This window comes from uncultured Georgenia sp. (assembly GCF_937958535.1).
In the GTDB taxonomy this organism is placed as follows: domain Bacteria; phylum Actinomycetota; class Actinomycetes; order Actinomycetales; family Actinomycetaceae; genus Oceanitalea.
The window spans coordinates 1-86433 of record NZ_CALGNQ010000243.1; the positions used below are offsets into that span (position 1 = coordinate 1).

The 86433-nt window shown below is 73.8% G+C and carries 85 protein-coding genes, 3 tRNA genes and 1 pseudogene; 34 read left to right on the plus strand and 55 right to left on the minus strand.

Annotation, left to right across the window (positions count from 1 at the left end; translation table 11 throughout):
• The 3 genes from groEL to Q0195_RS12655 form a co-directional block, all read right to left on the minus strand.
• The coding region (groEL, locus tag Q0195_RS12645; RefSeq protein ID WP_299279105.1) for a chaperonin GroEL at positions 1 to 895 on the minus strand (895 nt) is incomplete at its 3' end.
• Positions 896 to 1257: 362 nt separating this feature from the next.
• Positions 1258 to 1863 (minus strand): LytR C-terminal domain-containing protein, encoded by a 606-nt coding sequence (locus tag Q0195_RS12650; RefSeq protein WP_299279107.1) that lies wholly within the window; start codon positions 1861 to 1863, stop codon positions 1258 to 1260.
• Positions 1864 to 1908: 45 nt separating this feature from the next.
• On the minus strand, positions 1909 to 2190 hold the full coding sequence (locus Q0195_RS12655) for a DUF3263 domain-containing protein (RefSeq protein WP_299279109.1): 282 nt from the start codon (positions 2188 to 2190) through the stop codon (positions 1909 to 1911).
• A gap of 108 nt (positions 2191 to 2298) precedes the next feature.
• Here Q0195_RS12655 and Q0195_RS12660 point away from each other — a divergent pair, with 108 nt between their 5' ends.
• Both Q0195_RS12660 and Q0195_RS12665 read left to right on the plus strand, forming a co-directional pair.
• Positions 2299 to 2970 carry a uracil-DNA glycosylase gene (locus Q0195_RS12660; protein ID WP_299279110.1) on the plus strand — a complete coding sequence of 224 codons (672 nt, stop codon included), beginning with the start codon at positions 2299 to 2301 and terminating at the stop codon, positions 2968 to 2970.
• A gap of 229 nt (positions 2971 to 3199) precedes the next feature.
• On the plus strand, positions 3200 to 4015 hold the full coding sequence (locus tag Q0195_RS12665; protein ID WP_299279112.1) for an SGNH/GDSL hydrolase family protein: 816 nt from the start codon (positions 3200 to 3202) through the stop codon (positions 4013 to 4015).
• A 3-nt stretch (positions 4016 to 4018) separates the two neighbouring features.
• Here the strand turns inward: Q0195_RS12665 and Q0195_RS12670 are convergent, their stop codons facing one another.
• The 3 genes from Q0195_RS12670 to Q0195_RS12680 are packed head-to-tail and all read right to left on the minus strand — an operon-like array spanning position 4019 to position 5336.
• The gene (locus Q0195_RS12670) at positions 4019 to 4507 is read right to left on the minus strand and encodes a hypothetical protein (protein WP_299279114.1); all 489 of its coding nucleotides are present in this window, start codon (positions 4505 to 4507) and stop codon (positions 4019 to 4021) included.
• Positions 4504 to 4866 (minus strand): response regulator, encoded by a 363-nt coding sequence (locus Q0195_RS12675; RefSeq protein WP_299279254.1) that lies wholly within the window; start codon positions 4864 to 4866, stop codon positions 4504 to 4506. The genes Q0195_RS12670 and Q0195_RS12675 overlap by 4 nt, the downstream gene beginning before the upstream one ends.
• A gap of 2 nt (positions 4867 to 4868) precedes the next feature.
• Positions 4869 to 5336, minus strand: coding sequence for a chemotaxis protein CheX (locus tag Q0195_RS12680; protein ID WP_299279116.1), 468 nt, complete (start codon positions 5334 to 5336; stop codon positions 4869 to 4871).
• Between the two features lie 48 nt (positions 5337 to 5384).
• Between Q0195_RS12680 and flgK the strand changes: the two genes are divergently transcribed.
• The 4 genes from flgK to flgN all read left to right on the plus strand — a co-directional run bounded on the left by flgK (position 5385) and on the right by flgN (position 8947).
• Positions 5385 to 6800, plus strand: coding sequence for a flagellar hook-associated protein FlgK (gene flgK, locus Q0195_RS12685; RefSeq protein WP_299279117.1), 1416 nt, complete (start codon positions 5385 to 5387; stop codon positions 6798 to 6800).
• Between the two features lie 28 nt (positions 6801 to 6828).
• On the plus strand, positions 6829 to 7752 hold the full coding sequence (flgL, locus tag Q0195_RS12690; protein ID WP_299279256.1) for a flagellar hook-associated protein FlgL: 924 nt from the start codon (positions 6829 to 6831) through the stop codon (positions 7750 to 7752).
• On the plus strand, positions 7749 to 8129 hold the full coding sequence (locus Q0195_RS12695; protein WP_299279119.1) for a flagellar assembly protein FliW: 381 nt from the start codon (positions 7749 to 7751) through the stop codon (positions 8127 to 8129). Before flgL ends, Q0195_RS12695 begins: the two co-directional genes overlap by 4 nt.
• A gap of 293 nt (positions 8130 to 8422) precedes the next feature.
• Positions 8423 to 8947, plus strand: a complete 525-nt coding sequence (flgN, locus tag Q0195_RS12700) for a flagellar export chaperone FlgN (protein ID WP_299279120.1) — start codon at positions 8423 to 8425, stop codon at positions 8945 to 8947.
• Positions 8948 to 9167: 220 nt separating this feature from the next.
• On the opposite strand, the gene Q0195_RS12705 is transcribed toward flgN, so the two are convergent.
• Positions 9168 to 10595 carry an FGGY family carbohydrate kinase gene (locus Q0195_RS12705; RefSeq protein WP_299279122.1) on the minus strand — a complete coding sequence of 476 codons (1428 nt, stop codon included), beginning with the start codon at positions 10593 to 10595 and terminating at the stop codon, positions 9168 to 9170.
• Between the two features lie 49 nt (positions 10596 to 10644).
• Here Q0195_RS12705 and map point away from each other — a divergent pair, with 49 nt between their 5' ends.
• Positions 10645 to 11418 carry a type I methionyl aminopeptidase gene (gene map, locus Q0195_RS12710; protein WP_299279124.1) on the plus strand — a complete coding sequence of 258 codons (774 nt, stop codon included), beginning with the start codon at positions 10645 to 10647 and terminating at the stop codon, positions 11416 to 11418.
• Position 11419: 1 nt separating this feature from the next.
• On the opposite strand, the gene Q0195_RS12715 is transcribed toward map, so the two are convergent.
• Positions 11420 to 12196, minus strand: a complete 777-nt coding sequence (locus Q0195_RS12715; RefSeq protein WP_299279126.1) for an MBL fold metallo-hydrolase — start codon at positions 12194 to 12196, stop codon at positions 11420 to 11422.
• A gap of 103 nt (positions 12197 to 12299) precedes the next feature.
• Between Q0195_RS12715 and Q0195_RS12720 the strand changes: the two genes are divergently transcribed.
• Entirely contained in the window at positions 12300 to 13271 is a 972-nt protein-coding gene (locus Q0195_RS12720; protein ID WP_299279128.1) for a hypothetical protein, read from the plus strand.
• A gap of 103 nt (positions 13272 to 13374) precedes the next feature.
• On the opposite strand, the gene Q0195_RS12725 is transcribed toward Q0195_RS12720, so the two are convergent.
• Complete coding sequence (locus Q0195_RS12725; RefSeq protein WP_299279129.1) at positions 13375 to 13551, minus strand: L-2-amino-thiazoline-4-carboxylic acid hydrolase; 177 nt, start codon at positions 13549 to 13551, stop codon at positions 13375 to 13377.
• A gap of 65 nt (positions 13552 to 13616) precedes the next feature.
• Here Q0195_RS12725 and Q0195_RS12730 point away from each other — a divergent pair, with 65 nt between their 5' ends.
• The 4 genes from Q0195_RS12730 (at position 13617) to Q0195_RS12745 (ending at position 17402) form a co-directional block, all read left to right on the plus strand.
• Positions 13617 to 13811, plus strand: coding sequence for a hypothetical protein (locus Q0195_RS12730; protein WP_299279131.1), 195 nt, complete (start codon positions 13617 to 13619; stop codon positions 13809 to 13811).
• A complete protein-coding gene (locus Q0195_RS12735; RefSeq protein WP_299279133.1) occupies positions 13811 to 14449 on the plus strand; it encodes an amino acid ABC transporter permease in 639 nt (212 codons plus the stop codon). The genes Q0195_RS12730 and Q0195_RS12735 overlap by 1 nt, the downstream gene beginning before the upstream one ends.
• The gene (locus Q0195_RS12740) at positions 14446 to 15108 is read left to right on the plus strand and encodes an ABC transporter permease subunit (RefSeq protein WP_299279134.1); all 663 of its coding nucleotides are present in this window, start codon (positions 14446 to 14448) and stop codon (positions 15106 to 15108) included. The genes Q0195_RS12735 and Q0195_RS12740 overlap by 4 nt, the downstream gene beginning before the upstream one ends.
• A gap of 71 nt (positions 15109 to 15179) precedes the next feature.
• Complete coding sequence (locus Q0195_RS12745) at positions 15180 to 17402, plus strand: SpoIIE family protein phosphatase (RefSeq protein WP_299279136.1); 2223 nt, start codon at positions 15180 to 15182, stop codon at positions 17400 to 17402.
• Between the two features lie 27 nt (positions 17403 to 17429).
• Here Q0195_RS12745 and Q0195_RS12750 read toward each other — a convergent pair whose 3' ends face one another.
• On the minus strand, positions 17430 to 18638 hold the full coding sequence (locus Q0195_RS12750) for a CAP domain-containing protein (RefSeq protein WP_299279138.1): 1209 nt from the start codon (positions 18636 to 18638) through the stop codon (positions 17430 to 17432).
• A 110-nt stretch (positions 18639 to 18748) separates the two neighbouring features.
• On the opposite strand from Q0195_RS12750, the gene Q0195_RS12755 reads away from it, so the two are divergent.
• Complete coding sequence (locus Q0195_RS12755) at positions 18749 to 18904, plus strand: hypothetical protein (protein ID WP_299279140.1); 156 nt, start codon at positions 18749 to 18751, stop codon at positions 18902 to 18904.
• 51 nt (positions 18905 to 18955) lie between these two features.
• Here the strand turns inward: Q0195_RS12755 and Q0195_RS12760 are convergent.
• From Q0195_RS12760 to Q0195_RS12775, 4 genes are all read right to left on the minus strand, one after another.
• A tRNA-Thr gene (locus Q0195_RS12760) sits at positions 18956 to 19028 on the minus strand.
• 118 nt (positions 19029 to 19146) lie between these two features.
• Positions 19147 to 19911: a thioredoxin domain-containing protein gene (locus tag Q0195_RS12765; protein WP_299279142.1), complete on the minus strand. Its 765-nt coding sequence runs from the start codon at positions 19909 to 19911 to the stop codon at positions 19147 to 19149.
• A gap of 90 nt (positions 19912 to 20001) precedes the next feature.
• Positions 20002 to 20484 carry a hypothetical protein gene (locus Q0195_RS12770; protein ID WP_299279144.1) on the minus strand — a complete coding sequence of 161 codons (483 nt, stop codon included), beginning with the start codon at positions 20482 to 20484 and terminating at the stop codon, positions 20002 to 20004.
• 60 nt (positions 20485 to 20544) lie between these two features.
• Positions 20545 to 22215, minus strand: coding sequence for a serine/threonine protein kinase (locus tag Q0195_RS12775; RefSeq protein ID WP_299279146.1), 1671 nt, complete (start codon positions 22213 to 22215; stop codon positions 20545 to 20547).
• Between the two features lie 115 nt (positions 22216 to 22330).
• Here Q0195_RS12775 and Q0195_RS12780 point away from each other — a divergent pair, with 115 nt between their 5' ends.
• From Q0195_RS12780 to Q0195_RS12795, 4 genes are all read left to right on the plus strand, one after another.
• Positions 22331 to 23752 carry a trehalose-6-phosphate synthase gene (locus Q0195_RS12780; protein WP_299279148.1) on the plus strand — a complete coding sequence of 474 codons (1422 nt, stop codon included), beginning with the start codon at positions 22331 to 22333 and terminating at the stop codon, positions 23750 to 23752.
• Positions 23749 to 24615: a trehalose-phosphatase gene (gene otsB / locus Q0195_RS12785; RefSeq protein WP_299279150.1), complete on the plus strand. Its 867-nt coding sequence runs from the start codon at positions 23749 to 23751 to the stop codon at positions 24613 to 24615. The genes Q0195_RS12780 and otsB overlap by 4 nt, the downstream gene beginning before the upstream one ends.
• Before the next feature lie 167 nt (positions 24616 to 24782).
• A complete protein-coding gene (gene ugpC, locus Q0195_RS12790; RefSeq protein WP_299279152.1) occupies positions 24783 to 25910 on the plus strand; it encodes a sn-glycerol-3-phosphate ABC transporter ATP-binding protein UgpC in 1128 nt (375 codons plus the stop codon).
• A gap of 83 nt (positions 25911 to 25993) precedes the next feature.
• Positions 25994 to 27241, plus strand: a complete 1248-nt coding sequence (locus tag Q0195_RS12795; protein WP_299279154.1) for a DUF4032 domain-containing protein — start codon at positions 25994 to 25996, stop codon at positions 27239 to 27241.
• Between the two features lie 85 nt (positions 27242 to 27326).
• Here Q0195_RS12795 and rlmB read toward each other — a convergent pair whose 3' ends face one another.
• Together rlmB and cysS are read right to left on the minus strand one after the other, a co-directional pair.
• Positions 27327 to 28286 carry a 23S rRNA (guanosine(2251)-2'-O)-methyltransferase RlmB gene (gene rlmB / locus Q0195_RS12800; protein WP_299279156.1) on the minus strand — a complete coding sequence of 320 codons (960 nt, stop codon included), beginning with the start codon at positions 28284 to 28286 and terminating at the stop codon, positions 27327 to 27329.
• On the minus strand, positions 28286 to 29725 hold the full coding sequence (cysS, locus tag Q0195_RS12805) for a cysteine--tRNA ligase (RefSeq protein WP_299279158.1): 1440 nt from the start codon (positions 29723 to 29725) through the stop codon (positions 28286 to 28288). Before cysS ends, rlmB begins: the two co-directional genes overlap by 1 nt.
• Positions 29726 to 29801: 76 nt before the next feature.
• Here cysS and Q0195_RS12810 point away from each other — a divergent pair, with 76 nt between their 5' ends.
• The 3 genes from Q0195_RS12810 (at position 29802) to Q0195_RS12820 (ending at position 32465) form a co-directional block, all read left to right on the plus strand.
• Positions 29802 to 31175 carry an MFS transporter gene (locus tag Q0195_RS12810; RefSeq protein ID WP_299279159.1) on the plus strand — a complete coding sequence of 458 codons (1374 nt, stop codon included), beginning with the start codon at positions 29802 to 29804 and terminating at the stop codon, positions 31173 to 31175.
• 19 nt (positions 31176 to 31194) lie between these two features.
• The gene (ispF, locus tag Q0195_RS12815; protein WP_299279161.1) at positions 31195 to 31671 is read left to right on the plus strand and encodes a 2-C-methyl-D-erythritol 2,4-cyclodiphosphate synthase; all 477 of its coding nucleotides are present in this window, start codon (positions 31195 to 31197) and stop codon (positions 31669 to 31671) included.
• 308 nt (positions 31672 to 31979) lie between these two features.
• Positions 31980 to 32465 carry an RDD family protein gene (locus Q0195_RS12820; RefSeq protein ID WP_299279163.1) on the plus strand — a complete coding sequence of 162 codons (486 nt, stop codon included), beginning with the start codon at positions 31980 to 31982 and terminating at the stop codon, positions 32463 to 32465.
• Here Q0195_RS12820 and ispD read toward each other — a convergent pair.
• Positions 32452 to 33171, minus strand: coding sequence for a 2-C-methyl-D-erythritol 4-phosphate cytidylyltransferase (gene ispD / locus Q0195_RS12825; RefSeq protein ID WP_299279165.1), 720 nt, complete (start codon positions 33169 to 33171; stop codon positions 32452 to 32454). The genes Q0195_RS12820 and ispD overlap by 14 nt on opposite strands.
• 5 nt (positions 33172 to 33176) lie before the next feature.
• On the minus strand, positions 33177 to 33659 hold the full coding sequence (locus Q0195_RS12830; RefSeq protein ID WP_299279167.1) for a CarD family transcriptional regulator: 483 nt from the start codon (positions 33657 to 33659) through the stop codon (positions 33177 to 33179).
• 176 nt (positions 33660 to 33835) lie between these two features.
• Between Q0195_RS12830 and Q0195_RS12835 the strand changes: the two genes are divergently transcribed.
• On the plus strand, positions 33836 to 34294 hold the full coding sequence (locus Q0195_RS12835) for a hypothetical protein (RefSeq protein WP_299279168.1): 459 nt from the start codon (positions 33836 to 33838) through the stop codon (positions 34292 to 34294).
• Between the two features lie 3 nt (positions 34295 to 34297).
• Here Q0195_RS12835 and Q0195_RS12840 read toward each other — a convergent pair whose 3' ends face one another.
• The 3 genes from Q0195_RS12840 to Q0195_RS12850 are packed head-to-tail and all read right to left on the minus strand — an operon-like array spanning position 34298 to position 37312.
• Positions 34298 to 35371 (minus strand): phosphate ABC transporter substrate-binding protein PstS, encoded by a 1074-nt coding sequence (locus Q0195_RS12840; protein ID WP_299279170.1) that lies wholly within the window; start codon positions 35369 to 35371, stop codon positions 34298 to 34300.
• A 58-nt stretch (positions 35372 to 35429) separates the two neighbouring features.
• On the minus strand, positions 35430 to 36134 hold the full coding sequence (locus Q0195_RS12845) for a response regulator transcription factor (RefSeq protein ID WP_299279172.1): 705 nt from the start codon (positions 36132 to 36134) through the stop codon (positions 35430 to 35432).
• Positions 36131 to 37312, minus strand: coding sequence for an ATP-binding protein (locus Q0195_RS12850; protein WP_299279174.1), 1182 nt, complete (start codon positions 37310 to 37312; stop codon positions 36131 to 36133). The genes Q0195_RS12845 and Q0195_RS12850 overlap by 4 nt, the downstream gene beginning before the upstream one ends.
• A 139-nt stretch (positions 37313 to 37451) precedes the next feature.
• On the opposite strand from Q0195_RS12850, the gene phoU reads away from it, so the two are divergent.
• Positions 37452 to 38126, plus strand: coding sequence for a phosphate signaling complex protein PhoU (gene phoU, locus Q0195_RS12855; protein ID WP_299279176.1), 675 nt, complete (start codon positions 37452 to 37454; stop codon positions 38124 to 38126).
• A gap of 58 nt (positions 38127 to 38184) precedes the next feature.
• Here phoU and Q0195_RS12860 read toward each other — a convergent pair whose 3' ends face one another.
• The 11 genes from Q0195_RS12860 to Q0195_RS12910 all read right to left on the minus strand — a co-directional run bounded on the left by Q0195_RS12860 (position 38185) and on the right by Q0195_RS12910 (position 49054).
• Entirely contained in the window at positions 38185 to 38922 is a 738-nt protein-coding gene (locus Q0195_RS12860) for a phosphoglyceromutase (RefSeq protein ID WP_299279177.1), read from the minus strand.
• Between the two features lie 78 nt (positions 38923 to 39000).
• On the minus strand, positions 39001 to 39345 hold the full coding sequence (locus Q0195_RS12865; protein ID WP_299279179.1) for an Lsr2 family protein: 345 nt from the start codon (positions 39343 to 39345) through the stop codon (positions 39001 to 39003).
• Between the two features lie 86 nt (positions 39346 to 39431).
• On the minus strand, positions 39432 to 39608 hold the full coding sequence (locus Q0195_RS12870; protein ID WP_299279180.1) for a hypothetical protein: 177 nt from the start codon (positions 39606 to 39608) through the stop codon (positions 39432 to 39434).
• Positions 39609 to 39644: 36 nt separating this feature from the next.
• A tRNA-Thr gene (locus tag Q0195_RS12875) sits at positions 39645 to 39717 on the minus strand.
• A gap of 57 nt (positions 39718 to 39774) precedes the next feature.
• Positions 39775 to 41301, minus strand: coding sequence for an alpha/beta hydrolase (locus tag Q0195_RS12880; protein ID WP_299279182.1), 1527 nt, complete (start codon positions 41299 to 41301; stop codon positions 39775 to 39777).
• 10 nt (positions 41302 to 41311) lie between these two features.
• Positions 41312 to 42502 (minus strand): DNA polymerase III subunit delta', encoded by a 1191-nt coding sequence (locus Q0195_RS12885; RefSeq protein ID WP_299279184.1) that lies wholly within the window; start codon positions 42500 to 42502, stop codon positions 41312 to 41314.
• Complete coding sequence (tmk, locus tag Q0195_RS12890; RefSeq protein WP_299279185.1) at positions 42499 to 43128, minus strand: dTMP kinase; 630 nt, start codon at positions 43126 to 43128, stop codon at positions 42499 to 42501. The genes Q0195_RS12885 and tmk overlap by 4 nt, the downstream gene beginning before the upstream one ends.
• Positions 43129 to 43187: 59 nt before the next feature.
• Positions 43188 to 44204: a Gfo/Idh/MocA family oxidoreductase gene (locus Q0195_RS12895; RefSeq protein WP_299279187.1), complete on the minus strand. Its 1017-nt coding sequence runs from the start codon at positions 44202 to 44204 to the stop codon at positions 43188 to 43190.
• Positions 44201 to 44515, minus strand: coding sequence for a hypothetical protein (locus Q0195_RS12900; RefSeq protein WP_299279189.1), 315 nt, complete (start codon positions 44513 to 44515; stop codon positions 44201 to 44203). The genes Q0195_RS12895 and Q0195_RS12900 overlap by 4 nt, the downstream gene beginning before the upstream one ends.
• A 93-nt stretch (positions 44516 to 44608) precedes the next feature.
• Positions 44609 to 47299 carry a type I DNA topoisomerase gene (topA, locus tag Q0195_RS12905; RefSeq protein WP_299279191.1) on the minus strand — a complete coding sequence of 897 codons (2691 nt, stop codon included), beginning with the start codon at positions 47297 to 47299 and terminating at the stop codon, positions 44609 to 44611.
• A gap of 204 nt (positions 47300 to 47503) precedes the next feature.
• Entirely contained in the window at positions 47504 to 49054 is a 1551-nt protein-coding gene (locus tag Q0195_RS12910; protein ID WP_299279193.1) for a methyltransferase, read from the minus strand.
• A gap of 96 nt (positions 49055 to 49150) precedes the next feature.
• Here Q0195_RS12910 and Q0195_RS12915 point away from each other — a divergent pair, with 96 nt between their 5' ends.
• The 3 genes from Q0195_RS12915 (at position 49151) to Q0195_RS12925 (ending at position 52829) form a co-directional block, all read left to right on the plus strand.
• Positions 49151 to 51172, plus strand: a complete 2022-nt coding sequence (locus Q0195_RS12915) for a 5'-nucleotidase C-terminal domain-containing protein (RefSeq protein WP_299279195.1) — start codon at positions 49151 to 49153, stop codon at positions 51170 to 51172.
• 254 nt (positions 51173 to 51426) lie between these two features.
• On the plus strand, positions 51427 to 52350 hold the full coding sequence (locus tag Q0195_RS12920; protein WP_299279197.1) for a 3-methyladenine DNA glycosylase: 924 nt from the start codon (positions 51427 to 51429) through the stop codon (positions 52348 to 52350).
• Entirely contained in the window at positions 52347 to 52829 is a 483-nt protein-coding gene (locus tag Q0195_RS12925; RefSeq protein WP_299279199.1) for a hypothetical protein, read from the plus strand. Before Q0195_RS12920 ends, Q0195_RS12925 begins: the two co-directional genes overlap by 4 nt.
• Before the next feature lie 262 nt (positions 52830 to 53091).
• Here Q0195_RS12925 and Q0195_RS12930 read toward each other — a convergent pair whose 3' ends face one another.
• Positions 53092 to 55401 (minus strand): sodium-translocating pyrophosphatase, encoded by a 2310-nt coding sequence (locus Q0195_RS12930; protein WP_299279200.1) that lies wholly within the window; start codon positions 55399 to 55401, stop codon positions 53092 to 53094.
• Between the two features lie 187 nt (positions 55402 to 55588).
• Between Q0195_RS12930 and Q0195_RS12935 the strand changes: the two genes are divergently transcribed.
• Complete coding sequence (locus Q0195_RS12935; protein WP_299279202.1) at positions 55589 to 58042, plus strand: DEAD/DEAH box helicase; 2454 nt, start codon at positions 55589 to 55591, stop codon at positions 58040 to 58042.
• Between the two features lie 25 nt (positions 58043 to 58067).
• Here the strand turns inward: Q0195_RS12935 and Q0195_RS15805 are convergent.
• The 9 genes and pseudogenes from Q0195_RS15805 to Q0195_RS12980 all read right to left on the minus strand — a co-directional run.
• Positions 58068 to 58631 (minus strand): annotated as a pseudogene (locus Q0195_RS15805) (Rv3654c family TadE-like protein); the annotation flags it as partial.
• The gene (locus Q0195_RS12945) at positions 58520 to 58849 is read right to left on the minus strand and encodes a TadE family type IV pilus minor pilin (RefSeq protein WP_299279204.1); all 330 of its coding nucleotides are present in this window, start codon (positions 58847 to 58849) and stop codon (positions 58520 to 58522) included. The gene Q0195_RS12945 and the pseudogene Q0195_RS15805, both read right to left, overlap by 112 nt.
• 49 nt (positions 58850 to 58898) lie before the next feature.
• Complete coding sequence (locus Q0195_RS12950; RefSeq protein ID WP_299279205.1) at positions 58899 to 59105, minus strand: DUF4244 domain-containing protein; 207 nt, start codon at positions 59103 to 59105, stop codon at positions 58899 to 58901.
• Between the two features lie 278 nt (positions 59106 to 59383).
• A complete protein-coding gene (locus tag Q0195_RS12955) occupies positions 59384 to 59932 on the minus strand; it encodes a type II secretion system F family protein (protein WP_299279207.1) in 549 nt (182 codons plus the stop codon).
• Positions 59929 to 60777, minus strand: coding sequence for a type II secretion protein F (locus Q0195_RS12960; protein WP_299279209.1), 849 nt, complete (start codon positions 60775 to 60777; stop codon positions 59929 to 59931). The genes Q0195_RS12955 and Q0195_RS12960 overlap by 4 nt, the downstream gene beginning before the upstream one ends.
• Positions 60774 to 61919 carry a TadA family conjugal transfer-associated ATPase gene (locus Q0195_RS12965; RefSeq protein WP_299279211.1) on the minus strand — a complete coding sequence of 382 codons (1146 nt, stop codon included), beginning with the start codon at positions 61917 to 61919 and terminating at the stop codon, positions 60774 to 60776. The genes Q0195_RS12960 and Q0195_RS12965 overlap by 4 nt, the downstream gene beginning before the upstream one ends.
• A complete protein-coding gene (ssd, locus tag Q0195_RS12970; RefSeq protein WP_299279213.1) occupies positions 61916 to 62914 on the minus strand; it encodes a septum site-determining protein Ssd in 999 nt (332 codons plus the stop codon). The genes Q0195_RS12965 and ssd overlap by 4 nt, the downstream gene beginning before the upstream one ends.
• Positions 62915 to 63088: 174 nt before the next feature.
• Positions 63089 to 63250 carry a methionine/alanine import family NSS transporter small subunit gene (locus tag Q0195_RS12975; RefSeq protein ID WP_299279214.1) on the minus strand — a complete coding sequence of 54 codons (162 nt, stop codon included), beginning with the start codon at positions 63248 to 63250 and terminating at the stop codon, positions 63089 to 63091.
• Positions 63247 to 64794: a sodium-dependent transporter gene (locus Q0195_RS12980; protein ID WP_299279216.1), complete on the minus strand. Its 1548-nt coding sequence runs from the start codon at positions 64792 to 64794 to the stop codon at positions 63247 to 63249. Before Q0195_RS12980 ends, Q0195_RS12975 begins: the two co-directional genes overlap by 4 nt.
• Positions 64795 to 64985: 191 nt before the next feature.
• On the opposite strand from Q0195_RS12980, the gene Q0195_RS12985 reads away from it, so the two are divergent.
• On the plus strand, positions 64986 to 65945 hold the full coding sequence (locus tag Q0195_RS12985; RefSeq protein ID WP_299279218.1) for a hypothetical protein: 960 nt from the start codon (positions 64986 to 64988) through the stop codon (positions 65943 to 65945).
• 59 nt (positions 65946 to 66004) lie between these two features.
• Here Q0195_RS12985 and Q0195_RS12990 read toward each other — a convergent pair whose 3' ends face one another.
• Positions 66005 to 67588: a cation acetate symporter gene (locus Q0195_RS12990; protein WP_299279220.1), complete on the minus strand. Its 1584-nt coding sequence runs from the start codon at positions 67586 to 67588 to the stop codon at positions 66005 to 66007.
• Positions 67588 to 67974, minus strand: coding sequence for a DUF485 domain-containing protein (locus Q0195_RS12995; protein WP_299279222.1), 387 nt, complete (start codon positions 67972 to 67974; stop codon positions 67588 to 67590). The genes Q0195_RS12990 and Q0195_RS12995 overlap by 1 nt, the downstream gene beginning before the upstream one ends.
• A gap of 222 nt (positions 67975 to 68196) precedes the next feature.
• Here Q0195_RS12995 and acs point away from each other — a divergent pair, with 222 nt between their 5' ends.
• Together acs and Q0195_RS13005 are read left to right on the plus strand one after the other, a co-directional pair.
• Entirely contained in the window at positions 68197 to 70191 is a 1995-nt protein-coding gene (gene acs / locus Q0195_RS13000) for an acetate--CoA ligase (protein WP_299279224.1), read from the plus strand.
• Positions 70192 to 70269: 78 nt separating this feature from the next.
• On the plus strand, positions 70270 to 71178 hold the full coding sequence (locus tag Q0195_RS13005) for an alpha/beta hydrolase (protein ID WP_299279226.1): 909 nt from the start codon (positions 70270 to 70272) through the stop codon (positions 71176 to 71178).
• Between the two features lie 149 nt (positions 71179 to 71327).
• On the opposite strand, the gene nth is transcribed toward Q0195_RS13005, so the two are convergent.
• Positions 71328 to 72029 carry an endonuclease III gene (nth, locus tag Q0195_RS13010; RefSeq protein ID WP_299279227.1) on the minus strand — a complete coding sequence of 234 codons (702 nt, stop codon included), beginning with the start codon at positions 72027 to 72029 and terminating at the stop codon, positions 71328 to 71330.
• A gap of 99 nt (positions 72030 to 72128) precedes the next feature.
• Here nth and Q0195_RS13015 point away from each other — a divergent pair, with 99 nt between their 5' ends.
• Positions 72129 to 72806 carry a Crp/Fnr family transcriptional regulator gene (locus Q0195_RS13015; RefSeq protein ID WP_299279229.1) on the plus strand — a complete coding sequence of 226 codons (678 nt, stop codon included), beginning with the start codon at positions 72129 to 72131 and terminating at the stop codon, positions 72804 to 72806.
• 75 nt (positions 72807 to 72881) lie between these two features.
• On the opposite strand, the gene Q0195_RS13020 is transcribed toward Q0195_RS13015, so the two are convergent.
• Genes Q0195_RS13020 through Q0195_RS13030 form a run of 3 tightly spaced genes read right to left on the minus strand, consistent with a single transcriptional unit; the run spans position 72882 to position 73843 of the window.
• Positions 72882 to 73349 (minus strand): RidA family protein, encoded by a 468-nt coding sequence (locus Q0195_RS13020; protein WP_299279231.1) that lies wholly within the window; start codon positions 73347 to 73349, stop codon positions 72882 to 72884.
• Positions 73346 to 73498 carry a DUF4177 domain-containing protein gene (locus Q0195_RS13025; protein WP_299279233.1) on the minus strand — a complete coding sequence of 51 codons (153 nt, stop codon included), beginning with the start codon at positions 73496 to 73498 and terminating at the stop codon, positions 73346 to 73348. The genes Q0195_RS13020 and Q0195_RS13025 overlap by 4 nt, the downstream gene beginning before the upstream one ends.
• Before the next feature lie 9 nt (positions 73499 to 73507).
• Positions 73508 to 73843 (minus strand): WhiB family transcriptional regulator, encoded by a 336-nt coding sequence (locus Q0195_RS13030; protein ID WP_299279234.1) that lies wholly within the window; start codon positions 73841 to 73843, stop codon positions 73508 to 73510.
• A 223-nt stretch (positions 73844 to 74066) separates the two neighbouring features.
• Between Q0195_RS13030 and Q0195_RS13035 the strand changes: the two genes are divergently transcribed.
• From Q0195_RS13035 to Q0195_RS13045, 3 genes are all read left to right on the plus strand, one after another.
• Positions 74067 to 76550: a transglycosylase domain-containing protein gene (locus Q0195_RS13035; protein ID WP_299279236.1), complete on the plus strand. Its 2484-nt coding sequence runs from the start codon at positions 74067 to 74069 to the stop codon at positions 76548 to 76550.
• A 5-nt stretch (positions 76551 to 76555) separates the two neighbouring features.
• The gene (locus Q0195_RS13040) at positions 76556 to 77461 is read left to right on the plus strand and encodes a metallophosphoesterase (RefSeq protein ID WP_299279258.1); all 906 of its coding nucleotides are present in this window, start codon (positions 76556 to 76558) and stop codon (positions 77459 to 77461) included.
• A gap of 74 nt (positions 77462 to 77535) precedes the next feature.
• Positions 77536 to 77612: transfer RNA gene (locus tag Q0195_RS13045), tRNA-Pro, on the plus strand.
• 43 nt (positions 77613 to 77655) lie between these two features.
• Here the strand turns inward: Q0195_RS13045 and Q0195_RS13050 are convergent.
• Positions 77656 to 78441, minus strand: coding sequence for a DUF3152 domain-containing protein (locus tag Q0195_RS13050; protein ID WP_299279238.1), 786 nt, complete (start codon positions 78439 to 78441; stop codon positions 77656 to 77658).
• A 51-nt stretch (positions 78442 to 78492) separates the two neighbouring features.
• Positions 78493 to 78867 (minus strand): thioredoxin, encoded by a 375-nt coding sequence (trxA, locus tag Q0195_RS13055; protein ID WP_299279240.1) that lies wholly within the window; start codon positions 78865 to 78867, stop codon positions 78493 to 78495.
• 100 nt (positions 78868 to 78967) lie between these two features.
• Here trxA and Q0195_RS13060 point away from each other — a divergent pair, with 100 nt between their 5' ends.
• On the plus strand, positions 78968 to 80827 hold the full coding sequence (locus tag Q0195_RS13060) for a prolyl oligopeptidase family serine peptidase (RefSeq protein WP_299279241.1): 1860 nt from the start codon (positions 78968 to 78970) through the stop codon (positions 80825 to 80827).
• Positions 80828 to 80875: 48 nt separating this feature from the next.
• On the opposite strand, the gene Q0195_RS13065 is transcribed toward Q0195_RS13060, so the two are convergent.
• The 5 genes from Q0195_RS13065 to recR form a co-directional block, all read right to left on the minus strand.
• Positions 80876 to 81949, minus strand: a complete 1074-nt coding sequence (locus tag Q0195_RS13065) for an aspartate-semialdehyde dehydrogenase (protein WP_299279243.1) — start codon at positions 81947 to 81949, stop codon at positions 80876 to 80878.
• The gene (locus Q0195_RS13070) at positions 81946 to 83217 is read right to left on the minus strand and encodes an aspartate kinase (RefSeq protein WP_299279245.1); all 1272 of its coding nucleotides are present in this window, start codon (positions 83215 to 83217) and stop codon (positions 81946 to 81948) included. Before Q0195_RS13070 ends, Q0195_RS13065 begins: the two co-directional genes overlap by 4 nt.
• Positions 83218 to 83347: 130 nt before the next feature.
• The gene (locus Q0195_RS13075) at positions 83348 to 84124 is read right to left on the minus strand and encodes a TSUP family transporter (protein WP_299279247.1); all 777 of its coding nucleotides are present in this window, start codon (positions 84122 to 84124) and stop codon (positions 83348 to 83350) included.
• A 66-nt stretch (positions 84125 to 84190) separates the two neighbouring features.
• The gene (locus tag Q0195_RS13080) at positions 84191 to 84784 is read right to left on the minus strand and encodes a DUF5063 domain-containing protein (protein ID WP_299279248.1); all 594 of its coding nucleotides are present in this window, start codon (positions 84782 to 84784) and stop codon (positions 84191 to 84193) included.
• Entirely contained in the window at positions 84777 to 85376 is a 600-nt protein-coding gene (gene recR, locus Q0195_RS13085) for a recombination mediator RecR (RefSeq protein WP_299279250.1), read from the minus strand. Before recR ends, Q0195_RS13080 begins: the two co-directional genes overlap by 8 nt.
• Positions 85377 to 86433: the final 1057 nt, after the last annotated feature.

Consider the following 86433-nt stretch of genomic DNA (forward strand, 5'->3'; position numbering starts at 1 on the left):
TGACCTGACCACCGGTGAGGATGGCCATGTCCTGCAGCATCGCCTTGCGGCGGTCACCGAAGCCCGGGGCCTTGACGGCGACGGACTTGAAGGTGCCGCGGATCTTGTTGACGACGAGCGTGGCCAGGGCCTCGCCCTCGACGTCCTCGGCGATGACGACCAGCGGTTTGCCGGCCTGGATGACCTTCTCCAGGAGGGGCAGCAGGTCCTTGACGTTGGAGATCTTCGACTCGACGAGCAGCACGTAGGCGTCCTCGAGGACGGCCTCCTGGCGCTCGGCGTCGGTGACGAAGTAGGGCGAGATGTAGCCCTTGTCGAACCGCATACCCTCGGTGAGCTCGAGCTCGAGCCCGAAGGTCTGGGACTCCTCGACGGTGATGACGCCCTCGGCGCCCACCTTGTCGATCGCCTCGGCGATGAGCTCACCGATGGCGGGGTCGCCGGCGGAGATCGCGGCGGTGTTGGCGATCTGGTCCTTGGTCTCGACCGGCTTGGCCTGGGCGAAGAGCTTCTCCGTCACGGCGGCGACGGCCTTCTCGATGCCGCGGCGCAGCGCGATCGGGTTCGCGCCGGCAGCGACGTTGCGCAGACCCTCGCGGACGAGCGCCTGGGCGAGGACGGTCGCCGTCGTCGTGCCGTCACCGGCGACGTCGTCGGTCTTCTTCGCGACCTCCTTGACCAGCTCGGCGCCGATCTTCTCGTAGGGGTCCTCGAGCTCGATCTCCTTGGCGATGGACACGCCGTCGTTGGTGATCGTGGGGGCGCCCCACTTCTTCTCGAGGACGACGTTCCGGCCCCGGGGGCCCAGGGTGACCTTCACGGTGTCGGCGAGGGTGTTGAGCCCGCGCTCCATGCCGCGACGGGCATCCTCGTCGAAGGCAATCATCTTTGCCATGGGGTAGATACCTCCGCTTGTAGCGTGGCTTGGGTCGGCCAGTGCCCGCGACGGACGGTTCGGCGGCCCGGCGGTCACGTCCCGCCGACACGCCGGACCTCACTGGTTCGGCCCGGAGCTTCTGTCACTCTCGATGGGAGAGTGCTAATCGGAATCTTGGCACTCCCGACCGGAGAGTGCAAGCAGCAGGAGCGGCCGGACCCGGCCCGGGACGCTGCCGACCTCAGGTCGGGCCAGCGGTCGCGGGGACCGCTGGCCCGACTTCCCCACGGCGCTGTGGAGGACGCCCCCACCATAGGTGTGAGGTGCCTCACGGGTCAACGGTCGATCTGCGACCAGGTCAAACGCAGCCTCAGGCTTGGTCAACTCTCGGTGTAGTCCGCCCGCAGCACGATGGCGATCTCGACGTTCCGGGTGGCCGAGGGCGCCTCGACGAGGTTGTCGATGCCGATGAGCTCACCGATCGCCTCCGCGGTGGGCGCGAGGTCGGCGTTGCGGTAGTAGAGCGTCGTGACGTCCGGGGCGGCCGCGCCGTAGTCGGCGGCGCCGACGGTGGTGAAGCCGGCGTCGGTGAGCTCCGCGGCGACCTCGGCGGCCAGTCCCCCGACCCCGGCGCCGTTGAGCACGGAGATCGACGTCTCGAGGACCACGTCCTCGCCGAGGCCCGGCTCGGTGGTCTCCTCCTCCGGGTCCTCCTCGGGGGTGGTCTCCTCGGCGGTCGCGTCCGGGGCCGTCGGTTCCTCGCTGGGCTCGGCGGTCGCGGCCGGGCCGGTGGGCGCTGCCTCGGGGTCGCCGTCGCCGCCGCCGCCCAGCAGGCTCACCGCACCCCAGGCGAGGAGCGGGACGATGACGATGACGGCGATGAAGGGGGCGAGGGCACGCAGCAGCGACTGGGGCGCGCGGTGGACGCCTTCCGGCCCGCGCTGACGCGCGGCGACGTCGAACTCGTCCTCGGGGTACTGGCTCACGTCGAGCAGGTTATCCGTTCGGGTGACCCGGCAGCGCCGGTCCGCTCAGCGAGGGCTGCTCAGCCGCCGGCCGGACCGCTCCCGCTGGCGGGCGTCGCGCATCCGCCGCAGCCGCTTGACGAGCATGGGGTCGGCCGCGAGCGCCGCCTCGGTGTCGATGAGGGAGTTGAGCACCTGGTAGTAGCGTGTCGCGCTCATCCCGAAGAGCTCGCGGATCGCCGTCTCCTTGGCGCCGCCGTACTTCCACCACTGACGCTCGAAGGCGAGGATCTCGCGCTCGGTGTCCCCGAGCACGGCCTGCGGGCCCAGCGCGTGAGCGGTGTCCATGTCCCCTCCTCCTGCCGGCGCGTGACGACCTGGCCCATGCTACGGGGCGAACCACACCGGTGTCATTCTGCGCGCCGTCGCGTCGCGGCGCGGGTTACCCTGGCCGCCGTGACTCCGCTGGATGAGCTCGTCGACCCTGGCTGGGCCCGTGCCCTGGCACCCGTGGAGCACCAGATCCGCGCCATGGGTGACTTCCTGCGCGGTGAGATCGCCGCCCGGCGGGGCTACCTGCCGCGCGGGACGGACGTGCTGCGGGCCTTCACCCGCCCGTTCGAGGACGTCCGCGTCATCATCGTCGGCCAGGACCCCTACCCCACGCCCGGCCACCCGATGGGCCTGTCCTTCTCCGTCCAGCCGGACGTGCGCCCCTTCCCGCGCAGCCTGGTCAACATCTTCCGCGAGCTCGTCGACGACGTCGGCACCCACCCGCCCTCGACGGGCGACCTCACCCCGTGGGCCGAGGACGGCGTGCTCCTGCTCAACAGGGTTCTCACCGTGACCCCGGGGCGGCCCGGCTCGCACCGGGGCAAGGGCTGGGAGGCGGTGACCGAGCACGCCATCCGGGCGCTCGTGGAGCGCGGCGGCCCGCTCGTGGCGATCCTGTGGGGCAACCAGGCGCAGACCCTGCGCCCGCTGCTCGGCGACGTCCCGGTGGTGGCCTCGCCGCACCCCAGTCCGCTGTCGGCCTCCCGCGGGTTCTTCGGCTCGCGCCCGTTCTCCCGCGCCAACGCGCTGCTCGCGGAGCAGGGCGGCAGGCCGGTGCGGTGGGCGCTGCCCTGACGCGCCGCCGCCCAGCCGGTCGTCCCGACACGACCGCTCCCCCTCCCCCGGCTCCCCGGACCTTCCCGCCCGGTGGGTCGTCCCTTCCGCTCAGCCGGCCCTGCGCGGCGGGACGAACGGCAATCGAGAAGACCGAGCCACGGCAAGGACGCCGGCCGGGGAGGGCGTGTCCTCGTGGGGCGCCGGCCAGCGGGGTGTTGGCGGGCGGGACGGCTGGCAGGATCGACGCGTGACCACGAACCTGACGTCCGACGTGCCCCCGTGGGGCCGCTACGTCGCGATCGGCGACTCCCTGACCGAGGGCATGGTCGACCCGGACCCGACGGACCCCGAACGCCAGCGCGGCTGGGCCGACCTGCTCGCCGCGACCCTGTCACGCCGCCGCCTGGCCGCGGGCGAGGCACCGCTGGAGTACGCGAACCTCGCGGTCCGCGGCCGGCTCCTCGGGCAGATCCTCACCGAGCAGCTACCGGTCGCGCGCGGCCTGCGCCCGGACCTCGTCTCGCTCATCGGGGGCGGCAACGACATCCTGCGGCCGGGCTCGGACGTGGAGCGGCTGCTCGGGCTCCTCGAGGACGCCGTCGCCACGCTGCGTGCCGAGGGGGTCACGGTGCTCATGGGCACCGGCTTCGACCCGGCCGGCTCGCCGGTGGTCCGTCTCACCCGCAGCAAGGTCGCGCTGTTCAACGCCGGGGTGTGGTCGATCGCCCACCGGCACGGCGCGCACGTGCTCGACGCCTGGGGGATGCGGTCGCTGCGCGACTGGCGGATGTGGGCCGAGGACCGGATCCACCTCTCGACGGCGGGCCACGAGCGGGCGGCCCAGGCGGCTCTCGTCGGCCTGGGCCTGGCGCCCGACGACCCGGCGTGGGACGACCCGCTCACCCCGCTGCCGCCCGCGGCCCGTGCGGAGCGGTGGCGGGAGAACCTGCGCTGGGCGCGCACCTATGCCTACCCGTGGGTGCAGCGCCGCCTGCGCCGGCAGTCCTCCGGTGACCTGCGGCGGGCGAAGTACCCGCAGCCGGTGGTGCTCGAGCCGCGGTAGCGGCTACCGCAGGACGATGGACAGCAGCCCGGTCGCGTAGCCCTGGACGTCCACGGCCACGTCGAGCCGCGGGCCGTAGCTGCGCAACCAGCCGGCGACGTCGGCGGGGAGCGGGCCGGTGCCGGAGTCGTGGACCGTGTCGAGCCGCAGGTGGGGCGCGTTGCCGACGTTGAACAGCGAGGACAGGACGTTGAGCACCTCGGACGTGTTCTCCAGGAGGTGCTCGGGCAGCGGGCCCGGCCCGACGGCGGCCAGCGCCGTCCGTGCCGGGATGAGCGCGATGGCGCCGCCGAGGGCGGCCGCGAGCGTGGTGTCGAGGGCGACGAGCGCCTCGCCGCGGAGGAACTGGGTGACGTAGACACCGACGACGACGCCCGGCTCGGTGGCCGGGGTGACGGACTCGTCCGCGACGGAGACCTCGCAGTCGCGGCCGACGAGCATGGTGAGGAGGTCGCGGACCTCCTTGAGCGGGGGGATCGGTGTGGTGCTCATGCGAGGAAGGGGTCGATGGTCGAGCGGAAGACGTCGGGCGTGAAGGGTTTGGCGATGAGGAACAGCGCGCCCTCGCGGGCGGCGAGCTCCCGCATCTGCGGCGAGCCCTCCGAGGTGACGAAGCCGAGCGGGACGTCGGGCGCCGCCACGGTGAGCCGCCGCAGCAGGTCGATGCCGCTCATCTCGGGCATGTTCCAGTCCGACAGCACGAGGTCCGGCTGCTGGGCGAGGGCCAGCTCCAGGGCCTCGGCGCCGTTGCTCGCCTCGGTGACCTCCCAGTCGCCGTAGCCCGCCTGGCGCAGCGTGCGGATGACGATCTGACGCATCACCCGGCTGTCGTCGACGACGATGACTCGCAGACTCACGGGGTCTGCTCCTTTCCCTCGGGGTCGAGCTGCCACATGGAGATGACGACGGGCCGGTCGCGCCACCGCAGCCGCCGCTCCCACGCCCGCCGGCCTGCGGTCTCGACGGGGCCGCGGGCGACCACCGGCACGGTGAGGGCGGCGGACCGGGCCACCAGCCCCTTGAGGTTGCCGCCGATGACGTTGGCCATCTCGCCCAGGGCGTCCTCGGCGTCCTCGCTCGTGACGGCCTCGTCGGGGGCCAGGGCGAGCAGCGCGCGGGCGATGTCGGCCGCGGTGCCGCGGTCGGTCGTCACCGTGGCGCGCAGCGGGTGTGCACAGGTGATGTCGACCCAGGCGTGCACCGGCTCGGTGAGGTCGACGCCCGCGCCGCCCCACTCGGCGACGTGGCCCGGCTCGCCGTCGACGAGCGCGGCGAACAGGTCGCGGGCGATGTCGAGGACGTGCTCGGCCGCGGTGGTCATGCTGACTCTCCTCCCCCCGCCTGATCGACGAGTCCCTCTAGAGGTCACATGAGCTCCTTCGCCGCGCTCAACGGCGCCTACACCTCGCTCACTGCGCAGCGCATCGCGCTCGAGGTGACCAGCCAGAACATCTCGAACGTCAACACCCCCGGCTACACCCGCCAGCGCGCGAGCCTGGCCGCGATCGGCAGCCCCGCCTCCACCCTGTTCGGGAGCAGCGCCACCCGCGCCACGGGCGTCACCGTCGCCTCGGTGGACCGACTCACCGACGCGTTCCTCGAGACCCGGCTGCGCACCCAGACGTCGGCGGCCGCCCGGCTCACCGCCGTCGCCGAGTCCTGGAGCCTGCTCGAGACCACCGTCGCCGAGCCGAGCGAGAACGGGCTGGCGGCCGGGCTCGACACCTTCTTCAACGCCTGGCACGACGTCGCCAACCGTCCCGACGACGGCGCGGCCAAGGCGGTCCTCCTCGGGGACGCCGCCTCCCTCGCCGCCGACATCACCGCCGGGTACCGCGCCGCCGAGCAGCAGTGGGACGCCACCCGCACCCAGGTCGACGCGCTGGCGCAGGACGTCAGCACGACCGCGGCCGCCGTGGCCGACCTCAACGCCCGCATCCGCGACGCGCTCAACGCCGGCGAGCCGGTCAACTCCCTCCTCGACGAGCGGGGCCTCCTCGTCTCCGACCTGGCCCACCTCGTGGGCGGCGAGGTGCGCGAACGCCCCGACGGCACCGTCGACGTCCTCGTCGGGGGCAGCGCGCTGGTCGAGGGCGGCCGCGCGAATGCCGTCGCCGTCCACGGCAGCCCGAGCATGACCGACCTCGGCACCACGCCCCCGGCTGGCTGGGGCACCGCCGAGGGGCCGGTCCGCCTCGTGTGGGCGGACTCCGGGGCCCCGGCCGCGGCGACCGGTGGCCGACTCACCGGCCTTGTCGAGGTCCTCGCCCCCGCGGACCAGAGCGGCCCCCTCGCCGGGCTGGCCCGGTCCTACGACACGCTCGCCACGACATTGGCCGGTGAGGTCAACACGCTGCACGCCTCGCTGCCCGGCGCCGACGGCACCCACCGCGACTTCTTCACCCTCGACGCCGCCCGCCCGGCGCTCAGCCTCGAGGTCGCCCTGACCCACGTCGACCAGGTCACCACCGGCAACCCCGGGGAGGTGGACGGGTCGCTGGCTGCCCGGATCGCCGAACTGAGCGACACCCGCACCGCCTGGGCGAGCACCGTGGTCGACCTCGGGGTGAACACCCGCACCGCGGTCCGCCGGGCCGAGGCCGCCGAGGGCACCCGCGCCACCGCCGAGGCGCAGCTGCTCTCCCAGACCGCCGTGGACCTCGACGAGGAGAGCGTCAACCTCGTCATGTACCAGCGGGCCTACGAGGCGGCCGCCCGCGTGCTCACAACCGTCGACGAGATGCTCGATACGCTGATCAACCGCACCGGCGTGGTGGGAAGGTAGTCAACCGATAATCGGACGAGTCACCCAGCTGGGGCTCCAGCGCTCCTCCCTCGCGCACCTCCAGCAGAACCTGGGCGCGATGGCCAAGCTCCAGGAGCGGCTGACGAGCGGCAAGGTGCTGACGAGACCCTCCGACGACCCGGCCGCGACGGTCGACGCCATGCAGGTGCGGGCCGACCAGCGCGCCACCGCGCAGTACGCCCGCAACGCGGCCGACGGCGACGCCTGGCTCACCACGGTCGACAGCGCGCTGGGCGACGTGCTCAGCGACCTGCGCCGGGCCCGGGACCTCACCGTGCGGGGCGCCAGCTCCGGGGCCCTCGGCCCGAGCGCCCGCGCGGCGATCGCCGCCGAGCTGCGGGCCACGGCCGACAGCCTCCTCGAGACGGCGAACACCAGCTACCTCGGCCGGTCCGTCTTCGCCGGCACCTCCGCCCAGGCGGCCTTCGTCCGCGGTCCGGAGGGCACCGTGACGTTCACCGGACGCGAAGGTGCGGAGGTGCTGCGCCGCGTCTCGGACACGACGCAGGTGCGGGTCGACTCCGCGGGGTCGGAGGTCTTCGGGGTCGACGTCGTCGACGCCGACGGCGCGCTGGCCCGGGACGCGAGCGGCACCCCGGTCGGGATGTCGGTGTTCTCCCTGCTCGGGGAGATCGCCACCCGGCTGGAGGCCGGGGAGGACGTCGGCGGCTTCCTCTCCGACATCGACGAGCGTCTCGAGGCGGTGCTCGCGGAGGTCGGCAGCGTCGGGGCCCGGCACAAGCTGGTCCTCCAGGCGCAGGACGCCCTCGCCTCCCGGGAGATCACCCTGGCCGGGCGGCTCTCCGCCGTCGAGGACGTCGACCTGGCCGAGACCATCGTGGAGTTGCAGCTCCAGGAGGTCGCCTACCAGGCGGCGCTCGGCGCGACGAGCCGGGTGCTGCAGCCGAGCCTGCTGGACTTCCTGCGATGAGCGGCGCCGTGACCGAGTCGGTCCTTCATTTCGTCAGCCCGCCGCCCGGGTTGGAGCCTCACACCGCGTTCGCCCTCGCCGGTGTCACGCCCGAGCTCTACACGCTGCGTGCGGTCGAGGCGAGCGACCTGCGGCTCTTCCTGCTCGACCCGCGCCCCTTCTTCCCGGACTACAGCCCGGACGTGCCCGCCGAGGTGCTCGACGAGATCGGCACCACCGACCCGGCGGTGCTCGTCGTCGTCCGGCCGGGCGACACGGGGGACGAGGCCTCGGCGAACCTCCTCGCGCCGGTGCTGGTCAACCTCGAGACCGGTGCCGCGGTGCAGGTGATCCTCGAGGGGAGCGGGCTGCCGCTGCGCGCGCCCCTCGGGCAGTGAGCTGACGGAGGGGCCGTCCCCTGCGCGCCGGAACGGGCATGGCCGACGGAGAGGAGGGCCACACCCGATGCGCCTCGGGCGGGCAGGGAGACACCGGAGGGAAGGTCCCCTGCGCCCGCCGCAGGCCGCGCGCCGACAGGGGCCGGAGGCTGCCGCTGCGCACATCCGCGGACCGGGGGTGACCACGACACCGGTCGGTCGTGCCCGGCTCGGGCTACCCTCGTGGAGGTCTGACCTCCACTCCGACGCCGCACCTCCATCCGGCGGCGCCCCTGTCACGGGAAGGGCAGCTGATGCGCGCACTCTCCGACGTCCTCTGGCGGGAACGGGACCTCCTGGAGCTCCTCGTCCACCGCCTCGAGGTGGAGCGCGCGCTGCTCGAGACCGGACGGACCGCGCGGATCGCGCTCGCCGCGCGGGAGACCGAGGACGTGTTGGAGCAGTACCGCACGGCTGAGCTGGGCCGTGCGGCGGAGGCGGCCGCGAGCGCCCGGGCGCTGGGCCGGCCGGAGAACGCCTCCCTGGCCGACCTCGCCCAGGCCGCGCAGGGGCCGTGGGGCGACATCCTGCACGAGCATCGGTCGGCGCTACGGGAGCTCGTCGCGCAGGTCGAGACGCTGACCCGGGCCCTGCCCGGCAGCGAGCCCGGTGACACGAGCGAGCGGCTCCTCGGCTCGGTCCGCGACACGTTGGACGCGAGCGTCGACGCCGAGCTCGCCGACGCCGTCATCGACCTCCAGCTCCAGGAGCTCAGCCGCCGGGCGGTCGAGGCGCGCGCCCAGCTCGTCCACCGCGGCCTCGTCGACTTCCTCCGCTGAGCCCCCCGGCGTCCCCCGACCACCACGCCCCCATCCACCGTCACCCACTCCCCACCGAGCGCTCACTTCCCACCGACAGCCCACTTCCCACCGAGGGCTCACTTCCCACCGACAGCCGACCTCCCACCGACAGCCCACCTCCCACCGAGGGCTCAGTTCCCGCCGGCGCCTGAGCTCTCACCGAGGCAGCCGCCTGCCGCCAGCACCACGCCCGGCCCGCTCAGCCCCCGACGGCGGCCCGGACGAACCGGTAGTAGAGGGCGTCGTACGGCCGCACCGGCCCCGTGGGCACGTCGACCACCGGCAGCAGCGTCCCGTCCACCAGGCCTGCACGGTGGGCGGCGAGCAGCGCCGCACCCGCGGCGACCGGCTCGGCGACGTCCACCACACGCATTCGCGCCGGCCCGGCAGCCGCCTTCGCCCGCATCCACGCCGAGCCCTCCCGCGCGGCCGCCCCGAGCACGAGCACCGCGCCGGCGCCCGCGGCCACACCGGCCAGCTCCGCCTGCGCCGTCATGAGCCATCGCGCGTGCAGCGCGAGGCCGTCGACCACCGCGGCGACCAGGCCGACGTCGTCGTCCTCCGGCAGCGTGCCGACGACGCTTACCGCGGCGTCCGGGTCCGGCACGGGCGCCTGGCGTCCACGGAGGTACGGCAGCACGACCGGGGAGTCGGGGTGGCGTGGCCGCTCCGCCGCGGCGGTGAGGAGCTCGGCCAGCCGTTCCGCGCCGCCGAGTCGTTCCGCGCACCAGGCGAGCATGGCTCCCGCCGCGGGCGAGCCGGCGACGAGCGCCTCGTGGGCACCCCCGACGGTGCGGACCAGGCTCATCCCCGCCGCTGCCACCGCCGCCGGCCCCGGTCGCGTGGCGAGCACACGGATCACCGACTCCGCGGTGCCGAGGGAGTCCGCCACGTCCCCCGGGGCGCGCATCCCGCCCGCCCAAGCGCCGACCTGGTGGTCATGGCCCGCGACGACCACCGGCGTCCCGGCACGGAGTCCCGCCAATCCCCCGGCCGCCACCCGGCCGGCAACCTGGTCCGGGCCGGCCACCTCCGGGAGCTGCTCGGGACGCAGCCCGACCGTCGCCAGCAGGTCCGCGTCGAACGTCCGCGGCAACGACGTGCCCGGCGCGGGCAGCCGGTAGGCCATGGTGCGTCCGGCGAGCGTGTGGTCGGTGACCAGCCGGCCGGTGAGCCCGAGGACGACGAGGTCGGCGGCCCCGGCCCAGCGCCGCATCCGTGCCCAGCGGTCCGGCTCGTGCTCACTCAGGTGGGCCCAGACGGCGAGCGGGACCTTGCCACTGGCCCGCACCCCGGTGGACGCGAAGAGCTCGGCGGCGCCCAGCTCGCGGGCCAGCCGGTCGGCCGCCCCGCCGCCGCGGCGGACGTTCCAGCGCACGAGGTCACCGAGTGGGCGGTCGTCCGCGTCGAGCGGGACGCCGGTCTCGGCCATCGACGCGACCCCGACCGCGGCGGGTGGCTCGTCCCCCACCACCTGCCGCACGAGGTCCCTCACGGTGCCGAGCAGCTCGGCGCCACCGGCCGGGGTCGGTGCGGAGGCACCGGCGACCACCCGGACGTCATCCCCCACGTCGACGAGCACGGCCTTCGTGTTGGTCGTCCCCACGTCCAGGCCCAGGCAGCGCATGCCCTCCAGTGTGCGGGGCCGACGCGCGCGACACGCGTAACCTGAGGCAGTGATCGAGCTCAAGAGCCCCCGCGAGGTCGAGGCGATGCGCCCGGCCGGTCGTTTCGTCGCCGAGGTCCTCGGCGAGCTGCGTCGGCACGCCGCCGTCGGCGTCAACCTGCTCGACCTCGACGCGCTGGCGCACGACATGATCCGCGCCGCCGGCGCCGAGTCCTGCTACATCGACTACCACCCCTCCTTCGGGGCCCGGCCCTTCGGCCACGTGCTGTGCACGTCGGTGAACGACGCGGTGCTGCACGGGCTGCCGCACGACTACCGGCTCCGCGACGGTGACCTCCTGTCCCTCGACTTCGCCGCCAGCGTCGACGGCTGGGTGGCGGACTCCGCGGTGAGCTTCGTCGTGGGGGAGCCGCGCCCGGAGGACCTGCGGCTCATCGAGGCGACCGAGGTGGCGCTGGAGGCCGCGATCGCGGCGAGCGTGGTCGGCAACCGCCTGGGCGACGTCTCGGCCGCCATCGGCCGGGTCGCCGCCGAGTACGGTTACCGGGTCAACCTCCAGTTCGGCGGCCACGGGGTGGGCCGCACCATGCACGGGGAGCCGCACGTGCCCAACGACGGCCGGCCGGGCCGCGGCCTGAAGCTGCGGCCGGGGCTCGTCGTCGCGCTCGAGCCGTGGTTCATGGCCGGGACCGACGAGCTGTACACCGACCCGGACGGGTGGACGCTGCGCAGCGTCGACGGCTCGCGCGGCGCGCACAGCGAGCACACCGTGGCGGTGACCCCGGACGGCCCGCTCGTCCTCACCGCCCGCGACGACGCCTGAGCTACTCCGTCGGCAGGCCCAGGTGGGCCAGCTGGGCACGCACGCTCATCCCCGCGGCCCGGGCGAGGGTCGGCTCGAGCTCGCCGTACACGGCACGGACGACGTCCGCGGCGGTCCTCGCCCCGGCCGCGACGGCGGCCCGCACCTGCTCCAGCCGTTCGTGCCGGTGGGTGCGCAGCGCCTCGAGGTGAGCCAGCGGGTCGGTGACGACGGGGCCGTGCGCCGGGGCGAGCAACCGCACCCGGCCCTGCCGGGTGAGTGCGATGAGCCGGTCGAGGGAGCGCAGGTAGTCGCCGAGGTCGCCCTCGGGCCAGGGGACGACGGTGGTGCCCCGGCCCAGCACCGTGTCACCGGTGAGCAGCACCCCGTCGTCGAGCAGGAAGCACACCGAGTCGGGGGTGTGCCCGGGGGTGAGGAGGACCTCGACCCGCAGTCCGCCCTCCTCGAGCACCTCGCCGTCGCGGAACGGGGCGCCCCGGCCGGCGCCGCGCACCGGTGCCGGCGCGAGCGCCGTCCACTCCTCCAGCGCACCGGTGTGGTCGGTGTGGTGGTGGGTGAGCAGCGTGGCCGCGACCTCCCGTCCCGCGGCGGAGTGGGCCGCGCGGAGGTGGTCGGTCACGCCAACGGGTCCGGGGTCGACGACGACGGCGCCGCGCGGGCCGGTCAGCACCCACGTGTTCGTGCCCTCGAGTGTCATCGGCCCGGGGTTCGGGGCGGTGAGGACGCGGGCGTATCGCCCGACCGGCTCGGCGTCCCTGGGTCTCGCCTCGTTCGACATGGCGCCCAGCATGCACCACCCCAGCCCCGCGTCGGGACGCCCCGGCGACACCGGGGCACGAAAGTCGGTGCCCCCGCAGCACGGCTCCGGTAAGGTCACCGCGATGATCGACGACCACGTGCCCCCGGCCGCCGAGTCCACCGTCCCGCGTCAGGGAGTGACCGTCTCCCCGCTGGGGCGCTACGCGATCGGGGTGGCCGCCGCGGTCGTGGGGCTGCTCCCCTGGCTCCTCACCGGTATGCGGCTGCCGCTGCAGAACCTGTGGGCGCAGCCGACGTCGCCCGAGGACATGCCGCTCGTCCTGCTGCCGTTCAACCAGTACTTCGTCGTCGAGATCGCGGCCCTCCTCGTCGTCGGCGGCGCGGGGGCCGGCGCGGTCGCCCGGCGGTACGTGCCCACCGGACTGGGGGCGGTCGCGGTGGGGCTGCTGGGCGTGCAGGCCTTCGCGGTGGTCCAGACGGCGGTGACCGTCGGCTCCGGTCTGGGCGCGCGGCCCGGGGCCACGCCCTACCTCGCCGGTCTCGTGGCACTGTCCGTGCTGGCGCTCGCAATCAGCGCGGGCGTCATGGTGCTCCTCGCCCGGGCGCCGCGAGCGGGTGCACTCGTCGGTGCCGCGATCGCCGCCCTGCTCCTGGCGAGCTGGCTCCACGTCCTCGTCGCGGGACCGTCCTCACCCGTCCCGCCCGGCGTCGCCATGGCCGTCGTGGGGTACACCCGCTGGCTCGGCCCGGTGGCCATCGGCGCGGCGATCGCATGGTGCGGGCTGCGCACCACCGGACGCGTGGCCGCGGCGGTGGGCGCACTCGTGGGACTGTGGCTCGTCCCCCCGTTCGTCACCGCGACGGCCGCCGCCGTCGGCAGCCGCGTCCTCGCCCGGGACCCGGCCGCCATGGCGGAGTACGGCGCCGGCGTCTTCCGCATGGCCGCGACGATGCCGGCGCTCGTCGTGCCGCCGCTCGCCGTGGCGGTCGTGGCCGCCGTCCTCGGGTTGCTCCTGGTGGCGGTGAGGAGACGCGCCGCCGTGGCGGGCCCGCAGGCGCCCGCCGGGGTGGGACGGGGGGCCGAGGAGGCGTGATCACAGCCGGCGTTCGGTAGGCGCCGCGCCGTCCCGGCGGGGTGACTCCGGGCCGGAGGGGCGGGAACGCCCACGCGGGCACCCGACCGGGTCGTCGAGCGGCCTACGCCTCCGCGGGGCGCGGACGCCGGCGGTAGCGGAAGTCGCAGTGCGAGGCACCCTCCATGATCGTCTGCGTCCGGGTGAGCTCCACCTCCGGGTCGTAGCCCCTGATGAACTCGTAGTCACGCACGCACGACAGCAGGGACCCGATCTCCTCCAGCCCCATGGACTTGTACATCTCGGCGTACGCGCAGCGGTGGACGTCGTAGGAGTAGAACTCCTCGCTCTCCGCGTGGGTGGGTCATGCGCGAGCTCGCCGACGAGGGGCGGACGATGATCGTCGTCACCCACGAGATGAAGTTCGCCCGGGAGGTCTCCGACCAGGTGATCGTCATGGCCGACGGCGGGATCATCGACTCCGGCGCCCCCTCCACCGTGTTCACCGCCCCGCGCCACGAGCGCACCCGCCGCTTCCTCCACTCGGTGCTGGACCGCTGATGGAGCTCCTCTCGGCCCTTGCCCGCGGGGTGCCGATGACCGTGGGGATCACCGCCGCGGCCTTCGCGATCGCCGCCGTGCTCGGCGTCCCGCTCGTCGCCGGGCTGCGCTCGCGGCACGCTCTCGTCCGGGTCCCGGTGCGGGCCGTGGTCGACCTGGTCCGCAGCGTCCCGATCCTCGTGTGGCTCTTCCTCCTCTTCTTCGGCCTGTCGGTGGGTGGCTACCGGCTCGACAACGTCGAGGCCGCGGTCCTCACCCTCGGGCTCGTCTCGGGCGCCTACCTCGCCGAGGTGTACCGCGGCGCGGTCGCCTCGATCGACCGCGGCCAGTGGGAGGCCTCCCGGGCGTTGGCCCTCTCCCCGCTGGAGACGGTCCGCACCGTCATCGGCCCGCAGGCCGTGCGGGTCGCCCTGCCGAGCGCGACGACGTTCGCCCTCACCCTGCTCAAGGACTCCTCGATCCCCAGCGTCATCGGTGTCATGGAGATCTCCTACTTCACCGTCGCCGAGGCCCGCGCCACCGGCCAGGGGCTGCTCTCCTTCGGGGCCGCCGTCGTCCTGTACATCGCGCTCAGCGTCCCCGTGGCGCTGCTCTCCCGGTACCTCGACCACCGTATGCGGGCGCAGGTGGCGCGATGAGCGCGGACAACCTCCTCGAGCTGCTCCGCGGCCTGGTCGTCACCCTCCAGCTCGCCGGGGTGAGCATCGGCGCCGGCCTCGTCCTCGGGCTGGGGCTCGCCCTGCTCACCTCCGCGCGCAGCCGCTGGGTGTCCTGGCCGGCGATCGTCGTCGTGGAGATCGGCCGCGGCGCCCCGGTGATCGTGCTGCTCCAGCTCGTCTACTACGGCTTCCCGAACGTGGGGATCACCCTCGACGGGCTGCCCGCGGCGTGGATCGCCATCGGGTTCAGCGTGGCCGCCTACTCCAGCGAGATCATCCGCGCCGCGCTGCAGTCCGTCGCGGCCGGGCAGGCGGAGGCGGCACAGGCGCTCGCGCTCACCCGGTGGGACGCGCTGCGCCACGTCCTCATCCCGCAGGCGCTGCGGGTGGCGGTGCCGCCGCTCATCGGGCTGTCGGTCCAGATGTTCCAGGCGACGTCCCTCGCCTACGCGCTGTCCGTGCCCGAGCTCCTCAGCCGCGCCTACAACATCGGCATCGTCAGCTTCCGCTACCTGGAGATCCTCACTGCCGCGGGCGTCGTCTACGCCGTCGTGGCCCTGCCCCTGATCCAGGTGACCCGGCGGCTGGAGAAGCGGCTCGAGACCCCGCGCGGCCTGCGCGAGATGCAGCACGTCTGAGCGAGGCGGGCGAGCCCGTCACCGGGGCGGTCCTCGGCTGGCACACTGGGAGTCCACACGACAGGAGACCCATGGAGCCGACCCTGGCCCCCGACGAGCCCGTCGACCTCGACAACTGCGCCCGCGAACCCATCCACATCCCCGGCTCGGTCCAGCCCCGCGGCGTCCTGCTCGTCGTCCACGACGACGTCGTCGTCCAGGTGACGGCGAACGTCGCCGAGCTCCTCGGCCGGGGCGTCGACGATGTCCTCGGCCACCCGCTCGGTGAGGTCCTCGGCACCGCGGCGGCGGCCGCTGTCGTCGCCCACGCCGCGGCGCCCGGCGACGTCCGGGACCACCCGGTCCTCCTCCGCCTCCCCGACGGCACGCCGTGGGACGCCTTCCTCCACCACCCGCCCGGGACCGACCTCCTCGCCGTGGAGCTCGAGCCGGCCCAGGGCGCCCAGCCGCTGACGTACACCGACACCTACCAGCACGTGCGGGGCAGCATCGCCGCGCTCAGCAGGGCCCGCTCGCTCACCGAGCTCTACGACGTCGCGGCCCGCGAGGTGCGCCGGCTCACCGGGTTCGACCGGGTCATGGTCTACCGCTTCGACGCCGACCACAACGGTGAGGTGGTCGCCGAGGCGAAGCGGGCGGACCTCAACGCGTTCCTCGGCCTGCACTACCCCGCGACCGACATCCCCGCCCAGGCGCGGGCGCTGTACGAGAAGAACTGGATCCGGCTCATCTCCGACGTCGGCTACACCCCCAGCCCGCTCGTGCCCAGCCTCAACCCGGTCACCGGGGCGCCGCTCGACCTCACCCACGCCGTCCTCCGCTCGGTCTCCCCGATCCACATCGAGTACCTCGGCAACATGGGCGTCACCGCCTCCATGTCGATCTCGCTGCTGAAGGACGGCGCGCTGTGGGGGCTCATCGCCTGCCACCACTACTCCGGGCCGCACGCCCCGCCGCACGGCATCCGCGCCGCCGCGGAGTTCCTCGGGTCGGTGCTCTCGGTGCGGCTCGTCGCCCAGGTCGAGGAGGACCGGCTCGCCGCCGCGCACCGGGTGGCACGGGAGCTGGCGGGGCTGGTCGCCGCGACCCGCGACGAGGGCCTGCCGCTCACCGAGGCACTGGTCCGCCAGCCGGCGCTGCTCGCGATCATGGCGGCGGACGGCGTCGTCGTGCGCGCCCAGGGGCGCACCGCGTGCGCCGGTGAGGCCCCGGCCGACCCGGAGGCGGTGCTGCGTTGGGCCACCGCCACCGGAGCGGAGGTGACGGCCACCGAGTCCCTCGCCCGGGACGCACCCGAGCTCGCCGCCGCCGTTCCCGACGTCGCCGGTGCCCTTGTGCTCAACCTCGCCGAGGGCGACGCCCTCGTCTGGCTGCGGCGGGAGGTGGCCCGCTCGGTCGACTGGGGCGGCGACCCGCACAACAAGGCGATCGCCCGCCGGGAGGGGGACTCCGTGCGTCTCTCCCCGCGCAAGTCCTTCGAGCGCTGGCGCGAGACCGTGCGCGGCTCCAGCCTGCCGTGGACCGAGGAGCAGCGGGAGACCGCGACCGTGCTGCGCCGGCACGCCGTCGAGGCGCTCTATCTGCGCGGGCTCGCCGACAGCCGCGCCGCCGAGATCCTCCAGCGCACTGCGCTGCCCGAGACGCTGCCGCAGGCGGCAGGCTGGACCATCGAGGCCCGCTACTCCCCCGGGGACGGCGGGCGGGTCGGTGGCGACTGGTACGACGTCCTCACGCTGCCGGACGGGCGGCTCGCCGTCGTCGTCGGCGACGTCGCGGGGCACGGTATGACCGCCGCCTCGACGATGGGCCAGCTGCGCAACGCGCTGCGCGGGCTGCTCATGCACGAGGGCTCGCCGGCGCGGGCGGCCGCGGGACTCGACCTGCTCGCCAAGAGCACGCTGGCCGGGGAGATGGCCACCGTGCTCGTCGCGGTGCTCGACCCGGCGACCGGCCGCCTGGAGTACGTCCGGGCCGGTCACCTGCCGCCGCTGGCGCTGGGCCCGGACGGCAGCGCGTCCTGGCCGCCGGTGACCGGCACGCTGCCGATCGGGTTCGTCCCGCAGGAGCCGGTGCCCGGCACCCTGGACATCCCGGCCGGGGGCGGGGTGGTCATCTTCACCGACGGGCTCGTCGAGCAGCGCGGGGTGCCGCTGCCGGACGGCCTGGAGCGGCTGCGGCTCGCCTTCACCGGCCCGTTCGCCGCCGACCTCGACGCCGTCATCGCCGCGGTCCGCGACCCGGCCTCCGACGACGACGCGACCGCCGTCGTGCTGCGGCGCGACCGTCCCGCCTGACGGCCGTTCCGAGGGGACCGGGCCCGGTCAGCGGCAGTCGCGCGACCAGCGCAGCGTGTTGTACACGTAGCTGCCTGCCTCGACCGTCCCCGAGGCCACGTACCGGTACTCGGGGTGGAGGATGTAGGGCCGGTGGCCGTCGCTGCCGAGGTACCAGTCCAGGGCGGCCTGCGGGTCGGGGGCCTGGCCGGGCCGCTGCCACGTGCGGACGAGCAGCTCGGAGGCGGGTGCGCAGCCCACGGCGTCGGCCTCGGAGGTGATGGTGTCCCAGCCGGCGTGCTCGATCCGGCCGAGGCCGACCATGCGGTGCGACTGGCGCAGGGCGGCGGCCCGCAGCGCAGGCCACTCCTGGGCCGGGGCCAGGCCGCGGGAGATGCGCTCGGCGTTGATGAGCTGGAGCAGCCGGCGGTCGTACTCGTCCATCGTCGTCACCGGCGAGGAGTCCGCCGGTGGCATGGCGATGCGCAGCCCGACGGTGTCGGCGCCGTCGCCGTCCCAGTCCCCGACCAGGACCGGGAAGTAGTCCGAGCCGTAGGTCATGACGATGTCCGCGTCACCGCCCGCGATGGAGTTCTTCATGTGGAAGGTGTTGCCGCGGCGCACCCCGAGGCTGTCCCCGCCCCTGCCGTCCCAGTCGCCGACGACCACCTCGTCCCCGTCCCGGCCGTAGCTGACGACGACGTCGGCGTCACCGCCCGCGATGGAGTTCTTGACGTGGTAGGTGCTGCCGCGGCGCACCGCCAGGGTGTCGCGACCGTCGCCGTCCCAGTCGCCCACGAGCACCGTGTCCTCGGGGCGGCCGTAGCGGATGACGACATCGGCGTCCCCGCCGCGCAGGCTGTTCTTGACGTGGTACTCGTTGCCCCGCCGGACGGCCGGGGTGTCGACGCCGTCGCCGTCCCAGTCGCCCATGAGCACGGTGTCACCGGCTCGCCCGTAGGTGACCACCCGGTCCGCCGGTCCGCCGGAGAGGCTGTTGCGGACGTGGTAGGTCGCGCCGCGGCGCACCGCGAGCGTGTCGGTGCCGCTGCCGTTCCAGTCGCCGACGTACACCTGGTCGCCGGTGCGGCCGTAGGTGAACGCGAGGTCGGTGCGGCCCTGCCACCCGTTGGTGAGCTCGAACCGGTCGGTACCGTCGCCGACCTCACCGCCCTTGGCGGAGGCCGGCGTGGCCAGCAGCGTCATCCCGAGGACCGCGCCCGCCACGGCCGCGGCGTGCTTCGTCAACCTGCCCATGTCCTGCATCATGCGGATGCCGTCGGGCCGGCGGGGATGCCGTCCGGGTTGCGGGCGGCGGGGAAGTGGCGGCAGAGAGCCGTTTCGTCGGCCCCTGGCCGTCTCGAGGGGTGGCCGATCTCATAGGCCGGGCGGGGATCGACGACGCCGCGGCGGCCGTCGTCCCGGCCATGACCACCGCGTCACGTCGCCGCACCCTTGCCGTCGTCGCCGGCCTCACCGCCACGGCCGTGGTGGCCACCGCCGCCGTCGTCACGGCGGGCTGACCACTCCGGGGAGGTCGTGCTGACGTCGACCACCGTCGGACGACCGGTCGGAGCCGCCTGTCGGACTCGAACCGACGACCGTCCGCTTACAAGGCGGGTGCTCTACCAGCTGAGCTAAGGCGGCGGGCGGACCGGCGGAGCCGGTCCACGGAGCGGGGCCGGTGGGGCCCCGCCCCGAGAAGTCTGCCAGATCCCGCGGGTGCCCCGGTCACGCCGGGACCGCGGCCGCGGGCCGGACAGGGTCAGGCGGCGTCGCGGATGGCCTGCTCCAGCGCGCCGGGCTGGGTCCAGCCGAGGAACTCCTCACCGTCGATGAGCACGGTGGGGGTGCCGCGGATCTCGTCGCGCTGGGCCTGCTCGGTGACGCCCTGCACCCAGTCGTTGTAGCGGCCGTCGGGGAAGGTCTCGACGACCTCCTCCCGCACCCCGACCTCACGGGCGACGTCGGCGATCTGGTCGTTGCTCAGCGGTGTCGCCCCGCCCTCACCCTGGGCGGCGAAGAGCTGGGTGTTGAACTCCCCGAAGTGCTCCGGGGACTCGGTCGCGACGACGGCCAGGGCGTTCGCCGCGCGGATGTTGAAGTCCGAGCCACCGATGAACGCCACCGGGTGGTAGTTGACGGTGGCCTCACCGGCGGCGGCGAGCTCGTCGAGCACCCCGCCGTTGATGGCCTCGAAGTTCGCGCAGTGCGTGCACAGGTAGTCGAGGTAGAGGTCGACGACGGGTGCGCCCTCGCTCACCGATCCCACCCCGTCGGCCCCGACCTGGATGGCGCCGCTCGCGATGGCGCCGGCCGGACGCTCGTCGACACCGTCGAGCGGCGGACGGTTGCCCGCGGTGATGATCGAGATGAGGGCGGCGGCGACGATGCCGATGAACACGACGACACCGGTGATGATGAGGATGCGGTTGCGCCGCTCGCGACGCTTCTGCAGCTCACGCAGCTTGCGCGCCTGCTCGCGGGCGGCCTCCCGCCGGTCCTGCTTGCTCAGCTTGGCACTGGACATGGTTGTTCTCCTGGGTCTGTGGCGCAGTGCGCCGAGTCTGGGGTCCGCCGTCGGAGCCGGCAGCACGTGCCCGTGCGGACGGGCAGGCGCTCAGGCCGGCAGCACCGCCGGCGGGCCGCGCAGCAGCCGGACCGTGCCGGGCGTCCAGCGCGCCCGCAGCACCAGGCGACCGACGGCGGAGACCCGCCGCGCCGGCAGCACCAGCGGTGACGCCGCGGGCAGCCGCCGCCACGGGCCGACCAGGGCCAGCCGGCGCAGTGCCCGGCGCACGGCGGCCACGACGCCCCAGGTCCCGGCGACCGCGCCGACCTGGAGGAGCAGCATCGGCACCGTGAGCATGACGACGACGGCGAGCACCTGCTCGCTCTCCCCGCCCAGCGCGAGCCCGGTCGTCGGGCACTCCGCGGTGGGCCGGAGCAGGGCGAGGTTGAGCCCGATCTGCGCCAGGCCCCCGGGCACGGAGACGCACCGGGTGACGTGCACGGCACCGCTGAGCACCGCCGCGAGCGCAGGCAGCAGCGCGGCCACGGCCAGCAGCAGGCCGGGCCGCAGGTCGGAGCGCGAGCGGTGCACCCGGTCAGAGTACGCGGGAGACGGGCCGCGTGGCGACGACCTGGGCGCGGGATCTCACGGTCAGGGCAGCGTCGGCAGCGGCGCCCAGATCGGCTCGGGTGCCGTACCGAGGACGACGACGCCGACCACCACCCCGGCGGTCGCCAGCGCGGCGAGCACCAGGCCGCCCCGGACGGGACGCGGCAGCGCCCCGAGCAGGAGTCGGGCACCCTCCCGCGCCGGGTCGGAGGGCGGTGCCGCCCACATGAGCCCGAGCCCCAGGACGGCAGCCGCCCACAGCAGCCACGGGTGCAGCTCGGCGGGCGGGGAGCCGACGGCGTGGGCCACCCACCAGCCGCCGCCGGCGACGACGGCGCCGAGGAGCAGTCCGGGAAGCGTGGTGAGGACCGCCCACAGGAGGTGGACCGGTGCGCCCAGCCAGGCCCGGGCCACGTCGGTGCGCCGGGGCCCGCGCCGCAGCCGGGAGGCCCGCAGCCGCTGGTTCCCTCTGCCCAGCGTCCCGAGCAGGACGACGAGGGCGACGGCACCGACCACCCAGCCGCCGGGCACCACCATCGCCAGCGCGCTCAGCCCGATGCCCAGGGCCGCCACCGTGGGTCGCCGGGACGGCGGGGCCAGCGCCCACGGCGGTGGTCCCTCCGCCCCCGGGACCTGCCACCCGTACGGGGGCGGCGCGACCGGCTGCCCGGCGGCCGGCGGCTGCGGCCACGGCTCCCCGAGCGGCTGGGGGTGCTCGTACGCGGGGGCGTAGGACCCCGGCACCGGCTCGTAGGACGCCGGCGGCGGCTCGTGGTGCGCCGGTGGCGAGTAGGGCGCAGGCACCGGCTCCGAGGCGACCGGGGGCAGCGTCCGGGTGGCGTCCAGCGCGGGTCCGGCGACAGCGGCGGGCAGGACATCGGTGCGCGTGCTCGGCTCGGGGGGCGCAGCGAGCAGCGCGGTCAGCGCGGGCCGGTCCCACTCCCCGTCGAGCGCGGCGAGCACCTCCGTCGGCGGCAGCCGGCGGGCGGGCTCGGGGTCCAGTGCCGCCCGCAGCACCGTCGCCAGCAGGGGCGGCAGCCCCTCGGTGTCGACGACGCCGCTGCTCACCCGGGCGACGACCGCCGCCATGCCGCCACGGCCGAACGGCGGGCGGCCGGTGGCGGCGAAGGTGAGCACGGCGGCCCACGCCCACCAGTCCCCCGCCGGGCCGGGGTCATTGCCGGCGATGACGTCGGGGTCGAGGTACCCGGGGGTGCCGGTGACCAGCCCGGTCTGGGTGAGCCGCACGTCGTCGGCCACCTGCGCGATGCCGAAGTCGATGATGACCGGGCCGTCCGGGGAGAGCATGACGTTGCCCGGCTTGAGGTCGCGGTGCACCACGCCCGCGGTATGGATGGCGTGCAGCCCGTCGGCGAGCCCGTGGGCCAGCCCGGCGAGCTCGTCCGGCTCCAGCGGCCCGTTCTCGCGCACCTCCTCCTCGAGGGTGGGGCCGTCGATGAGCTCGGTGACGACGAAGGCGGTGACGCCGTCGACCTCGGCGTCCAGCACCCGGGCCACGCCCTGGCCCCGCACCCGGTGGAGCAGGGCGACCTCGCGCCGCAGCCGCTCCCGCGCCGCCGGGTCGGCGGCGATCGCCGGGTGGAGCACCTTGACGGCGACCCGGTTGCCGTCGGCGTCGAGCGCCTCGTGCACCGTGCCCATCCCGCCGGCGCCGATGCGCCGCAGGAGCCGGTAGCCCTCGATGCCCTGCATGCGCCCAACCTACCCAGCGGGCCTGGCCTCACCCCTGCGGAGACTGCTTCCCATGCCGGGCCCTCCCGCCCCGGGTAGCCTCGGCCTCAGTCCCTTCAGGAGGTCAGAACGTCCCATGCCAGCAGGTGAGCACTCGATCGTCGTCGTCGCCAACCGACTCCCCGTCGACATCACCGTCGACCCCGACGGGTCCGTCGACTGGACCCGCTCACCCGGTGGGCTCGTCACCGCGCTGGCCCCGGTCATGCGGCAGCACGAGGGCGCCTGGGTCGGCTGGGCGGGCAGCCCGGACCTCTCCCTCGACCCGTTCGAGGCCGACGGGATCCGGGTGTGGCCGGTGACGCTCAGCGAGAACGAGGTCGCCAACTACTACGAGGGCTTCTCCAACGGCACGCTCTGGCCGCTCTACCACGACGTCATCGTCCCCCCGGAGTACCACCGGCACTGGTGGAACGCCTACGTCGCCGTCAACCGCCGGTTCGCCGCCGCTGCCGCCGAGGCCGTCGCCGAGGGCGGCACCGTGTGGGTGCACGACTACCAGCTCCAGCTCGTGCCCGCGGTGCTCCGCATGCTGCGCCCCGACGTGCGCATCGGGTTCTTCAACCACATCCCCTTCCCGCCGGTGGAGATCTTCACCCAGCTGCCCTGGCGACGGCAGGTCGTCGAGGGGCTGCTCGGGGCCGACCTCATCGGGTTCCAGCGCTCCTCCGACGCCGCGAACTTCATGCGGGCCGTGCGGCGGCTGACCCCGCTGACCACCAAGGGCCGCACCGTCACGGTCGGCGCCCGCTGGTCGCGCCCCGAGCGACGGATCCGCGCCGACGTCTTCCCCATCTCCATCGACACCCGCTCCTTCGACGAGCTCGCCGCCAGCGAGCCGGTCCAGCAGCGCGCCGTCGAGATCCGCCGCGAGCTCGGCAGCCCCGACGTGCTGCTGCTCGGCGTCGACCGGCTCGACTACACCAAGGGCATCCGGCACCGGCTCAAGGCCTTCGGCGAGCTGCTCGCCGACGGCCGGGTCACCCCGCCCGAGACCACCCTGGTCCAGATCGCCAGCCCCTCGCGCGAACGGGTCGAGCAGTACCGCCAGCTGCGCGACGAGATCGAGGTGACGGTCGGGCGCATCAACGGCGACTACGGCGTCCTGGGCCGGCCCGCCGTCCACTACATGCACCACTCCTACCCGGCCGAGGAGATGGCCGCGCTCTACCTCGCCGCCGACGTCATGCTCGTCACCTCGCTGCGTGACGGCATGAACCTCGTCGCCAAGGAGTACGTCGCCGCCCGCCGCGACCTCGGCGGCGTCCTCGTCCTCAGCGAGTTCACCGGCGCTGCCGACGAGCTCGGCCAGGCCCTCCTCGTCAACCCGCACGACATCGACGGCCTCAAGGCGACGATCATGCGGGCGATCGGGATGGAGCCGCGGGAGCGGCGGCGCCGGATGCGTGCCCTGCGCCGCCGGGTCATCGAGTTCGACGTCCAGCGCTGGGCCGACGACTTCCTCAACGCCCTGTCCGACGTGAGGAGCAACGGATGACCGAGCCCACCGGAACCGACGACCCGGGCGTCCCCGGCCCCGGCGTCGACGCCCCGCTGTTCGTCCGCCACCTCGGCGAGGGGCTGGACCGGGCGCTGCGCGACCTCGCCGCCCTGCCCTCCGTCCTCGTCGCCCTCGACTTCGACGGCGTCCTGGCCCCGCTCGTCGACGACCCGGCGACGTCGCGGATCACCCCGGCCGCCGTCGAGGCCATCGCGCGGCTGGACGACCTGCCGGGCATCCACATCGCCCTCATCTCCGGCCGCGACGCCGACACTCTCGTCTCCCTGGCCGAGGTGCCGGCCGGCACGCTCGTCGTGGGCAGCCACGGCGCGCAGCGCGGCCACGTCGGGCTGTCCCCGGACCGCACACCGTACCTCGTCGCCCAGCCGCTGGAGCTGACCGACGCGCAGGCCCGCCTGCGCGCGGAGGTGCTGCGTGAGGCGACCGCGCTGACCGAGCGCTACCCCGGCGCCTGGGTGGAGACCAAGCCGGGCTCCGTCGTCGTCCACTCCCGACGCTGCACGCCCGAGGACGCCGCCGAGCTCACCGCCGCGGTCCTCGCCGGCCCCGCCGCACGCGAGGGGCTGCGCGTGCAGGAGGGCAAGGACGTCGTCGAGATGGCCGTCGTCCACGCCACCAAGGGGGACGCCGTCGCCGAGCTGCGCGCCGAGGTCTCCCCGCAGGGCGTGCTCTTCGCCGGTGACGACGTCACCGACGAGGACGCCTTCGCCGTCCTCGGCCCGCACGACGTGGGGATCAAGGTGGGTGACGGCCCGACCGCCGCCGGCTACCGCGTCGCCGACCCGGACGAGTTCACCGCCGTCCTGCTGCGCCTCGTCGAGCTACGCGAGCAGGCGTGACCTGCGTCACGTACCCCGCGGCGGATGGTCGCCGATGTGCGACACTGTGACCAGCCCTGACGCCACCCCCTCGGGCTTTCGCGGCCGGGCCAGTGTCGAGGCAGACACCTGACACTCTTCACAACGGATCGTCCGGCACGTACCTGCCGGTGAAGGGATGAACCACGATGGCATCAGTCACGTTCGACAAGGCGACACGCATCTACCCGGGCACCGAACGCCCGGCGGTGGACGCCCTCGACCTGGAGATCGCCGACGGCGAGTTCCTCGTCCTCGTCGGCCCGTCGGGCTGCGGCAAGTCGACCTCGCTGCGCATGCTCGCCGGGCTCGAGGACGTCAACTCCGGGCGGATCCTCATCGGTGACCGCGACGTCACCGACGTCCAGCCCAAGGACCGCGACATCGCGATGGTCTTCCAGAACTACGCGCTCTACCCGCACATGTCCGTCGCGGACAACATGGGCTTCGCGCTGAAGATCGCCGGCAAGCCGAAGGCCGAGATCCGCCAGCGGGTGGAGGAGGCGGCCAAGATCCTCGACCTCACCGAGTACCTCGACCGCAAGCCCAAGGCGCTGTCCGGTGGCCAGCGCCAGCGAGTGGCGATGGGCCGGGCGATCGTGCGCCAGCCGCAGGTGTTCCTCATGGACGAGCCGCTGTCCAACCTCGACGCCAAGCTCCGCGTCCAGACCCGCACCCAGATCGCCTCGCTGCAGCGGCGCCTCGGCGTCACCACCGTGTACGTCACCCACGACCAGACCGAGGCGCTGACCATGGGCGACCGCATCGCGGTGCTCAAGGACGGCGTCCTGCAGCAGGTCGGCACCCCGCGCGAGATGTACGACAAGCCCGCCAACGTCTTCGTCGCCGGGTTCATCGGCTCCCCCGCGATGAACCTCGGCACCTTCCACATCGAGGACGGCCACGCCGTGCTCGGGGAGGCCCGTGTCCCGCTGAGCCGCTCCACCATCGACGCGCTCGGCAGCGAGGACAAGGGCCAGGTGATCGTCGGCTTCCGGCCCGAGTCACTCGACCGCGTCTCGGAGGGCACCGAGGGGGCCATCCCGGTCACCGTCGACCTCGTCGAGGAGCTCGGCTCCGACGCGTTCGTCTACGGCCGCCTCGCCGGCTCGCGCGAGCTCGCCGAGCACATCACCTCCGGCGCCGGGGAGTCGCAGATCATCGTCCGCATCGACCCGCGCGACGTGCCGATGAAGGGCGAGACCATCCACGCCCGCATCCGGCCCGGTGAGCAGCACAACTTCGCCGTCTCGACGGGTGAGCGCCTGCCCGACTGACGGCACACCCGGACCGACGGGAGCACCGCAGGGGCGGACCCGATACTGTCGGGTTCGCCCCTGTGGCGCGTCAGAGGAGCACGATGGCCCAGTCCCTGGAGATCACCGCGGCGCGGTTGGACCCCGCGCTCCTCGACCTCCCCTGGGAGCTGGCCCTGGAGGAGTGGCCGGAGTCGGTGCTCGCCGCACTGCCCCGCGGCATCTCCCGCCACGTCGTGCGCTTCGTCCGGCTCTCCGGCCGCGTCATCGCCGTCAAGGAGATCGGCGAGCGGGTGGCGTTCCACGAGTACGAGCAGCTGCGCAACCTCAACCGGCTCGAGGCGCCGTCGGTGCGGCCGCTCGCCGTCGTCACCGGCCGGTCGACCCCGCAGGGAGAACCGCTGGACTCCGCGCTCGTCACCGAGCACCTGCAGTACTCCCTGCCCTACCGCGCCCTGTTCTCCCAGTACCTGCGCCCGGACACGGCCACCCGCCTCATCGACGCGCTCGCCGTGCTGCTCGTGCGGCTGCACCTGCTCGGCTTCTACTGGGGTGACGTCTCGCTGTCGAACACCCTCTTCCGGCGCGACGCCGGGGAGTTCGCCGCCTACCTCGTGGACGCCGAGACCGGTGAGTTCCAACCCGAGCTGACCGTCGGGCAGCGCGAGTACGACCTCGACATCGCGCGCACCAACATCATCGGCGAGCTCATGGACCTCCAGGCCGGGGAGATCCTCGACGAGGACGTCGACACGATCGAGGTCGGCAACCGGATCGTCGAGCGGTACACCGCGCTGTGGCAGGAGCTCACCGAGACCGAGTCCTTCGACACCGGCGAGCGCTGGCGGGTGGCCGCCCGGATCAACCGGCTCAACGAGCTGGGCTACGACGTCGGTGAGCTGTCCATCACCACCGACATCGACGGCACCCGCATCCACATCCAGCCGAAGGTCGTGGACGCCGGGCACCACCACCGCCGGCTCATGCGGCTCACCGGGCTGGACGTCCAGGAGAACCAGGCCCGCCGGATGCTCAACGACCTCGACGCCTTCCGGGCCGCCACCGACCGGCAGGGCGACGACGAGGCGTTCGTCGCGCACGACTGGCTCGCCCAGGTCTTCGAGCCCACCGTGCGGGCCATCCCCCGTGAGCTGCGCGGGAAGCTCGAGCCGGCGGAGATCTTCCACGAGGTGCTCGAGCACCGGTGGTTCCTCGCCGAGCAGCAGCAGCGCGACGTGCCGCTGCCCGAGGCGGTGCAGTCCTACGTGGAGAACGTGCTGCGCCACCGCCCCGACGAGCGCTCCGTCCTGGGCCTGGACACCGGCTCCCTCCCCCGCCTGGACGAGCTGTGACGGGCGACGGCCCGGCGTGCCGCCCTGGCCGTCACCGAGGTGGTGTCCGGTTCACGCTCGAGGGTGAGCGCCCCGAGGTACGCCCCTACCGGGCGCGGAGCCGGGCGACCTCGTAGAGCGTGATCCCGGTCGCGACGGCCGCGTTGAGCGACTCGACCTGGGAGGAGATCTCGATCCCGGCCAGCAGGTCACAGGTCTCGCGCACGAGCCGGGACAGCCCCTTGCCCTCGGACCCGACGACGACGACGAGCGGCTCGGTGGCCAGCTCGAGGTCGGCGACCGACGTGGGGGCCCGGCCGTCCAGGCCGACGACGAAGCAGCCGGCCTTCTGGTACTCCTGCAGCGTGCGCACGAGGTTCGTCGCGCGGGCGACCGGGACACGGGCCGCGGCACCGGCCGAGACCTTCCACACGGTGGCGGTGACCCCGGCGGAGCGGCGCTCGGGCACGACGACGCCGTCGACGCCGAACGCCCCGGCCGAGCGGAGCACGGCGCCGAGGTTGTGCGGGTCGGTGACGCCGTCGAGGGCCACGATGAGCGGCGGCCGCCCCTCGGCCCGGGTCAGGAGATCGGCCGGGTCGGCGTACTCGTAGGGCGGGACCTGGACGGCGATGCCCTGGTGGTTGGCGCCGTCGGTGAGCCGGTCGAGCTCGCCCTTGGTGGCCTCGACGAGGGGCAGGTGGCGGGCCGTGACGGCGAGGAGCACCTCACCCAGCCGGTCGTCGGACTCGGCCCGGGCGGCGAGGAACACCTTCTCCACCGGGGTGCCCGCCCGCACCGCCTCGAGGACGGCGTTGCGGCCCGCGACGAGCTCGCCGCTCACCGCGGGAGGCCTGCGAGTGCTGCGCCGCCGCTCCGCCTCCGCCTTGCGCTTCTCCGCGGCGGCCTTGCGGGCGGCGGCCGGGTGCCCGGTGCGTTCGGTGGCCTTCGGGGTGGGGCCGCGCCCCTCGAGCCCGCGGCGGCGCTGTCCCCCGCTGCCGACCTGCGGCCCCTTCTTCGTGCCCGGCTTACGCACCGCTCCGCGGCGCTTGGAGCTTCCGGCCATCAGCGCTGCCCCTTCCCGACGAGCTGCCAGCGGGCACCGTCCGGTGAGTCCTCGATGACGATCCCGGCCGCCTGCAGCCGGTCCCGCAGGGCGTCCGCCCGCGCCCAGTCCTTGGTGCGCCGCGCCTCGGCCCGTTCCTCGAGCAGCGCGGGCACGAGCGCCTCGAGCGCGGCCCGGGCGGCGTCGTCGGTGCCCCGCCCGGTGACCCACGGCTCGGCCAGCGGGTCCAGCCCGAGGACGTCGAGCATCGAGCGCACCTGGAGCTGGGCCTGCCACACGACGCTGTCCTCACCCGCGGCCAGCGCGTTGTTGCCGGTGCGCACCTGGTCGTGGACGGCCGCGAGCGCGGCGGAGACGTTGAGGTCGTCGTCCATGGCGGCGACGAACGCCTCCGGGAGCGCGGAGATCGGGCGGGTGGACACCTCCTCCCCGCTCACCTCCCCGACGCGTTCGACGGCGCGGGAGACGAATCCGCTGAGCCGCTCCCACGCCGCCGCCGCCTCGGCGAGGGAGGCGTCGGAGAACTCGACCGTCGAGCGGTAGTGCACGGTGCCCAGCGCGAAGCGGAGCACGACGGCGGGGACCTGCTCGAGCACGTTGCTCACCACGAGCGAGTTGCCCAGCGACTTGCTCATCTTCTCCCCGCCGACGGTCACCCAGGCGTTGTGCATCCAGTGCTGGGCGAAGCCGTAGCCGGCGGCACGCGACTGGGCCAGCTCGTTCTCGTGGTGCGGGAAGCGCAGGTCGATGCCGCCGCCGTGGATGTCGAAGGTCTCCCCGAGGTAGCGGTGGGCCATGGCCGAGCACTCCAGGTGCCAGCCCGGCCGCCCGCGGCCGTAGGGGGTGTCCCAGGCCGCCGACTCTGGCTCGCCCGGCTTCGGGTTCTTCCACAGCGCGAAGTCGTGCGGGTCGCGCTTGTCGCTCGCCTCCTCCTCCTCGAGGCTCGTCATGTTCTCCAGCCGCTGGCGGGTGAGGCTGCCGTACTCGGGGAAGGAACGGACGTCGAAGTAGACGTTGGCGCCCTCGCCCCGGTAGGCGTGCCCGCGCTCGACGAGCCGGTCGATGAGAGCGACCATCTCGGTCACGTGCCCGGTGGCGCGCGGCTCGTAGGTGGGGCGCAGCACGCCGACGGCGTCGTAGGCGGCGGCGAACTCCTGCTCGAAGCGGTAGGCCCACGCCCACCACGGGACGCCGGCCTCGGTCGACCTGGTGAGGATCTTGTCGTCGATGTCGGTGACGTTGCGGACGAGCGTCACCTCCAGCCCGCGACGGCGCAGCCAGCGGACGAGGACGTCGAAGGCGATCCCCGAGCGCAGGTGACCCACGTGCGGGGACCCCTGCACGGTGGCACCGCACAGGTAGATACCGACGTGCCCCGGCCGGAGGGGGACCAGCTCGCGGTCCGAGCGGGTGGCGGAGTCATGAAGTCGCAGGCTCACGTGCCCAGGCTACCGGCGTGAGGGCCGGACACCCCGAAGTCACCTGCGTGACGCCCGGGGGCGCTACGGTGCGCTCGTGAGCACACCCCAGCAGACCCCCACGGCCAGGCCGCCCGCGAAGCCCGGGCGACGCTTCGGATGGCCGGTCTACGCGTGGAGCCTGTGGGACTGGGGGTCAGCGGCGTTCAACGCCGTGATCACCACCTTCGTCTTCACGGTCTACATCACCGACGCCGACGCCTTCGGCCCGGGGGCGTCGCAGAAGCTCGGCTGGGTGCTGGCCGGCGCGGGCGCGCTCATCGCGGTGTGCGCCCCCGTCGCCGGGCTGCGGTCGGACCGCTCGGGGCGGCGCACGTTCTGGCTCGGCGTCAACACCCTCGCCGTCGTCGTCATCTCCGGGGCGCTGTTCTTCGTCCAGCCCGACCCGGGCTACCTGTGGCTCGGGCTCATCCTCCTCGGCGCCGGCAACATCTTCTTCGAGCTCGCCTCGGTGAACTACTACGCCATGCTCAACGAGCTGTCCACGCCCCGGACCATCGGCCGGGTGTCGGGGCTGGGCTGGGGCCTGGGCTACATCGGGGGCATCGTCCTGCTTCTCATCGTCTACTTCGGGCTCATCAGCCCGGACGTGGGGCTCTTCGGGATCACCTCGGACAACGGCATGGACGTCCGCGTCACCATGCTCGTCTGCGCCGTCTGGACGCTCGTCTTCTCCCTGCCGGTGCTGCTCACGGTGCGCGACGACAAGTCCGCCCGCGGGAGGCTGCCGCGCCTCGGCGTCGTCGGCTCCTACCGGCTGCTCTTCCGGTCCGTCGCCGAGGTGTGGCGCCGGGACCACCACATCGTCTACTTCCTCGTCGCCAGCGCGATCTTCCGGGACGGGCTGGCCGGGGTGTTCACCTTCGGCGGGGTCATCGCCGCGACCGTCTTCGGCTTCTCCACCGGGGACGTGATCATCTTCGGCGTCGTCGCCAACCTCGTCGCGGGGGTCGCCACCATCGCCTTCGGCGCCCTGGACGACCTGCTCGGCCCCAAGCGGGTGATCATCGGCTCGCTCGTGGCGATGATCCTCGCCGGCTTCGGGGTGTTCCTCCTCCACGACCGCGGCACCACGGTGTTCTGGGCGCTCGGTCTGCTCCTGTGCGTCTTCGTCGGGCCGGCGCAGTCGGCCTCGCGGACCTTCCTCGCCCGGCTCATCCCCAAGGGCAAGGAGGGTGAGATCTTCGGGCTGTACGCCACCACCGGCCGCGCCGTCAGCTTCCTCGCCCCCGCGATGTTCTCCGTGGCCATCGCCGTCGGCGCCGCGGTGAGCGGCATCCCCGCGGCGGACGCCGAGTACTGGGGCATCCTCGGCATCCTCGCGGTGCTCACCCTGGGCCTGCTCCTCCTGCTGCCGGTGCGGGTGACGGTGCGCAGCGAGAGCGCCCTGCACGAGCCGCCGCCGGCCTGAGCCGGACTAGCCTGGAAGCATGCTGCCGCGTACCGGGATCGGGACCGACGTCCACGCCTTCGCCCCGCCGGACAGCGACCGGCCCCTCTTCCTCGCCTGTCTCCAGTGGCCGGGTGAGGTCGGCCTCGAGGGCCACTCCGACGGCGACGTCGCCGCGCACGCCGCGTGCGACGCGCTGCTCTCCGCGGCCGGTCTGGGTGACCTCGGCTCCCGGTTCGGCACCGCCGACCCGCGGTGGGCGGGGGCCTCGGGCGCGCAGTTCCTCGCCGCGACCGCCGAGCTCGTGCGCGAGTCGGGCTTCACCATCGGCAACGTCGCGGTCCAGGTCATCGGCAACCGGCCGCGCATCGGTCCCCGCCGGGAGGAGGCCGCCGCCGCGATGAGCCGGGCGCTCGGCGCCCCGGTCAGCCTGGCCGCCACGACGACCGACGGACTGGGCTTCACGGGACGCGGGGAAGGGCTGCTCGCCGTCGCGACGGCACTCGTCGCCCGCTGAACGCTCACCTCCACCCGCCGCGGCCGGGCCGGGCCGTCCCGGGCCGACCAGGCCCTTTCTCGCCGAATCTTCACTAGCATGACGCGGAATCTCCACACGAAAGGGATGACATGACTGAGCAGTACCCCGGTGGCCCTCCCTCGGGCCAGCCCCACCAGCCCTCGGGAGCGCCGCAGCCGCCGCCTCCCGGTGGCTACCAGGCTCCTCCCCCGCCCCCGGGTGGTCAGCAGCCTCCCTATGCCCAGCAGCCCCCGCACGGCCAGCAGCCCCCCTACGGGCAGCAGCCGCCGTACGCGCCGCAGGCACCCATGCCGGGATCCCAGGTCGGGCAGCCGGCCGACCTCGGCAACCGGCTCCTCGCCCGGCTCATCGACTTCGTGCTCCTGGGGATCATCAGCGTCGTCATCGGCGTCGCGGTGGGGATCGGCAGCGTGTTGAGCGGCGGGCCCAACTACGGGGCGAGCGCCCTGAGCTCGTTGATCTCCGCTGCGATCTCGCTCGGCTACTTCGCCGTGATGGAAGCGAAGCTCGGTCAGACGTTGGGCAAGATGCTCATCAAGCTCCGGGTCGTGGGCCCTGGCGGGGGCAACCCGACCATGGAGCAGGCGCTGAAGCGCAACGCGTGGACCGCACTCGGCGTCATCGGGGTCATCCCCTTCCTGGGATGGCTCGGAGGCATTCTCTCGCTGGCCGCGGCGATCGCCATCATCGTGACGATCAACAACAACACCGCCACCCGTCAGGGCTGGCACGACACCTTCGCCGGCGGCACCTCGGTCATCAAGGTCGGCTGAGCAGCAGCTCCGCCACCGCGAGGTCGGCGGGCGTGGTGACCTTCAGCGCCCGCGTCTCGCCCGGGACGAGGTGGACGCGCTCCCCGAGGAGCTCCACGAGGCCCGCGTCGTCGGAGACGGCGCGGGCCTCGTCGTGCGCCCGGTCCGCCGCTGCGCGGTGCGCGCGCTCGAGCAGCTCACGCCGGAAGCCCTGCGGTGTCTGGATGCCGCGCAGGGCGGAGCGGTCCGGCGTCTCGACGACGACCTCCCCGCCGTCGTCCGTGGGCGCCACCCGTTTGACCGTGTCGGTGACCGGGACCCCGGGGACGACGGCGCTGCGTCCTGCCGCCAGTGCCGCCACGACCCGGCGGGTCAGCTCCGCGCCGGCGAGGGCCCGGGCGGCGTCGTGCACGAGGACGAGCGTGCAGTCGTCGGGCAGGGCGCTGAGACCGGCGGCGACGGACGCCTGCCGGGTGAGCCCGCCGGCGACGACCCGGACCGGGACCGATCCGCCCGGGACCGTCCCTCCCGGGAAGAGCTCGCCGAAGGCGTCCAGGTGCTCGGCCGGGGCGGTGACGACGACGGCGTCCACCACCCCCGACTCGGCCAGGCCGCGGGCGGCGTGGACGACGAGCGGGGTCCCAGACAGCGGGACGAGAGCCTTGGGCAGGTCGTGGCCGAGACGGGTGCCGGAGCCCGCGGCCGTGAGGACGGCGCCGCAGCGCACGTGGGTCAGGAGGTCAGGACGTCGTCGAGCATCGCCTCGGCCTGCTCCTCCTCGGTCTGCTCGGCGAGCGCGAGCTCCGAGACAAGGATCTGGCGGGCCTTGGCGAGCATCCGCTTCTCACCCGCGGACAGGCCGCGGTCCTGGTCGCGACGGGAGAGGTCGCGCACGACCTCGGCGACCTTGATGACGTCCCCCGAGGCGATCTTCTCGACGTTCGCCTTGTACCGGCGCGACCAGTTGGTCGGCTCCTCGGTGTAGGGGGCACGGAGCACCTCGAACACCTTCTCCAGGCCTTCCTTGCCGACGACGTCGCGCACTCCGACCAGGTCGACGTTCTCGGCCGGCACCTCGATGGTGAGGTCGCCCTGGGCCACCCGGAGCTTGAGGTAGAGCTTCTCCTCGCCCCTGATGACCTTCTTCGAGATTGCTTCGATCTGGGCCGCTCCGTGGTGGGGATAGACGACGGTCTCACCGACGGTGAAGGTCATGGTGACAAAGCTCCTTGGTCGCGAGATTACGATTCTAGCACCCGAAACAGCGTCATTCCGCGGGTTGGCACGACCTGGCCGGGCCGCCGGGGGCGGGGCCCGGTGCCTGTACCGGGGCGCAGCGTAGCCGAACGGACGGGTACCCTGGGCCCGAACCGTCGACGAAGGAGACCGTCTTGGCCCGCTTCCACCGCCTGCTCAGTGGCGCCGCTGTGCTCGGCGCCTCCGTCCTGGTCGCCAGCTGCAGCGCGATGACCCCGATCCAGACCGCCGAGCTCTACAACGCCGGCGACGGGGTCAGGGTGGAGGTCTCCGACGACATCCGGGTGGAGAACCTCATGGTGCTGGCCGCCGAGGAGGGCGGCGAGGGGCAGGCCTTCGGTGCGCTCGTCAACGACGGCACCGAGGAGGTCGTCATGAGCGTGACCATCGGCGACGGCGGTATCCAGGTCCCGGTCGCCCCGGGGGAGAGCGTGCTCCTCGGCGTGGACGAGCCGGTCGTCATCCCCTCCACCCCGGCGGCCCCCGGCGCGGTGGCCGAGGCCCTGGTCGAGGTCACCGGGTACGGCACGGTCTCCGCCAACGTCCCGGTGCTCGACGACGCCCTGCCGCAGTACGCCGAGTACGTGCCGTGACGGTCAGCCGGCCTCCGGGCCGCTGATCCGCTCCACCGCCGCCATCACCCGCTCGCGCAGGGCCGGTGAGATCGGTGCCGCCCCCGCGACGTCCGGGGAGGCCGCCCGCTGCTGCCCCTCCTCACTGGCGATGTAGGTGAGCAGCTCACGCACGGCGTCGGCCTTCTCCGCGCTCTCGTACCGGGTGCAGGCCACGGTGTAGGAGATGAGGACGACGGGGTAGGCGCCCGGGGCGTCGGTCGCGCGGTCGAGGTCGATGACGATCCGGGTGTCGCTGGCCCCCGGGGCCGGTGGGGAGGCGTCGACGACGGCGGCCGCCGCCTCCGGGGAGAACGGCACGTAGCCGTCGCCCACCTGCACCGCGACCGTGCCGAGGTCGTCGGTCACCTGCGAGGCGTCGACGTAGCCGATCGTGCCCTCCGCGCCGCGCAGCGTGGAGACCATGCCGGCGTTCTGCTGGCCGGACTGGGTGCCCGAGCGGGGCCAGGTGCCGCTCGGCTCGTAGGGCCAGGCGTCCCCGCCGGCCTCGGCGAGGTACTCGGTGAAGTTCTCCGTGGTGCCGGAGTCGTCGGAGCGGTTGACCGGGACGACGGGCAGGTCCGGCAGGTCGACACCGGGGTTCGTCTCGGCGATCGCGGGGTCGTCCCAGCGTTCGATCCGGCCGTCGAACATCGCCGCGATGGTGTGCGGGGAGAGCTGGAGGTGGTCGATCTCCAGGCCGGGCAGGTGGTAGGCGACCGCGATGGGCGAGATGTACAGCGGCAGCTCGAGGACGTCCCCGCCCTCGCAGCGCTCGACGGCCGCGGCGTACTCCTCGTCGTCGAGGTGGGCGTCGGTGCCGGCGAAGTCGACGGCGCCGGTGATGAACATCTCCCGGCCGGCACCGGAGCCGGCCGGGTCGTAGGAGGCGAGGATGTCGGGCCGGATGTCGTACAGCCCGGCGAGCCAGGCCTGCATGGCGATCTCCTGGGAGGAGGCGCCCGCCCCGGCGACCGTGCCGCTGTGGCCGCCGCACGCGGCGAGCGCGAGCAGCGCCGCGGCGGCCGCGATCCGCCGTCCGTACCTGCGCGTTGTCATCCCGTCCCCTGTCGACTCGGCTGGGTGGCCGGCGGGTGGCCGACCGGCAAGCGACAGGTTACGGGGTCCGGTCCTCCGTCGGCGTCACGAGCTTGTACCCCAGACCCCGCACCGTCAGCAGCATCCGCGGCCGGGAGGGCTCCGGCTCGATCTTCGCCCGGATCCGCTTGACGTGGACGTCGAGGGTCTTGGTGTCCCCGACGTAGTCCGCGCCCCATACCCGGTCGATGAGCTGCCCACGGGTGAGCACGTGGTCGACGTTGCGCATGAGGACCTCGAGCAGCTCGAACTCGCGCAGCGGGATGCGGATGGGCTCGCCGTGGACGTAGAGCTCGTGGCGGGCGACGTCCATCCGCACGTGGCCCACCTCCAGCACCCCGGAGGAGGAGTCGTCCTCGGTGCCCGCACCGCGGCGCAGGACCGCGCGCATCCGGGCGACGAGCTCGCGGTAGGAGTAGGGCTTGGTGACGTAGTCGTCGGCGCCGAGCTCCAGGCCGAGCACCTTGTCGAACTCGTCGTCCTTCGCGGTGAGCATGATCACCGGGGTGTTGCCCTGGCGGCGCAGCTCGCGGCACACCTCGGTGCCGGACATGCCCGGCAGCATGAGGTCGAGGAGCACGAGGTCCGGTGCGGACCGGCCGTAGGCGACGAGGGCGTCCGGGCCGTTGTCGACGGCGACGACCTCGTACCCGTCGCGCTCCAGCTGGTAGATGAGCGGCTCGCGGTAGGACTCCTCGTCCTCGACCAGGAGGATGGTGGTCATGGCTCTGGAACGGCTCCTGTCGTCTCGGTGGGGCGGTCCTGCGGGCGGGGGGACGGGGGCTCGGCGAGCGGCAGCACGAGGGTGAAGGTCGAGCCGGCCCCCGGCTTGGACCACAGCTCGACCTCGCCGCCGTGGTCGGCGGCGACGTGCTTGACGATGCTCAGCCCCAGCCCGGTGCCGCCCGTGCGGCGCGCCCGGGCCGGGTCGCCCCGGTAGAAGCGTTCGAAGATCCGCTCCTGCTGGCCGGGCGGGATGCCCTCGCCCTGGTCGACGACGGCGATGCGCACCGTGTCGTCGTCGCGGGACACCCCGACCGACACCCGGCTCAGCGGGTCGGAGTGGCGCAGCGCGTTGTCCAGCAGGTTACGCACGGCAGTGGTGAGCAGGTCGGCGTCACCGAAGACGTGGAGCCCCTTCTCCCCGCCGACCGCCACGGTGACCCGCCGCGACTGCGCCTCGACGGCCACCCGCTCGGCCGCCTCGGCGACAACGTCGTCGACGGCGACGAGCTCGGAATCGACGAGCGCATCGGGCTCCTGCAGGCGGGAGAGGTCTATGATCTCCTGCACGAGCGCGGTGAGACGGCGGGACTCGCGCTGCATCTGGGCGGTGAAACGCCGCACCGCCGCGGGGTCGTCGGCAGCGTCCGCGAGGGTCTCGCTGAGCAGCGCGAGCGCGCCGACGGGGGTCTTGAGCTCGTGGGAGACGTTGGCGACGAAGTCACGGCGCACCTGGTCGAGGCGGCGGGCCGCCGTCTGGTCGTCGGCGACGACGAGGATGCGGCCCCCGCTCAGGGGGACGACACGCAGGAGGAAGATCATCTCCCCGGCGCCGGTGAGCGGGCCGCGCGGCACGTTGAGCTCCCGCTCGTGCGGGCGGCCGTCGGCACGTACCTGCTCGACGACCTCCTTGACCGCGGCCGAGGTGAGCATGTCCGACCGCACCAGGCCGTAGCTGTAGGCCGACGGGCTGGCCTGGAGCACGGTCCCGCTCGCATCGAGGACGAGGATCGTCGAGCGCAGCGCCCGGAGCAGCTGCCGGGTGTCCTTGCTCACGGCGCTCTCCTGCCGGTCGGCGACCGGCTGGGCGCCGGGCCGGGGCGGCAGGAATCCGCGGAGGAGAAAGCCGACGGCGAGCCCGAGGAGGGCTACGACGACAATCGGCCAGATACCGTCCACAGCACCGAGGGTAAGCCCCCGTCGCCATTCGGTGGGAGCCGTCACCGGCGCGGACTCGCGGTGTTAACCGGGGCGCCACCTGTCGTTCATGAGGGCGGAGGACGATACGGTTGGTTTACGACGAAATTGGAGGAATGACGTGCGCGAGATCTTCATGCAGGAGCTGGCCCAGGTGGGCGAGGACCTCCAGCGGATGAGCAAGCTCGTCATCGACGCGATCGAGAATGCCTCCACCGCACTCCAGACCGCCGATCTGCAGCTGGCGGAAAAGGTCATCCGCGCGGACGAGCAGATCGACGAGATCGAGCACAGCCTCGACGAGCAGTGCATCTCGCTGCTCGCCCGGCAGGCGCCGGTCGCCACCGATCTTCGCGTCGTCATCGCGGCGCTGCGGATGTCGGCGACGATCGAGCGGATGGGTGACCTCGCCCGGCACATCGCCTACGTGGCGCGGGGACGTTACCCGGAGCCGGCTCCGGCACCGGCCATGCGCGAGGTCTTCACGCAGATGGGTGAGGCGGCCACGAAGGTCGCCCACCAGGTCAGCGAGCTGCTCGCCACCCGCGACCTGGAGCTCGCGGCGGGCGTCGAGCGCGACGACGACACACTCGACGCGCTGCACAAGCACACCTTCACCATCCTGCTCGACCCGGACGTCGAGATGACGCGGCAGCAGATGGTCGACGGCGTGCTCCTGGGCCGGTACTTCGAGCGCTTCGGTGACCACGGGGTGTCGGTGGCGCGGCGGACGAGCTACCTCGTCACGGGTGACCTGTCGAACTCGGTCATGCCGCATCGCGACCGCACGAGCTGACGGTGCCGACACGAGCAGCGGGGGCCGGCTGGTGCCGGCCCCCGCTTCGTCGTCGTGGCTACTTGCCCTGGTTGGCCACGGCCGCGATGGACGCGGCGGCGGCCTCCGGGTCGAGGTAGCGACCGCCCGGCGTGACGGGCTTGAGATCCTCGTCCAGCTCGTAGACGAGCGGGATGCCGGTGGGCACGTTCAGTCCCGAGATGGTCTCGTCGTCGATGCCGTCGAGGTGCTTGATGATGGCGCGCAGGGAGTTGCCGTGCGCGGCGACCAGCACCGTCTTGCCCGCCTTGAGGTCGGGGACGACCGCGGACTCCCAGTACGGCAGCGCGCGCTCGAGGACGTCCTTGAGGCACTCGCTGGCCGGGATGGGCTCCCCGGCGTAGCGGGGGTCGGCATCCTGGGAGAACTCCGAGCCGGGCTCGATCGGCGGCGGCGGGACGTCGTAGGAACGGCGCCAGAGCATGAACTGCTCCTCGCCGTACTCGTCGCGGATCTCCTTCTTGTTCTTGCCCTGGAGCGCCCCGTAGTGGCGCTCGTTGAGCCGCCAGTGCCGCTTCACCGGGATCCAGTGGCGGTCCGCCCGGTCGAGGGCGAGGTTCGCGGTGGAAATGGCCCGCCGCAGCAGTGACGTGTGGACGACGTCCGGCGCGATACCGGACTCGACGAGAAGGTCACCGCCGCGCAGTGCCTCCTCGACACCCTTCTCCGACAGCGGCACGTCGACCCAGCCGGTGAAGAGATTCTTCGCGTTCCATTCGCTCTCGCCGTGACGGAGCAGCACAAGGGTGTAGGTCATACCGCCATTATCTCCTATGGGTCGTGAGCCGTCGCGGGACCTTCGGCTGCCGGACGGCGCGGGCGCCTCGGACGGAGGTCAGCCGGCCTTCTGGTATGCCTCGATGACCTCGGCGGGAATGCGACCGCGGTCGGAGACGGTGTACCCGTTGGCACGCGCCCACTCGCGGATCTTCGCCGCCTCGCCGCTGCTGCTGGAGCGGCCCGAGGAGGAGCCCGAACGGCCGCGGCGGCCGGGAGCCCGGCGACCACCGACCCGGCGGGCGTTGCCGATCCACGGGGCCAGGGCGTCACGCAGCTTGGCGGCGTTCTTCTCGTTGAGGTCGATCTCGTAGTTCACACCGTCGAGGCTGAAAAGGACCGTCTCGTCCGCGAGCGAGCCGTCGACGTCATCGATGAGTTGGACCATGACCTTCTGCGCCATTCTGATTCTCCTGTGTGCGTCAGCCCTCTTGGGGAACTGCGGACGTGTGCGCCGCTGACTGCTTTCAATTAGCGGCGCTTCCCACACTAATTCTGGGAATCAGAATTGTCACGCTGAACGACGGTTGACGCCGAACGCTGCGTCTTCTCGAACTCACGAAAAGCAGCCCGCTCACGACGGTCGGCGAGCAGAATGGCGCGCATCACAATGACGAAGATAATCGCCAGTCCGATTGAGGGGAGCAGCGCCACGACGTAGTCCATGGACACCATGGTACGTCGGTCCGGTCAAGATGTCGGAGCCGCCTGTGGGAATCGAACCCACGACCTTCTCATTACGAGTGAGACGCTCTGCCGACTGAGCTAAGGCGGCGCGCCCGCGCGGGGCAGCGCGGACCACTGTACCTGCCAGGTGCCCCGGACTCCAAAGTCAGCAGACGAGCCCGTCCTGCGGCACGACGCCGCGCAGGAGGTAGTCGTCGACCGCCTCGGTGATGCACCGGCCGGCACGCCCGTAGGCGGTGTGGCCCTCCCCCTCGTAGGTCACCAGGACACCGGACTCCAGCTGCTCGGCCAGCTGCTCGGACCACGCGTACGGGGTGGCGGGGTCACCGGTGGTGCCGATGACGACGACCGGGTCGGCGCCCGCGGCGGAGACCGGCGCCGGGGCGGCCGGAGGCTCGTGCGGCCAGGCGGCGCAGGTGATCTCCCCGAAGGAGAGTGTGGGTCCGAACGTGGGGGAGATCTCCTCCAGCTCCTTGGCCAGGTCGCGCCAGTCCTCCAGGTCGCCCTCGACGGGGTGGTCGAGGCAGTTGATCGCGATATTGGCCTCGGTGGAGTTCGTCGCGTAGGTGCCGTCCGGCTCCCGCTCGGCGGCGAGGTCGGCGAGCAGGAGCAGCTGGGAGCCGTCCTGCTCGTTCATCGCGGCGTCGAGGGCCGAGGTGAGCAGCATCCAGTAGTTGTCGTCGTAGAGCGGCATGATGATGCCGGAGACCATCAGCGACGCGGTGAGCTCGCGGTCGGTGCCGGTCGGCAGCGGGGTGTGCGAGGCGAGCTGGAGGAGGTTCTGCACCTGGGCCACCGCGGCGTCGACGTCCCCGCTCAGCGGGCAGCCGGAGCCGGCGAGGCAGTCCTCGGCGTAGACCCGCAGCGCCCGCTCGAAGCCGGCCGCCTGCCCCCGGACGACGTCGGAGTACCCGAGCGCCGGGTCCAGGCCGCCGTCGAGCACCATCCGACCGACGTGCTCGGGGAAGAGCTCGGCGTAGGTGGCGCCGAGGAAGGTGCCGTAGGAGTAGCCCAGGTAGTCCAGCCGCGGCGAGCCGACGACGTGGCGCAGGATGTCCAGGTCGCGGGCGGCGCTGATGGTGTCGACGTGGGCGAGGAGCTCGCCGGTGTTCTCGGCACAGGCCGCGGCGAGCTCCTCGGCGTCCCGCGTGAGGGCGGCCAGCCCCTCCTCCGTCGCGTCGTAGTCCGCAGCGCGGATGCGGTCGAGCTCGGCGTCGCTCACGCAGTCGACGGCGCTGGACTGCCCCACCCCGCGGGGGTCGAAGCCGACGATGTCGTAGCCGTCGAGGAGGTCGGCGGAGAACATGACCTGGGCGGCCTCGGCGAGCTGGATGCCGGAGCCGCCCGGGCCGCCCGGGTTGACGAAGAGGGATCCGACGGGCTCGTCGTCACCGGCGGCGCGCCGCTTGACCGCGAGGGTGATGGTCTCGCCGTCGGGTTCGGCGTAGTCCATCGGCACGGTGACGTCCGTGCACTCGAAGCGCGAGCCGCACTCCTCCCAGGTGAGCTCCTGCTCGTAGTAGGCGCGGAGCTCGGCGGGCACCGCGGGCAGCGTCTCCTCGGCGCGCGGGCTGACCGGCTCGGTGCCGGTCTCGGGGGTGTCGGTGGTGGTGCAGGCGACCAGGGCGGTCGCGGCGACGAGGCACAGGGCAGCGCGCAGGTTCCGGCTCACCGGCGCGAGTCTACAAGCGCGTTCCGTCGGCCTGCGGGCGCAGGCCGACCATCATCGCCTCGACGGCGAGCAGCGGTGCGACGTTGGCGGCGAGCCGGGTGCGGGCGGTCGCCACGGCGTCCATCCGCTGCAGGGTCTGCTCGGGGGTGGAGTCCGCGGCCAGCGAGCGCACCTCGGCCTCGAGGTCGGCGTTGACGAGGGCGACGTCGGCGCCGAGCTGGACGACGAGCACGTCGCGGTACAGCGACAGGAGGTCGACCATCGCCCGGTCGAGGACGTCGCGCTGGGCGCGGGTGGCCCGGCTCTTCTGCTCCTCCTCGAGGCGGCGCAGCTGCGACCGGACGTTGGGCGGCAGCCGGGTCTCGCCCTCGGCGCCCAGGGTGCGCAGCAGCTCGGCACGCTCGACGGCGTCCCGCTCCTCGGTGGCCGCCTTCCCCTCCGCCTGGGCGAGCTCGACGAGCTCGGCGGCGGCGAGCACCGCGTCGCCGACACCGCGCACCCGGTTCGGGACGGTGAGGATGGAGCGTCGCCGCTCCCGGGCCTGCGGGTCGGTGGCGAGCCGGCGGGCGACCCCGACGTGGCTCTGCGCGGCCCGCGCGGCGGTGAGCGCGACCCGCGGGTCGATGCCGTCTCTGCGCACGAGCAGCTCGGCGACGTCCTCGGGGGCCGGGACACGCAGCGAGACGATGCGGCAGCGCGAGCGGATGGTCGGGATGAGGTCCTGCGGGCTGGGGGCGCACAGCAGCCACACCGTCCGCGGCGGCGGCTCCTCGATGGCCTTGAGGAGGACGTTGGACGTGCGCTCGACCATGCGGTCGGCGTCCTCCATGAGCATCACCCGCCAGCCCCCCTGGGAGGGCGCCTGCTGCGCGTCGGAGACGATCGGGCGGATCTCCTCGATCTTGAAGCTCACCCGCTCGGTGGTGATGACCTGGAGGTCGGCGTGGGTGCCGGCGAGGGTCGTCGTGCACCCGTGGCAGCGGCCGCAGCCGATCTCCGCCGGGTCGGTGCAGGCGAGCGCAGCGGCGAAGGCGCGCGCGGCCACCGAGCGGCCGGAGCCGGGTGGTCCGGTGATGAGCCAGGCGTGGGTCATGCCGCTGGAGCCGGTCCCGCCGGCAAGGACCTCCCGTGCCGCCGCGGCCGCCGAGCGCAGCACGCCGACCGCCTGCGGCTGGCCGACGACGTCGTCCCACACACTCATCGGGCTGCCTCCACGAGCGGGGCGACGGCGGCGAGGACGGCGGCGTGGACGTCCTCCCGGGGGCGGGAGGAGTCGACGACGACGTACCGGTCCGGGTCTGCCGCGGCGAGGGCGAGGAAGGCGGCCCGCACCTCCTCGTGGAAGTCGTGCGGCTCGCGTTCCAGGCGGTCAGGGGTGCGGGACCGCCGGCCCGCCGCGGTCGCGGCGTCGACGTCGAGGACGACGGTGAGGTCGGGCAGCAGCCCGCCGGTGGCCCAGACCGACAGGTCGCGGATCTCCTCGCTGCCCAGGGCCCGGCCCGCGCCCTGGTAGGCGACCGAGGAGTCGATGTAGCGGTCGGTGACGACCACCGCTCCACGGGCGAGCGCGGGCCGCACGAGGGTGTGCACGTGGTGGGCGCGGTCGGCGGCGTAGAGCAGCGCCTCGGTACGGGGGTCGAGGTCCTCCCCGTGGAGCACCTCCTGCCGCAGCCGGCGTCCGAGCTCGGTCCCGCCCGGCTCACGTGTGAGCACGACCTCCCGGCCACGGCCGACGAGCCAGTCGCGCAGCAGCCGGGCCTGGGTGCTCTTCCCGGAGCCGTCCCCGCCCTCGAACGCGATGAACAGGGGCGCCGCTTCGGTGGTCACCGGCCCAGCCTAACGAGCCGCACGACCCTCTCGGACCGCCCCTGTGGAGGATGCTCGCCTCACTCGCCCGGGTAGGCGACCCCGACCTGGCGGCGGACCTCGTCCATCGTCTCCAGGACGGCGACGGTCTCCGCCCACGGAAGCGTCTCGGACTCCAGGCGTCCCGCGGCGACGCAGCGCGCCACCTCCGCGGCCTCGTACTGGAAGCCGCCCTCGTGCTGCGGGCGGACCGCGGTCCGCTCGTCGCCGCGGGTGACGGTGAAGGTGGTCGGCCCGTAGAAGGGGCCGTCGAGCTCGATCATCCCCTCCGTGCCGCTGACCGCGGCGCGGCAGGGCGTGCGGGCCCACAGCGTCGCCGAGCACACGGCGAGCGCCCGGCTGCCGTAGCGGAGCAGCACGGTCTCCTGGCCGTCGACGTCGGTGTCGGCGAGCGCACCGGAGGCGAGCACGGCGTCGGGGGTGCCGAGGATGTCGTGGGCGAAGGAGATCGGGTACACCCCGAGGTCGAGCAGCGCCCCGCCGGCGAGGACCGGGTTGAGCAGCCGCCCGTCCGGGTCGTGGTCGAGGCGTTGGCCGTGGTCGGCGTGGAGGCTGACGACCTCCCCGATCGCCCCGCTGCGCACCAGGTGACGGATCGCCACCATGTGCGGCAGGAAGCGGGTCCACATCGCCTCCATGACGAACACGCCCCGCTCGCGGGCGGCGTCGAACACCTCGCGGGCCTCGGTCGCGTTCCGGGTGAAGGCCTTCTCCACGAGGACGTGCTTGCCGGCGGCGATCGCCAGCAGGGCGTGCGCGCGGTGCTCGCTGTGCGGGGTGGCGACGTAGACCGCCTCGACGTCATCGTCGCCGACGAGGTCGGCGTAGCTGCCGTGCGTCCGCGGGATGCCGTGCTCGTCGGCGAACGCACGCGCCCGGGCGAGGTCGCGCGACCCGACCGCCACCACCTGTCCGCTGCTCAGCGTCGGCACCTGGCGGGCGAAGACGCGCGCGATCCCTCCGGCGCCGAGGATGCCCCACCGCAGCGGCGGCGCCGCCCGGGGGTCGGGGACGTCGGACAGGTCCAGCCGCGTCACCGGCGCCGCTCCCCGTCGGCCATCGGGTCGTAGCCGTACCCGGCGGCAGGGCTGTCGGGGCCGAGCGTCGAGACGCCGCCGGGAGGCTGCTGCCGGCGGCGGTGGAGCTGCTCGGCCGCCCGCCGGCGGAACCGGCTCGTCATGAGGACCTCGACGACGAAGACGACGACGAAGCCGCCGAGCAGCACCGCGGTCGGGACGACGTCGGCCGCCCAGAGCAGGACGAGCCCGACGGTGAGGAGCCCGCCCACCCAGACGACGGCGAGGAGCTGCTTGGCCTGCGGGGACGGCCCGGGACGAGGCTGCTGCATGGCCCCGATGCTGCCACACGCCGGTGTGCCCGGTGCGGCATCCCTCGTGCCCGGCCCGGCGAGCCACCGGGGAGCGGGCGTCCCCGGTGGCGGCTACTTCTTCGCGGCGGTGCTCTTCTTCGTCGTGGTCTTGCGCGTGGTCGTGCGGCGGGTGGTCGTCTTCTTCGTGGGCCCCTTGGCGCGCTTCTCGGCAAGCAGCTCGAAGGCGCGCTCCGGGGTGATCGTCTCCACGGCGTCGTCCTTGCGCAGGGTGGCGTTGGTCGTGCCGTCGGTGACGTAGGGGCCGAAGCGGCCGTCCTTGACGACGACCGGCTTGCCGCTGACCGGGTCCTCCCCGAGCTCGCGCAGCGGGGGCTTGGCCGTGGCCCCGCGCCCGCGCTTCGGCTGCTTGTACAGCTCCAGCGCCTCCTCGAGGGTGATCTCGAAGATCTGCTCCTCGCCCTCGGGCAGGGTGCGGGAGTCGGTGCCCTTCTTCAGGTAGGGGCCGTAGCGCCCGTTCTGCGCGGTGATCTCCTCGCCCGTCTCGGGGTCCACGCCCACGACCCGCGGCAGTGACAGCAGCCGCAGCGCGTCCTCGAGGGTCACCGTCTCCAGCTGCATCGACTTGAACAGCGACGCCGTGCGGGGCTTGACCTTCTTCTTGCCCTTGGCGGAGGCCTCCTCCTCGGGGATGACCTCGGTGACGTACGGCCCGAAACGGCCGCTCTTGGCGACGATGGTGCGCCCGGTCTCCGGGTCCACGCCGAGCTCCCGGCCGTCGGCGGAGCTCTGCTCGAGCAGCTCGCGGGCCTTCTCCACGGTGAGCTCGTCCGGGGCGACGTCGTCCGGCACGGAGGCGCGCCGCTCGCCGTCCGCCGTCTCGAGGTAGGGGCCGTAGCGGCCCACCCGCAGGGTGATGCCGTCGCCGATGTCGATGCTGTTGACCGCTCGGGCGTCGATGTCGCCGAGGCTCTCGACGAGCGCACGCAGCCCGTCGCGCTGGTCGTCGCCACGGTAGAAGCGGGAGAGCCAGGCGACGCGGTCCTCCTGACCGGCGGCGATGAGGTCGAGGTCGGACTCCATCTCGGCGGTGAAGTCGTAGTCGACCAGCCGCGGCAGGTACTCCTCGAGCAGCCGGATCACCGAGAACGCCAGCCACGTGGGCACCAGTGCCTGACCACGCCGGTCGACGTAGCCGCGGTCGGTGATGGTGGAGATGGTCGAGGCGTAGGTGGAGGGGCGGCCGATGCCGCGCTCCTCCATCGCCTTGACGAGGCTGGCCTCGGTGTAGCGCGGCGGCGGGGTGGTCTCGTGGCCCTCGGCGGTGACCGACTCGGTGACGACGACGTCGCCCTCCTCCAGGCGCGGCAGCCGGGTCTCGCGGTCGCTCTCGCGCTCGCCGTAGCGCTCGGCGTCGCGGCCCTCCTCGTAGGCGGCGAGGAAGCCGCGGAAGGTGATGACCGTGCCGGAGGCGCTGAGCTCGGCCTGACGGGTGGTGCCGTCGGCGAGGCGGGCGTCCGCCCGCAGCCGCACCGTGGCGGTGGACCCGCGGGCGTCGGCCATCTGGGAGGCGACGGTGCGCTTCCAGATGAGTTCGTAGAGCTTGAACTGCGCCCCGGTGAGCTGGCCGGCCACCTGCGCCGGGGTGCGGAAGGAGTCCCCCGCGGGCCGGATCGCCTCGTGGGCCTCCTGGGCACCCTTCGACTTCTGCGCGTAGATCCGCGGCTTGGCGGGCACGTAGTCGGCGCCGTACAGCTCGGTGGCCTGGGCCCGGGCGGCCGCGATCGCCTCCTGGGACAGCGCCGAGGAGTCGGTCCGCATGTAGGTGATGAACCCGTTCTCGTACAGGCTCTGCGCCGTGCGCATCGTCTCCCGCGCGCTCATCCGCAGTTTGCGGCTGGCCTCCTGCTGCAGCGTGGAGGTGGTGAACGGGGCCGCGGGCCGCCGGGTGTAGGGCTTCGTCTCCATCGAGACCACGCGCGCCTCGGCGTCCTCCAGCGCGGTCGCCAGCGCCGTGGCGGTGGCCTCGTCGAGGTGGACGACGTTCGCCTTGCGGGCGGACTCCCTCAGCTCGCCGTCGTCGCCGAAGTCCCGCCCGGTGGCGACCTTCGCGCCGTCGAGCGTGACGAGGCGGGCGTCGAAGGAACGACGGTCGTCCTCCCGCCCACCGGTGAAGGTGCCCTTGACGTCCCAGTAGGAGGCGGCGCGGAACGCCATCCGCTCGCGCTCCCGCTCGACCACCATGCGGGTGGCGACAGACTGCACGCGGCCGGCGGAGATGCGCGGCCGCACCTTGCGCCAGAGCAGCGGGGAGACCTCGTAGCCGACGAGGCGGTCGAGGATGCGGCGGGCCTCCTGGGCGTCGACGAGCCGCTCGTCGAGGTCGCGGGTGTTCTCCAGCGCGCGCTGGATCGCCTCGCGGGTGATCTCGTGGAAGACCATCCGCTTGACCGGCACCTTGGGCTTGAGCTCGTCCAGGAGGTGCCAGGCGATGGCCTCCCCCTCGCGGTCCTCATCGGTGGCGAGGTAGAGCTCGTCGGCGTTCTTCAGCGCCCGCTTGAGCTCGCTGACCTTCTTCTTCTTGTCCGGGTCGACGACGTAGTACGGCTCGAAGTCGCCCTCGACGTCGATCGCGAACTTGCCGTAGGGCCCCTTCTTCATCTCCGGGGGCAGCTCGGAGGGCTGGGGAAGGTCGCGGATGTGCCCGACGCTCGCCTCGACGTCGAACTCTGGCCCGAGATAGCTGCCGATCGTCCGCGCTTTCGCGGGCGACTCGACGATCACGAGCTTACGGGAACCGGCCACCGCCTACCTTCCTTCATCCACAGGGGGTGTCGGGGTGACGGTACCTGATGGTTCCGCGGGGCGGGGTCTCAGGTCCGCCTCGGCAGCCCCCGGCCGGGTGGACACGCCCGGTGTCGAGTGGGCGACGGCGGCTCGTGAGCTGCGGCAGCCCGGCGGCGCGGAGCAGGGCCGGCTGGTGGCGGGCCGCTCCCCCGGCCGGTCAGGTCAGGCGGGACGGAGGAACCCGTCGAGCACGAGCTCCCGCACGGCCGGCAGCACCTCGGCGGCGACGGCGTCGGCCGGCTGGTCGAGCAGCACGGACAGGCCGGCGACCACCTGCCCGAGGGTGAGCTCCCCGTCGCAGGCACCGACGGCTCCCGCGACGAGCGTGCCCGGTCGGTAGGTGCGGCCGAAGCCCTCTCCCTGCCGCAGCTGGAGCACCCGCGGGTCCTGCTCCCCGGGCCGGAGGTACCGCTCCTCGGTGACGTCCTGGGCGACGACGAGGCACTGGTCGGCGAGCGCCGCGTCGTCGTGCGCGGCGAGCCACTCGTGCGCGGCGAGGACGTCCGCGACGTGCCCGCCGAGCGGGCGGTGGACGGGGGTGTCCACCTCCTCGACGCGGTGCCACAGTCCGCGGGTGGCGTCGGCCGGGCGCCGCAGGGTGAGGTAGCCGAAGCCGACCGCCTCCACGCCGCGCGCCTCGAAGTCGTCGAGCCACGCGGTGAGCGCGGCGTCGAAGAGGGGGGTGCCGGGGCGCAGCCCGCCGTCGCGCAGCCACGTGTGGGCGTACTCCGCCGGGTCCTGCACCTCGCGCTGGACCACCCAGCCGTCGGTGCCGGCGGCGACCAGCCAGCCGGCGACCCGCTCGCGCCAGTCCTCCCCGGCGTGGTGCTCCCAGTTCCCGAGGAGCTGCGCCACCCCGCCGGGCGCGAGGTGGGCACCCAGGCCGGAGACGAGCTCGGCGACCAGCGTGTCCCCGGGCATGGCGCCGTCGCGGTACTCCATCACCGGCAGCCCGGCGGCGTGCGCCGCGGGCGGGGTGATGACGAAGGGCGGGTTGGACACGACGAGGTCGAACTGCTCACCGCGGACGGGGTCGAGCAGCGACCCCTCGCGCAGGTCGAGGGCGGTGCCGGCGAGCGCCGCGTTGAACGCCGCGAAGTCCAGGGCACGCCGGGAGACGTCGGTGGCGACGAGCTCGTCGGCGTGCCGGGCGGCGTGCAGCGCCTGGACGCCGCAGCCGGTGCCGAGGTCGAGGACGCGGCCCCGGTACTCGCGGACGGTGATCCGGGCCAGCGTCATCGAGGCGCCGCCGATGCCCAGGACGTGGTCGGCGCGCAGGCTCTGCCCGGTGGCGAGCTCGCCGAGGTCGGAGGCCACCCACCAGCGGGCGTCACCGGCGGCATCGGTCGCCTCGTAGGGGCGGAGGTCGACGACGGCGCGCACGTCGTCCTCGGGGCCCTCCCCCGCCGCGGCGACGAGCCCGAGGGCGACGGCTCCCGCTGTCGTCGTCCGGGGCAGCGCCAGGTCGAGGTCGCGGCGCGGGGCCGTTCCGCCGAGGAGGAAGAGGCGGGTGAGGACGGCGGCGGGCTCCCGGGACGCAGCGGTCACCCGGCGGGCGGGGACCGGCTCCTCCCGGGCGAGCGCGGCGGTCGCGACCGGGCCGAGCACCTCCTCGACCGCCGTCTGGGTGAAGGAGTCCGCCAGGTCGGCGCGGAGGTCGGCGACGCGTGCGGCGGGCAGGTGCGGCGGGGGCGGGCTGGACGGGCGCTGCATGTCCCGCAGCGTACGGCTGCCGAGTGTCGCCGGTCCCCGCTAGCCTCGATGGCGGTGCCCCCTGGCCCCTATGCCACCGACGACTGGAAGGTCCACATGCGCACCCGAAGAGCCCTGCCCGCCGTCACCGCGGCGGCCCTCCTCCTGGCGGCCGCGGTACCGGCCGCTGCCCAGCCCACCGACCCCGAGCGGCTCGAGCTCACGCTGCTCGCCACGACCGACGTCCACGGCCACGTCTACGACTGGGACTACTTCCGCGACCAGCCGTTCCCCGAGGGCAGCGGTCTCGGCCTCACCCGGCTCTCGACGATCATCGGCGAGATCCGCACCGAGAAGGGCCCGGAGTCGGTCCTGCTCGTCGACAACGGCGACACCATCCAGGGCACGCCGCTGACCTACTACTACGGCATCGGCGACGGGGCCGAGGCCGTCCTGGACGGCGAGGTCCAGCACCCGATGGCGACCGCCTTCAACTATCTCGGCTACGACGTCCAGTCGGTGGGCAACCACGAGTACAACTACGACCTGCCGCTGCTCGCCGCCTACGAGCGCGACATCGACTTCCCACTGCTCGGAGCGAATGTCATCGACGTCGACACCGGCGAGCCCTACCACCAGCCGTACGCACTCATCGACAGGGAGATCGGCGATGAGGAGGTGACCGTGGGCGTCATCGGGATGGTGACCCCCGGAGTGCGCGTGTGGGACCGCTCCTTCGTCGAGGGAGAGCTGGAGTTCCGCGACCTCGTCGAGACGGCGGAGCAGTGGGTGCCGGTCGTCGCCGAGCAGGCCGACGTCGTCGTCGTGGTCACCCACACCGGCCACGGCACCGTGCCCGACGAGGGCTACGACCGGTCCGCGCTGCACGAGAACGCGCTGGGGAACGTCGCCCGCATGGTGCCCGGGATCGACGTCGTCGTCGCCGGGCACAGCCACCAGGACCGTCCGGAGGAGATCGTCACCAACACCGCGGGTGAGCAGGTGCTCATCACCCAGCCGATGTTCTGGGCGCAGTCGGTGACCGAGACGACGCTCAACCTCGTCCCGGACGGCGACGGCTGGGCCGTCGACTGGTCGGAGGGGTTCGCACCGACCGCCGTCGCCCACTATGCCCGCGACGCGGAGGAGGACCAGGCCTTGCGGGACCTCCTCGCCGAGGAGCACACGGCGACGGTCGCGTACGTCAACACGCCGGTCGCCGAGTCGGTGACCGAGCTGCGCGCCGACACCGCGCACTACGAGGACACCCCGATCATCGACTTCATCAACCACGTCCAGCAGTCGACCGTCGAGCAGTTCCTCGCAGACCGGGGCGAGCTCGGCGACGCCACGGTCGTCTCCCAGGCCTCGCCGTTCTCCCGCAGCGCCGTCTTCCCCCAGGGGGAGGTCAGCATCCGGGACATCGCCGGGCTGTACATCTACGACAACTGGCTCCTCGGAGTCCGGCTCACCGGGGCACAGGTGCGCGACTACCTCGAGTTCTCCGCCCGGTACTACGCCGACCTCGAGGAGGGCGAGGAGTTCGACCCGGAAGTCCACACCAACGCCGTGCGCGGGGACCGCGCGATCCCGGACTACGCCTACGACGTCCTGTCCGGCGTGGAGTACTACATCGACGTCTCCCAGCCGGTCGGCGAGCGCATCACCGGGCTGTCCTACCCGGACGGCACCCCGGTGGAGGACGACGACGAGTTCGTCCTGGCGATCAACAACTACCGCCAGTCGGGCGGCCAGGGCTACCCGCACGTCGTGGACGCCGAGGTCGTGTACGACGAGCGCGTGGAGATCCGCCAGCTGCTCATCGAGTGGGCGCAGGAGCGCGGGGTCATCGACCCGGCCGACTTCTTCGTCGAGAACTGGTGGCTGATCGACGAGCCGCTGCCCGAGCCGGAGCCCACACCGGAGCCGACGCAGGAGCCGACGACGCAGGAGCCCACCACGCAGGAGCCGACCACCGACCCGACGGGGGACGCCACCACTCCCCCGGCCGGGGGCGGACCGGGCGGCGGAGCGCTGCCGTCCACGGGCGCGCCCGTCGGCGGCCTCGTCGGGGCGGCGGTGCTCGCCGTCCTCGCCGGTGCCGCCGCGCTGGCACAGCGCCGGCGGCTGACGATGTGACGGTTCGGTAGTCGACCGCAGGGGCGGGGTCCGCGCAGGCGGGCCCCGCCCCTGCCCTGTCCCGGGCGGCGGTGGCGGCGACGGGTCGCATGGCGCGCCCCCGTGGGGGGCGGCCCCCGCGTGCCCCGGGAGGCCGTGGGTGACGACGGGGCGCGTGGTGCCCGCCCTCGTAGGAGGCGGGCCTGGCGTGTCCCGGGAGCCAGTGGGTGGTGGTGACCGGATCGCGCCGCCGTCCGCCCTCGTAGGCTGGGCACATGGCAGTGGCGACGGTGGCGGTGGCTCCGCGGACGCTCCGCGCCCCGGAGTGGGTGCCGCTGGAGACGGCCCACCGCGACCGGGCGCGCGCGCTCACGGCCGCGCACCGGGCCCGCCGCGAGCGCGGGGAACGGCACGCCGTCGAGGACTTCCTCTACGACTACTACGCGCTGCGCGCCGGGCGCCTGGAGCGCTGGCACCCGGGGGTCGGGACCTGCCTGACAGGGGAGGACGCCGACCCCGACGCGGAGGCCCGCCTCGCCGAGCGGGCGCACCTGCGGTGGTACCGCACCACCGCCGACGGCGGGGTGGAGCTGGACGCCCCGGCCTTCCTCGCCGACCGGGGCCGCGACGTCCGCCGGCTCGGCATCCTCCTGCGCGCCACCGCCTCGCGGACGCCGCACCTGGGATGCCTGGGCCTGCACGAGTGGGCCATGGTCTACCGCCAGCCGGCAGGCGAGCGGCGCCACGCCCTGCCGCTGCGGCTGGGGCCGGAAGGGACGGACGCCGTCGTGGAGGCCCACCCGGTGCGCTGCTCGCACTTCGACGCCTTCCGCTTCTTCACCCCGCAGGCCCGGCCGCTCAACCGGCTGCAGCCGAGCCGCGCCACCCAGCCGGACCTGGAGCAGCCCGGCTGCCTCCACGCCAACATGGACCTCCTCAAAGCCGCGCTCACCCTGGGCCCGGCCTGCCCCGGGGACCTGCTGCTCGACTGCTTCGAGCTGGCCCGCGACATCCGGGTGCTCGATATGCGGGCCTCGCCGTACGACCTCACCTCGCTCGGGTACCCGCCGGTGGCGATCGAGACGGCGTCCGGGCGGGCGGAGTACGTCGCCGCCCAGCGCGCCTTCACCGAGCGCGCCGAGCCGCTGCGCGCGGCGCTGATCCAGGTGGTCGACCGGCTCACGGTGGCCGGACGATGAGCACGCTGCGTGCCCGCGCCGCGACCGCGCTCGCCTGCGCGGGGGTGTTCGTCCTCGCCGCGTGCGCAGAGCAGACCACCCCGGGCGGCGACCCCACCCCACCGTCGTCGCCGACGACCGACCCGGCGCCCTCGCCCCCGACGCCGCTGCCGACACTGCCGACCGACGCGCCCACCGCACCGCCGTCGGGCGAGCTGCCGCCGGAAGTCGACGCCGCGGTGGCGGACCTCGCCCAGCACCTCGGCGTCCCCACCGACGACGTCACCGTCGTCAGCTTCGAGGAGGTCACCTGGCCGGACGGCGCCCTCGGCTGCCCCCAGCCGGGCATGAGCTACACCCAGGCACTGGTGCCGGGAACCCGTCTGGTGCTCGAGGTCGACGATGTCGAGTACGCCTACCACGGCGGCCGGGACACCCACCTGGTGCGCTGCGACAGTCCGCGGCCGCCGGTGCCGGACCTCCCGGGCGAGGACTCCTGACCACCGGGCCGCGGTCCCCGCACCTGCCGCCCGGCACCACCCGGGACACGCCGGCCCGCCAGGACACGGCGACCCTGCACAGACGGAGCGGCACCGCCGGACGCCCGTCGCCTGCGCCCGGTCGCTCCGCCGGCCTGCGGTCGGCAAGCACAGCACGCGCTGCCCCTCGCCGCCGATGTCTCAGCAGCGAGGGGCAGCCCGTGGTGACGTCCCGCGCGGGCAGCGCGCCCGTGGTGCGCGCCGACCGGCCGTGACGCGTGAGTCAGCCGGCGGTGGCGGCCACCCGGGCGCGCGTCTCGTTCTCCTGGTCGACCTTGCGGGCGCGCAGCCGGGAGACCAGGACCGCGCCGAAGGCGACGGCGGCGGCGGCCAGCGCCAGCCCGATCCGCAGGGTGTGGTTGGCGTCGGCCGGGATACTCAGGTGGACCACGGCCGGCGCAATGAGGAGCGCGACGAGGTTCATCACCTTGATGAGCGGGTTGATGGCCGGGCCGGCGGTGTCCTTGAACGGGTCGCCCACGGTGTCGCCGATGACGACGGCGGCGTGCGCCTCGGACCCCTTGCCACCGTACTTGCCGTCCTCGACGATCTTCTTCGCGTTGTCCCAGCTCCCGCCGGAGTTGGCGAGGAAGACGGCCATGAGCACGCCGGCGGCGATCGCGCCGCCGAGGAAGCCGGACAGTGCACCGACCCCCAGGCCGAAGCCGACGGCGATGGGCGCGAAGGCGGCGAGCAGGCCCGGGGTGGCGAGCTCGCGCAGGGAGTCACGGGTGCAGATGTCCACGACCCGGCCGTACTCGGGGCGCACCTCACCGGTCATGATGCCCGGGTGCTCGCGGAACTGGCGGCGCACCTCGAAGACGATGGCGCCGGCGGCGCGGGTCACGGCGTCGATCGCCAGGCCGGAGAAGAGGAAGACGGTCGCCGCCCCGAGGACCACCCCGACCAGCGTGATCGGGGAGATGACCTGGTAGTTGAGCATCGAGGCGATGACGTCGTCGGTGATCTGCTCCGCGGTGACCCCGATCTCCAGCAGGGAGTTGGCCACGGCGTCGGCGTAGGAGCCGAAGAGCGCGGTGGCGGCGAGCACCGCGGTGGCGATCGCGATGCCCTTGGTGATGGCCTTGGTGGTGTTCCCGGCGGCGTCGAGGTCGGTGAGGATCTGGGCGCCCTCCTCGTCCACCTCGCCGGACATCTCGGCGATGCCCTGGGCGTTGTCGGAGACGGGGCCGAAGGTGTCCATCGCGACGATGACGCCGACCGTCGTCAGGAGGCCGCAGCCGGCGAGCGCGACGAGGAACAGCGCCAGCCACACCGACCCACCGGCGAGGAGGAAGACCCCGCAGACCGCGGCGGCGATGATGCCGGCGGTGTACACGGCGGACTCGAAGCCGACGCCGATACCGGCGAGCACGACCGTGGCCGCACCGGTCCGCGAGGTGCTCGCGACGTGGAGCGTGGGCCGGGCGGTGGTGCCGGTGAAGTAGCCGGTGAGCCACAGGATGACGCCTGCCAGGACGACACCGATGCCGACGGCCGCGGCGACGATGATGCGCGGGTCGCCGGGGTGACCCGCCAGGTCCTCGCTGATGCCGGTGATGGCCCCGAAGGTCGAGGGCAGGTAGAGGAACGCGGCGACCGCCGCGAGCACCACGCCCGCGAGCGCAGAGATGTAGAAGCCGCGGTAGATCGCGGTGAGGCCGTCCTCGTTGCCACGCACGCGGGTGATGGCGACGCCGAGCACGGCGACGACGGCACCGATCGCCGCGACGATGAGCGGGAAGATCATCCCCTGCTCCCCGAAGGCGGCCTTGCCCAGGATGAGCGAGGCGACCAGGGTCACGGCGTAGGACTCGAAGAGGTCGGCGGCCATGCCCGCGCAGTCACCGACGTTGTCGCCGACGTTGTCGGCGATCGTCGCGGCGTTGCGGGGGTCGTCCTCGGGGATGCCCTGCTCGACCTTGCCGACGAGGTCGGCGCCCACGTCCGCGGCCTTGGTGAAGATGCCGCCACCCACCCGCATGAACATCGCGAGCAGGGCTGCGCCGAAGCCGAAGCCTTCGAGGACCGCCGGGGCGTCGCCCTGGAAGATGAGGACCACGCCGGCGGCACCGAGCAGCCCGAGCCCGACGACGGACATGCCCACGACCCCGCCGGTGCGGAACGCGATGCGCGCCCCCTCCTGTCGGCCGTCGGAGTGCTTGGCGGCGGCCGCCACGCGCAGGTTGGCGCGGACGGCGAGCCACATGCCCAGGTAGCCGATGGCCGCCGAGAACCCGGCCCCGAAGAGGAAGGCGACGGCGCGGCCCACCTTGATGCCGCCGTCGCCGGGGAGCAGGAAGAGCAGCGCCAGGACGACGACGATGAACAGGGCGAGTGTGCGGAACTGACGGTTCAGGTAGGCGCTGGCCCCCTCCTGGATCGCCTGGGCGATCTCCCGCATCCGCACCGACCCCTCGTCGGCGGCGAGCACCTGACGTCTGAGGACCAGCGCGATGACCAGGGCGACGACCGCCAGTCCGGCGATGGCCCCCGCGATGGCCAGACTTGATCCACTCAACTCGTCGAGCATCCGCCCTCCTCGGCAGTGCCCACCTGCGCCCACGTCGACGTCGACGCACGGTGGCTGTGGGTGCGGCACGGTGGCCGCGCAGTGACCAGCCGAAGTCTACGCATGTCGGGGGGCCTTCCCGAAATGTTCGATGCTGCGGATCTCGATTATCCGCTTAGGGAGGAGGGCGGTCCTCCGGTGGACGGGGATGCCGGCGGTCCCCGTCAGCGCCGTCGGCGATGATGGCAGGGTGAGCGAGCTCCTCCCCCTGCTCGAGCGGCTCGGCCGCGACGACGGCCGGCTGCTCCACGTCGAGCGCGTCCCCGCGCGGGTTGGCCGCACCGCGCCGTGGCCAGGGTGGGCCGACCCGGACCTCGTCGCGGGGTACCGGCGGCTCGGGGTCGAGGCGCCCTGGGAGCACCAGGTGGAGGCGGCCGGGTCGGTGTGGGCCGGGCGGCACACGGTGATCGCGACGGCGACCGGCTCGGGCAAGTCCCTCGCGGCGTGGCTGCCGGCGGTGAGCGCGGTACGGGAGGGCGCCGAGGCCGCCGCGGGCCCGGGCGCCGGGCGGATCACCGGGTACACGCGGCGCCCCACCACCCTCTACCTGTCCCCGACCAAGGCCCTGGCGGCCGACCAGCTGGCCGGGCTGGAGCGGGTGCTCGACGCCGCCGGTCTGCGCGGGGTGCGGGCCTCGACCTGTGACGGCGACACACCGCTCACCGAGCGCGACTGGGCCCGCGACCACGCCGACATCGTGCTGAGCAACCCCGACTTCCTGCACTTCTCGCTGCTGCCCAACCACCGCCGGTGGCAGCGGCTGCTGCGCGGGCTGCGCTTCGTCGTCGTCGACGAGTGCCACGCCTACCGGGGCGTGCTGGGCGCGCACGTGTCTCTCGTGCTCCGGCGGCTGCTGCGGGTGGCCGAGCATTACGGCGCCCGCCCGACGATGGTGCTCGCCTCCGCGACGACGGGCGAGCCGGCCGCGACGGCCGCCCGACTCATCGGTGTCCCGCCGGAGGAGGTCCACGCGGTCGTGGAGGACACCGCGCCGGCGGGCACCCGGACCATCGTGCTGTGGCAGCCCGAGCTCACCCGTGAGGGGCGCGCGTGGCCGGGCGAGGGGGTGGACCTCCCCGAGGACCGGGCCGGTCTGGACGCCGCCGGGCCGCGGCGCAGCGCCTCGAGCGAGGCGGCCGGACTGGTCGCGCGCCTGGTCCGGTCCGGGGCGCGCACGCTGGCCTTCGTGCGGTCCCGGTACGGTGCGGAGTCCGTCGCCGAGCAGGTCCAGCACCAGCTCGCCGGCACCGGGCTCGCCGACCGGGTGGCGGCCTACCGGGGCGGGTACCTGCCCGAGGAGCGGCGGGCCCTGGAGCGGGCGCTGCGCGAGGGGGACCTGCTCGCCCTGGCCACGACGAACGCGCTCGAGCTCGGCGTGGACGTCTCGGGGCTGGACGCCGTCGTCATCGCCGGCTGGCCGGGCACGCGGGTGTCGATGTGGCAGCAGGCGGGGCGGTCGGGCCGGGCCGGGCGCGACGGTCTGGCGGTCCTCGTCGCCTCCCAGGACCCACTGGACGCCTACCTGGTCCACCACCCCGAGGCGGTGTTCGGCCGGTCCGTCGAGGTCACCACCTTCGACCCGGCGAACCCGTACGTGCTCGCCCCGCACCTGTGCGCGGCGGCGGCCGAGGTGCCGCTGACCGAGGCCGACCTGCCGCGTTTCGGGCTCCCCGACGACGCCCTGCTGCGCGTGCTCGTCGAGCGCGACCTGCTGCGACGGCGGCCCACCGGCTGGTTCTGGAACCTCGCCCGGCCCGAGCACCCGTCCTCGCTCACCGACCTGCGCGGCGGGCAGGGGCGCCCCGTCCAGGTGGTGGAGGCGGGCACCGGACGGGTGCTCGGCACCGTCGACGGCGCCCGCGCCGACGCCACGGTCCATCCCGGGGCGGTGTACGTCCACCAGGGGCGCACCTTCGTCGTCGACGCCCTGGACGACGACGTCGCCCTCGTCCACGCCGAGCCGGAGCTGTCCTACCGGACGAAGGCGCGCAGCTCGACGACGGTGCGGGTCATCACCGAGGAGGAGCACGCCGAGTGGACCCACCCCTCCGGGGCTCCCGTGCGGTGGTCGCGCGGTGCGGTCGAGGTGACCTCCCGTGTCACCGGCTTCGACCGCCGGCGGCTGCCCGGGCTGGAGATCGTCGGCTCCTACCCGCTCGACCTGCCCGAGCGGGTGCTGCAGACGAGCGCGGTGTGGTGGTCGGTGAGCGCCGAGGCCCTGGCCGCGGCCGGGGTGGGGCCGGATGTGCTGCCCGGGGCGCTGCACGCGGCGGAGCACGCCGCGATCGGTCTGCTGCCGATCGTCGCGACCTGCGACCGGTGGGACCTGGGCGGTCTGTCGACCGCCCTCCACGCCGACACCTTCGCCCCGACCGTCTTCGTCCACGACGCCTACCCCGGCGGTGCGGGGTTCGCCGAGCGCGGCTTCCGGGCCGCCCGCTCGTGGCTGGGTGCCACGCTCGACGCCGTCGCGGGCTGCGGCTGCGCGGACGGCTGCCCGAGCTGCGTCCAGTCGCCCAAGTGCGGCAACGGCAACTCCCCGCTCGACAAGGCGGGGGCCGTGCGGGTGCTGCGTTTCCTCCTCGCCGCCTGCCCGGAGTAGGGCGGCGGGGCGCCGGGCCTGCGCGCGCCGTCGCGCGGGCGACGAGCCCAGGGCCGGCGTCGCGCGCGGTGCCGAGCTCCACCTCCCGCCCGCTGACCGTGCAGCGTTCGACCCGCACCCCCGACGCCGCGGCCAGCTCGACCGCCACCCGGCAGGCGGCTTCGGCGTCCCCACCGGGCCCCTCGAGCCGTGTCGCCGCGGCCAGGGCGGCGAGGTCCGCTGCGCCCTGGGCGGCGCCCCGGGCCGCCACCACCCGCCCGAGCGCGGCGAGCGCGACCGTGAGGACCAGGGCCACCGCGACGACGCCGAGCCCGAGTGCGGTGCCCGAGCCACGCTCGTCGCGCCACCGACGCACCGCGACGGCCCTGCGGCGCAGCACGGTGCCCGAGCCACCGGCCTCGCGCCACCGGCTCGTCGCACCACGTCCGGCTCCGGGCCCGAGCCCGGCGCCGGCACCACGGTCGTCGCACCCCCGGCTCACGGCACCACCCCCGGCTCCACCCACGCCCGGGCCTCGGCGGAGGCGCGCAGTGCCTCCACACCCGGCAGCACGGCACCGACCGGACGGCTCACCGTCACCTCGACCCACTCGCCGCGCCGGGTCACCGTGACCGCGGCGTCCGGGCCGGCGAGGTCCTGCGCGACGGCGAGGACGACGTCGGCCGGCTCGCCGATCGCGGCTGCCCGGGCCGCGGCACGGGCAGCGTCCGCGCACCGCAGCTGACCGACGGCGGCCAGCCCGAGGGTGGTGCACACGAGCAGGACCACGACCACCGCAGGGAGCACCAGGGCGAGCTCGGCGGTCACCGAGCCGCGCTCGCACCGTCTCGGGGACGGCTCCGTCCGGGCGGGCACGTCAGCCGACCTGGAGCGCCTGCCGGATGATGCCGAGCAGGAACCCCCGCACCTCCGCGCTGCGCAGGATGAGGAGCAGCAGCCCGGCGAAGCCTGCCGCCGCCAGGGTCGCGATGGCGTACTCGGCGGTGGCCATCCCCGCCTCGGCCGTGCGCCGCAGCGCCGCCCAGCGTCTGCGCAGGTGGTCAGGGACCGGTGAACCCGACATGTCGTGCCTCCCTCCCGCCGGCCCGGGTGGCCGGCGCTGTGCCCACTGTGTGCCGGGGCCCAGGGCGTCCTGCGGCACCGGCCGCGCGGCTGTGCGCGGGGTTGCCGCGACATGTGCCTGTGGGGCCCCGCAGGACGTCAGGACCGGCGCCGGGCTGCGGCTGACACTCCGCCGCGCCCCCCGGGGGACGGGCACCGGCCCGCGCGACACCCCCGGCACCGGTCGCGTGCGGTGTGATGCGCTCCGCGCCCTGCCGGGGCACCGGCTCGCCCGGGGCGTCAGCCACCGAGGAGCGTCCCCATCCCGGAGAGGAGCACCGGCAGCATCGCCAGCAGCACGAACGCCGGGAGGAAGCACAGCCCGAGCGGCAGCACGAGCCGGGCGCTGAGACGGGCGGCCGCCTCGCGGGCGTCGCGTCGCCGCCGTGCCCGGATACCGGCCGCCGCCTGCCGCACCAGCGGGCAGGGGTCCACGCCGTCGAGCCACGCCGGGACCAGCGTGTCCGCCACGGCCGCGAGCGCCGGCGGGCAGGCGTGCCAGGCCTCCGGCCAGGAGGCGCCGAGCTGCAGCGCGGTACCGGCCCGCTGCAGGTGGCGGCCCGCCGGGTCGGGCTCCACCGCGGCCCCCAGGGCGAGGAGCGCACCGGGCACGGAGGCACCGGAGGCGAGGGCGGCCTCGAGCAGGTCGAGCAACACGGCGGGGTCGAGGTCGCCCGTCCGGGCCCGCCGCCGACGCCGCCGGTCCCGTCCGTCGCGGACCGGCCCGGGCCGCGGCAGGGACCAGGCGGCGACCGCGGCGAGGCAGCACAGGGCCAGGGCGCCGCTCACCGCGGCCTCGGCCCCGTCGCGACACCCGCGGTGCGCTCGCCCCGCGCGGCCGCAGCACGGGCATCGCCCCGGCCTGCGCCCTGGGCCGGGTGGCGCCCCCGTCGCACCCGGTGGGTCACCGGGACGGCCGGCCGCTCGGCGGCGGCGACGAGGAGGCGCACCCAGCGCCACCCGACGAGGACAAGCACGACCCCGAGCAGCACGCCGGCGCTGCCCCAGCCGCCGTCGGTGGCAACGGCGACCGGGTCGGCGCCGAGGCCCGCACCGAGGAGCGGGCCGAGGAGGGGCAGCCCGGTGAGGATCCGGGCGGTGGACCGCGGTCCGGCGAGCGCGACGCGGCGGGCGTCACGGGCCTGCTCGGCCTCGGTGACGGAGGCGGCGCAGCGGTCGAGGACCTCGGCGAGTGGTGCACCGAGGGTCCGGGTGAGCCGGGTGGCCGCCACCGCCGTGCGCACCGCCGCCGCGGCTCCCGGGTCCCCCGCACAGTGCTCCGCGAGCCGGAGGAGCGCGGCTGGGAGGTCGGTGCCGTCCCTCCCGGCGGCAGCGGTCGCGGCGGCCGGAGCGGCAGCGGTCGCGGCGCCCGGAGCCGCCGCGACGAGCCGCCCGACCGTCCGCTCCCACGCCTCGTGAGGGGGCAGCCCGGTGCGCAGCCGGCTGGCCACCTCGGTGACGACCGCGGCGAGGTCGACCGGCGGGTCCCGTCGGCGCCGCAGGCCACGCACCCGGGCGACGGTTCGACCGTGCCACCGCCGCCGGGATCCGTGCTCCGGGCGGGCACGCGCCGGTGCCCACGCCACGGCGACGAGCGCGGCGAGCAGGACGAGCAGGACGAGCAGGGCGGTCACCGCCGTTCCCGCCGGTCGAGCCGGTCGGCCAGGGCGGGCCACGCCGGCCCCTCACGCAGCCCGCCGGCCGCGGTGGCGCGCAGTGCGGTGTCGCAGACGAGCTCCCCGTCCCGACGGGTGAGCACCCCGACCTCGGTGAGGCGGCGCCCCTCGTCGGTGCGGCTGAGGTGGAGCACGGCGTCGAGGGCGCTGGCCGCCTGGACCGCGACGGCGTGCTCGCCGAGCCCGGCAAGGGCCCCGAGCGCGATGAGCCGGGCGGGGACGTCGGCGGGGGCGTTGGCGTGGACGGTGGCCCAGCCGCCGTCGTGGCCGGTGTTGAGCGCACCGAGCACCTCGCGCACCTCTGCGCCGCGGCACTCGCCGAGGACCAGCCGGTCGGGCCGCATGCGCATCGCCGCCCGGACGAGCTCGGCCATCTCCACCCCGCCGGTGCGCTGGACGTTGGCGCGGCGCACCTGGAGGTGGACGACGTGCGGGTGGTCGGGCCGCAGCTCCACGGCCTCCTCGATGCACACGATGCGCTCGTGCGGTGGCACGGTCGACAGCAGCGCCGCGAGCAGCGTCGTCTTCCCTGCACCGGCTGCGCCGCTGACGAGCACGTTGGCCCGCGCCGCGACGAGCCCGCGCAGCACGTCACCGAGCGCCGGGGCGACGGTGCCGGAGGAGACGAGCTCGGCGACCGTGAGCGCCCGCCCGCGCTGGGTGCGCAGGCTGATGAGAGTGCCGTCGGCGGAGAGCGGGGGAAGGACGGCGTGGAGGCGGGTGCCGTCGGGCAGCGCGCCGTCGACGATCGGGCAGGCCTCGTCCAGGCGCTGCCCGCAGGCCGCGGCCAGCCGGGTGGCCAGGCCACGGACGTCGCTCTCCGCACCGAGGTCGAGAGTCTCCCGGACCAGGCCGTGCCCGCGGTCCACCCACACGCCCCGGGCACCGTTGACGAGGACGTCGGTGACGAGCGGGTCCTCGAGCAGAGCCTGGAGCTCCCCGGCGCCGAGCAGCTCGGAGCGGGCGCGGGCGTCGAGGTCGAGCAGCCCCCGCCAGCCGTGCGCGGCGCCGGCGGCCGCCACGGCGGAGGCCACGGCCGCGGCGTCGGGCCGCGCGGTCCCCTCCGCGAGGCGCGCCCGGAGCTCGGCGACCGTGGTCATGCCCCGAGCCCCACCCGCGCCAGGACCTTGCGTCCGGCGGCCAGGAGCGGGCCGCGCCGCTGGTCGCCGGGCGACAGGCCGCGCTCCACCCCCGCGGTGAAGGCGCGCTCCGGGCGGAGCACCGCCGCGAGCGGCAGCCCGCACGCCTGGGCGACGTCGTCGGGCAGGAGGGTGCCGACCGCCGGTCCGCGGACGACGAGGTGGGCCGGCAGGTCGGCCAGCGCGACGGCGGCCGCCGCAGCCGCGGCGGCCGCTCGCGTGTCGCACCCGGTGACCAGGACGACGGTGTCGCACTGCTCCAGGCTGCCCCGCTCCCCGCGGGGGGTGAGCAGGGAGCGGGGCAGGTCGAGGACCACGGTGTCGGCGGCTCGGGTGAGCGCGGTGACCGCCTCGGCCGCGGTGTCGTGGCCGGGGTGGACCCCACCTCGGACGTCGCCGGACAGCACCCGCACGCCGTGCCACGCGGGCAGCGCCGCCATGAGCCGGTCCGGTGGGAATCCGCCCCGCTCGGTGAGGAGGTCGCTCCAGCGCGGTCCGGCGTCGTGCTCGACCCCGAGGAGGATGTCGAGCCCTCCGCCGGCGGGGTCGCCGTCGACGAGCGCGGTGGTCCGTCCCGCGTCGACGGCGAGCCGGGCGAGCACGGCCGCGAGGGCCGAGGTGCCCACCCCGCCCACGGCACCGACGACCCCGACGACGACCGCCCGCCGCGGCGTGCCGACCCGGGTGAGCAGGTCGAGCAGTGTCTCGGCGTCCCGCGGCAGGTGGAGCGCACGCTCCCCGCCGCCGAGGTCGACCACCTCCGTCGTCGACCCGAGCGCCCGCCACGGGTGGCCGGTGGGCTCGGTGCGGTCGTCGAGCAGCACGGTCGCCTCCGGCGGGGCCCCGCCCGGCGCGACGACCTCGAGGTGGACGCCGGCGAGCACGCACAGCCGTCGCACCCGGTCCACCAGGTGCCGGTCGCTCGTCCGCAGCGCCGCTGTCACCGCTCTCGTCATGGCCGCCCTCCCGGGGCGAGCATGGCGGGGACGGGCGGGTGCGCAGGATCCCGCCGCCGCTCACCGAGGACGCGGCAGACGCCGGGCCGTCCTGGGGAGCACTCTGGACGCGGCCGGTGTCCCACCGGCCGCCGCACCGGCCGCGAGGCCCGGCGCGGGCCTGCCCCGCAGCGGCTACGCCGCGCCGGCCCCTCCGCCCACGGGGCGGCTGCCGCCCGTGTCGGGCGCTTCCTCGGGCGGCAGCGGGTGCCGGGCGAGGAAGACGATGGCGACGGCGAGCCCGCCCCAGATGATCGCGATGGCGAGGACCATGAAGATGATCGCGGGCAGCGTCATCGGCGCACCTCCTGCTTCGCGGGCAGCTCGACGGGGGTGAAGTCGTCGACCGGTCGCTGCCACGGGACCAGGGTGTAGACGACGGCGGCGAGGATCATGAGCACGAGGACGCCCCAGCCGGCGATCGCGACGAAGGTCGCCGGGTAGCCCTCGTACGGCTCGGCGAGGAGGTCGCTGAGGCTCGAGGCCAGCATGCCGAGCAGGGCGAGGGGCACGACCGCGCCGATGAGCACGCTCCACCACCGCCCGATGTGTGCGGTGGAGACGGTGTTGAGGTGGGAGCGCAGCTCGGGCAGCTTGCGCGCGCCGACCGTGACGACGATGCACGTGGCGATGGCGGAGGCGACGACGCCGACCTCGTTGGTGAACTTGTCGACGGTGTCGAGGATCGACAGCCCGGAGGTCGAGGAGTAGAGGAACAGCGAGATGACGGCGCACAGCCCGCCGACGTAGACCGAGGCCTGCACGCGGCTCAGGCCGAACTTCTCCTGGAACGCCGCGGACACCACCTGGAGGATCGAGATGAGGGAGGTGATCCCGGCGAGGGAGAGGGAGAGGAAGAAGAGCACCCCGAACAGCGGTCCGCCGGGCATCATCGACACGATCTGCGGGAAGGTGGAGAAGCTCAGCCCGACGCCGGTGAGGCCCTCGAGGTCGTCGATGGCGATCGACTGCTGGGCCGCCATGAAGCCGAGCGTGGCGAAGACGCCGATCCCCGCGAGCACCTCGAAGGAGGAGTTGGCGAAGCCGACGACGAACCCGGTCGGCGCGACGTTCGAGCGGCGCGCCATGTAGCTCGAGTAGGTGACCATGATGCCGAAGGCGATGGACAGCGAGAAGAAGATGTGGCCGTAGGCGGCGATCCACACGTTCGCGTCGGTCAGCGCATCCCAGTCGGGGGTGAAGAACGCGTTGAGCCCGGCGATCGCCCCGGGCAGGAAGAGCGCCCGGACCACCATCGCGGCGAAGGTGACGACGAGCAGCGGTATGCAGATCTTGTTGAGCAGCTCCAGTCCGCTGCGGACGCCCAGCGCCATGACGACGAGGACGGCGACCCACAGCACGAGCATCGGCCAGAAGATCCCACCGACGAAGTCCAGCTCGAACCCGGGGCCGCTCGCGCGGAGGAAGTCGTTGACGAGGAAGCTGCCGGGGTCGTCGCCCCAGGCGAGGTCGACGGAGAACCCGACGTACCTGATCGCCCAGACGACGATGACGGTGTAGTAGGTGGCGATGACGAAGGAGATCGCCACCTGGAACCAGCCGAGCGGCTCGAACCTCCGGCCCAGCCGGCGGAAGACGGTGGGGGCGGCCCCGCGGAAGCGGTGCCCCAGCGAGTAGTCGAGCAGGAGGATCGGGATCCCGGCGGTGAGCAGGGCGATGACGTAGGGCAGGAGAAAGGCTCCCCCACCGTTCTCGTACGCCACCCCCGGGAACCGCCAGATGTTGCCGAGCCCGACCGCCGAGCCGATCGCCGCGAGGATGAACCCGTACTGGCCGCTCCACTGCTCCCTCACCGGCGTCGTCGTCTCCGGTTGCGCCATCGATACCCCCATCGATCCGACCCACCAGCGTCGGTGGTGCGGGAAATCTAGCCCTCGTGACGGCGTGTGTCCAGGAACACGCTCCGGCCTGGCGCGCCCGGCCGAGCCGAGTGCCCGCCCGCTCGGCGCGCCGCCTGCGGCCCACCGGGCCGCCCTCGCTACGTTGAGGGCGGCAGACCGAGGAGGCGGACGTGTCAGACAAGCCCGACGAACGCGACAACCCTTACGAGCCGGTCGACGGGGAGGAGCCGGCCGACGGCACCCCGCAGCCCGCCCCGGCAGCGCCGACCGACGGTGACGTCCCCCCGGGCCACACCGCACCGCCGGCCGGCACCGCGGGCCCGACGGCAGCCCGCGTGGACGACGACGCCGTGACGAGCACCTACGACGTGCGGCAGGCCGAGCGCAGCCGCCCCGTCCCGGCGCCCGAGGAGGAGCAGCCGACGCTCTCCGAGCACCGGAGCGCCGCCTACCTCACCGGCGAGCGCGCACCGGAGCCCGCCCGCACCCCCGACCCGCGGGAGGACGCCGCCGACCGCCGCCGTTCACCCGAGGAGGAGGCCGCCCGCGGCATGCCGGTGGGCGCCTCCGGGGACGGCACCGAGCCGCGCGACCGCAGCGACCGCGACGTCCTGCTCGAGGGCACCACCGCCCTCACCCGGCCGCCGGCACGGACCGGCAGCCACGTCCTCACCGTCCTGCTCACCCTGCTCCTCACCCCGGTGGCCTGGTACCTCCTCGCCGACGCCGGGGCCAGGTTCACGCTGGCGCGCGCCAACCCGTGGGCGACCGGCAACCTCAACCCGGCGGCGCTGCTCGAGCTGCTCGGCGGGCTGGTCGTGCTGGCCGTCGTCCTCCTGGCCGCCCGGTGGAGCTCCCTGGGCGCGACCGTGACCGGGGTGCTCGTCCTCGTGGCCGGTGTCCCCTTCGTCGCCGCCCCGGCGTGGACGCAGGAGACCCTCGAGCCGGCGCTGACCTGGCTCGCCGGCCGCGGCGACCTGGGCGGGAACGTCGCCCACCACCTCGTCGCGTCGGGCAGCACGGGCCGGCTGGTCGTCTCCGGTGTGGCCCTCGTGCTCGTCGGGACCGTCTCCCACGGCGCGCGCCGGCGGGGCCGTCGCGAGGTCCGACCGGTCGCCGCGGTCGCCTGACCGGCGCGACTGCGGAAGGCCCCGTCAGGGCGTCCTGACGGGGCCTTCCACGTGCAGGCTCAGTGCGTGACGGCGCGCTCGGCGCCGGCCCCCGTCATCGAACGGACCTCCATCTCCGCGTGCTTGACGTCGTCGTGCTCGCCGGAGGTGACGGTGCCGAGCCAGCCGAGGAAGAACCCCAGCGGCACCGAGATGATCGCCGGGTTCGTCAGCGGGAACCAGGCGAAGTCGGCCCCGGGGATCATCGCCGTCTCGCTGCCCGACACCACCGGGGAGAAGGTGATGAGCACGAGCGCACTGAGCAGCCCGCCGTAGATGCTCCACGTGGAGCCGCGGGTGTTGAACCGCTTCCAGTACAGCGAGTAGAGGATCGAGGGCAGGTTCGCGCTCGCCGCGATCGCGAAGGCGAGGGAGACGAGGAAGGCGACGTTCTGCTCCGCGGCGAGGATCCCGCCGACGATCGAGATCGCCCCGATGACGACGGCGGTGCGCCGCGCCACCTTGACCTCCTTCTCCGGGGACGCCTTGCCGTGTTTGAGGACGCCGTTGTAGACGTCGTGCGCGAAGGAGGCCGACGCGGTGATCGTCAGCCCTGCGACGACGGCGAGGATGGTGGCGAAGGCGACAGCGGCGACGATGCCGAGGAGGAGCGTCCCGCCGAGCTCGTACGCCAGCGCCGGGGCGGCCGCGTTCGAGCCGCCAGGTGCGTTGCGGATGGTGTCCGCCCCCACGAGATAGGTCGCCGCGTAGCCCAGCACGAGGGTGCACAGGTAGAAGAAGCCGATGAGCGCGATCGCCCACACCACCGACCGGCGCGCCTCCTTGGCGCTGGGCACCGTGTAGAAGCGCATGAGCACGTGCGGCAGGCCTGCGGCCCCGAAGACGAGCGCGACCGCCAGGGACACGAAGCCGATCTTCGTCGTGTCCGAGACGCCGTACTGGAGCATCGGCTCGAGGATCGCCTCGCCGTCCGGGTGGGCGTCGACCGCGCGCCCCAGCACGGCGCTGAGGTTGAAGCCGTTGGCGGCCATGATCCACACCGTCATGACACCGACGGCGGCGATGAGCAGCACCGCCTTGATGATCTGCACCCACGTGGTGCCCTTCATCCCGCCGATCATGACGTAGAGGATCATCAGCGCGCCGACGACGGCGATGACGAAGGACTGCCCCGCCCGGCTGTCGACGCCGAGCAGCAGCGAGACCAGGGCGCCGGCCCCGGCCATCTGCGCGAGCAGGTAGAAGAAGGTGATCGCGAGCGTCGACGTCGCGGCGGCCGTGCGGACCGGGCGCTGCCGCATCCGGAAGCTCAGGACGTCGGCCATCGTGTACTTGCCGGTGTTGCGCAGCGGCTCGGCGACGAGCAGCAGCGCGACGAGCCAGGCCACGAGGAAGCCGACCGAGTACAGCAGGCCGTCGTAGCCGTAGAGCGCCACGGCGCCGACGATGCCGAGGAACGAGGCGGCGGAGAGGTAGTCGCCGGCGATGGCGATGCCGTTCTGCCGCCCGGAGAATCCGCGGCCGCCGTGGTAGAAGTCGCCGACCGACCGCGTCGTGCGGGAGACCCGCACGACGATGACGAGCGTGACGGCGACGAAGACGAGGAAGATCCCGATGTTGAGCCAGGGGTTGCCGACGTCCATCACTCATCCCCCTCCAGCTCGGTGCGGAGCCGGCCGGCGATCGGGTCGAGCGACCGGTTCGCGTGCCGGATGTAGAGCCAGGTGATGAGGAAGGTGGTGGCGAACTGGGCCAGCCCGAAGAGCAGGCCGATGTTGAGGTTGCCCACGACGTCGACGGACAGCAGGTCCCCGGCGTAGGTCGACAGCAGGACGTAGGACAGGTACCAGACGAAGAAGGCCGCCGTCATCGGGAACGCGAAGACGCGGAAGCTGCGTCGCAACCGGCCGAAGTCCTCCGATGCCTGGACCGCACGGAGCTCCGCGGCGGTGGGCTGTCGCAGCCCTGTCGTGAGGCCCGGACGGGCATCGCCCCCGGGCGGACGGTCCTGCGGGTCGGGTTGTGTCATGTTTCCCCCATTCCAGTGACACAGGTCACGGACGTGACCAGCGGGCAACGTAACAGAGGTGAATCGATTTCGCAGACCCGGGTCGGTGGGCCCCGCAGCACGTCCGGCGGTGCCGGTCCGCACCCGGAAGGGGGTACATTCGTGGACGTGCCGATGTGATCCCGGCCATACCCGGGGGGGCTCGGCGATGTGCACGAACACCGTCGTCCGGAGGACATCATCATGGTTGACCACACTGCGGCCGGCTCTGCCGCGAGCGAGACCGGGCTGGAGAACCTGCTCGTCGAGGAGCGACGCTTCCCGCCGAGCCCGGAGTTCGCCGCGCAGGCCAACGCCACCGCGGAGCTCTACGAGCAGGCGGCGGCGGACCCCGAGGCGTTCTGGGCCGATCAGGCGCGCCGGTTCGTCTCCTGGTCGCAGGACTTCACCGAGGTGCTCGACTGGTCCCGGGCTCCGCTGTCCCGCTGGTTCGCCGACGGGAAGCTCAACGCCGCGTACAACGCCGTCGACCGTCACGTCGAGGCCGGCAACGGCGACCGGGTTGCGATCTACTGGGAGGGTGAGCCCGGCGACTCCCGCACCATCACCTACGCCGAGCTGCGTGACGAGGTCGCGCGCGCCGCGGCCGCGCTGGCCGAGCTCGGGGTCGGGACCGGGGACCGGGTGGCGATCTACCTGCCGATGATCCCCGAGGCGGTCGTCGCCATGCTCGCCTGTGCCCGACTGGGTGCCCCGCACTCGGTGGTCTTCGGCGGCTTCTCCTCCGAGGCCCTCCACACCCGGATCAACGACGCGCAGGCCAAGGTGGTCATCACCGCCGACGGCGGGTACCGCCGCGGCAAGGCGAGTGCGCTCAAGCCCGCGGTGGACGAGGCGCTGAGCCACGGCGACCACCCGGTGCAGAAGGTGCTCGTCGTGCGGCGCACCGGCCAGGACGTGCCCTGGCAGGACGGGCGCGACGTGTGGTGGCACGACATCGTCACCCGGCAGGGCACCGACCACGCCCCCGTCGACGTCGAGGCCGAGCACCCGCTGTTCATCCTCTACACCTCGGGCACCACCGGGAAGCCGAAGGGGATCTACCACACCACCGGCGGCTACCTCGTCCAGTGCGCCTACACCCACTGGAACGTCTTCGACCTCAAGCCCGAGACCGACGTCTACTGGTGCACCGCCGACATCGGCTGGGTCACCGGCCACTCCTACATGGCCTACGGCCCGCTGGTGAACGGCGCCACCCAGGTGATGTACGAGGGCACCCCCGACACCCCGCACAACGGACGCTGGTGGGAGATCGTCCAGAAGTACAAGGTCACCATCCTCTACACGGCCCCCACGGCGATCCGCACCTTCATGAAGTGGGGCGAGGACGTGCCGGCGCGCTTCGACCTGTCCTCGCTGCGCCTGCTGGGGTCGGTGGGTGAGCCGATCAACCCGGAGGCCTGGGTCTGGTACCGCCGCGTCATCGGAGGGGACCGCACCCCCGTGGTGGACACGTGGTGGCAGACGGAGACCGGCGCCATCATGATCTCGCCGCTGCCGGGCGTCACGGCCGCCAAGCCGGGTGCGGCGCAGGCCGCGCTGCCCGGCATCTCCGCCGACGTCTACAGCGAGGCCGGCGAGCCGGTCTCCGCCGGTGAAGGCGGGTACCTCGTCCTGACGAAGCCGTGGCCGGCCATGCTCCGCGGTATCTGGGGCGACGAGCAGCGGTACCACGACACCTACTGGGCCCGCTTCCCCGGCGTCTACTTCGCCGGGGACGGCGCCAAGAAGGACGACGACGGCGACCTGTGGATCCTCGGTCGCGTCGACGACGTCATGAACGTCTCCGGGCACCGGCTGTCGACCACGGAGATCGAGTCGGCCCTCGTCTCCCACCCGACCGTGGCCGAGGCGGCCGTGGTCGGGGCGAAGGACGACACCACCGGCCAGGCCGTCGTCGCGTTCGTCATCCTCCGCGGGGAGGCCGCCGAGGCGGCCAGCGCGGCGGGTGCCGAGGCGCACATCGCCGAGCTGCGCAACCACGTGGCCAAGGAGATCGGCGCGATCGCCAAGCCGCGCTCGATCCTCGTCGTCCCGGAGCTGCCGAAGACCCGGTCCGGCAAGATCATGCGCCGCCTGCTGCGTGACGTCGCGGAGAACCGCGAGATCGGCGACGTCACCACGCTCGCCGACTCCTCGGTGATGGACCAGATCGCCGCCGGCCTGGCGAAGTAGCCTGCCGACGCACCGGGAGCCGGACCGCCACGGTCCGGCTCCCGGTGCGTCGCGGCTCATCGTCTAGGCTCGGGCGACGTGGCTACCGACCAAGGCGCGCTCTGGCAGGACGGACCGTGGGAGCACCGGTTCGTCCCGGCGAACGGTGCCCGGTTCCACGTCGTCCTCGCCGGGCCGGAGAGCGGCGAGCTCGTCGTCCTGCTCCACGGTTTCCCGCAGTTCTGGTGGGCCTGGCGGGCCCAGGTGGCGGCCCTCGCCGAGGAGGGCTACCGGGTGGCGGCGATGGACCTGCGCGGCTTCGGCGCCTCCGACAAGCCGCCCATCGGCCACTCGACCCCGGTCCTGACGGCGGACGTCGCCGGAGTGGTGCGCTCCCTCGGCCGGGAGCAGGCGGTGGTGGTCGGGCACGACTTCGGTGGGCTGCTCGCCTGGTCGATGCCGGTGCTGCGCCCGGACAGCACCCGGGCGGTGGCGGTGCTCGGCGCGCCTCATCCGGTGCCGCTGCTGCGGCCCAACAACCACCTGTCCTCCCGGGCACGCGCCTTCCTCGCGCGCATCCAGGTGCCGTGGTTCCCCGAACGGGCGCTGCGCCGCGGAGACCTCGTCGCCCGGGTGCTCACCGACGCCTCCGCGCCCGGCCGCCGGGTCCCGCCGGAGGAGCTGCGCGCATATCAGGCGGTCATGCGGATGCCGTCTGTCGCCCACACGAGCCTGGAGCACCTGCGGTGGCTCGTGCGCTCCACGCCGCGGCCGGACGGGCGGCGCTACCTCGCCGCGATGGCGAACCCGGTCCAGGTCCCGGTGCTCAGCGTCCGCGGGGGCGCCGACCGGTGGACGCCCCCGGCCGCGTTCGCCTCCGACGCGGCGTACGTCGAGGGGCCGCTGCGCACGGCGGTCGTGCGGGGTGCCGGGCACCTGCTGCCCGAGGAGGCGCCGGAGGAGGTCACCGATCTGCTCCTCGACTTCCTCGCCGCCCTCCCCCGCTGACTCCGCCCCAGCTCACATTCCCCGGGCAACAGCCCCACCTCCCACCGACAGCCCACTACCCACCGACAGCCCACTTTCCACCGAGAGCTCAGCTGCCGGCGAGCGCTCACGTCGGTGACGGGAACTGCACTCCCGCCCAGCGAGCCGGCCTACTCGGGGCGACGGACCAGCGCCTCGGCCGCGTCGGAGTCCGTCTCCCCGATGCCGTAGCTGGGACAGAGCTCGGCGAGCACACAGGCGCCGCACGCGGGGCGGCGGGCGTGGCAGACCCGGCGGCCGTGGAAGATCAGCCGGTGGCACAGCATCGTCCACCGCTCCTGCGGGACGAGTGCGGCGATCTCCCGCTCCACCTTGACCGCGTCCTTGCTGGTGCTCCAGCCCAGGCGGCGGGCCAGCCGCCCGACGTGGGTGTCCACGGTGATGCCGGGGATGTCGAAGGCGTTGCCGAGGACGACGTTGGCGGTCTTGCGCCCGACACCCGGCAGCCGCACGAGCGCGTCGAGGTCCGCCGGCACCTGCCCGCCGTGGTCCGCGAGCAGCGCCGCGGCGAGCCCACGCAGCGACGTCGCCTTGGCGCGGAAGAACCCGAGCGGACGCAGCACCTCCTCCAGCTCCTCCTGGCTCGCCGCGGCGAGCTCCTCCGGTCCCGGCCAGCGGCGGAACAGCTCCGGCGTCACGGCGTTGACCCGCACGTCGGTGGTCTGCGCCGAGAGCACGGTCGCGACGAGAAGCTCGAAGGGGGAGGTGAAGTCGAGCTCGCAGCGGGCGTCCGGCCACTGCGCGGCGAGCAGGTCGTCGACCTCGACCGCGGGGGCCGGACCGCGGTCGACCTGCAGATCCTCGGTTCCCACCGCGCCAGGTTACGGGCAGTTCGGCGCACTCGGTGGCAGGATGGGCGTGATGGGCCCCCGGGCCCGAGCCGCAGACCCCGACGTGAAAAGGATGCCACCGTGGACGACGCCGCGATCAGCTCCGTGCCTCTCTTCGCTGCCCTCGACGACGACGCCCGGGCTGCCCTGCGGGAGGCCATGCAGGAGGTCAGCCTGCGGCGCGGGGAGACCCTCTTCCACGAGGGCGACCCCGGCGACCGGCTCTACCTGGTCCTCGAGGGGAAGATCAAGCTCGGGCACCGCTCGAACGACGGCCGGGAGAACCTCCTGGCCATCCTCGGCCCCGGCGAGCTCCTCGGCGAGCTCACGCTCTTCGAGCCGGGCGAGCGGACGGCGACGGCCACCGCGGTGGCGAACAGCCGCCTCCTCGAGCTGCAGCACGAGCCGTTCATGCACCTGCTCGACACCCGCCCCGGCCTGGCGAAGCACATGCTGCGCGCACTGGCCCAGCGGCTCCGCCGCACCAACGAGGCCCTCGCCGACCTCGTCTTCTCCGACGTCCCCGGCCGCGTCGCCAAGGCGCTGCTCGACCTGTCGGTGCGCTTCGGCGAGCAGACCCCCGAAGGCCTGCGTGTCGCCCACGACCTCACCCAGGAGGAGCTTGCCCAGCTCGTCGGCGCCTCCCGGGAGACGGTGAACAAGTCGCTGGCCGACTTCATCTCCCGCGGCTGGATCCGGCTCGAGGGGCGGGCCGTGCAGATCCTCGACCTCGAGCGTCTCAAGCGCCGCGCCCGCTGACTGCCCCGACGACGCGGCGGCCGCGCCGCGTCGTCGCCATGGCAGCCCGGCCGGCGCCCGGCCCGCGACGGCCGCTCAGGCCAGTGCGAGGACCAGCTCGACCTCGACCGGAGCGTCGAGCGGCAGCACGCTGACACCCACCGCGCTGCGGGCGTGCAGCCCCGCCTCCCCGAAGATCTGCCCGAGGAGGTCGGACGCGCCGTTGACCACCGCCGGCTGCCCCGTGAAGGACGGGTCGCTCGCCACGAAGCCCACGACCTTGACCACCCGGACGACGTCGTCCAGGTTGCCCACCTTGGCGGCCACGGCGGCCAGGCCGTTGAGCGCCGCGACGCGAGCCAGCGCGGTGGCCTGCTCCGGGGTGACGAGGCCCTCCCCCTCACCGACCTTGCCGGTGAGGGGGAGGGCGCCGTCGACCAGCGGCAGCTGCCCGGAGGTCCACACGAGGTTCCTGTGCCGGACCGCGGGGACGTAGTTCGCCACCGGGGTGGCGACCTCGGGCAGCGAGAGCCCGAGCTCCCGGAGCCGGTCGGAGACGCTCACTGCTTCTCGCGCTTGAGGTAGGCGACGAGGTTCTCGGTGGGGCCGGGCACCACCTGGACGAGCTCCCAGCCGTCGGCGCCCCACTGGTCGAGGATGGCCTTGGTGTTGTGGATGAGCAGTGGAATGGTCGCGTACTCCCAGGTCTTCATGCGGCCATCCTAGGCCTGGCGGATCTTGGCCAGGATGCGCGGCGCCCGGTCGGCCCGGAGCTCGGCGATGATCTCGTCGTCCTCGTCCTTGAGCCGCTCTGCCCAGGACTCCACCTCCGGGTAGCGGCGCAGCAGCGCCCTGCGCTCCCGCTCAGTCAGCCCACCCCACACGCCGAAGTTGACGTGGGCGTCCAGGGCGTCCGCCAGACACTCCATGCGTACCGGGCACCGGAAGCACAGCTCGCGTGCCGCCCGTTGTGCCGCTCCACGGACGAAGAGCTCGTCCGGCTCGATCTGGGTGCATGCGGCGCGCGCCGCCCACGTCTGGTCGTCGTAGGAGCTCATGGCCCCACCTCCTGTCCGCGGCATCCTTGCCGCTGTCCGTGACCTGACCGTAGTCCCTCTTACCTGACCGTAGTCCCTCTTAACGGGGTCAAGAAAGGTCGATGGTCAAATCGTGACCTTGGCGAAATGGTCACATCCGGCGTCGGGATTGGCAATCCCCCTCATCGGGTGAACTCGCCCACCGCCTCGACGGGCCCGTGGCCGGGCACCGTACTCTAGAGGAATGGCCTCACGTCCAACGCCACGTGGGCGCGCCGTGCGCCCCGTCCAGCTCGTCGCCATGATGCTCGCCTTCCTCCTCATCGCCGTCGCGGGGGGTGTGCTCATGGCCGGCCTGCTGCTGCCCGCCGTCGGGTCGGTGGGGGCGATCGGGAACGCGACGACCGACCTGTTCGACGAGCTACCCACCGAGCTGGAGATCGACGAGCCGTCCGAGCAGAGCGTCATGCTCGACGCGGAGGGCAACGTGCTGGCGACCTTCTTCGCCGAGAACCGGGTGGTCGTCGGCTTCGACGAGATCTCCCAGCACATGAAGGACGCGGTGGTCGCCGTCGAGGACCGCCGCTTCTACGAGCACGGCGGCGTGGACCCCGAGGGCATCCTGCGGGCCACCGTCCGCAACCTCGCCGGCGGTGACCTCGAGGGTGCCTCGACGCTGACGCAGCAGTACGTGAAGAACGTGCAGATCGAGGAGAGCCGGGTGAAGAACGACCCCGAGCTCTACCAGGCGGCCACCGAGACGACGATCGCGCGCAAGCTGCGGGAGGCGCGCCTGGCGATCGCGCTCGAGCAGGTCCGGTCGAAGGACGAGATCCTCACCGGCTACCTCAACATCGCCCAGTTCGGGCCCTCCCAGTGGGGGGTGGAGGCCGCCGCACACCACTACTTCAACAAGTCGGCAGCCGACCTCGACATCGCCGAGTCGGCGCTGCTCGCCGGCATCACCCAGTCCCCCGCCAAGTGGGACCCGGTGACCAACCCGGAGAACGCCGAGCGTCGCCGCAACACCGTCCTGGGCACCATGCTCAGCGAGGGCTTCATCACCCAGGCCGAGTACGACGAGGCTGTGGCGATCCCGGTCCCGGAGATGCTCGACGTCCAGGACGCGCCGCGCGGCTGCGGCGTCGCCGGCAACGCCGCCTACTTCTGCCAGTACGTCGTCAACGAGATCCTCAACAACGAGGCCTACGGCGAGACCGTCGAGGACCGGCGCCAGCTGCTCAACCGGGGCGGCCTGACGATCCACACCACCCTCGACCCGGAGAAGCAGGAGGCCGCCTTCGACGCCGTGACCGGGGCGGTCCCGATCGACGACCCGTCCGGCATCTCGGTGGCGCTGTCGTCGATCGAGCCGGGCACCGGCCGGATCTTCGCGATGGCGCAGAACACCAACTACGGCGTCGCCAACGAGAACGACCCCCGCGCCACGCAGGTGAACTACAACGTGGGCAAGTCCCACGGTGGCGGGTCCGGCTTCCAGTCCGGCTCGACGTTCAAGGTCTTCACGCTGGTCCAGTGGCTCCGCGAGGGCAACTCGCTCATGGACCGGGTGAACTCGGCGAACCGGTTCTTCGCCCGCAAGGACTGGACCATCTCCTGCGCCCCTGAGGTCGCCGACAACTACGAGCCGAAGAACCTCGAGGGCTTCGGGGGTGGCGTCGAGACCGTCCTGGAGTCCACCCGCACGTCGATCAACACCTCCTTCGTCGTCATGGCCCAGCAGATGGACCTGTGCGACATCACCGGGATCGCGATGGACATGGGCGTGGAGACCGGCTCCGGTGAGCCGCTGCAGAACAACCCGGCGATGATCCTGGGCTCCAACACGGTGACCCCGCTGTCCATGGCCAACGCCTACGCCACGCTCGCCGCCGGCGGCATCGCCTGCGAGCCGGTGGCCATCACCCGGATCATCGACCGCACCGGTGAGGAGATCCCCGTCCCGCCGTCCGACTGCCAGCGGGTGCTGGAGGAGGACGTCGTGCGCGGCGTGAACCATGCCCTCCAGGCGGTCATGGGGCCGGAGTGGGACTCCACCGGCTCCACCGCACGGATCCCCGGCCGGCCCACCGCCGGCAAGACCGGGACGGCGAACGACGACACCCACGCCTGGTTCATCGGGTATGTCCCGCAGATGGCGGCCGCGGTGTGGATGGGGCACGCCGACCGCGACGAGCAGATGGGCTACGAGTACATCAACGGCATCTGGCGCAACCGGGTCTACGGCGGCCTCATCGCCGCCCCGACGTGGAAGGCCTACATGGAGCGGGCCACCGAGGGCATGCCCGTGGAGGACTTCGCCGACGCGCCGAGCCGGGTGGTCCACGGCGAGCGGCTGCGTGTCCCGAGCATCGGTGGGCAGACCGTCGAGGACGCCCGCCGCACGCTCGAGCAGGCCGGGTTCGACGTCCGCATGGGCCACGCCGTCGACTCCGGCTGGCCCGAGGGCCTCGCCGTGGCGACCAGCCCCGCGGCGGGGAGCGCGGCGCAGCGCGGGCAGACGGTGACGATCTACACCAGCGGCGGCCGGGCGGCCGAGACCGAGGACCGCTCCGACGAGGACCGTGACGACCGCGAGCGGCGCGAGAACCGCGACCGCGACGAGGACCGCCGTCGGGGCGACGACCGGCGTGACAACGACCGGGGTCGCGACGACGGGGACCGCGGCGAACGCGGCAACCGGGGCCGCGGCGGGAACGACGACTGAGCGTGCTGCGACGACTCGCGGCGGGCCTGACCCTCGCCGCCGCCGGAGGCCTCGCGTGGGCGGTCGCCGAGACGCGCATGTTCACCGTGCGGGTGCACGCCGTCCCCGTGCTCGCACCGGGGAGCCGCCCGCTGCGCATCCTCCACGTCTCCGACCTGCACCTCACCCCCGACCAGCGGCTCAAGCAGGAGTGGGTGCGCCGGCTCGCCGAGCTCGAGCCAGACCTCGTCGTCTCCACGGGTGACAACCTCGCCCACCGCGACGCCGTGCCCGCGGTCCGGTGTGCGCTCGGCCCGCTCCTCGACCTGCCCGGCGTCTTCGTCCTGGGGTCGAACGACATCTACGGACCGCAGCCGAAGAACCCGGCCCGCTACCTCCTCCCGCCGTCGCTGCGCCGGCCCACCACCGACGAGGCGCGCCGGCTGCCGGTCGACGACCTCGTCGCCACGCTGTCCTCCGGCGGCTGGCTCGACCTCGACAACGCCCGCGGCACTCTCGAGATCGCGGGGCAGACGGTGTCCTTCGTGGGGGTGGACGACCCGCACCTGGAACGCGACCGCTTCCCCGCTCCGGCCGAGCGGGCCGACCTCCACATCGGGGTGTCCCACGCCCCGTACACCCGCGTCCTGGACTCCATGCACGCCGACGGCTGTGACCTGATCCTGGCCGGGCACACCCACGGCGGTCAGCTGCGCGTCCCCGGGTACGGGGCCCTGGTGACCAACTGCGACCTCGACACCCGACGCGCCAGCGGCCTGCACGGGTGGCCCGGACCGCGCCCGGACGAGGCCGGCGGCGCGGGCTCGACATGGCTCAACGTCTCCGCCGGCATGGGCACCTCCCCGTACACGCCGGTGCGTTTCGCCTGCCGCCCTGAGGTCAGCGTCCTCCAGCTGCTCCCCCGCTCCTGAGGCGATCCTGGTCACACCCGGGGCAGCGGGTTTCACTCCTGCGGGCCGGCTCCGGTATCCTGGTCGGGCTGCATCGGGGTGTGGCGCAGCTTGGTAGCGCGCCTCGTTCGGGACGAGGAGGTCGTGGGTTCAAATCCCGCCACCCCGACCAAGGGAAAGGCCCGGAACCACTGGTTCTGGGCCTTTCGCCGTCGTCAGCCGCTCGCGGCGGGCCAGCCGTTGGGGCGGCAGCCGTCCAGCCCCAGGGTCTGCTGCACCATGACCGGGGCGAGCGCCCCGGATGCCGGGCAGCGTACGTGCGGGTGGCCCAGCACGTGCCCCACCTCGTGGTTGACGAGGTAGTGCCGGTAGTCGGCCACCGTGCCGCCGGCCTCGAGGAACGGCTCGGCTCCGTGGGCCCACCGCTGGGCGTTGAGGACGGCGTAGCCCACCCGGCCGCAGGAGACCCGGCCCGCGGTGTCGACCGGGGCGCACAGCTCGTCGGTGGTGGCCGGGGAGGCGAGGGTGATGTCGATGTCGGCCTCGCCGTCGGTGCGGGCGAAGACCACCGAGCCGTCGTGCCCCCACCCGCGCGGGTCGTTGAGGGTGTCCATCACCTGACGGGCGAACTCCGTCCCGTTGACGGCCAGGCCGCGCTCGACCGCGACGCGGACGGTGACCACCCGCTCGGCCTCCCGGGGCGCCGGCTCGGAGCCGGGCACGGTCCGCAGCTCACCGCCGGCGTCGTGCGGCACGTCGAGGCGCCACAGGCCGCCCTGCGCGCGTACGGCCTCACCCGCCGGGCTCTTGGGCGGCAGCACCCGCCATCCCTCGCCGAGGAGGTCGGGCGGACGCCACACCTCGAGGAGGTGCGGCACCCGCAGCAGCTTCGTGGTCCCGGACCGCCCGGAGGGCTCGGTGCCCGGCTCGGTGTCCGTGGTCGTGCCCGCGAGGACGGCGAGGCACACCAGGAGCAGCGCCGCCCAGCGACCCCGCCTCATGCCACCTCCCGACCGTCAGCCTCCCCCCATGGTAGGGACGGGCGGGGGTGCTCAGCCCTGCTGCTGGGCCTGCGCCTCGGCCACCTTGGTGCGGACCTCGTCCATGTCGAGCTCCTTGACCTGGGTGATGAGCTGCTCCAGCTGCGGCCCGGGCAGCGCACCCGCCTGGGAGAACACCAGGATGCCCTCCCGGAACGCCATGAGCGTGGGGATGGCCGTGATGCCGGCCTGGGCGGCGAGCTCCTGCTCGGCCTCGGTGTCGACCTTGGCGAAGACGACGTCGGTGTGCTTCTCCGACGCCTTCTCGTAGACCGGGGCGAAGCTCTTGCAGGGACCGCACCAGTCGGCCCAGAAGTCGATGAGGACGATGTCGTTGTCGGTGATCGTCTGCTCGATCGTGCTCGCCGTGACGTCGGTGGTTGCCATGCCTTCTCCTGTCGATGGATGTCCGGACAGGTCAACACCCCGCGCCCACAACTATTCCGGGAGCGTCCCGGGCGCACGACGTCGACCTACGCTTGGTCTCATGTCGAGGTTGTCACGCCGGGGCCGCCTGCGCACGCGCGGCGCGCGGACCGTCGCCGGGTGGCCGCCGCCGGTGTGGGAGCAGCGCTTCCGCGCCGGCGAGGTCGAGGTCCCCGACTGGGCGCGTGACGCCCCCGACCGCGCCTGCGTCGTCGCCACGGTGGACGGCCGGCCGCAGGTCCACTCGTGGGAGGCGAGCACCGGCCGGCTGGTCCCGGCCACCGACCGGCCGGCGGGCACCACCGAGGCACTGGTCGACCCGCCGGGGAACTGGCTGTGGTGGTTCGACGACACCGAGGGGGACGAGTTCGGCATCTGGCGGCGCCAGCCCTTCGGGTCACCGCCCGGCTCGCCGACCGAGACTCCGGTCCCGCTGCCACCGGCCTACTCCGCCGGGCTGCACCTGGCTCGCGACGGCACCGGCGTGGTGGGCCGCAGCGACCCCGACCAGGGCACGACGATCCACCAGATCTTCCTCGGCCCGCTCGCCGCGTCCTCCGCGCCGGTCCTCCTGTACCGCAGTGAGCACGACGCCGAGGCCGCAGCGCTCAGCGACGACGGCAACCTGCTCGCCGTCGGGCACGCCGAGCACGGGGATGCCCGCCACCCGGCCCTGCGGATCGTCGCGGCGGACACCGGCGCCCGCCTCGTCGAGCTGTGGGACGGCCCGGGGCTCGGGCTCTGGGCGCTGGACTTCGCCCCACTCCCCGGCGACCCCCGCCTGCTCGTGCTGCACGAGCGCATCGGGACACCCCGCGCCGCCGTGTGGGACGTCCGCAGCGGCGGGTGGCGCGAGCTGGCACTCGACGTCGACGGCGAGGTCGCCGACGCCACCTGGTACCCGTCCGGGGACGCGGTGCTGCTCGCCGTCGACCACGCCGCCCGCACCCGGCTGTACCGCCACGACCTCCGCACCGGACGGAGCTCGCTCGTCGGACCCACCGACGGCACGGTCGACGAGGCCACGGCCCGGCCCGACGACGAGGTCTGGTACTCGTGGTCCTCCGCGGCCCAGCCGCGCAGCGTGCGCACCACCCGCACCGGGGAGGTCCTCATCCACCCGGTGGGGCCGCGGCCGCGCCCGTCGGTCGGCGTCCGGGACGTCCACGTGCCCGGCCCGGGCGGGACCGTCCACTCCCTCCTCCGGCTGCCGACCCGGGGGACGGCGCCGTACCCGGTGGTCGTCGACGTCCACGGCGGCCCGGCGGACCACCGATCGGACGCGTTCTCCCCGACCCTCGCGGCGTGGGTCGACCACGGCTTCGCCGTCCTCAGCGTGAACTTCCGCGGCTCCACCGGCTACGGGACGTCGTGGCGCGACGCGATCGAGGGTCAGGTCGGCTTCGCCGAGCTGGCGGACATCGCCGCGGTCCACGAGCACCTCGTGCAGGACGGCACGGTGGACCCGGACCGCTCGGTCCTCGCCGGGGCGTCGTGGGGTGGCTACCTCACCCTGCTCGGACTGGGCACCCAGCCGGGCCGGTGGTCGCTGGGGCTGGCGGACGTGCCGGTGGCCGACTACCGGGCGGCCTACGAGGACGAGATGGCCTCGCTGCAGGCCTTCGACCGCGCACTGTTCGGCGGCAGCCCGGACGAGGTGCCGGAGGCGTACGAGACGGCGAGCCCGATCACCTACGTCGACGCGGTGCGGGCCCCGGTGCTGCTGCTCGCCGGGCTCAACGACCCACGCTGCCCGCTGCGCCAGGTGGAGAACTACGCCCGGGCGCTGCGCGAACGGGGGAAGGTCGTCGAGCTGTACCAGTACGGCGCCGGGCACGGCTCGCACGTGGCCGACGAGCGGGTGCGGCAGATGCGCGTCCAGCTCGACTTCGTCCGCCGCCACCTCGGCCTGCCCGGGTGACACGCCGCCGGCCGGCCTGAGCCGGGCCGGCGGCGCGGGGACGTCGCGTCAGACCCGGGCGAGCAGGCGCTCGGCGAGGATCTCGGCGATCTGGATGGTGTTGAGCGCGGCGCCCTTGCGCAGGTTGTCCCCGACGACGAACAGGGCCAGACCACGTCCACCCTCGACGCTCTGGTCCTGCCGGATGCGCCCGACCAGGGTGTCGTCGGCGCCGGCCGCCGCCAGCGGGGTCGGGACGTCGGCGAGCGTGACTCCGGGGGCGCCGGCGAGCAGCTCGCGTGCCCGCTCGGGGGTGATCGGACGCTCGAACTCGGCGTTCACCGCGAGCGAGTGCCCGGTGAAGACCGGCACCCGTACGCAGGTCCCGGACACCGCGAGCGAGGGCAGCCCGAGGATCTTGCGCGACTCGTTGCGCAGCTTCTGCTCCTCGTCGGTCTCCTCGCTGCCGTCGTCGACGATGCTCCCGGCGAGGGCGACGACGTTGAAGGCGATGGGGGCGACGTAGGTCTGCGGGTCGGGCACGGTGACCGCCGCGCCGTCGTGCACGAGGGCGGTGGTGTCCTGCTCGACGGCGGACCGCACCTGGGTGTCGAGCTCGCGCACGCCGGCCAGGCCCGAGCCGGAGACGGCCTGGTAGGTGGACACGACCAGGCGCGTGAGGCCGGCCTCCTCGTGGAGCACCTTGAGGGTCGGCATCGCCGCCATCGTCGTGCAGTTCGGGTTCGCGACGATGCCGAGCGGGATGTCCTGCAGCGCCTCCGGGTTGACCTCGGCGACGACGAGCGGCACCTGCGGGTCCTTGCGGAACGCCGAGGAGTTGTCGACGACGAGTGCACCGGCCGCGGCGAAGCGCGGGGCGTGCTCCCGCGACGTCGCACCACCCGCGGAGAACAGGGCGATGTCGATCCCGGAGAGGTCCGCCGTCGCGACGTCCTCCACGACGACGTCCTGGCCCTTCCACGGCAGCGTCCGGCCCGCGGAGCGCGCCGAGGCGAAGTAGCGGATGGAGGCGACCGGGAAGTCACGCTCCTCGAGCAGGCGGCGCATGACGGCTCCCACCTGCCCGGTGGCGCCGACGACCGCGAGGTTGACCCCGGCCCGCTGGTTGACCTGCTCGCTCATCGTCCTGTCCCTCCGTAGACCACGGCCTCCGCCTCGCTGCTGTCCAGGTCGAACGCGGTGTGCACCGCCCGGACCGCCTCGTCCAGCACCTCGGCGCGGGTGACCACGGAGATGCGGATCTCGGAGGTGGAGATCATCTCGATGTTGATCCCGGCGTCGAAGAGCGCGCCGAAGAGCTTGGCCGACACACCCGGGTGGGAGCGCATGCCGGCCCCGACGAGGGAGAGCTTGCCGATCTGGTCGTCGTAGCGCAGGTCGGCGAAGCCGAGGTCGGCGGCGGCGGCGCGCAGCGCGGCGAGCGTCGCCTGGCCGTCGGCCTCCGGCAGGGTGAAGGAGATGTCGGTGAGGCCGGTCGCCTCGGAGGACACGTTCTGGACGATCATGTCGACGTTCGCGCCGGCCTCGGCGACCACCGTGAAGAGGCGGGCGGCCGCGCCCGGGACGTCGGGGACGCCGATGACGGTGATCTTGCCCTGGCTGCGGTCGTGGGCGACACCGGCGATGATCGGCTCTTCCATGCTGCTGTCCTCCGTCTCGGAGTCGGTGCGGATCCAGGTGCCCGGCTTGTCGGAGAACGAGGACCGCACGTGGATGGGCACCCGGTAGCGGCGGGCGTACTCGACCGCGCGCAGGTGCAGGATCTTGGCGCCGTGCGCCGCCAGCTCGAGCGTCTCCTCGCTGGTGATCTCCGTGATCTGGCGGGCGGTCGGGACGATGCGGGGGTCGGCGGTGAACAGGCCGTCGACGTCGGTGTAGATCTCGCACACGTCGGCGTCCAGCGCGGCCGCGAGCGCGACGGCGGTGGTGTCGGAGCCCCCGCGCCCGAGCGTGGTGACGTCCATGGTCTCCGAGACGCCCTGGAAGCCGGCGACGATCGCCACGCCACCCTCCTGGATGGTGCGGGCGATGCGCTCGGGCACCACCCCGACGATGGAGGCCTTGCCGTGGGCGGCGTCGGTGAGGACGCCGGCCTGCTGGCCGGTGTACGAGCGCGCGAGCACGCCGAGCTCGGAGATCGCCATGGCGAGCAGCGCCATGGAGATCCGCTCCCCGGCGGTGAGGAGGATGTCGAGCTCGCGTTCGGCAGGCGTGTCGGTGACGGAGGCTGCCAGGTCGAGCAGCTCGTCGGTCGTGTCACCCATGGCGGACACGACGACGACGACGTCGTTACCGGCCTCCTTGGTCTCGACGACCCGTTTGGCCACGCGCTTGATGGCGGTGGCGTCGGCGACGGAGGATCCGCCGAACTTCTGCACGACGAGGGGCACGTGTGGATGCTTTCGCTGTCGGGAGCACAGTGGGCCCGCCCTGTGGGGCGCGGCCCCGGAACGCAGCACAGTGTAGAACGATCTCAGTCCGCGGGCAGGGGGCTGTCCGCCCGCTGAGCGGGCCCGGCCGTCATCCCGCGAGCACGTCCCAGCCGAGCCGGGCGATCAGGCCGAGGACGACGACCAGGAAGACGACCCGGACGAAGCCGCTGCCACGCGCCACGGCCATCCGCGCGCCGATGTAGCCGCCGGTGAGGTTGGCGACCCCCATCGCCACGCCCAGCCCCCACAGCACCGCCCCGTAGGGCACGAAGAAGAGGAGCGCCCCGAGGTTGGTGGCGAAGTTGACGATCTTCGCCAGGGCCGACGCCGGGAGGAAGGCGTAGCCGAGGACGGAGACGAGGCTGATGACGAGGAAGGTTCCGGTGCCCGGCCCGAGCAGGCCGTCGTAGCCGCCGATCCCCAGGCCGAGCGCGGCGGCCGCCAGGTGGTGGCCCCGCCCCGACCAGCGCAGGTCGGTCTGTGCCCCGAGCCTGGGCCGGGCGATGGTCCAGGCGGCCACGGCGAGGAGCACGACGAGGACGATCGGGGTGAAGAGGTCCTCCGGGATCCGGGAGGCGAGCGCCGCACCGCCGACCGCCCCGAGGAGGGCGGCGAGCGCCATCGGTGCCGCGGTGCGCAGGTCGGGGCCGACGCGGCGGTAGTAGGTCAGCGCACTGACCGACGTGCCCATGATCGAGCCGAGCTTGTTCGTCGCAAGGGCCTGCACCGGGGTGATCCCCGGGACGAGGAGCAGGGCCGGCAGCTGGATGAGGCCCCCACCGCCGACGACGGCGTCGACCCAGCCGGCGCTGAGCGCGGCGAGCAGGAGGAGGGCGACGCTGAGCGCGTCGAGGTCGAGGGGCACGGGGTCATCCTGCCGCACGGCCCCGCGCGGGGCGGGGCCGGGCGGACCTCGCGCGACGGGGCCGGCTCAGTCGCCGTCGGCGTGGAGGGCGTCGAACTGGGCGTCGGCGGCGACGTCGGCGGGGATGTCCAGCCGCACGTGCGCGAGGATCGACAGCAGGGTCCGCAGCGCCGCGGCCGCCCGGTCTCCCCAGTTGGACAGGTAGGAGAACTGCCACCACCACAGCGCCTCGAGGACGTTGCCGGCGCGGTGGTGCTGCAGCCCCCGGCGCAACGCCAGCGCGACCTCGGCGACGTCGGCCGACAGGCTCCCGGAGACGGAGACGTTGTCGACGAGCGGGTCGGGGACCTCGCGGTACTCGTCGAGACCGTCGAAGGCGTTCGCCAGACCGAGCCGGAGCGGGTCGGCGTCGGGCTCCTCACCGTCGTCGGGCTCGAACCGCTGGGGCGGGACGACGTCGACGACAGCGCCCAGACGGGCGCCCGCTGCGCTGAGGTCGGCCAGGGCGAGGAGCAGGAGGGAGATGGCGGCGTCCGGGTGGTTGCCGGCCGCTACCTCGGTGGCGGTGTCGAGGAAGCGCTCGGACTCGGCGGCCATCGCCCCGGCGAGGGCGTGGAGGTCGGCGAGCTCCTGCCGGGCGGTGTCGGTCTCCTCAGGCATCGATCCTCCTGCGTCCTTCGAACGCTCGGCCGAGGGTGATCTCGTCGGCGTACTCCAAGTCTCCGCCGACCGGCAGGCCGGACGCGAGCCGGGAGACCGGCACCCCCATCCCGCGCAGCATCCGGGCGAGGTAGGTGGCGGTGGCCTCACCCTCGATGTTCGGGTCGGTGGCGAGGATGACCTCGCTGACCTTCCCGTCGGCGAGGCGGGTCATGAGCTCACGGATGCGCAGGTCGTCGGGGCCGACCCCGTTGATCGGGTTGATGGCGCCGCCGAGCACGTGGTACTTCCCGCGGAACTCGCGGGTGCGCTCGATGGCGACGACGTCCTTGGCCTCCTCGACGACGCACAGGACGTCGTCGCTGCGGCGCGGGTCGGTGCAGATCCGGCAGCGCTCCCCCTCGGAGACGTTGCCGCAGACCTCGCAGAACCGGACCTTGCTCTTCACCTCGGTGAGCGCGTGGGCCAGGCGCTCCACGTCGGCGGTGTCCGCCGCCAGGACGTGGAACGCGATGCGCTGGGCGCTCTTCGGCCCGATCCCGGGGAGTCGACCGAGCTCGTCGATGAGGTCCTGCACCGCGCCTTCGTACACCCGGCCAGCCTACGCCGGACCTGGGACACGGTCGGGCAGGCGCCGCCGTGGGGCTGGTGCGGTCACTCCTCGTGGATGATCGTGCCGCCGAGCATCCGCTCGATGAGCGGGGCGCCGACCAGGCCGGAGTGCTCGGCGTCGGGGTCGTCCATGCTCGGGGTGTCCTCGGCCAGGGAGACCCGCGCGATCGGCTCCTCCGGGCCCGCCGGGGACGGGGCGCTCGGCGAGGCGGTCCCCGGCGTGGCGGCCGTCGCCCAGGGGGACGCGGCACCCGGCTGGTCGTCCTGCCCGGTCCCGCCCGCCGGGGCGGGCGGGACCGGGGCGGGCTCCGGCGGTGTGGCGGACCCGCCCGGCGTCGGCGCGCTCGGGCTGCTCACCGTCCCGGCCGCGCCACCGGGGGCCGCGGCAGCGCCCGCGGCGGTCCAGCCACTGGACCCGGGGGCGGGGGCCGACCATGCCGAGTCGCCGGACGACGCGGCGGCCCCTCCGCCGCCCCACGCGGACGACGGCGCCGCACCGGTGCCGTAGGGCGCCCCTGCCTGTCCGCTCTCGGCGGCCTGGCTGAGCACCGGCTCGATCCGCACCTGGACCCCGAGGGTCTCCAGCAGTGCCCGCTGGAGCGGCTCGGCGTGTGCGCCGTTGCGGAAGGTGTGCGCCAGGCCGGAGGTGGCGAAGGCGAGATGGAGGACGCCCCCGGAGAGCTCGCCGACCTGGGCGTTCTGGGAGACCAGGGCCCAGGTGGACCGCTTGAACCGGGCGAGCGTGGAGAGCACCTCGGGCCAGCGCCGACGGATGAGGTCGGCGTCCGCGCTGGGGGCCGGCGGCGCCTCGGGGGCGCGCTGGGCACCGGTGCGGGCGGCGGGCTGCTGCGGTGCGGCGGCGGGCTCAGGTGCCCCCGGGCCGGTCGTGACCTGCGGACGGTCACCGGCCGCCGCGGCGGCGTGGTCGGTCGCCGCACCGGGTCCGGAGAACGTGTCCGGTGCGCCCTCCGGCTCGGCCGGGGCCGCGGAGGACGCCGTAGATCGGAAGAGCACACGGCTGAACTCCAGTCACACAG

Coding starts and splice junctions, on each gene's coding strand:
- Q0195_RS13035 (WP_299279236.1), top strand. CDS start 74,067: ATGGCCTCACGTCCAACGCCACGTGGGCGCGCCGTGCGCCCCGTCCAG.
- acs (WP_299279224.1), top strand. CDS start 68,197: ATGGTTGACCACACTGCGGCCGGCTCTGCCGCGAGCGAGACCGGGCTG.
- Q0195_RS13080 (WP_299279248.1), bottom strand. CDS start 84,784: ATGCCTGAGGAGACCGACACCGCCCGGCAGGAGCTCGCCGACCTCCAC.
- Q0195_RS12915 (WP_299279195.1), top strand. CDS start 49,151: ATGCGCACCCGAAGAGCCCTGCCCGCCGTCACCGCGGCGGCCCTCCTC.
- Q0195_RS12670 (WP_299279114.1), bottom strand. CDS start 4,507: ATGAGCACCACACCGATCCCCCCGCTCAAGGAGGTCCGCGACCTCCTC.
- Q0195_RS12870 (WP_299279180.1), bottom strand. CDS start 39,608: ATGGACTACGTCGTGGCGCTGCTCCCCTCAATCGGACTGGCGATTATC.
- Q0195_RS12840 (WP_299279170.1), bottom strand. CDS start 35,371: ATGACAACGCGCAGGTACGGACGGCGGATCGCGGCCGCCGCGGCGCTG.
- Q0195_RS12920 (WP_299279197.1), top strand. CDS start 51,427: ATGGCAGTGGCGACGGTGGCGGTGGCTCCGCGGACGCTCCGCGCCCCG.
- Q0195_RS13065 (WP_299279243.1), bottom strand. CDS start 81,949: ATGAGCGAGCAGGTCAACCAGCGGGCCGGGGTCAACCTCGCGGTCGTC.
- Q0195_RS12885 (WP_299279184.1), bottom strand. CDS start 42,502: ATGAGTGTGTGGGACGACGTCGTCGGCCAGCCGCAGGCGGTCGGCGTG.
- Q0195_RS12860 (WP_299279177.1), bottom strand. CDS start 38,922: ATGACCTACACCCTTGTGCTGCTCCGTCACGGCGAGAGCGAATGGAAC.
- ssd (WP_299279213.1), bottom strand. CDS start 62,914: ATGACGAGAGCGGTGACAGCGGCGCTGCGGACGAGCGACCGGCACCTG.
- ispF (WP_299279161.1), top strand. CDS start 31,195: ATGCTGCCGCGTACCGGGATCGGGACCGACGTCCACGCCTTCGCCCCG.
- Q0195_RS12715 (WP_299279126.1), bottom strand. CDS start 12,196: ATGTCGAACGAGGCGAGACCCAGGGACGCCGAGCCGGTCGGGCGATAC.
- Q0195_RS12980 (WP_299279216.1), bottom strand. CDS start 64,794: ATGGCGCAACCGGAGACGACGACGCCGGTGAGGGAGCAGTGGAGCGGC.
- Q0195_RS12990 (WP_299279220.1), bottom strand. CDS start 67,588: ATGGACGTCGGCAACCCCTGGCTCAACATCGGGATCTTCCTCGTCTTC.
- Q0195_RS12910 (WP_299279193.1), bottom strand. CDS start 49,054: ATGCAGCGCCCGTCCAGCCCGCCCCCGCCGCACCTGCCCGCCGCACGC.
- Q0195_RS12750 (WP_299279138.1), bottom strand. CDS start 18,638: ATGGGCAGGTTGACGAAGCACGCCGCGGCCGTGGCGGGCGCGGTCCTC.
- Q0195_RS12775 (WP_299279146.1), bottom strand. CDS start 22,215: ATGCAGGGCATCGAGGGCTACCGGCTCCTGCGGCGCATCGGCGCCGGC.
- Q0195_RS12735 (WP_299279133.1), top strand. CDS start 13,811: ATGGAGCTCCTCTCGGCCCTTGCCCGCGGGGTGCCGATGACCGTGGGG.
- flgK (WP_299279117.1), top strand. CDS start 5,385: ATGAGCTCCTTCGCCGCGCTCAACGGCGCCTACACCTCGCTCACTGCG.
- flgN (WP_299279120.1), top strand. CDS start 8,423: ATGCGCGCACTCTCCGACGTCCTCTGGCGGGAACGGGACCTCCTGGAG.
- trxA (WP_299279240.1), bottom strand. CDS start 78,867: ATGGCAACCACCGACGTCACGGCGAGCACGATCGAGCAGACGATCACC.
- Q0195_RS12830 (WP_299279167.1), bottom strand. CDS start 33,659: ATGACCTTCACCGTCGGTGAGACCGTCGTCTATCCCCACCACGGAGCG.
- Q0195_RS13060 (WP_299279241.1), top strand. CDS start 78,968: ATGTCGAGGTTGTCACGCCGGGGCCGCCTGCGCACGCGCGGCGCGCGG.
- Q0195_RS13030 (WP_299279234.1), bottom strand. CDS start 73,843: ATGAGCTCCTACGACGACCAGACGTGGGCGGCGCGCGCCGCATGCACC.
- Q0195_RS12950 (WP_299279205.1), bottom strand. CDS start 59,105: ATGTCGGGTTCACCGGTCCCTGACCACCTGCGCAGACGCTGGGCGGCG.
- Q0195_RS12655 (WP_299279109.1), bottom strand. CDS start 2,190: ATGGACACCGCTCACGCGCTGGGCCCGCAGGCCGTGCTCGGGGACACC.
- Q0195_RS12820 (WP_299279163.1), top strand. CDS start 31,980: ATGCCGGGATCCCAGGTCGGGCAGCCGGCCGACCTCGGCAACCGGCTC.
- rlmB (WP_299279156.1), bottom strand. CDS start 28,286: ATGGCCGGAAGCTCCAAGCGCCGCGGAGCGGTGCGTAAGCCGGGCACG.
- Q0195_RS12780 (WP_299279148.1), top strand. CDS start 22,331: ATGCCAGCAGGTGAGCACTCGATCGTCGTCGTCGCCAACCGACTCCCC.
- Q0195_RS12680 (WP_299279116.1), bottom strand. CDS start 5,336: ATGACCACCGCGGCCGAGCACGTCCTCGACATCGCCCGCGACCTGTTC.
- Q0195_RS12795 (WP_299279154.1), top strand. CDS start 25,994: ATGGCCCAGTCCCTGGAGATCACCGCGGCGCGGTTGGACCCCGCGCTC.
- Q0195_RS12965 (WP_299279211.1), bottom strand. CDS start 61,919: ATGACCACGGTCGCCGAGCTCCGGGCGCGCCTCGCGGAGGGGACCGCG.
- ugpC (WP_299279152.1), top strand. CDS start 24,783: ATGGCATCAGTCACGTTCGACAAGGCGACACGCATCTACCCGGGCACC.
- Q0195_RS13050 (WP_299279238.1), bottom strand. CDS start 78,441: ATGAGGCGGGGTCGCTGGGCGGCGCTGCTCCTGGTGTGCCTCGCCGTC.
- Q0195_RS12930 (WP_299279200.1), bottom strand. CDS start 55,401: ATGCTCGACGAGTTGAGTGGATCAAGTCTGGCCATCGCGGGGGCCATC.
- Q0195_RS12725 (WP_299279129.1), bottom strand. CDS start 13,551: ATGTACAAGTCCATGGGGCTGGAGGAGATCGGGTCCCTGCTGTCGTGC.
- Q0195_RS12845 (WP_299279172.1), bottom strand. CDS start 36,134: ATGACCACCATCCTCCTGGTCGAGGACGAGGAGTCCTACCGCGAGCCG.
- Q0195_RS12975 (WP_299279214.1), bottom strand. CDS start 63,250: ATGACGCTGCCCGCGATCATCTTCATGGTCCTCGCCATCGCGATCATC.
- Q0195_RS12730 (WP_299279131.1), top strand. CDS start 13,617: ATGCGCGAGCTCGCCGACGAGGGGCGGACGATGATCGTCGTCACCCAC.
- Q0195_RS12995 (WP_299279222.1), bottom strand. CDS start 67,974: ATGACACAACCCGACCCGCAGGACCGTCCGCCCGGGGGCGATGCCCGT.
- Q0195_RS12720 (WP_299279128.1), top strand. CDS start 12,300: ATGATCGACGACCACGTGCCCCCGGCCGCCGAGTCCACCGTCCCGCGT.
- Q0195_RS12765 (WP_299279142.1), bottom strand. CDS start 19,911: ATGTCCAGTGCCAAGCTGAGCAAGCAGGACCGGCGGGAGGCCGCCCGC.
- Q0195_RS12865 (WP_299279179.1), bottom strand. CDS start 39,345: ATGGCGCAGAAGGTCATGGTCCAACTCATCGATGACGTCGACGGCTCG.
- Q0195_RS12695 (WP_299279119.1), top strand. CDS start 7,749: ATGAGCGGCGCCGTGACCGAGTCGGTCCTTCATTTCGTCAGCCCGCCG.
- Q0195_RS13025 (WP_299279233.1), bottom strand. CDS start 73,498: ATGAAGACCTGGGAGTACGCGACCATTCCACTGCTCATCCACAACACC.
- Q0195_RS12740 (WP_299279134.1), top strand. CDS start 14,446: ATGAGCGCGGACAACCTCCTCGAGCTGCTCCGCGGCCTGGTCGTCACC.
- Q0195_RS12705 (WP_299279122.1), bottom strand. CDS start 10,595: ATGCGCTGCCTGGGCCTGGACGTGGGGACGACCAACACGAAGGCCGTG.
- Q0195_RS12935 (WP_299279202.1), top strand. CDS start 55,589: ATGCCGGCGGTCCCCGTCAGCGCCGTCGGCGATGATGGCAGGGTGAGC.
- Q0195_RS12745 (WP_299279136.1), top strand. CDS start 15,180: ATGGAGCCGACCCTGGCCCCCGACGAGCCCGTCGACCTCGACAACTGC.
- Q0195_RS12925 (WP_299279199.1), top strand. CDS start 52,347: ATGAGCACGCTGCGTGCCCGCGCCGCGACCGCGCTCGCCTGCGCGGGG.
- Q0195_RS12900 (WP_299279189.1), bottom strand. CDS start 44,515: ATGCAGCAGCCTCGTCCCGGGCCGTCCCCGCAGGCCAAGCAGCTCCTC.
- otsB (WP_299279150.1), top strand. CDS start 23,749: ATGACCGAGCCCACCGGAACCGACGACCCGGGCGTCCCCGGCCCCGGC.